General features: G+C 43.2%; 94 protein-coding genes, 6 tRNA genes, 2 rRNA genes and 1 riboswitch. Of the genes, 67 read left to right on the plus strand and 35 right to left on the minus strand.

Going from position 1 to position 113,152, the window contains the following annotated elements; all coding sequences use genetic code 11:
* The 3 genes from L4C33_RS01055 to L4C33_RS01065 all read left to right on the plus strand — a co-directional run.
* Positions 1 to 126: ribosomal RNA gene (locus tag L4C33_RS01055) — 23S ribosomal RNA — on the plus strand; the annotation flags it as partial.
* A 102-nt stretch (positions 127 to 228) separates the two neighbouring features.
* Positions 229 to 344 (plus strand): 5S ribosomal RNA (gene rrf, locus L4C33_RS01060).
* Positions 345 to 414: 70 nt separating this feature from the next.
* Positions 415 to 505 (plus strand) — tRNA-Ser (locus L4C33_RS01065).
* 89 nt (positions 506 to 594) lie between these two features.
* Here L4C33_RS01065 and ilvY read toward each other — a convergent pair.
* Entirely contained in the window at positions 595 to 1,485 is an 891-nt protein-coding gene (ilvY, locus tag L4C33_RS01070) for an HTH-type transcriptional activator IlvY (RefSeq protein WP_428810627.1), read from the minus strand.
* A 146-nt stretch (positions 1,486 to 1,631) separates the two neighbouring features.
* Here ilvY and ilvC point away from each other — a divergent pair, with 146 nt between their 5' ends.
* A complete protein-coding gene (gene ilvC / locus L4C33_RS01075; RefSeq protein WP_428810628.1) occupies positions 1,632 to 3,116 on the plus strand; it encodes a ketol-acid reductoisomerase in 1,485 nt (494 codons plus the stop codon).
* A 142-nt stretch (positions 3,117 to 3,258) separates the two neighbouring features.
* Here the strand turns inward: ilvC and ubiK are convergent, their stop codons facing one another.
* From ubiK to L4C33_RS01095, 4 genes are all read right to left on the minus strand, one after another.
* On the minus strand, positions 3,259 to 3,510 hold the full coding sequence (gene ubiK, locus L4C33_RS01080; protein WP_428810629.1) for a ubiquinone biosynthesis accessory factor UbiK: 252 nt from the start codon (positions 3,508 to 3,510) through the stop codon (positions 3,259 to 3,261).
* Positions 3,511 to 3,651: 141 nt separating this feature from the next.
* Positions 3,652 to 6,774 carry a multidrug efflux RND transporter permease subunit gene (locus L4C33_RS01085; protein WP_428810630.1) on the minus strand — a complete coding sequence of 1,041 codons (3,123 nt, stop codon included), beginning with the start codon at positions 6,772 to 6,774 and terminating at the stop codon, positions 3,652 to 3,654.
* 11 nt (positions 6,775 to 6,785) lie between these two features.
* Positions 6,786 to 7,892: an efflux RND transporter periplasmic adaptor subunit gene (locus L4C33_RS01090; RefSeq protein ID WP_428810631.1), complete on the minus strand. Its 1,107-nt coding sequence runs from the start codon at positions 7,890 to 7,892 to the stop codon at positions 6,786 to 6,788.
* An 18-nt stretch (positions 7,893 to 7,910) separates the two neighbouring features.
* The gene (locus L4C33_RS01095; RefSeq protein ID WP_428810632.1) at positions 7,911 to 8,492 is read right to left on the minus strand and encodes a TetR/AcrR family transcriptional regulator; all 582 of its coding nucleotides are present in this window, start codon (positions 8,490 to 8,492) and stop codon (positions 7,911 to 7,913) included.
* A 179-nt stretch (positions 8,493 to 8,671) separates the two neighbouring features.
* Here L4C33_RS01095 and rep point away from each other — a divergent pair, with 179 nt between their 5' ends.
* Positions 8,672 to 10,687 carry a DNA helicase Rep gene (gene rep / locus L4C33_RS01100; protein WP_428810633.1) on the plus strand — a complete coding sequence of 672 codons (2,016 nt, stop codon included), beginning with the start codon at positions 8,672 to 8,674 and terminating at the stop codon, positions 10,685 to 10,687.
* An 83-nt stretch (positions 10,688 to 10,770) separates the two neighbouring features.
* On the opposite strand, the gene L4C33_RS01105 is transcribed toward rep, so the two are convergent.
* Positions 10,771 to 11,184, minus strand: coding sequence for a c-type cytochrome (locus L4C33_RS01105; RefSeq protein ID WP_428810634.1), 414 nt, complete (start codon positions 11,182 to 11,184; stop codon positions 10,771 to 10,773).
* A gap of 296 nt (positions 11,185 to 11,480) precedes the next feature.
* Here L4C33_RS01105 and L4C33_RS01110 point away from each other — a divergent pair.
* The 10 genes from L4C33_RS01110 (at position 11,481) to L4C33_RS01155 (ending at position 19,444) form a co-directional block, all read left to right on the plus strand.
* A tRNA-Arg gene (locus L4C33_RS01110) sits at positions 11,481 to 11,557 on the plus strand.
* A 48-nt stretch (positions 11,558 to 11,605) separates the two neighbouring features.
* A tRNA-His gene (locus tag L4C33_RS01115) sits at positions 11,606 to 11,681 on the plus strand.
* 77 nt (positions 11,682 to 11,758) lie between these two features.
* A tRNA-Pro gene (locus tag L4C33_RS01120) sits at positions 11,759 to 11,835 on the plus strand.
* 44 nt (positions 11,836 to 11,879) lie between these two features.
* A tRNA-His gene (locus L4C33_RS01125) sits at positions 11,880 to 11,955 on the plus strand.
* A gap of 54 nt (positions 11,956 to 12,009) precedes the next feature.
* A tRNA-Pro gene (locus L4C33_RS01130) sits at positions 12,010 to 12,086 on the plus strand.
* 799 nt (positions 12,087 to 12,885) lie between these two features.
* Complete coding sequence (locus L4C33_RS01135) at positions 12,886 to 14,613, plus strand: dipeptide ABC transporter ATP-binding protein (protein ID WP_428810635.1); 1,728 nt, start codon at positions 12,886 to 12,888, stop codon at positions 14,611 to 14,613.
* A gap of 104 nt (positions 14,614 to 14,717) precedes the next feature.
* Positions 14,718 to 16,271, plus strand: a complete 1,554-nt coding sequence (locus L4C33_RS01140; RefSeq protein ID WP_428810636.1) for an ABC transporter substrate-binding protein — start codon at positions 14,718 to 14,720, stop codon at positions 16,269 to 16,271.
* A gap of 181 nt (positions 16,272 to 16,452) precedes the next feature.
* Positions 16,453 to 17,430, plus strand: a complete 978-nt coding sequence (locus tag L4C33_RS01145) for an ABC transporter permease (protein WP_428810637.1) — start codon at positions 16,453 to 16,455, stop codon at positions 17,428 to 17,430.
* A 2-nt stretch (positions 17,431 to 17,432) separates the two neighbouring features.
* Positions 17,433 to 18,371 carry an ABC transporter permease gene (locus L4C33_RS01150; protein ID WP_428810638.1) on the plus strand — a complete coding sequence of 313 codons (939 nt, stop codon included), beginning with the start codon at positions 17,433 to 17,435 and terminating at the stop codon, positions 18,369 to 18,371.
* 152 nt (positions 18,372 to 18,523) lie between these two features.
* Positions 18,524 to 19,444: an SPOR domain-containing protein gene (locus tag L4C33_RS01155; RefSeq protein ID WP_428810639.1), complete on the plus strand. Its 921-nt coding sequence runs from the start codon at positions 18,524 to 18,526 to the stop codon at positions 19,442 to 19,444.
* A gap of 69 nt (positions 19,445 to 19,513) precedes the next feature.
* Here the strand turns inward: L4C33_RS01155 and L4C33_RS01160 are convergent, their stop codons facing one another.
* Positions 19,514 to 20,299, minus strand: coding sequence for a chromosome partitioning protein ParA (locus tag L4C33_RS01160; RefSeq protein ID WP_428810640.1), 786 nt, complete (start codon positions 20,297 to 20,299; stop codon positions 19,514 to 19,516).
* A 103-nt stretch (positions 20,300 to 20,402) separates the two neighbouring features.
* Between L4C33_RS01160 and L4C33_RS01165 the strand changes: the two genes are divergently transcribed.
* Positions 20,403 to 21,299, plus strand: a complete 897-nt coding sequence (locus L4C33_RS01165; protein ID WP_428810641.1) for a response regulator — start codon at positions 20,403 to 20,405, stop codon at positions 21,297 to 21,299.
* 49 nt (positions 21,300 to 21,348) lie between these two features.
* On the opposite strand, the gene gorA is transcribed toward L4C33_RS01165, so the two are convergent.
* Together gorA and L4C33_RS01175 are read right to left on the minus strand one after the other, a co-directional pair.
* On the minus strand, positions 21,349 to 22,704 hold the full coding sequence (gene gorA / locus L4C33_RS01170; protein ID WP_428810642.1) for a glutathione-disulfide reductase: 1,356 nt from the start codon (positions 22,702 to 22,704) through the stop codon (positions 21,349 to 21,351).
* Positions 22,705 to 22,880: 176 nt separating this feature from the next.
* Positions 22,881 to 23,735 carry a 23S rRNA (adenine(2030)-N(6))-methyltransferase RlmJ gene (locus tag L4C33_RS01175; RefSeq protein WP_428810643.1) on the minus strand — a complete coding sequence of 285 codons (855 nt, stop codon included), beginning with the start codon at positions 23,733 to 23,735 and terminating at the stop codon, positions 22,881 to 22,883.
* 222 nt (positions 23,736 to 23,957) lie between these two features.
* Between L4C33_RS01175 and prlC the strand changes: the two genes are divergently transcribed.
* Positions 23,958 to 26,000, plus strand: coding sequence for an oligopeptidase A (prlC, locus tag L4C33_RS01180; RefSeq protein WP_428810644.1), 2,043 nt, complete (start codon positions 23,958 to 23,960; stop codon positions 25,998 to 26,000).
* 86 nt (positions 26,001 to 26,086) lie between these two features.
* Here prlC and asnC read toward each other — a convergent pair whose 3' ends face one another.
* Positions 26,087 to 26,551: a transcriptional regulator AsnC gene (asnC, locus tag L4C33_RS01185; RefSeq protein ID WP_428810645.1), complete on the minus strand. Its 465-nt coding sequence runs from the start codon at positions 26,549 to 26,551 to the stop codon at positions 26,087 to 26,089.
* Positions 26,552 to 26,650: 99 nt separating this feature from the next.
* Here asnC and L4C33_RS01190 point away from each other — a divergent pair, with 99 nt between their 5' ends.
* The 3 genes from L4C33_RS01190 to L4C33_RS01200 all read left to right on the plus strand — a co-directional run bounded on the left by L4C33_RS01190 (position 26,651) and on the right by L4C33_RS01200 (position 31,237).
* A complete protein-coding gene (locus tag L4C33_RS01190) occupies positions 26,651 to 29,791 on the plus strand; it encodes an EAL domain-containing protein (protein WP_428810646.1) in 3,141 nt (1,046 codons plus the stop codon).
* A gap of 83 nt (positions 29,792 to 29,874) precedes the next feature.
* Complete coding sequence (locus tag L4C33_RS01195; protein ID WP_428810647.1) at positions 29,875 to 30,654, plus strand: class I SAM-dependent methyltransferase; 780 nt, start codon at positions 29,875 to 29,877, stop codon at positions 30,652 to 30,654.
* A 100-nt stretch (positions 30,655 to 30,754) separates the two neighbouring features.
* Positions 30,755 to 31,237 (plus strand): hypothetical protein, encoded by a 483-nt coding sequence (locus L4C33_RS01200; protein ID WP_428810648.1) that lies wholly within the window; start codon positions 30,755 to 30,757, stop codon positions 31,235 to 31,237.
* A gap of 89 nt (positions 31,238 to 31,326) precedes the next feature.
* Here the strand turns inward: L4C33_RS01200 and L4C33_RS01205 are convergent, their stop codons facing one another.
* Together L4C33_RS01205 and uspA are read right to left on the minus strand one after the other, a co-directional pair.
* Complete coding sequence (locus tag L4C33_RS01205; protein WP_428810649.1) at positions 31,327 to 32,208, minus strand: carboxylate/amino acid/amine transporter; 882 nt, start codon at positions 32,206 to 32,208, stop codon at positions 31,327 to 31,329.
* A 54-nt stretch (positions 32,209 to 32,262) separates the two neighbouring features.
* Positions 32,263 to 32,697 carry a universal stress protein UspA gene (gene uspA, locus L4C33_RS01210; protein WP_428810650.1) on the minus strand — a complete coding sequence of 145 codons (435 nt, stop codon included), beginning with the start codon at positions 32,695 to 32,697 and terminating at the stop codon, positions 32,263 to 32,265.
* Between the two features lie 178 nt (positions 32,698 to 32,875).
* Between uspA and ftnA the strand changes: the two genes are divergently transcribed.
* The 4 genes from ftnA (at position 32,876) to L4C33_RS01230 (ending at position 36,219) form a co-directional block, all read left to right on the plus strand.
* Positions 32,876 to 33,403, plus strand: coding sequence for a non-heme ferritin (gene ftnA, locus L4C33_RS01215; RefSeq protein ID WP_428810651.1), 528 nt, complete (start codon positions 32,876 to 32,878; stop codon positions 33,401 to 33,403).
* A gap of 70 nt (positions 33,404 to 33,473) precedes the next feature.
* Positions 33,474 to 33,797 (plus strand): universal stress protein UspB, encoded by a 324-nt coding sequence (gene uspB / locus L4C33_RS01220; protein ID WP_428810652.1) that lies wholly within the window; start codon positions 33,474 to 33,476, stop codon positions 33,795 to 33,797.
* A 303-nt stretch (positions 33,798 to 34,100) separates the two neighbouring features.
* Positions 34,101 to 35,288, plus strand: a complete 1,188-nt coding sequence (locus L4C33_RS01225; RefSeq protein WP_428810653.1) for a BaiN/RdsA family NAD(P)/FAD-dependent oxidoreductase — start codon at positions 34,101 to 34,103, stop codon at positions 35,286 to 35,288.
* Between the two features lie 100 nt (positions 35,289 to 35,388).
* The gene (locus tag L4C33_RS01230) at positions 35,389 to 36,219 is read left to right on the plus strand and encodes an HDOD domain-containing protein (protein WP_428810654.1); all 831 of its coding nucleotides are present in this window, start codon (positions 35,389 to 35,391) and stop codon (positions 36,217 to 36,219) included.
* An 87-nt stretch (positions 36,220 to 36,306) separates the two neighbouring features.
* Here the strand turns inward: L4C33_RS01230 and L4C33_RS01235 are convergent, their stop codons facing one another.
* Complete coding sequence (locus tag L4C33_RS01235) at positions 36,307 to 37,212, minus strand: DMT family transporter (RefSeq protein ID WP_428810655.1); 906 nt, start codon at positions 37,210 to 37,212, stop codon at positions 36,307 to 36,309.
* A gap of 137 nt (positions 37,213 to 37,349) precedes the next feature.
* Between L4C33_RS01235 and rmuC the strand changes: the two genes are divergently transcribed.
* The 7 genes from rmuC (at position 37,350) to tatC (ending at position 43,681) form a co-directional block, all read left to right on the plus strand.
* Positions 37,350 to 38,927 carry a DNA recombination protein RmuC gene (gene rmuC, locus L4C33_RS01240; RefSeq protein ID WP_428810656.1) on the plus strand — a complete coding sequence of 526 codons (1,578 nt, stop codon included), beginning with the start codon at positions 37,350 to 37,352 and terminating at the stop codon, positions 38,925 to 38,927.
* A 118-nt stretch (positions 38,928 to 39,045) separates the two neighbouring features.
* Positions 39,046 to 39,825, plus strand: coding sequence for a bifunctional demethylmenaquinone methyltransferase/2-methoxy-6-polyprenyl-1,4-benzoquinol methylase UbiE (gene ubiE, locus L4C33_RS01245; protein ID WP_428810712.1), 780 nt, complete (start codon positions 39,046 to 39,048; stop codon positions 39,823 to 39,825).
* Between the two features lie 64 nt (positions 39,826 to 39,889).
* Complete coding sequence (locus L4C33_RS01250) at positions 39,890 to 40,495, plus strand: ubiquinone biosynthesis accessory factor UbiJ (RefSeq protein WP_428810657.1); 606 nt, start codon at positions 39,890 to 39,892, stop codon at positions 40,493 to 40,495.
* A complete protein-coding gene (ubiB, locus tag L4C33_RS01255) occupies positions 40,492 to 42,126 on the plus strand; it encodes a ubiquinone biosynthesis regulatory protein kinase UbiB (RefSeq protein ID WP_428810658.1) in 1,635 nt (544 codons plus the stop codon). Before L4C33_RS01250 ends, ubiB begins: the two co-directional genes overlap by 4 nt.
* Before the next feature lie 54 nt (positions 42,127 to 42,180).
* Complete coding sequence (tatA, locus tag L4C33_RS01260; RefSeq protein WP_428810659.1) at positions 42,181 to 42,426, plus strand: Sec-independent protein translocase subunit TatA; 246 nt, start codon at positions 42,181 to 42,183, stop codon at positions 42,424 to 42,426.
* A gap of 3 nt (positions 42,427 to 42,429) precedes the next feature.
* Entirely contained in the window at positions 42,430 to 42,840 is a 411-nt protein-coding gene (tatB, locus tag L4C33_RS01265; RefSeq protein ID WP_428810660.1) for a Sec-independent protein translocase protein TatB, read from the plus strand.
* Positions 42,841 to 42,925: 85 nt separating this feature from the next.
* Entirely contained in the window at positions 42,926 to 43,681 is a 756-nt protein-coding gene (gene tatC / locus L4C33_RS01270; protein ID WP_428810661.1) for a twin-arginine translocase subunit TatC, read from the plus strand.
* Positions 43,682 to 43,832: 151 nt separating this feature from the next.
* Here tatC and L4C33_RS01275 read toward each other — a convergent pair whose 3' ends face one another.
* On the minus strand, positions 43,833 to 44,594 hold the full coding sequence (locus L4C33_RS01275) for a TatD family hydrolase (RefSeq protein ID WP_428810662.1): 762 nt from the start codon (positions 44,592 to 44,594) through the stop codon (positions 43,833 to 43,835).
* Between the two features lie 203 nt (positions 44,595 to 44,797).
* On the opposite strand from L4C33_RS01275, the gene hemB reads away from it, so the two are divergent.
* From hemB to spfP, 4 genes are all read left to right on the plus strand, one after another.
* Entirely contained in the window at positions 44,798 to 45,844 is a 1,047-nt protein-coding gene (gene hemB / locus L4C33_RS01280) for a porphobilinogen synthase (RefSeq protein WP_428810663.1), read from the plus strand.
* Between the two features lie 65 nt (positions 45,845 to 45,909).
* Entirely contained in the window at positions 45,910 to 46,344 is a 435-nt protein-coding gene (locus tag L4C33_RS01285; RefSeq protein WP_428810664.1) for a GNAT family N-acetyltransferase, read from the plus strand.
* Positions 46,345 to 46,967: 623 nt separating this feature from the next.
* Complete coding sequence (gene polA, locus L4C33_RS01290; RefSeq protein ID WP_428810665.1) at positions 46,968 to 49,766, plus strand: DNA polymerase I; 2,799 nt, start codon at positions 46,968 to 46,970, stop codon at positions 49,764 to 49,766.
* A gap of 193 nt (positions 49,767 to 49,959) precedes the next feature.
* Positions 49,960 to 50,007, plus strand: coding sequence for a small protein SpfP (gene spfP, locus L4C33_RS22750; protein ID WP_438356636.1), 48 nt, complete (start codon positions 49,960 to 49,962; stop codon positions 50,005 to 50,007).
* Between the two features lie 574 nt (positions 50,008 to 50,581).
* Here spfP and yihA read toward each other — a convergent pair.
* Positions 50,582 to 51,238, minus strand: coding sequence for a ribosome biogenesis GTP-binding protein YihA/YsxC (gene yihA, locus L4C33_RS01295; protein ID WP_428810666.1), 657 nt, complete (start codon positions 51,236 to 51,238; stop codon positions 50,582 to 50,584).
* A 148-nt stretch (positions 51,239 to 51,386) separates the two neighbouring features.
* On the opposite strand from yihA, the gene L4C33_RS01300 reads away from it, so the two are divergent.
* From L4C33_RS01300 to hemN, 5 genes are all read left to right on the plus strand, one after another.
* On the plus strand, positions 51,387 to 52,004 hold the full coding sequence (locus tag L4C33_RS01300) for a c-type cytochrome (protein WP_428810667.1): 618 nt from the start codon (positions 51,387 to 51,389) through the stop codon (positions 52,002 to 52,004).
* Positions 52,005 to 52,580: 576 nt separating this feature from the next.
* Positions 52,581 to 53,219 carry a class I SAM-dependent methyltransferase gene (locus tag L4C33_RS01305; RefSeq protein WP_428810668.1) on the plus strand — a complete coding sequence of 213 codons (639 nt, stop codon included), beginning with the start codon at positions 52,581 to 52,583 and terminating at the stop codon, positions 53,217 to 53,219.
* Complete coding sequence (gene yihI / locus L4C33_RS01310; RefSeq protein ID WP_428810669.1) at positions 53,219 to 53,791, plus strand: Der GTPase-activating protein YihI; 573 nt, start codon at positions 53,219 to 53,221, stop codon at positions 53,789 to 53,791. The genes L4C33_RS01305 and yihI overlap by 1 nt, the downstream gene beginning before the upstream one ends.
* Positions 53,792 to 53,798: 7 nt before the next feature.
* Complete coding sequence (locus L4C33_RS01315; RefSeq protein WP_428810670.1) at positions 53,799 to 54,287, plus strand: DUF2489 domain-containing protein; 489 nt, start codon at positions 53,799 to 53,801, stop codon at positions 54,285 to 54,287.
* A 212-nt stretch (positions 54,288 to 54,499) separates the two neighbouring features.
* Positions 54,500 to 55,891, plus strand: coding sequence for an oxygen-independent coproporphyrinogen III oxidase (gene hemN, locus L4C33_RS01320; protein ID WP_428810671.1), 1,392 nt, complete (start codon positions 54,500 to 54,502; stop codon positions 55,889 to 55,891).
* A gap of 73 nt (positions 55,892 to 55,964) precedes the next feature.
* Here hemN and add read toward each other — a convergent pair whose 3' ends face one another.
* The 6 genes from add to glnA form a co-directional block, all read right to left on the minus strand.
* Positions 55,965 to 56,969, minus strand: coding sequence for an adenosine deaminase (add, locus tag L4C33_RS01325; RefSeq protein ID WP_428810672.1), 1,005 nt, complete (start codon positions 56,967 to 56,969; stop codon positions 55,965 to 55,967).
* 104 nt (positions 56,970 to 57,073) lie between these two features.
* Positions 57,074 to 59,614, minus strand: coding sequence for a phosphodiesterase GepA (gene gepA / locus L4C33_RS01330; RefSeq protein WP_428810673.1), 2,541 nt, complete (start codon positions 59,612 to 59,614; stop codon positions 57,074 to 57,076).
* Between the two features lie 107 nt (positions 59,615 to 59,721).
* Positions 59,722 to 61,125: a nitrogen regulation protein NR(I) gene (gene glnG, locus L4C33_RS01335; protein WP_428810674.1), complete on the minus strand. Its 1,404-nt coding sequence runs from the start codon at positions 61,123 to 61,125 to the stop codon at positions 59,722 to 59,724.
* Between the two features lie 57 nt (positions 61,126 to 61,182).
* Positions 61,183 to 62,259 (minus strand): nitrogen regulation protein NR(II), encoded by a 1,077-nt coding sequence (gene glnL, locus L4C33_RS01340; protein ID WP_428810675.1) that lies wholly within the window; start codon positions 62,257 to 62,259, stop codon positions 61,183 to 61,185.
* 136 nt (positions 62,260 to 62,395) lie between these two features.
* Positions 62,396 to 62,950, minus strand: a complete 555-nt coding sequence (locus L4C33_RS01345; protein WP_428810676.1) for a DUF4124 domain-containing protein — start codon at positions 62,948 to 62,950, stop codon at positions 62,396 to 62,398.
* A gap of 290 nt (positions 62,951 to 63,240) precedes the next feature.
* Entirely contained in the window at positions 63,241 to 64,650 is a 1,410-nt protein-coding gene (glnA, locus tag L4C33_RS01350) for a glutamate--ammonia ligase (RefSeq protein WP_428810677.1), read from the minus strand.
* 535 nt (positions 64,651 to 65,185) lie between these two features.
* Between glnA and typA the strand changes: the two genes are divergently transcribed.
* Positions 65,186 to 67,018, plus strand: a complete 1,833-nt coding sequence (typA, locus tag L4C33_RS01355; protein ID WP_428810678.1) for a translational GTPase TypA — start codon at positions 65,186 to 65,188, stop codon at positions 67,016 to 67,018.
* Positions 67,019 to 67,140: 122 nt separating this feature from the next.
* Here the strand turns inward: typA and L4C33_RS01360 are convergent, their stop codons facing one another.
* Positions 67,141 to 67,782 carry a DUF2959 domain-containing protein gene (locus tag L4C33_RS01360; protein ID WP_428810679.1) on the minus strand — a complete coding sequence of 214 codons (642 nt, stop codon included), beginning with the start codon at positions 67,780 to 67,782 and terminating at the stop codon, positions 67,141 to 67,143.
* A gap of 42 nt (positions 67,783 to 67,824) precedes the next feature.
* Here L4C33_RS01360 and L4C33_RS01365 point away from each other — a divergent pair, with 42 nt between their 5' ends.
* From L4C33_RS01365 to L4C33_RS01375, 3 genes are all read left to right on the plus strand, one after another.
* Complete coding sequence (locus L4C33_RS01365) at positions 67,825 to 68,766, plus strand: virulence factor BrkB family protein (RefSeq protein WP_428810680.1); 942 nt, start codon at positions 67,825 to 67,827, stop codon at positions 68,764 to 68,766.
* The gene (dtd, locus tag L4C33_RS01370; RefSeq protein ID WP_428810681.1) at positions 68,738 to 69,172 is read left to right on the plus strand and encodes a D-aminoacyl-tRNA deacylase; all 435 of its coding nucleotides are present in this window, start codon (positions 68,738 to 68,740) and stop codon (positions 69,170 to 69,172) included. Before L4C33_RS01365 ends, dtd begins: the two co-directional genes overlap by 29 nt.
* 66 nt (positions 69,173 to 69,238) lie before the next feature.
* Entirely contained in the window at positions 69,239 to 70,180 is a 942-nt protein-coding gene (locus L4C33_RS01375; RefSeq protein ID WP_428810682.1) for a bifunctional GNAT family N-acetyltransferase/hotdog fold thioesterase, read from the plus strand.
* An 80-nt stretch (positions 70,181 to 70,260) separates the two neighbouring features.
* Here the strand turns inward: L4C33_RS01375 and L4C33_RS01380 are convergent, their stop codons facing one another.
* The 4 genes from L4C33_RS01380 to hslR form a co-directional block, all read right to left on the minus strand.
* Positions 70,261 to 72,276 (minus strand): AsmA family protein, encoded by a 2,016-nt coding sequence (locus tag L4C33_RS01380; protein ID WP_428810683.1) that lies wholly within the window; start codon positions 72,274 to 72,276, stop codon positions 70,261 to 70,263.
* A 146-nt stretch (positions 72,277 to 72,422) separates the two neighbouring features.
* Positions 72,423 to 74,048 (minus strand): phosphoenolpyruvate carboxykinase (ATP), encoded by a 1,626-nt coding sequence (gene pckA, locus L4C33_RS01385; RefSeq protein WP_428810684.1) that lies wholly within the window; start codon positions 74,046 to 74,048, stop codon positions 72,423 to 72,425.
* 339 nt (positions 74,049 to 74,387) lie between these two features.
* On the minus strand, positions 74,388 to 75,266 hold the full coding sequence (gene hslO, locus L4C33_RS01390; RefSeq protein WP_428810713.1) for an Hsp33 family molecular chaperone HslO: 879 nt from the start codon (positions 75,264 to 75,266) through the stop codon (positions 74,388 to 74,390).
* Positions 75,267 to 75,294: 28 nt separating this feature from the next.
* Positions 75,295 to 75,681 (minus strand): ribosome-associated heat shock protein Hsp15, encoded by a 387-nt coding sequence (gene hslR, locus L4C33_RS01395; RefSeq protein ID WP_428810685.1) that lies wholly within the window; start codon positions 75,679 to 75,681, stop codon positions 75,295 to 75,297.
* Positions 75,682 to 75,989: 308 nt separating this feature from the next.
* On the opposite strand from hslR, the gene gspC reads away from it, so the two are divergent.
* From gspC to L4C33_RS01455, 12 genes are read left to right on the plus strand one after another with little or no spacing between them, the layout of a single operon-like run.
* Positions 75,990 to 76,880, plus strand: a complete 891-nt coding sequence (gspC, locus tag L4C33_RS01400) for a type II secretion system protein GspC (protein WP_428810714.1) — start codon at positions 75,990 to 75,992, stop codon at positions 76,878 to 76,880.
* Between the two features lie 36 nt (positions 76,881 to 76,916).
* A complete protein-coding gene (gene gspD / locus L4C33_RS01405; RefSeq protein WP_428810686.1) occupies positions 76,917 to 78,941 on the plus strand; it encodes a type II secretion system secretin GspD in 2,025 nt (674 codons plus the stop codon).
* Positions 78,941 to 80,443 carry a type II secretion system ATPase GspE gene (gene gspE / locus L4C33_RS01410; protein ID WP_428810687.1) on the plus strand — a complete coding sequence of 501 codons (1,503 nt, stop codon included), beginning with the start codon at positions 78,941 to 78,943 and terminating at the stop codon, positions 80,441 to 80,443. The genes gspD and gspE overlap by 1 nt, the downstream gene beginning before the upstream one ends.
* A gap of 1 nt (position 80,444) precedes the next feature.
* The gene (gene gspF / locus L4C33_RS01415; RefSeq protein ID WP_428810688.1) at positions 80,445 to 81,671 is read left to right on the plus strand and encodes a type II secretion system inner membrane protein GspF; all 1,227 of its coding nucleotides are present in this window, start codon (positions 80,445 to 80,447) and stop codon (positions 81,669 to 81,671) included.
* A gap of 56 nt (positions 81,672 to 81,727) precedes the next feature.
* Positions 81,728 to 82,171 carry a type II secretion system major pseudopilin GspG gene (gene gspG / locus L4C33_RS01420; protein WP_428810689.1) on the plus strand — a complete coding sequence of 148 codons (444 nt, stop codon included), beginning with the start codon at positions 81,728 to 81,730 and terminating at the stop codon, positions 82,169 to 82,171.
* A gap of 44 nt (positions 82,172 to 82,215) precedes the next feature.
* On the plus strand, positions 82,216 to 82,821 hold the full coding sequence (gene gspH, locus L4C33_RS01425) for a type II secretion system minor pseudopilin GspH (RefSeq protein ID WP_428810690.1): 606 nt from the start codon (positions 82,216 to 82,218) through the stop codon (positions 82,819 to 82,821).
* Positions 82,811 to 83,188, plus strand: a complete 378-nt coding sequence (gspI, locus tag L4C33_RS01430) for a type II secretion system minor pseudopilin GspI (RefSeq protein ID WP_428810691.1) — start codon at positions 82,811 to 82,813, stop codon at positions 83,186 to 83,188. The genes gspH and gspI overlap by 11 nt, the downstream gene beginning before the upstream one ends.
* Positions 83,172 to 83,882, plus strand: coding sequence for a type II secretion system minor pseudopilin GspJ (gspJ, locus tag L4C33_RS01435; RefSeq protein ID WP_428810692.1), 711 nt, complete (start codon positions 83,172 to 83,174; stop codon positions 83,880 to 83,882). Before gspI ends, gspJ begins: the two co-directional genes overlap by 17 nt.
* A complete protein-coding gene (gene gspK, locus L4C33_RS01440) occupies positions 83,875 to 84,900 on the plus strand; it encodes a type II secretion system minor pseudopilin GspK (RefSeq protein ID WP_428810693.1) in 1,026 nt (341 codons plus the stop codon). The genes gspJ and gspK overlap by 8 nt, the downstream gene beginning before the upstream one ends.
* Positions 84,869 to 86,092: a type II secretion system protein GspL gene (gene gspL / locus L4C33_RS01445; protein ID WP_428810694.1), complete on the plus strand. Its 1,224-nt coding sequence runs from the start codon at positions 84,869 to 84,871 to the stop codon at positions 86,090 to 86,092. Before gspK ends, gspL begins: the two co-directional genes overlap by 32 nt.
* Positions 86,093 to 86,099: 7 nt before the next feature.
* The gene (locus L4C33_RS01450; protein ID WP_428810695.1) at positions 86,100 to 86,591 is read left to right on the plus strand and encodes a type II secretion system protein M; all 492 of its coding nucleotides are present in this window, start codon (positions 86,100 to 86,102) and stop codon (positions 86,589 to 86,591) included.
* A 1-nt stretch (position 86,592) separates the two neighbouring features.
* Positions 86,593 to 87,354 (plus strand): type II secretion system protein N, encoded by a 762-nt coding sequence (locus L4C33_RS01455; RefSeq protein WP_428810696.1) that lies wholly within the window; start codon positions 86,593 to 86,595, stop codon positions 87,352 to 87,354.
* 100 nt (positions 87,355 to 87,454) lie between these two features.
* On the opposite strand, the gene cysQ is transcribed toward L4C33_RS01455, so the two are convergent.
* The 4 genes from cysQ to L4C33_RS01475 all read right to left on the minus strand — a co-directional run bounded on the left by cysQ (position 87,455) and on the right by L4C33_RS01475 (position 90,425).
* A complete protein-coding gene (gene cysQ / locus L4C33_RS01460) occupies positions 87,455 to 88,282 on the minus strand; it encodes a 3'(2'),5'-bisphosphate nucleotidase CysQ (protein ID WP_428810697.1) in 828 nt (275 codons plus the stop codon).
* Positions 88,283 to 88,287: 5 nt separating this feature from the next.
* Positions 88,288 to 88,842, minus strand: a complete 555-nt coding sequence (nudE, locus tag L4C33_RS01465; RefSeq protein ID WP_428810698.1) for an ADP compounds hydrolase NudE — start codon at positions 88,840 to 88,842, stop codon at positions 88,288 to 88,290.
* Between the two features lie 163 nt (positions 88,843 to 89,005).
* Positions 89,006 to 89,590, minus strand: coding sequence for a Fe-S biogenesis protein NfuA (gene nfuA, locus L4C33_RS01470; RefSeq protein WP_428810715.1), 585 nt, complete (start codon positions 89,588 to 89,590; stop codon positions 89,006 to 89,008).
* A 109-nt stretch (positions 89,591 to 89,699) separates the two neighbouring features.
* A complete protein-coding gene (locus L4C33_RS01475) occupies positions 89,700 to 90,425 on the minus strand; it encodes a ComF family protein (RefSeq protein ID WP_428810716.1) in 726 nt (241 codons plus the stop codon).
* Between the two features lie 86 nt (positions 90,426 to 90,511).
* Between L4C33_RS01475 and bioH the strand changes: the two genes are divergently transcribed.
* Positions 90,512 to 91,279 carry a pimeloyl-ACP methyl ester esterase BioH gene (gene bioH / locus L4C33_RS01480; RefSeq protein WP_428810699.1) on the plus strand — a complete coding sequence of 256 codons (768 nt, stop codon included), beginning with the start codon at positions 90,512 to 90,514 and terminating at the stop codon, positions 91,277 to 91,279.
* 173 nt (positions 91,280 to 91,452) lie between these two features.
* Entirely contained in the window at positions 91,453 to 91,926 is a 474-nt protein-coding gene (locus L4C33_RS01485; protein WP_428810700.1) for an ATP-dependent Lon protease, read from the plus strand.
* Positions 91,927 to 92,040: 114 nt separating this feature from the next.
* Here L4C33_RS01485 and L4C33_RS01490 read toward each other — a convergent pair whose 3' ends face one another.
* Positions 92,041 to 94,377: a Tex family protein gene (locus L4C33_RS01490; RefSeq protein ID WP_428810701.1), complete on the minus strand. Its 2,337-nt coding sequence runs from the start codon at positions 94,375 to 94,377 to the stop codon at positions 92,041 to 92,043.
* 892 nt (positions 94,378 to 95,269) lie between these two features.
* On the opposite strand from L4C33_RS01490, the gene greB reads away from it, so the two are divergent.
* From greB to envZ, 5 genes are all read left to right on the plus strand, one after another.
* Complete coding sequence (greB, locus tag L4C33_RS01495) at positions 95,270 to 95,749, plus strand: transcription elongation factor GreB (protein WP_428810702.1); 480 nt, start codon at positions 95,270 to 95,272, stop codon at positions 95,747 to 95,749.
* Between the two features lie 562 nt (positions 95,750 to 96,311).
* The gene (gene cspE, locus L4C33_RS01500; protein ID WP_017055634.1) at positions 96,312 to 96,524 is read left to right on the plus strand and encodes a transcription antiterminator/RNA stability regulator CspE; all 213 of its coding nucleotides are present in this window, start codon (positions 96,312 to 96,314) and stop codon (positions 96,522 to 96,524) included.
* Positions 96,525 to 96,845: 321 nt separating this feature from the next.
* Positions 96,846 to 97,055, plus strand: coding sequence for a hypothetical protein (locus L4C33_RS01505; RefSeq protein ID WP_428810703.1), 210 nt, complete (start codon positions 96,846 to 96,848; stop codon positions 97,053 to 97,055).
* A gap of 432 nt (positions 97,056 to 97,487) precedes the next feature.
* Positions 97,488 to 98,207: an osmolarity response regulator transcription factor OmpR gene (ompR, locus tag L4C33_RS01510; protein WP_428810704.1), complete on the plus strand. Its 720-nt coding sequence runs from the start codon at positions 97,488 to 97,490 to the stop codon at positions 98,205 to 98,207.
* An 82-nt stretch (positions 98,208 to 98,289) separates the two neighbouring features.
* Positions 98,290 to 99,594, plus strand: a complete 1,305-nt coding sequence (gene envZ, locus L4C33_RS01515; protein WP_428810705.1) for a two-component system sensor histidine kinase EnvZ — start codon at positions 98,290 to 98,292, stop codon at positions 99,592 to 99,594.
* 103 nt (positions 99,595 to 99,697) lie between these two features.
* Here envZ and recG read toward each other — a convergent pair whose 3' ends face one another.
* The 4 genes from recG to gmk all read right to left on the minus strand — a co-directional run bounded on the left by recG (position 99,698) and on the right by gmk (position 105,117).
* The gene (recG, locus tag L4C33_RS01520) at positions 99,698 to 101,776 is read right to left on the minus strand and encodes an ATP-dependent DNA helicase RecG (RefSeq protein ID WP_428810706.1); all 2,079 of its coding nucleotides are present in this window, start codon (positions 101,774 to 101,776) and stop codon (positions 99,698 to 99,700) included.
* A 162-nt stretch (positions 101,777 to 101,938) separates the two neighbouring features.
* Positions 101,939 to 104,062 carry a bifunctional GTP diphosphokinase/guanosine-3',5'-bis pyrophosphate 3'-pyrophosphohydrolase gene (gene spoT, locus L4C33_RS01525; protein ID WP_428810707.1) on the minus strand — a complete coding sequence of 708 codons (2,124 nt, stop codon included), beginning with the start codon at positions 104,060 to 104,062 and terminating at the stop codon, positions 101,939 to 101,941.
* A gap of 39 nt (positions 104,063 to 104,101) precedes the next feature.
* Complete coding sequence (gene rpoZ, locus L4C33_RS01530; protein WP_009848003.1) at positions 104,102 to 104,374, minus strand: DNA-directed RNA polymerase subunit omega; 273 nt, start codon at positions 104,372 to 104,374, stop codon at positions 104,102 to 104,104.
* 119 nt (positions 104,375 to 104,493) lie between these two features.
* Complete coding sequence (gmk, locus tag L4C33_RS01535) at positions 104,494 to 105,117, minus strand: guanylate kinase (protein WP_428810717.1); 624 nt, start codon at positions 105,115 to 105,117, stop codon at positions 104,494 to 104,496.
* A gap of 308 nt (positions 105,118 to 105,425) precedes the next feature.
* Positions 105,426 to 105,525: riboswitch (purine riboswitch) on the plus strand.
* 58 nt (positions 105,526 to 105,583) lie between these two features.
* Here gmk and L4C33_RS01540 point away from each other — a divergent pair.
* The 4 genes from L4C33_RS01540 (at position 105,584) to L4C33_RS01555 (ending at position 113,006) form a co-directional block, all read left to right on the plus strand.
* Positions 105,584 to 106,954 carry an NCS2 family permease gene (locus L4C33_RS01540; protein ID WP_428810708.1) on the plus strand — a complete coding sequence of 457 codons (1,371 nt, stop codon included), beginning with the start codon at positions 105,584 to 105,586 and terminating at the stop codon, positions 106,952 to 106,954.
* A 216-nt stretch (positions 106,955 to 107,170) separates the two neighbouring features.
* A complete protein-coding gene (locus L4C33_RS01545; RefSeq protein ID WP_428810709.1) occupies positions 107,171 to 107,596 on the plus strand; it encodes a phosphate-starvation-inducible protein PsiE in 426 nt (141 codons plus the stop codon).
* Between the two features lie 405 nt (positions 107,597 to 108,001).
* A complete protein-coding gene (locus L4C33_RS01550) occupies positions 108,002 to 110,488 on the plus strand; it encodes an N-6 DNA methylase (protein ID WP_428810710.1) in 2,487 nt (828 codons plus the stop codon).
* A 4-nt stretch (positions 110,489 to 110,492) separates the two neighbouring features.
* Positions 110,493 to 113,006, plus strand: a complete 2,514-nt coding sequence (locus L4C33_RS01555; RefSeq protein ID WP_428810711.1) for a type I restriction-modification system subunit M — start codon at positions 110,493 to 110,495, stop codon at positions 113,004 to 113,006.
* The last annotated feature ends 146 nt before the right edge of the window (positions 113,007 to 113,152 follow it).

The following is a 113,152-nucleotide window of genomic DNA, read 5'->3' on the forward strand; positions in this document are numbered from 1 at the left end:
TGAGTTTTCCCTGACGCTTTAAGCGTCCTAAAGGGTTGTCGTAGACTACGACGTTGATAGGCAGGGTGTGTAAGTGCTGCGAGGCATTGAGCTAACCTGTACTAATTGCCCGTGAGGCTTAACCATACAACACCCAAAGGGTTTTGGATTGGACTCAAGATACATCAGACCTTGAATGAGTTTGAAGAGATAGACTTTTAAATACAGTTTTCCGAATTTTAAAATTTGCTTGGCGACCATAGCATTGTGGACCCACCTGATTCCATGCCGAACTCAGAAGTGAAACACAATAGCGCCGATGGTAGTGTGGGGTTTCCCCATGTGAGAGTAGGACATCGCCAGGCCTTAAATATCGTTACCTGTCTAGGCATGTAACAACATCTACAGTGTACTAATCTGTTGATGACAATTTGTGGAGGGATGGCTGAGTGGTCGAAAGCACCGGTCTTGAAAACCGGCAACCGTTAATAGCGGTTCTAGGGTTCAAATCCCTATCCCTCCACCACCATTGAAAAGCCCGCTAAGAAATTAGCGGGCTTTTTTACRTTTGTAAGAAAATAAAAGTCGGTAAATACCGACTTTYTATYCCTTCTATCAATTAACGATATACTTCCCTTCAGCGACTTCCCATAGCGCTTTAATTAATGGGTTATCGAGTTGAGATCGCTTGCAGCATACCCCTAGATCAAATGGCTTTATAGGTGCAACTTTTAGGCGCTCTATCTTATCGCGCACAGGACTGTTGTTTATGACTACGTCTGGTGCAATACCAACCCCACAACCAAGCGCTACCATACTGACTATGGCCTCATGCCCTGATACTTGGGCGTATATATTTGGTTTAATTTTCATTTTTTTAAACCAAGCATTAGAACGTTCTCGAGCTGTTCCCGCTTCAGAGATAATAAAAGGTATCTTCGACCAGTCTACAGGGTCTTGGCGCAGTTGCTGGGTAAAACCATGTACGCCTACAGGTGCTATGACTGATAACGGAACTTCGCTAATGGTCTCGAATTCTAAGCGTGATGGGAGAATGTCGGGTTTAGCTGAAATAGCGATGTCTGCTTCATCACTTAATATCTTGTCTATAGCTTGTGCAGGATCGCCAGTAGATAACTTAAATTCTATGTAGGGGTGTAAGCTTCTGAATTCATCAATAAGGTCAGGTAGATGACTATAACTTGCAGTCACAGAGCAAAATATTCTAATTTCGCCTTTAAGCTCCTTGTCTCCACCCTTTAGGTAGGCATTATATTGCTGCCATTCGCTTACTATATTAAGTGCTACAGGGAGTAGTTTTTTTGCTGCAGGGGTCAAGTCGACGCTACGGTTATCTCTTATAAAAAGAGCTTGGCCTGTTTCGTCTTCCAATTTTTGAATTTGTCGGCTTAAAGCAGACGGACTTACATGCATTGCAGAAGCCGTTTTACTAAAGTTTCGACTATCACATAAATGTATAAATTGTTGTAGAGATTTTATATTCATGTTTTGTGATCGATTCCATGTTGCGTAAATCGCAATAACTAATTGTGAATATATCACTTTAAGCAACAGAATGTCTGCTTTAGTATGAAGTCATTCGATAGAGAAATATCGACCTAATGGACTTATTTTTAAAGGAGCGCCCTATAATGGCTAACTATTTCAATACATTAAACTTACGTGAGCAATTGGACCAACTAGGTCGTTGTCGTTTTATGGACCGTGAAGAATTCGCAACTGAAGCTGAATTTCTGAAAGGTAAAAAAGTAGTCATCGTAGGTTGTGGTGCTCAAGGCCTTAACCAAGGTCTAAACATGCGTGATTCTGGTCTAGACGTATCTTACGCTCTTCGCCAAGCTGCAATTGATGAAAAGCGTCAGTCTTTCAAAAATGCTGATGAGAACGGCTTTGTTGTTGGTAGCTACGAAACGCTAATCCCTCAAGCAGACCTAGTAATCAACCTGACTCCAGACAAGCAACACACAAACGTTGTTGAAACTGTAATGCCTCTAATGAAAGAAGGCGCTGCACTTGGTTACTCTCACGGCTTTAACGTTGTTGAAGAAGGCATGCAGTTACGTTCTGACCTTACGGTAGTAATGGTTGCACCTAAGTGTCCTGGCTCTGAAGTACGCGAAGAGTACAAGCGTGGTTTCGGTGTACCAACACTGATCGCTGTTCACCCAGAAAATGATCCTAAAGGTGAAGGCTGGGATATCGCTAAAGCTTGGGCTGCTGGTACTGGTGGTCACCGTGCTGGTTGCCTAGAGTCTTCATTCGTTGCTGAAGTTAAATCTGACCTTATGGGTGAGCAAACTATTCTATGTGGCATGCTTCAAGCGGGTTCTATCGTATCTTACGAGAAAATGATCGCTGATGGTATTGAACCAGGTTATGCAGGCAAGCTTCTACAATACGGTTGGGAAACAATCACTGAAGCACTTAAGTTCGGTGGCGTAACTCACATGATGGATCGTCTATCTAACCCAGCTAAAGTTAAAGCGTTTGAGCTTTCGGAAGAGCTTAAAGACCTAATGCGTCCGCTTTACAACAAGCATATGGATGACATTATCTCTGGTCACTTCTCTAGCACTATGATGGCTGACTGGGCGAACGATGATGTGAACCTACTAGGCTGGCGTGAAGAGACTGGTGAAACTGCATTCGAAAACTACCCATCATCAGACGTTGAAATCTCTGAGCAAGAATACTTCGATAACGGTATTTTGATGGTTGCTATGGTTCGTGCGGGCGTTGAGTTAGCATTCGAAGCAATGACAGCATCTGGCATCATCGATGAGTCTGCTTACTACGAGTCTCTACATGAGCTACCACTAATCGCAAACACGGTTGCTCGTAAGCGTCTATACGAAATGAACGTTGTAATCTCTGATACAGCTGAGTACGGTAACTACTTGTTCGCTAACGTGGCAACTCCACTACTACGTGAGAAGTTCATGCCTTCTGTAGCAACTGACGTAATTGGCCGCGGTCTAGGTGAAACATCTAACCAGGTTGATAACGCGAAGCTAATCGAAGTGAATGAAGCTATCCGTAACCACCCAGTAGAATACATTGGTGAAGAACTACGTAGCTATATGAGTGACATGAAGCGTATTGCTGTAGGCGGTTAATCTTCTCCTCGTAAGCTAATATAAGAAAGCCCTGAACGTGTGTTCAGGGCTTTTTGCATAAAGGGCACATAGTCCAGATAAAATTAAGGCTTACCTTCTGAGGGTAAGCCTTAATAAGAACTTGGTAGATACCAGTAAGGGATTACTTATCTGCTAGCTTTTCTTCTAATGCAGCAAGCTTTTGCTCCATTTCCGTTAGCTTCTGGCGAGTTCGTAGAAGTACTTGAGTCTGCACATCAAACTCTTCACGGCTAACAACATCTAACTTGTTTAGTTGCCCTTGGATAACTTGGCGAACTTTTTGGTCTACATCTGAACCTAGCTCTTTCACTGGTTGAGGCATTGAGTCGTGGATCTGCTTAGCAATTTGCTCAAGTTTTTTTGGATCAAACATGTGATTTAAACTCCGAATAATTTCCTACATTCTATTTAATCAGCGTAAAAAAGTCGCTCTTTTGCTTAAAAAAGTAGAGGTGATGGTATTTTTAAGCAATAAAAAAGGCCACCGAGGTGGCCTTTTCGTTGTTCGTACTTTTTATTTATTGTCTGCAAGTTCGCGGTGTGCTGCTTTCGCTTCATCAACGCGTGCTAACTTCTCTAGGTCTTTGTCTTCAACAAACACAGGTAGAGGTTTGTGTTTCTCAGCTAGGTAGCTGTAAATCACAGGTAATACAAACAGTGTAAAGATCGTACCAATTGCTAGACCAGCAACGATTACGATACCAATACTGAAACGTTGTGCCGCACCAGCACCCGTTGCGTACATCAGTGGGATTAGGCCAGCAATCATAGCAGCAGTTGTCATTAGGATTGGACGAAGACGAACCTTCGCAGCTTCCATAACCGCTTCAATACGGTTCTTGTTATTGTGCAGTTGCTCTTCTTTAGCAACTTCACAAATCAAGATACCGTGCTTAGTAATTAAGCCGACCAGCGTAATGAGACCTACTTGTGAGTAGATGTTCATTGTCGCGGCTCCCCATGCCAGAGCAATCAATGCACCACAAATCGCCAGAGGTACAGAAACCATGATAACCAATGGATCTTTTAGGGACTCAAATTGAATCGCAAGAACCAAGAAGATAATAGCCAGTGCTAGACCGAATGTAGCGTACAGTGCGCTACCTTCCGTTACGTATTGGCGGGCTTCACCCATGTAATCGTGGTTGTAGCCACTTGGTAGTTTCGTTTCCGCAGTGCTTTCAAACCATGCAATTGCATCACCCATAGCAGCTCCTGGTGCAGGTACAGCACCGATAGTTGCAGAGTTTAATTGGTTGAAGTGTGGCAATGAACGAGGTTCAGCTACAACATCAATAGTCACTAGGCTACCTAGAGGAACAGCTTTACCATCTGCAGCACGAACGTAGTAGGTGTTCATTGACTCAGGGTTTAAACGATACTTACGTTCAACCTGAGGAATAACTTCGTACGAACGACCGTTCAAGTCGATGCGGTTAACATAACCATCAGACATCATTGTGCCTAATGTAATGCCGATATCTTGCATCGTTACGCCATAAGCACCGGCTTTATCTTTATCGATGTTGATCTTCATAGTTGCTGAGTCGTAGTTCAAATCAAGATCTGAATACACGAACAGCGGGTTAGAAGAGACATCAGCCAGAATATCTGTGGTGATCTGGAATAAACTCTCGAAACTATTTGGCGTAGTAATAACAAACTGAATCGGAAGACCAGAGCCCGCACCTGGAAGTTCAGGCATTTGGAAAGCTGTGACCGACATTCCTGGAACATCTTTAACTAGCGTACCAACACGGTTTGCTACATCAGATTGGCTTGCTTCACGCTCACTCCAAGGCACCATAGATGCAATACCAAATGCCTGGTTTGCGTTAGGAACACCAGTAAATACCTGTGCATACGCCACTTCAGGTTGGTCTGAAAGAATAGTGTTCACATCATTCATGGTATTTTGCATGAAGTCTAAGTTCGCGTTCGATGGCGCTGTACCCATAAGCATGATTACACCTTTATCTTCTGAAGGTGCTAATTCGCTTGGGATGAATTTGAACAACATCGGCAAACTTGCAAATACGATGATCGCAAAGCCAATAAATACTGGGCGGTGCTTCATGACTGCACCAAGCATGCGCTCGTAGCGGTTTGTCATACCATCCAGCACGTGATGTACTTTTTGTTCAAATTTACTAGGTTCGGCGTTGGCCTTAAGCATTTTTGAACACATCATCGGTGATAGAGTCAGTGCCACAATACCGGATACAAATACTGAACCTGCCAGTGTTAATGCAAACTCTTTAAACAGTGAGCCGGTAATACCACCCATCATAGCGATCGGCGCGTATACCGCACCTAGCGTCAGAGTCATAGCTATAACCGGAACGGCTATCTCTCGAGTACCGATAATTGCAGCTCTAAACGGTGATTCGCCAAGCTTAATGTGTCGGTCGACGTTCTCTAGAACAACGATCGCATCATCAACTACCAGACCGATGGCGAGTACCATTGCCAGTAGGGTCATCAAGTTCCAAGAGAAGCCCATCGCCTGCATAACCATCGCAACACCAATTAATGATAGTGGGATAGTAATGATAGGGATAAGTACTGCGCGGAATGAACCTAAGAACAAAGTAATTACGATCAATACGATAAGTGCCGCTTCAAGAATGGTCTTAATAACCTCCTGAATCGATTCGTTAATCGCAATGGTCGAGTCGTACATCACGTTCATCGAGATGTTGCTTGGAAGGTTCTTCTCTAGTTGAGGAAGAAGCTCAAGTACATCTGCTGCAATGTTAATTGGGTTCGCACTTGGTGCCGCGTTAATCGCTGCAACAACCGCTTCCTGACCATTAGCACTTGCACGATATACGTCGTGGCTCTTCTCTAAAGAAACCTTAGCAATATCAGACAGTCGAATAATTTCGCCTTCACCGCTTCTCACGACTAAGTTTTCTAACTCTTCAGTGTTGGATACTTGCGTATCAGCACTGCCGTTGTAGAGAACGAATTCGCCAGTTGCTTGACCTGTAGCTGACTGGTAGTTATTGGCATTTAGAACCGTCATAACATCAGAAGCAGTTAGGTTTAAAGCGGCCATTTTCGATGGGTCTAGCCATACGCGAAGTGCGTATTTCATACCACCATATAGGTCTACTTTAGAAACACCGTTAACTGTAAATAGCTGAGGGTTAATTACACGCTCTAAATAGTCGGTAATTTGGCTAGATACCAGTTCGTCACTGGTGAAGCCTATATAAAGTACCGCTGTCGTAGAGCCTGTCGACATGGTTACTGTCGGATCTTCTGCCTCTTTAGGAAGCTGAGAACGAACAGAGTTGGTCTTAGCTAATATGTCAGACAGAGCCGCATTGGGATCGGTGTTCAACTTCATGTTGACGGTAATGGTAGAACTACCAAGTACAGAAGATGAAGTCATGTAGTCGATATTATCGGCTTGTGCAACGGCCTGTTCGAGAGGCTGAGTAATAAAGCCTTGGATCAGGTCAGCACTCGCACCGTAGTAGCCTGTTGAAACAGTTACAACGGTATTCGTCATTTCTGGGTATTCACGCACCTGCATTTTGAAAATTGCTTGCAAACCAAGCAGTGCAATCAAAAAGCTGATGGATACCGCGAGAACTGGACGTTTAATAAAAACATCAGTAAAGCGCATTATGCCTCCAATTACAGCATTGGTGTTTCAGATGGCGGAGTGATTGCATCGCTCTCAACAATTTTTACCTTCGCATCGTTACTTAGACGAACTTGGCCAGAAGTAACAACGATGTCACCAGCTTTTACGCCTTCTAAGATGTGTGCTTTGTCGCTTGCTCGCTCACCGACTTTTACTACGTGTTGCTTAACTCGTTGTACACCGTCTTCTTCAGAGATAATGTAAACATTGTCACCGTAAAGCGTAAAAGTGATAGCTGTTTGAGGTAGCGTTACTTGGTTTTCCATTGTCGGAAGAATGATGTTGGCACGTGCGAACATACCGCTACGAAGCTTACCGTCATTGTTTGGAATATCCGCTTGAACTTGAATCAGACCACTCTGAACACTAACCGCTGGTTCAATTGCGCTGATAGAGCCTTGGAATGGGATCTCAGGGTAAGCATCAACGAAGATGTCGATTGCTTGGCCTACATGAATTCGTGAAATGTCTGTTTGAGATACAGTAAAGCGTAAGCGCATAACCGTAGTATCTTCTAAACGAACAATATCAGTACCAGCTTGAAGGTATTGACCAAGGAATACATTACGGATACCTACAACACCAGAAAACGGTGCGCGAATTTCACGACGAGCAATCGATGCTTTCAAACTTTCAATATCGGCAGATAGAGAGAAGAAGTTTGCTTCTGCATCATCGTAAGCTTCTTTAGAGATAGAACCTTTTTTGTATAGACCTTTGTAACGCTTATATTTAGCTTCAGCTGCAGGTAGGCGAGCCTGAGTACTTTTCAGGTTTGCTTTTTCTACGTCTGAATCAAGTAATACTAAAGGTTGGTCTTTTTCCACTTGCGTACCAGAATCAAACGTAATTTGATCAATGACACCGCTTGTTTCGTTAGCAACCGTTACACCTTGATTCGGTTCAATAAAACCAATTGCTTCAATGACAGGAACCCAATCCACAGGTTGAACTTCAGTAACCGTTACCGGAAATTCTGGTTCAGGGCGGTTTGCCATAAATTCAGCAATTTTTTGTTGTTTAAACATGTTGAACCCAATTACGCTGCCAAATAAGACAACTGCAATGAGTAACATAAAGAAAGTCCACTTTTTCATTCTATTAAGAACTCCGATCTAGTGTGTAATGATTGCATCCCAACTGGCTTCAATCGCAGCTTCAAGTGCGTTGTCATCCAATTGGTATAAACCCAATGAGTGTTTTCTTGCTAGTGATACACTCACGGCTAAGCTAAGCCCGGTTAGTATTTCATTATCAAGGGGTTTAAATAGCCCTTGCTCTTTACCTTCATTAAATAGCAGTTCAACTTGGGCAAACATTTCTCGTTCAAGTTCCCTAATTTTATGGCTATTTGTTGTTGGCAAAGAATCGTACTGAACTCGGTTTTTTATTGCCGCGATATTTGTTCTTGCTAAATTCCATATGTTTAACCACATGGTACGGTAGCGGTGCTTTATGGGTTGAGAGTCATCAACTCCAGCTTGAACTGCATCTGCTAAACGTCTTGCAACTAGCAAGCGAACTTCATCAATGAGGTGGTCTTTATCTTCGAAATAACGATAGATAGTGCCTGCAGCAACCCCTGCTTCTTTGGCCAATTTTTGCATTGAAAGACCTTGGAACCCAACGTCAGCAATCAATGTTTCAGCAGCAGAAAGTATCTGTAAGCGTTTATCCTTCGATGTATTAATGGACATAAACCATCACCTGTGAATGAACGTTCATTCATTATAGCTCAATTACCACCCATTATTGCAATAGAGTATTACACTTAATACGTAAAAATCTTGTCAATGAGAGGATAGTAATCGTTGGTTGGCAGCATTATTATAGACGCGATAACCCATCGCTTTCGTAAACCCATGTTGAGAACATAATGAAGCTAAACCCAAATCAAGATGAAGCAGTGAAGTACGTATCAGGTCCATGTCTAGTATTGGCGGGCGCTGGTTCAGGAAAAACACGCGTTATCACCAATAAAATTGCTTACTTAGTTCAACAGTGTGGCTATAAAGCGAGAAACATCGCAGCCGTTACCTTTACGAATAAAGCCGCGCGTGAAATGAAAGAACGTGTCGGACAAACTTTGGGTAAACAAGAGTCAAAAGGGCTGATTGTTTCAACTTTCCACACTATGGGTCTGACTATTATTCGTAAAGAATATAAAGCGCTAGGCCTTAAAGCGGGTTTTTCTCTTTTTGATGATCAAGACCAACTGGCATTATTGAAAGAACTGACTGAAAAACAAATCGATGGCGATAAAGATTTACTGCGTCAGCTGTTAAGTACAATTTCCAATTGGAAAAATGACATGCTCACGCCAGATCAAGCAAAAGCGAGTGCGTTGGGAGAACAACAACAGCTTTTCGCTTTTTGTTTTGAAATGTACCAAAAGCAAATGAAGGCTTATAACGCACTGGATTTTGATGATCTGATAGCGATGCCGGTATTGTTGTTGAAAACTAATCAAGAAGTCAGAGAACGTTGGCAATCACGAATCCGTTATTTGTTAGTCGATGAATATCAAGACACCAATACCAGCCAATACGAACTGGTTCGTTTATTGGTGGGTGAGCGTGGTCGCTTAACGGTTGTTGGCGATGATGACCAATCTATTTACTCGTGGCGTGGTGCAAAACCACAGAACTTAGTGTTACTTGGTGAAGACTACCCGAACTTGCGCTTAATCAAGCTAGAGCAAAACTACCGTTCAACCAGTCGAATTCTGCGTGCAGCGAACATCTTGATCGCCAATAACCCACACGTTTATGAAAAGAGGCTTTTTTCTGAAATTCCAGACGGTGAAAAACTCAAAGTATTGAATGCTAAGAATGAAGAGCACGAAGCTGAGCGTATTACCGGTGAGTTAATCGCACATAAATTTCTAAATAGAACCGAATATAAAGATTATGCGGTGTTATACCGTGGTAATCACCAGTCACGTCTAATTGAAAAAGCTTTGATGCAAAACCGTATCCCTTACAAGATTTCTGGTGGTACTTCTTTCTTCGCTCGTGCAGAAATTAAAGACATCATGGCTTACCTACGAGTGTTGGTGAACCCTGATGATGATAATGGTTTTTTGCGTATCGTGAATACACCACGACGTGAAATTGGCCCAGTTACGCTTGAGAAGTTAGGCAGCTACGCCAATATGCGTGGCAAGAGCTTGTTTGAAGCAAGTTTTGAAATGGGGTTGGAGCAACACCTTACCGGGCGTGGTTTAGAAAATTTGCGCCGCTTTACTGAGTGGGTAGTAAAAATTTCAGACAACGCTGAGCGTGGTAATACTGTTGATGCTGTTCGATCTTTGGTTCGTGACATCAACTATGAAGACTGGCTATACGAAACCTCTACCAGCCCAAAAGCGGCGGAAATGCGTATGAAGAATGTCTCTGATCTTTACTCTTGGATTGTGGCTGATCTAGAAGGTGACAACTACGATAAAGAAGAGAAGACATTAAGAGAAGTGGTTCAGCGTCTAACACTGCGAGACATGATGGAACGTGGTGAAGACGACGATGATGCTGACCAAGTTCAATTGATGACCTTACACGCTTCTAAAGGTTTGGAGTTTCCGTATGTCTATTTAATGGGGACGGAAGAAGGCATCTTGCCTCACCAAGCGAGTATTGATGAAGATAACGTCGAAGAAGAGCGACGTTTAATGTACGTAGGAATCACTCGCGCGCAAAAAGAGCTCACATTTACCAAGTGTCGTGAGCGTCGTCAGTTTGGCGAACTTATCAAGCCTACTCAGAGCCGTTTTCTGGATGAATTACCTCATGATGATGTGGAATGGGAAACCGTGAAGAAACCGCAATCGGCAGAAGAGCGTATGGAGAAAGGCCAGGCACATATAGCCAACATTCGTGCGATGTTTAAGAAGTAATAGATTTTAGATGTTTTAGATATAAAAAAGGCTTGGTGTAAACCAAGCCTTTTTTATTTGTATCGCGGAATTTTAAAGGCTATTTATAAGCCTGCGATCATATGTTCAATGGCTGCAACAATTTCGTCGTCTGAACAGTCCATACAAGAACCTTTTGCTGGCATTGCATTGAAACCGTTAATTGCATGATCTTTAAGAACGTCTGGGCCTTGTGCGATACGGGAACCCCAATCGCCAGCGTCACCTGTTTTTGGTGCGCCGCTTACACCAGAGGCGTGACAAGCAATACAGAAAGTGCCGTAAACCGTCGCACCATCACGCGGGCCGGTTGGCTCAGCTTTAACTGGCTCACTACCTACTAGGTAAACTTGACCTACAGGTTTGATGCGCTCTGCAATTTGATCTTGCTCAGCTTGGCTTAGGTTAGAAGCCATAGCCGCTGTAGAAAAAGTTAGGGCCGCGATGACAACGCTTATGATTCGACGAGACATATCCATTAAACTCACTTTACATTCCCAAGGTAAGTACGTGCTTACCAAATTATAGTGTTAGAGGGTGTCTTGATCTAACGGCAAAAGCTAGCTGTTAAATCAATGTAAATAATGGGTGATTATATCCTGATAAGTTGTTGCAATAAACAACAACTTATCAGCTTCAAGGGGTTTATCACATCCTGTTTCATCTGATATCACATATTAACTGTCGAAAAAGAGACCAAACGATAAAAAAAGTTAAAAAAGTACTAGACGGCATAGGGTGATATACGTATTATTCCACTCCGCCGACAGGGCATGCGCCTGTAGCTCAGCTGGATAGAGCGTTGGCCTCCGGAGCCAAAGGTCGAAGGTTCGAATCCTTTCAGGCGCGCCATCCGGTTACTTATCTCGATAAGTGAGAAATTGGCATAAAGAAATAATGGTGGCTATAGCTCAGTTGGTAGAGCCCTGGATTGTGATTCCGGTGGTCGCGAGTTCGAATCTCGTTAGCCACCCCATTCTTTCTTTAAAATGAATAACGGTAGCTTAGGCTTCCAGTGTTGACTCATTATTCCCAGAGTCGAGACGAAAAAGTCGGTGAATAGCGCAGCTTGGTAGCGCATCTGGTTTGGGACCAGAGGGTCGGGGGTTCGAATCCCTCTTCACCGACCACTATTTCAATAATCGCTTTTAAGCGGTTATATAAAAAATTAGTGGTGGCTATAGCTCAGTTGGTAGAGCCCTGGATTGTGATTCCGGTGGTCGCGAGTTCGAATCTCGTTAGCCACCCCATTAATTTTGGTAACTTTTTTAAGTTCCCTGTTTGAGAAATCAAACGAAACATCTCGGTGAATAGCGCAGCTTGGTAGCGCATCTGGTTTGGGACCAGAGGGTCGGGGGTTCGAATCCCTCTTCACCGACCATACAGAAAAGCCTCGTCAGAAATGACGAGGCTTTTTTACATTCAGAATTTAGATAATTTGAATATTAGAGAGTTTGAATAGAAGCGGGGTTCGCCTGATATTCAAAGTATGTCTCTTCAGCGATCACTTAAGAAGCCCCAGTCGAAAGACTGGGGCTTCTTGGTTTTTGTCATATCTTGCTGTAAACCTAGCCTCCTCGTTTATCTAATGTTTGAAGATGAGTGGGCGAGGGCCAGTAAATAGGGTGACTGAGGTTCTTGATATGATGAATTTGAGTATTAACTGGTGCGAATATTTGCTGAAAAAGACGAAAAAACTATTACGGTGCCTTCGTGAGTAAATGAAAAAGATGTTACTGAGTGTTTTATTGGTTACTTATTCTTAATGTGTATGGTTGATCTGGTTTTTTAGCCTGTATTTATAGTTATATTGATGTGTGTTGTTTTGTAATTGTTAACTTATGAAGTGAATAAAACCTAAATGACTAAGAGGTGATCAAAGTAACATTTATAGACTATTACTCTGATTTTAATGCTACTAGTCGCACAAAGTGAGCGAGCTTTACACAAGGTTAAATGCTTGTTAATGCATATTTATTCGATTTTAATGTGTTAATAGCTCTCTAAGTCGGTTTTTTATCCCTTTATTGTTGCTTTTTTGTGATTTTTTTGCCAAATTGTCTGCCTAATGAGTTTTCAGTGCAATGTTCTGGAAACGGGAATGGATTCATAGCGACATGAGAGCAACCTGTATTTGACAGGTTTTTTTGTGTCACAGACAAGGCAGTAGAGGTCTGAGGATGTCACTATTAGAAGTGAAAAACCTACGTATTGAATACCCGTCTCGACACGGTGTGCATGCGGCGGTTAAATCGCTATCGTTTAATATTGAACGTGGTGAAATTGTAGGTGTAGTAGGTGAATCTGGTGCAGGTAAATCTACAGTAGGTAACGCAGTTATCGACCTATTGAGTCCTCCAGGACGCATCGCGAGTGGTGACGTATTTCTTGATGGCGAAAAAGTCTCTGGTTTGACACCAGAAGAGATGCGCAGTGTGCGTGGCTCTAAAATTGGATTTATCTTCCAAGACCCTATGACTTCTTTAAACCCTCTGTTCACTGTTGAACAACAGTTAAAAGAAACTATCCACGCCAACATGAAGGTGTCGGATCAAGATGCTTATCAACGTTCATTAGATTTAATGAACCAAGTGGGTATCCCACAACCAGAAAACCGCCTTAAACAGTACCCCCACCAATTCTCTGGTGGTATGCGTCAACGTGTAGTTATCGCTATTGCTCTAGCAGGTGAACCTGACCTTATCATTGCAGATGAACCGACAACGGCTCTAGACGTTTCAATTCAAGATCAAATTCTAGGTTTGATCCGTGATTTGTGTATTAAGAAAAACGTAGGCTGCATGCTAGTGACGCACGATATGGGTGTTGTTTCGAATGTGACAGACCGTGTTGCTGTTATGTACCGTGGTGACCTTGTTGAATTTGGTCCTACGAAGCAAGTTCTTGGTACGCCTGAACACCCTTATACGCACAGCTTAATTTCTGCCGTTCCTCGTTCTGACCGCAAACTAGATCGCTTCCCTCTTGTTAGCTACATTGAAGAAGCTCACGAGATGGAACCACTAGACGTTAAGAACCACTGGTTAGGTCAAAGCCAAGATCACCGTGAATACACCGGGCCATTACTTAATGTTGAAAACGTAAACTTACGTTTTACAACTAAAGATTCATTCTTTGAAAGCCGTCGTGAGTATGTTCAAGCATCAAACAACGTAAGTTTTGAAGTACATGAAGGCGAAACGTTTGGACTGGTTGGTGAATCAGGGTCTGGTAAATCGACGATTGCGCGTGTGATTGCTGGTTTGTACGTGCCAAACTCTGGCAAAGTTACCTTTGAAGGTGTTGACCTTACTGGGCTTAAATCTGAAAAAGAACGTCGCCCTATGCGTCGTCAAATGCAGATGGTATTTCAAAACCCATACACGTCAATGAACCCGCGTATGAAAATTTTCGACATCATTGCCGAGCCTATTCGCTTCCACAAGCTAACGCGCAATGAAAATGAAACTCGTCAAATCGTTCATGATCTATTAGAGCACGTTGGCCTAGGTAAAATGGCGGGTGTTAAGTACCCGCATGAATTCTCTGGTGGTCAACGTCAGCGTATCTCTATTGCTCGCGCACTAGCAACTCGTCCACGCTTACTAATTTGTGATGAGCCGACATCTGCACTGGATGTATCTGTTCAAGCGCAGATTTTGAATCTACTGAAAGATCTACAAGACGAATTGAACTTGACCATGCTGTTCATCAGCCATGATTTACCGGTTATTCGCCAAATGTGTGACCGTGTAGGTGTGATGCAAATGGGTACGTTATTGGAAGTTGCGCCAACGGAAACGCTATTCCAATCACCACAGCATGAATACAGCAAACATTTGATTTCGTTGATGCCTGAATTTACAGGTTTACGAGAAGAAAAAGCAGTGGCAAAAGCCGCAGTATAATAAGTTTCAAGTTGGCTAGAAGTACAAGGCCTGTACTTGAAAAACAATAACAGACGCAAATACAACAACTAGGGATCTGGATTCCCGCATGAAGGAGTTATGCAATGAAAACCATGAAAAGCAAATTAGTAGTAGCTTTAATGGCAGCTGGCCTAAGCTTTAGTGCAGCAGCAGCAGATATTACCGTTGGCTACGCAGCTGACCCTGTATCACTTGACCCGCACGAGCAGCTATCTGGCGGCACACTGCAAATGTCTCACATGGTGTTTGACCCACTAGTACGTTTCACTCAAGAAATGGATTTTGAAGGCCGTCTAGCTTCAAGCTGGGAGCGTGTCGACGCTACAACTTTCCGTTTCAACCTACGTCAAGGTGTGAAATTCCACTCTGGTAATGAGCTAACAGCTGACGATGTAGTTTGGACATTCGAACGTCTACAAGCATCTCCAGACTTTAAGTCTATCTTCACACCATACGAGAAAATGGTAAAAGTAGACGATTACACTGTTGAGCTAGTATCAAAAGCGGCTTACCCACTCGTTCTACAAACTGCAACTTACATCTTCCCAATGGATAGCAAGTTCTACTCTGGTAAGACTGCGGCAGGTGCGGACAAGTCTGAGCTTGTGAAGCACGGTAACTCATTTGCTTCAACTAACGTTTCTGGTACTGGTCCATTCATCGTTACGCAACGTGAGCAAGGCGTTAAAGTAACGTTTGAGCGTTTCAACGATTACTGGGATACAGAAACAGATGGCAACGTTGATAAGCTAACGCTAGTACCAATCAAAGAAGATGCAACGCGTGTAGCGGCTCTACTTTCTGGTGACGTTGACATGATCCACCCAGTTGCACCAAACGATCACAAGCGTGTTAAGAAAGCGAAAGGTATTGATCTAGTAACTCTACCAGGTACTCGAATCATTACTTTCCAAATGAACCAAAACAGCAACGAAGCACTTAAAGATGTACGTGTACGTCAAGCAATCGTTCATGCGATTAATAACGAAGGTATCGTTAAGAAGATCATGAAAGGTTTCGCTACTGCTGCTGGCCAACAAAGCCCAACAGGTTACGCTGGTCACAACGAAGAGCTTGTTCCTCGTTACGATCTGAAAAAAGCGAAAGAGCTGATGAAAGAGGCGGGCTACGAGAAAGGCTTTACTCTAACTATGGCTGCGCCAAATAACCGTTACGTGAACGATGCGAAAGTAGCGCAAGCGTCTGCGGCAATGCTGTCTAAGATTGGTATCAAAGTTGATCTTAAGACTATGCCTAAAGCACAGTACTGGCCTGAGTTTGACCTATGTTCTGCTGACATGATGATGATCGGCTGGCACTCAGATACTGAAGATTCAGCTAACTTCAACGAGTTCCTAACTATGACTCGTAACGAAGAAACTGGTCGTGGCCAATACAACTGTTCTGGTTACTCAAACCCTGAAATGGATGCAATTGTAGAAGCATCTAACACAGAAACAGATCCTGCGAAGCGTGCGAAAATGCTGAAAGGCGTTGAAGCAACACTTTACAACGATGCTGTATTTGTACCGCTACACTGGCAAAGTGAAGCGTGGGGCGCGAAGGCTAACGTTGGTGCAGCAGATGTTGTAAACCCAATGGTTATGCCTTACTTCGGCGACCTAGTTGTAAAATAATCTAGCTTGCTAGAATCGAGAGCCTGTAGGTTCAGGCTCTCGAATTACTTTAAATAGTAAATCATTAAGTTTCGGTATTTAGTCTTCCTTTCAGTCTGGCTAGATACCTTTTTTAAGACTGAAATTTTATATTTAATTAGTGCTTTTAATTGAATAGTCATGGATAGAAAAGGGGCAAGGAATGGTTACGTTTCTGGTCAAGCGCCTGTTTCAGGCACTGATAGTGATGTTTGTGATCAGTTTGGTGGCGTTTGCCATACAGGATAACCTGGGCGACCCGTTACGTGAGTTAGTCGGTCAATCTGTTTCAGAGGCGGAGCGTCAAGCGCTACGTGATGAACTCGGCTTAAATGATCCCTTCATTACAAAATACTCTCGCTTTGTAGGCGCTGCTCTACAGGGTGATCTTGGTACTTCATACTTCTTTAAGCGACCTGCTGTTGACGTAATTCTAGATAAACTAGTCGCAACGCTGGAGTTGGTATTTGGTGCATCTTTAATTATTGTTTGTTTATCGATCCCACTGGGCGTTTACTCAGCCATTCACCCGAAAAGCTTTTTCACTAAGCTAGTAATGGCCGGTAGTAGTATCGGTATCTCAGTTCCAGTCTTCCTGACAGCAATTATGCTGATGTATGTATTCTCTATTGAGCTAGGTTGGTTACCTTCCTTTGGCCGTGGTGATACCGCAAACTGGTTTGGTTGGGAATCTGGCTTCCTAACTTTAGACGGCTTAGCTCATTTGGTGTTACCAAGTATTGCTCTAGCATCTATCATGCTTCCTCTATTCATTCGTCTCGTACGTTCTGAAATGTTAGAAGTACTAAGCTCTGAGTACATCAAGTTTGGTAAAGCCAAAGGCTTAGCGCTGAATAAAATTTATTACCAGCACGCGCTTAAAAACACTATGTTGCCAGTGCTTACCGTTGGTGGTGTTCAAATTGGTACTATGGTGGCATACACCATTCTTACTGAAACTGTATTCCAGTGGCCGGGTACCGGCTTCCTTTTCTTAGAAGCGATTAACCGTGTAGATACACCTCTTATCACGGCATACGTTATTTTTGTTGGCCTTATTTTCGTAGTAACCAACACGATTGTTGATTTACTTTACGGCGTTATTAACCCAACAGTGAACATCACAGGGAAAGGAGCATAATCATGGAACAAACATCGACAGTGCCATCTCGCTGGGAACGATTCAAACAGTCAGACATCCTGTACTATTTCTTACGCGATAAAGTCGCAATGGTTAGTTTTGCTATCTTCTCCATCTTTTTGGTGATGGCATTAGCTGCGCCAATTCTAGCGCCAATGGATCCTTATGATGTGACATCAATAGATATCATGGATTCAGAGCTTCCACCGTCATGGATGGAAGATGGTGAAGAGCGCTTCTTGCTTGGTACCGATGAGCAAGGTCGTGATATTTTATCAACGATGCTTTATGGCTCCCGTTTATCTCTAACAATCGGCTTTTTAGCGGTAGGTTTACAACTTACGCTGGGTATCATTATCGGTTTGTCTGCGGGTTACTTCGGTGGTCGTATTGATAGCTTCTTGATGCGTTTTGCTGACGTACAGCTTTCGTTCTCAACCATGATGGTTGCGATCATTGTATCGGCTATCTTCAAAGCAAGTTTTGGTAGTGACTTTTACGCTCAATACGCAGTTGTGATGCTGGTGGTGATCATTGGTATCGCCGAATGGCCGCAATATGCGCGTACTATCCGTGCGTCAGTATTGGCTGAGAAGAAGAAAGAGTACGTAGAAGCAGCACGTGTAATGGGTTTTAGAGCGCCACGTATTATGTTCCGTCATATTCTGCCGAACTGTTTATCACCAATCCTAGTTATCTCTACGGTACAGGTGGCAAACGCAATCATGTCAGAAGCGGCACTTTCTTTCCTTGGCTTAGGTTTACCGGTTGATCAGCCTTCTCTAGGTGCATTAATTAGTACAGGCTTTAACTACATTTTCTCTGGTGCATGGTGGATTACTGCATTCCCAGGTGTGCTACTTGTTACATTGGTTTTAGTTATAAACCTACTTGGTGACTGGTTACGTGATGTATTTAACCCTAAAATTTACAAAGGGTGATCACAGCCAATTGATTTTTAATCAATAAACTCACTAAACTAAGAGTCGTAAGTAATTACGGCTCTTTTTTTGCTTATAGTTTAAGGAAGAACGGAATTCATGTTTTATCGACAGTGGGTCGGTAATAATTTCCTTCTCGAAGGTTTAGAGTGATGAGTATGAAAATGAGTAACGCATCAAATCCATGTCATAGAGTAGCGAAGCTGTGTCGGCTAGGGTTTATGGCTGTCGCTATGATGGTTGCAAGTCAGGCTAGTGCTGAATCTGTACTGTGCGATGCAACTCAGGCTAATGAGGGAGAGCTTCCACAGCTAGAATCATCTTGCCCTATCGGTAAAGGTCTTTGGGGTTCCAAACAACCTCGAGGTAGCCAAGAGGACTCGTTATTTTGGATTCAATGTGGTTTGTTATCAAAACCCCTACCTCTTGCTAAAGCGAAGCCTATTTATCAAAAAATTTCGACGAATGTGTGGATGAAGCCAGAAGCGAAGGGTTACCGCTGTTTGATAGGTCCTTACGATACTTTTGCTGATGCTAAAAGCGAATTAGCTCAAGTCCGAACATTAGAAGAATATCAAAAATCCTTTGTTCGCTTTGTCGATAAAAGTGCCAAAAGGTCATCTAATTCTAAACCAGCGATGGTAACTGCCCCTGTTGCGACAACGAAGCCAGTCAAAGAAATGAAGGCGACAGCAGCAGAATCGGTGACGACATATCCTAAAGAACAAGTGGAGTCAGAAGTTCAAGTACAACAGCGTTTAACTGCAAGCGTTGCTGGCCGTGAATATATGGTGCCTTACTTACGTGATGACGAGCATCAGTTCTACATGGAGCACAATAAGCCATGGAACCGCTTAGATTATGAAAGCACTAAAATAGTATGTACCGACCAAGGCATGCGCCTAGCGACGGAAGAAGAGTGGCAGAGGTTACTTGGTTCAAAGATTATGGAACAAGGCGGCTGGCCAATGCATTTACCTTACTGGGGTAGCCAGAAGAAAGGCTTGTTTGCTAATGGCAACGTGACCCAACTAAGAGGCACTTCATTGCTGAACGTACTTTGTGTTAAGTAACTCAGATTTAATAGATGAAGAAAACCTCGCGAATGCGGGGTTTTTGTTTATCCATTAGTGATTGTTTCATCATTCTTTCTCTGAAGACGACTGGTTCACCAACTCCAAATACTTCTTCTCAATAAACTCTTTTTCTTTGGCTTGATGTAGCATCTGCTTTTGCATGGTAATAAGTTTTTGCTGTAATTCTTCTGAGCTTCTGTCAGTAGAGCCTGCTCCAGGCTGGGCGGAAAGCTGGCGCTTATACTCATCAATTGTTGCTTGTAACTTTTGTTTTTCTTTTCGAAACTCTTCTCTCGACTCTAGTACTCCAGCATTTTCACTGATCATGATGTACTCTTTTTCCAAGTGCTCAAACTGCTTTTCGAGATCCTCTTTTTGCTGGCGAAGACTTTCGACTGTGTCATCTTTCTCTAAAAGAACCCCTTTGGCTTTTCTTAGTTTACTGACGCTTGTATTGAGGTCATTTTTCAATTTTTTTATTAACTGGTGGGACTTATTGAGCTTATTGTTTAAGTCGTCGATCGCCTCTAGTTCTTGCTCGCTTCTCGGTGCTGATGATGATTGGATGGAAGACAATTGATTTTCGAGTGCTTTGTGGACTTGAACGAGTGCGTTGAGTGTTTCATTGTTATTTTTCGCGTCCTTTATAGCATTTTCAAATGACTCTTGATGTTTACGGCGTTCATCATCGTCTATTTCGTTAGCCCGTATTTGTACGGTGAACTTACGCAGTTCACGCAGCATAAGATACAGAATGAGGAACCAGAACAGTAAAATGACTAAACCAGAGTTAATGGCTAAAGAAAGTAAAAGGTTAGTGTCGATTTGGGATAAAAACTCATCTAATGACATAACACTCGCTGTTCCTTGAAGGTGTATATGACTAAGTTTAGGTGCTGTTAATAATCATGCCTATAATTTAAGCAGTGACGTAATTGATGGGGCTATTGTTCGGGTGAAAATACTAATTGTTGATGATAGTAAAGCGACTCTAGAGATTGTGCGTAGAGCTCTTGAAAATTTTGGCTATCGACGTCTATCTATAGAAAAGACCGATAATGCGTTCGAAGCGCTTGAAAAAATAGAACATTGGCAACCCGAGATCGTTCTAACGGATTGGCATATGCCGGATATGAGCGGTTTAGAGCTGGTGGAAGCTGTCTCTGATAAATTCCCTGCTATCAAGATAGCCATGGTTACAACAGTCGATGACGAGGAGCAGATCGCTCTGGCACATTCAGCCGGTGCTAGCTTCGTATTGTCTAAGCCTTTTGATGATGAAGACCTTCACCAAAAACTATTGCCTTTGGTTCAAGGCGCGGAAGATAACCAATTTGAGCTTGAGCAAATAGTTGAAGTGCAGCAAGAGCTGGCGCTGCCTAAATTGTCTCAGTTTGAAAAATTGCTGAAGAAGGTAGTGCATGAAGATATTGAACTGCATAACATTCGACAACAAGAGTTTGATGAAACTAAGTTGCCTTTTCTGATGGCAATTTATGGGGATGGTGAAACTCAAAAGCCCCGAGCTGTCGCTATTTTAGATATTTATGCGGTCTGTGTTTTTTCTTCAGAGAATCCTGATATATCAGAAGAAGAATTACAAAAAACGATCCATAACAAAGTGATCAGTAAGGCTATATTTGAAACGTGCCAGCAAACCTTAGATAAATCTGCCTTGGCATTTTTGGATTCCAATTCCCGCAAGAGTTTACGATTGAAAAACACCAGTTTTGTGCCGAGTGCGTTCGATAAGTTGAAGGTATTATTTGCTAAGCCAGCAGACAAAAGAGTCGACTTTTCTTGTCAGCTAAAAGGAATGGCGCAAGGGAAGGTTACAATTGTAGGTTTCTAAAAAAGCAGGCTCTAGAGCCTGCTTTTAAAATTAATGCAATGAGATTGCATTAACGCATAGTAACGAACTCTTCAGAACCTGTTGGGTGAATCGCTACAACTGCATCGAAATCAGCCTTAGTTGCGCCCATCTTCATTGCGACAGCGAAACCCTGGATCATCTCATCAACAGTAAAGCCAATGCCGTGTAGGCCAACGACTGTTTCTTCTTCACCAGCACATACTAGCTTCATCTTACAAGGTTGACGGTGCTTAGTTACTGCAGTGTACATTGCAGTAAAGCCTGATGTGTAAACCTTGATGTTGTCTTTGCCGTACTTCGCTTCAGCTTCTTGAGTCGTAAGACCGATAGTACCGATTGGAGGGTGGCTGAATACAACCGTTGGTACCAATTCGTAATCCATCTTAGCGTTGGTCTTACCGTTGAATAGGCGCTCAGAAAGCTGACGACCAGCTTTAACCGCAACAGGTGTTAGCTCGATACCACCTTCCATGATGTCACCTACACAGTAGATGCCTTTCACGTTAGTCTCTTGGTATTCGTCTACCTTGATGTAACCACGGTCGTTGGTTGCTACGCCTGTTACGTCTAGGTTGATGGCATCCGTCGCAGGGTGGCGACCAATCGCCCAAATTAGCGTATCAACGTTTTGAGTTTCACCGTTTTCTAGGTGAAGCGTTAGGCTACCATCTTCTTCTTTAACCACTTCTTTTGGTACAGAATGAGTATGAAGAGTTGGGCCTTCTGCGTTCATTACTTCAACTAGCGTTTCTACGATCATTGGATCGAAGCTACGTAGAGGAGACTCTTTACGGCAGAAAAGGTGAGTTTCAGACCCTAGTGAGTGCATAACACCTGCAATCTCTACTGCAATGTAGCCAGCACCGATAACAGCAACGCGCTTAGGTTGCTCCATTAGCTCGAAGAAGCCGTTTGAGTCAATACCGTGCTCTGCGCCTGGAATGTTTGGAATAGTTGGGCGACCGCCAACAGCAATGGTGATGTGGTCAGCAGTGTATAGCTCGCCGTTCACTTCTACTGTTTTTGCATCAACAAACTTAGCAAAGCCTTTGATCACGTTTACTTTGTTGTTGCCTAGTACGCGATCGTAAGATTGGTGGATACGGCCAATGTAAGCTTGGCGGTTTTCGATCATTTTGTTCCATTTGAACTCTTTCAGCTCAACGTCAAAACCGTAGTCTTCCGCGTATAGGTTAATTGCTTCAGCAACTTGAGCGCCGTGCCACATAACTTTCTTCGGTACACAACCAACGTTCACACAAGTACCACCAAGGTCTTGAGCTTCAATAAGTGCCACTTTTGCGCCGTACATAGAAGCACGGTTCGCTGAAGCAATACCGCCTGAGCCGCCGCCGATACAGATGTAATCAAAATGAGTCGCCATGACTTTCTCCATTTATTAAGGGGTTAAGCTGCGATACTCCAAAAGTTGTGTTCGCACTTACCCATTATTTTTAATTTAGTACTTTTGTAATTTAGATATGGAGGAGAGATCGGTTGAACTCAATCTCCCCGTTTAAATTTTATTCAGGTACCGCTATTGACTGAAATTGTCACAGCTTACTCTGGAACAATCCATTCCACTTTCACATGACCTGTTGCTGGTGCAATCGCGTCTTTTAAGAAAGGTAGAATCGCATTCATTTGGCTTTCTAGCTTCCATGGTGGATTGATTACAATCATGCCTGATGCAGTCATACCGCGCTCGTTGGTATCAGGTGAAACACCTAACTCGATTTGTAAGATTTTACGGATGCCTAAGCCTTCTAGGCCTTCGATCATATCTTCGATATCGCAACGGTTAACCACTGGATACCAAATTGCGTAAATACCAGTAGCCCAACGTTTGTGACTTTGTGCAATCGCTGTCACGACATCACGGTATTCCTTTGCTAGTTCGTAGGGTGGATCAATTAATACCAAGCCACGACGCTCTTTAGGAGGCAAGCTGCCCTTTAAACGCTGGAAGCCATCTTCTTTGTAGATAGAAACTTGGCGATCGCGGTGGAATTCTTGCTCTAGCAGAGGGTGATCTGCTGGGTGCAGTTCTGTCAAAACCATACGGTCTTGTTCACGTAAATGAGCGCGAGCAACACGTGGTGAGCCTGGGTAGAAACGCAGATTTTCACCATTGTTGAGGTCTGCAATAGCATCCAGGTAGCTTTGAATATCCTCAGGGATACCTTGCTTGTCCATTTCATTCATAGACCAAAGGCGAGCGATGCCTTGCTTGTACTCACCTGTTTTCTCAGACCATTCGTGGGTTAAATCGTAACGACCTACACCAGAGTGGGTATCGTGGTAGACAAAAGGCTTATCTTTTTGTTTCAAAGCGTTAAGAATAAGGCTTTGTACGATATGTTTAACCACGTCGGCATGGTTGCCAGCGTGGAAGCTGTGGCGATAACTTAACAAATTAAACTCTCGTGACACTCTTGTGATGAGTGTAGTTAGTGTAGGTGGATATAATCAGTTCATTATACGCGACTATTGAAATTTCTATAAGCTACCACTATTTAATAGTTAGCTACTTAAGGTTTTTCTTTTGTTATTTGCCCTTATGGGCGAACTTGATAACCTGTAAGACGATCCAATTCGAAGAAAGACGACAAGTCTGAAACCCAAAGGAATGTTTATATGTCTAACCCGCTACTCACTTTTACGGATTTACCTCCGTTTTCTCTTATTAAGCCAGAACATGTAAAACCTGCGGTTGAAGCGGTAATCGCTGATTGTCGCCAAAAAATAGAACAAGTATTAGAAAACAATTCAGCGCCAAGCTGGGATAACTTGATCGCGCCAATTGAAGAAGTTGACGATCGCCTAAGCCGCATTTGGTCACCTGTCAGCCATATGAACTCGGTCGTGAACAGTGATGAACTGCGTGATGCGTACGAAAGCTGCCTGCCAATTCTGTCTGAGTATGGTACTTGGGTTGGTCAACACAAAGGGTTGTTTGAAGCGTACAAAGCAATCAAGGCGAGTGGTGAATTTGCTTCATTAACGCAAGCTCAAAAAAAGACGATTACTGACGCTCTACGTGACTTTGAGTTATCGGGTATCGGTTTACCAGCAGATGAACAGCACCGCTACGGTGAGATCAGCAAGCGCATGTCAGAACTAGGCTCACAATTCTCAAATAATGTGCTAGATGCCACTATGGGGTGGACCAAGCAAATTACTGATGTTGAAGAGCTAGCTGGTATGCCTGAATCGGCACTTGCTGCTGCGAAAGCATCGGCTGAGTCGAAAGAGCTTGAAGGTTACCTTCTTACTTTGGATATTCCGTCTTACCTACCAGTAATGACTTACTGTGATAATAAAGAGCTACGCAAAGAGTTGTACGAAGCATACGTGACTCGTGCATCTGACCGTGGTCCAAATGCGGGTAAGTGGGATAATACTGAGATCATCACTGAACAATTAAAACTGCGTCATGAAATTGCTCGTATGTTGGGCTTTGGCAGCTACAGTGAAAAATCGCTGGCAACTAAAATGGCGGAAACGTCAGATCAAGTTCTTGGCTTCTTGAATAACTTAGCGGTAAAAGCGAAGCCACAAGGTGAGCGTGAAGTAGAAGAGTTACGTCAATTTGCAGAAAAAGAATTTGGTGTCTCTGAATTAGATCTTTGGGATATCGCTTACTACAGCGAAAAGCAAAAACAAAAACTGTTTGAAATATCTGATGAAGAATTGCGTCCATACTTCCCTGAATCTAAAGCGGTATCTGGCCTGTTTGAAGTGCTAAACCGTGTGTTTGGTATGTCAGTGACTGAGCGTGAAGGTATTGATACTTGGCACGAGTCAGTACGCTTCTTTGATATTTTTGATGAAGAAGGCACGCTGCGCGGTAGCTTCTACCTTGACCTATACGCTCGTGAGCACAAGCGTGGTGGTGCATGGATGGATGATTGTCGTGGCCGTCGAATCACAGAGTCTGGCGACCTACAAACACCTGTGGCTTACCTAACGTGTAACTTCAATAAACCAGTGGGTGATAAGCCTGCATTGTTTACTCATGATGAAGTCGTTACGTTATTCCACGAATTTGGCCATGGTATTCACCATATGCTGACTCAAGTTGAGGCGGGTGCGGTTTCTGGTATCAACGGCGTACCTTGGGATGCTGTTGAGCTACCAAGTCAGTTCCTAGAAAACTGGTGCTGGGAAGAGGAAGCGCTAGCGTTCATCTCGGGTCACTTTGAAACGGGTGAAGCTCTGCCAAAAGAGATGTTAGAGAAAATGCTGGCAGCGAAAAACTTCCAGTCTGCGATGTTTATTCTACGTCAGCTTGAGTTTGGTCTATTCGACTTCACCCTACATGCAGAATACGACCCTGAAGTGGGTGCGCGTGTTTTAGAGACATTGAAAGACGTGAAATCAAAAGTAGCGGTTCTACCAAGTATTGAATGGAACCGCTTCTCACATAGTTTTGGTCATATCTTCGCTGGTGGTTATAGCGCTGGTTACTACAGCTACCTGTGGGCGGAAGTACTTTCAGCGGATGCATTCTCGGCATTTGAAGAAGAAGGCATTTTCAATACTGAAACTGGCCAACGCTTCCTAAATAACATTCTTGAAATGGGTGGCAGTGAAGAACCTATGGAGCTGTTCAAACGCTTCCGTGGTCGTGAGCCACAAATCGATGCGATGCTACGCCATGCAGGTATTCAAGCTTAAGCCCTCGTAAAGCTTGTAACGAAAAAGAGCCTCAATCGAGGCTCTTTTTGTATCTAAAACTTTCTTCATACGAATCTTGCTAAGAGCTAAGGGTTTACGTTACGGTTGATTGGGTTTTGCAGAGAGATCAGAGTCTCAGTCGACTGCACTTCATCAATCGCTTGCAGCTTGTCTATCAATACAAATTGGAGCTCTTCAATCGACTTACACATCAGCTTTACAAAAATATTGTAAGCTCCAGTGGTGTAGTAAGCCTCGACCACTTCATCTAGTGCGTTGAGTTTGGCGATGGCGGAATGGTAATCACGAGCGGCATTTAGGTTAATACCAATAAAGCAGCACACGTCGTACCCGAGTTTCTTGGTATTGACGATCACTTCCGTGCCTTGAATGATATCGGCTGATTTCATCTTTTCGATACGCACATGAATCGTCGCAGGGCTCACATCAAATAACTTTGCCATTTCCGCGTAAGGCGTTCGCGCATCTTCCATTAACGTTTTTAGAATCGCACGGTCTAAATCGTCTAAACGAGGTTGTGGTGTCGACATATCGAATCCTTGTTATAGAGTGAAAACTTATCGGATGAAGTACATTTAATGCTCAGGGGTGATAATATTAGCAGTATCCATGTTGTTAAGGTGAAGTCAGTGCGCTTTTATTTTATTTTTCTTCTACTGCTTTTGAGCTTTTTTGCTAAAGCAGAAACAAAAGATGTGCTAGTTGTTCACTCCTACCATCATGGTTTCTTTTGGACGGACCGCTTTCAGAGTGGATTTTCTGGTCAATTAGAAAATGAAGACATTTCTTATCGAGTGGTATACCTCGACACCAAACGTACTCAAAGCGAAGAATACCTCGAACAAATTTACCAACTGTATAAAACCAAATTTAGCCAAGAGCAATTCAGCGCAATCGTCGTTAGTGATAATAATGCGTTGAATATAATGCAGCGTCTGGCACCTGAGTTGGGTGATACACCGGTGATATTTGGCGGCATTAATAACTACTCCCCAGAGCTTCATAGCGATATTAACGCTACAGGTGTCACTGAAGACATCGATCTATTAAGCAATATTGCGCTCATTGAACGTTTACAGAGCAATGTGGAAGAAATTCTAGTGGTGTCTGATTTCTCTATAACCGGTGAGGCTGTTCGTGCACAAGTCGATAAGTTTCTGGATGAGAACCCGAGATATCGTTCAATTGTGAAGCATTATATTCCTGACTCTTACGCGGAAATGAAGAAGAAAGCTAGCCAGATGAACAACGCTAACAGCGTGCTCTTTTGGGTGTATTATCGTGATCAGCAAGGCAATATTAGTGATGACCAAGACTGGATCGAACTCAACCAGCAGTCGAATGCACCTATCTACATGGTTCATGACCTTGGATTAGGGCATGGTGCGATTGGTGGTGTTATCCAAAGTGGCTTTGTACAAGGCCGAGAGGCCGCACGTATATTAAAAAAAGTGCTTTCTAGTGAGCCACAAGCACAATTGCCGTCGGTCAGAACGGGGTCGCCTGAAATTAAGCTCGACTATCAGATGGTGAAGCGTTGGAACCTTGGCGCTGAAGGGGAGTTCGCGGCGACTTTCTTCAACAAACCTCAACCATTTTTGGCTCGCTATCAAGCTGAAATTCGTACTCTGGGCAGTGCGTTTGTGTTGATGGCCGTGATTATTTTGGCTTTGGGTTATTACTTAAAACGCCTAAAGCAAAGTGAATCAACCAGCCGTAAAAACCAACTCCTTCTGGAATCTATATTCGATCAAAGTTTGCAATATATAGGTATTGTCGACCTACAGGGTAAGTTGGTGTCGAGTAACAGCAAGCTCCATGAACTGCTTTACCATGAAGGCTTTCAGTTAGATGCTGCATTATGGCAGCACAAGTATTGGGAAGCTTCGACAGCGAAAACTTTATCGGATTACTTTCTGAATGATCTTGCTAACGGTGCTTTGCATTTTGAGGGTGAAATTTGGGACAGAGAGCTTGGCGCTGTCGTTCTTGAAATCTCGCTCAAGCCGTTGCCGAATCAAAATCAGAATCAAGCTCAAATGCTATTTGAAGCGCGTGACATTACGTCACGTAAGTTGACTGAAAATAAACTGTTTCAACGTGAATCTAACCTACGCCTTTATTACGATAAACAGCCAGTGATGATGATTACACTGGATGTGAATAACCGTATCCAACAGGTTAACCAATTTACAGAGCAACTGCTTGGCTACCCACTCGACCAACTACTGGGGCATCGACCACGTGAGTTCTACGTCGATGACAATGCGCTGATCCCTCGCCAAGTGTTACTACTTCCTCAACAAGCGATGAAAGGCGTATGGCGACGAGATATAGAGTATCGCCATGCCAATGGTCAGACGGTTTGGGTTCGAGAAAATATTCGCCCATTGGTTGACTCTGATCAGCTATTGATTGTTGGCGAAGACATTACCGAAACACGAGCTCTCGCTGAGCAACTAGAGTATCAAGCGAGCTACGATCTGCTAACTGATACGTATAACCGTAACTACTTTGAAACTGTGTTGGCGAAATCGCTTAAAGAAGTTGAAAGCCACATGCGTACTCATGCGATGTTGTATCTCGATTTAGACCAACTGAAAGTGCTTAATGATACGGCGGGCCATGACGCCGGTGATGCTGCGATCTTGTTCTGTGCCGGATTGTTAGAAGACGTATTGCCGTATAAGGCAGTATTGGCGCGTATGGGCAGTGATGAGTTTGCGGTGCTTTTGAAAGACTGTACTGAGCGCGACGCCATTAACGTTTGTCGTACCATCATTGAAACGTTAAGTGAGCAGGCTTTCTTGTGGGATGATATTCGACTGCATTTGACCTGTTCTATTGGAATTCGCTTAATTGACCATACTGCTTCCTCGCCACAAACCGTGCACGCACAAGCGGATGCTGCGTGTCATGCCGCGAAAGATGAAGGTCGTAACCGCTACACCTTATACCAAGTCGATGATGAAGCTCAGCAGCGTCGCCACTTAGAAATGGCCAGCGTTAACCTAGTACATGATGCATTAGCCCATGATCGTTTAGAACTGTTTGCTCAACGTATTTTGAACCTCGATGGAAGCAGCGAGTTAATGCACTTCGAGATTTTGGTACGTATTAAAAACAATAAAGGTGAATACGTATCGCCAGGTATATTTATGCCTGCTTCTGAACGTTATAACGTCGCCCATTTGATTGATCGCCAAGTCGTCACTCAAACCTTGCAGTGGTTAGAGAGTCACCCTGAAGCTATTGAAGAACTCGGGTTATGCTCAATAAACCTGTCTGGACATTCTATGGGGAACAACGAATTTATCGAGTTCTTACTGAATAGCCTGAGCGAATCGGCAGTACCTTGTGAAAAGCTGTGTTTTGAAATTACTGAAACTGCTGCCATGAGTAACATGAATCAGGCGATTGAACTGTTTAGCCGATTGAAAGATCTCGGTTGCATCATTGCACTTGATGACTTTGGCTCTGGCTTATCTTCGTTTGGGTATTTGAAAAAGCTTCCGGTTGATATCGTTAAAATTGATGGCATTTTTGTGCGTGATATCGATGTGAATGAAATGGACTACGTGATGGTTCGTTCAATTAACGATTTAGCGCAGCAAATGGGCAAACGCACCGTGGCTGAGTTTGTCGAAAACACTCAAATTATCGATAAGCTTATCGAACTAGGCGTGAATTATGGTCAAGGTTATATTATTGGCCGCCCTATGCCGTTAGCTGAATTAGTCGATGAGCTTAGGTTAGAAAAGAACGTGTAGCAGGGCGAGTAACTCATTCTTATTTTTCATTCAATCGGGTACACTGCGGCCTCTTTGACAACCTCACTTTGGTGGAGAACCCCTTGCAGCTTCAACTTATTTGCGAAGATCCTAATCAAGCCGAACGCTTAGAAACGTTAGCGGCACGTTGGCATTTAACTCACGATGAAAGCAGTGAGTTCGCATTGGTACTGACCGCGCAAAGATTAGAACTACGAAAAGTCGATGAGCCTAAATTAGGTGCGATTTTTGTAGATTTGATTGGCGGTGCTGTAGGTCATAGACGTAAGTTCGGTGGCGGAAAAGGGCAGGCTATCGCGAAAGCTGCGGGTTTGAACAAAGGCGCAACGCCAACCGTACTAGACGGAACGGCAGGTTTAGGGCGTGATGCGTTTGTGTTGGCGTCGCTGGGCTGTAAAGTGCAAATGGTCGAGCGTCACCCTGTGGTGGCTGCGCTACTTGATGATGGTATAGAGCGTGCCAAGCAAGACCCAGATATAGGTTCTTGGGTTGGTGAACGTATGAAGTTACTGCATGCTTCTAGCCATGATGCATTAGATAGGCTCGCTCAAGATCCTGATTTTGAGCAACCTGATGTGGTGTATTTAGACCCTATGTACCCACACCCAGAGAATAAAAAGAAATCGGCATTAGTAAAAAAAGAGATGCGAGTATTCCAATCTTTAGTGGGTGCAGATCTCGATGCTGATTGTCTACTTCAGCCTGCTTTAGAACTTGCTAGTAAACGAGTTGTAGTGAAAAGACCAGACTACGCAGCATGGTTAGATGAGCAGAAACCAAGTATGGCGATTGAAACCAAAAAAAATCGTTTTGATGTCTATGTAAAGGCATCAATGACTTAGCACTTTTATACAAAATAGTTGCCAATAAAGCCTTGCGTAAAACGCGGTCTAAAGGTATATCTAACTAAGAATCATTATTATTCTTAGCTGGAGTTGTAGCATGGCTAAACGTTTTTGTAAGTTAAATCGCCGAGATATTATGGAGCACTTAGGTGAGATCCACAGTCTGGTTACCGAACCTAAGTTTGTGTGCCGTTCATGTGCTCGCTCTTCTGCCGATAAAGATAACTTATGTAAGCCAGCCGCTATTCCGCCCGCAAGCTGTCAAAGTAAACCAGACGCTGAAAAAGCCACGTGTGGATTGTTGGCAGAAACACTACCAAGCCGCGTTGAACCTGTTGCTGTTCATTTTATTGACCCTAATGAAGATGCAAGCCCAGCTTCTCTTGATAAGAAATCATTGAAGAAAGCGAAAAAGGCACTCAAGCACCAGAAAAAACAGGCTAAGAAACTCGCAAAAGTGGTGAAAAAGCAGCAAAAGCTACTTAAAAAGCACCAGATGTTAGAGAAGCAGTTCAGTAGACTGAATCAAAACATTAGTATGATTGAAGAGACGACCTTTAGCGCTGAACAAGTGCATTAATGTAAAAATACAGAGATAAAAGATTCAAAAAAAGAGCGCCTTAAATGGGCGCTCTTTTTGTTTTCATCTTCTGGTTTTTTTAAGACAGATTAATGGGCTGTTGTTGGCGTTCGCTGCACGCGCTTTTTGACCCAGGTTTCATTAACCAAAAGTGACAGTAAGATAATCCCACCGCCAATTGATAAACGCACTAAATCTACGTCTCGATTCCAAATCAGTATGTTTACAACTAACCCTGCTGGAACTAACACATTATTCATTACCGCTAGTGCACCGGCGTTAACCATGCATGAACCTTTATTCCACATGAAGTAACCCAGACCAGAAGCAATAAGACCTAGATACGTGAGAATGCCCCATTGTAATGATGTGGTTGGTAGCTTCTCTGTGCTGCCTAATAGCAAGAAGGCAACAGTAGCAACACACAGAGCTCCTAGATAGAAATAGCCAAAGATAGAGTGCTGAGGAAGCTCGATTTGTTCATTTTCCATCATCACCTTGTAGCCTACTTGTCCAATAGCAAAACAAAGGTTTGCCCCTTGAACGACTAAAAAGCCAACTAAGAAGTTTTCGTTAATACCTGCGAATTTAATGAAGGCTGCCCCGAGAACAGCAATCGCAGCGGTCACTAAATACCAAGGTGAGAAACGCCCTTTTAACAGATCGTAAAGCAAGGTGATGTAGATAGGGGTAAACACTGTAAACAGTAAAACTTCAGGTACAGAAAGGAGTAGGAAAGATTGGTAATAGAAGCAATACATCAGCCCTAGCTGGATTCCACCAATGGCCATGAGTTTGGCAATCAATGCTTTAGGGACATTACGGAATTTGAGGAAAGGTAAAAATACTAGGCTAGCGAGACCTACACGCATTAATACCGAAAACCATGAGTCAACCTGACCAGCGAGGTAAACGCCAATCAGGCTGAATGAGAAAGCCCAAAGTAGGGTGACGGCAACAAGATAATTCATAAATAATAATCAGTTCATAAATGTATGGGCTGCAGTCTATCTGAGTTTTTTATATTAGTCCTGAGAATCCTTAAGAGGAATGACCAGCATATCGACTGGCGAGGTATTAATCAGTTGCTTAGTCGAAGACAGCAGCTTGCTCCAGAAATCTTGGTGGTGACCACACACAACTAAATCAATATTAAATTCGTTGATCGTGTCGCAAAGTTCATTACTGAGATCACCGCTACCGACTAAAGTATGAGTAACCGGATAACGCGCATGTTCAGCAAAATTTTGCAATTGAACACGTGAAGCTTCCATCGCCTGATGCTGGGTTTCTGCCATATTGATGTCGATTAGCCCGGTATAAAGCTCAGCATAATTGATATCGATGTGAATGAACGAAACCTTTGCGTTAAGTGGTTTAGCAAGGGCTACGGCTTTATCTACTAAGACTTTACTGTCGTCGGATAGATCGACGGCGACTAGAATATGTTGGTAACTCATACGACTATCTCCCTATTAATGCTCTCATTATAGGTTAGCACCAGACACGTTGAATTTTTGCCAAAGTGATCTCAATATCTAGTGGACTGTCTAAATAATTGGATAAAGATTAGGCTGCATTATGTAAGTTAATTAATGATATAGTAGAGAAAATTACAGTCGTTACTAGGAGACATTAATGTTGTCTAAAACTATGGTCGAACAACTCAATGAGCAAATTAATCTAGAATTTTTCTCATCCAATCTATACTTACAAATGAGTGCTTGGTGTGAAGACAAAGGATTCGAAGGTGCAGCAGAATTTTTGCGTGCTCATGCAGTAGAAGAAATGGAGCACATGCAGCGTCTATTTACTTATGTAAGCGAGACGGGTGCAATGCCTATTTTAGGTGCAATTGAAGCACCTAGTCATGAGTTTGAAAGCCTAGGTGCGGTGTTCCGTGAAACTTACGAGCACGAGCAAATGATTACTCAACAAATCAATAAACTTGCTCATGTTGCTTTCACTAACCAAGACTACTCAACGTTTAACTTCCTGCAATGGTACGTTGCAGAGCAGCACGAAGAAGAGAAGTTGTTTAAAGGTATTTTGGATAAGCTGGAACTTGTTGGTGAAGATGGCAAAGCATTGTTCTTCATCGATAAAGATTTAGCGCAATTGGCAAAGGAAGGTTCATCTTCAATTATGGAAGCTCCTGCAGTTTAATACTGTGAGAAACTAGCCACCTCTGGTTGTCTTTTTCTCTTGAGCCTCTTGAAGATGTAGGGAGGAAAAGATGATCAGCGGCGATACAATTCTATTTGCACTAATGTTGGTGACATGTACCAACTGGGCTCGCTATTTAACGGCGTTACGCACACTAATCTACATTATGCGCGAAGCTCACCCTCTCTTGTACCAACAAGTTGATGGCGGTGGGTTCTTTACCACGCACGGTAATGTTCAAAAACAAGTTCGCCTTTTCTCATACATCAAAAGTAAAGAGTATCATCATCACCATGATGAGGTTTTTACTTCGAAGTGTGACCGAGTAAGGGAGCTGTTCATCCTCTCTGTATCTTTACTCGCGGTTACCCTACTCGCAGCTTTTATTGTTTAGCGACTAATCTAGTTGGATTAAAGCTTCAGTAAACGTGTAGGTTTCAGCAAACGAGAAACGGATTGGATGCAGAGCTCGACATTATTGTGTCGCGTGATAGTGCCGCTTGATTGAAAATCCATCTTAATAGTGTGGAGCTAGCCTATTGCGTGAATATTCACCAATTGCATTGTGGGAATTTGTCGTTAAAATAGCGACCAATTAGTAAGGATGTGCTGTTTCGCACATCCTTTTTTATTTGGTGAAACCCTAGCGACAGGAAGTGGCCGGGCTGAACGTTGAAGATGTGGTAAGCAGACAGCTATGAGTGAAAAATTTGATGTAATCGTAATTGGTGCAGGTGCTGCCGGTTTAATGTGTGCAGCAGAGGCTGGCAAACGTGGTCGCCGAGTACTTGTTATTGATCACGCAAAAAAGCCAGGTCGTAAGATCCTAATTTCAGGTGGCGGTCGCTGTAATTTCACCAATAACGATGTTGCTGCCAGTAATTACCTGTGTCAAAACCCTCACTTCGTAAAGTCTGCACTTTCTCAGTACACCAACTGGGATTTTATCTCGATGGTTTACAAGTACGAGATTGATTTTGAAGAGCGCGACCATGGTCAACTGTTCTGCTTAGACTCGGCAAAAGACATCGTTAATATGTTGCTTGAAGAGTGCAAAATGCCAAATGTTGAACAGCGCTACCGTTGTGATGTTCACTCTATCGAGAAAACAGAGACAGGCTTCAAACTGCACGCCAATGCGGATCACTTAGAGTGCGACTCTTTGGTTGTCGCGACAGGTGGACTTTCAATGCCAAAATTAGGCGCAACGCCGTTTGGTTATAAAGTCGCAGAGCAATTTGGTTTGCCAATCATTCCAACTACTGCGGGTTTGGTTCCTTTTACATTACACAAGCAAGACAAAGAAGATTTCTCTGAATTATCAGGTATCGCGATCCCAACGGAGATCACCGCTCAAGACGGAACACTATTCAAAGAAGCGCTGTTGTTTACTCACCGAGGTTTATCCGGCCCTGCGGTTTTACAAATTTCATCTTTCTGGAAAGCAGGCCAAGCGGTTTCTATCAACCTAGTCCCTCAAACTGACGTGATGGAGTTGCTTGAAGAGTCGCGTGAAAATCACCCAAATCAAAGTTTGAAAAACACTCTGGCAAAAGCTTTACCTAAACGTTTGGTAGAAGTACTAATTGAGCGCAAAGAGTTTGAAGATAAGCCGCTAAAGCAGTTTAACCAAAAGCAGTTGCAAGAAATTGCTCACCATTTAGAAAACTGGTCAATTGCTCCAAATGGCACAGAGGGCTATCGCACGGCTGAAGTGACTTTGGGCGGTGTAGACACGGATTACCTCTCTTCAAAAACGATGGAATGCAAAAAAGTACCGGGTTTGTATTTCATTGGTGAAGTGATGGATGTGACGGGCTGGCTTGGTGGATATAACTTCCAATGGTGCTGGTCGAGCGGTTTTGTTGCCGGTCAGTGGGCGTAGAGTTACTTAACCTAGGCGCATTTATCATTTAAGAATTGCTCACTCTAAAGCGGCAAAACTGTTCTATATTAAGAATGGTGGCATGCAAAGGAGTGAGCAAATGAGCCAACAAGCGTTGATATCCCGTCTCAATGAACTTCCCCGCATTGAGAGCATTCTTCAAGAATTGCTTGAAATGGTTAATAAAGAAAACGTCGACTTTGGCGAGCTCTCTAAAAAAATGTCGATGGAGCAAGTGCTCAGTGCGCGAATTCTGCGTATGGCTAACTCAGCACATTTCGGAGGCAATAAACCGGTAGCAACCATCAACGATGCCATTATTCGGGTTGGTAGTGGGGCCGTTCGAACACTCGTATCTTCTTCTATCCTTTCTAGTGCTTTTCCTAAAATAGAAACTCTTAACGTTAAAGACTACTGGTCGAATACCTTTGAAATTTCGATGATTGCTAGCAAGCTTGCTGGGCAAGTTGGGCTAGATGCTAACGAAGTATTTACCACGGGCGTTCTGCATAACATTGGTGAACTGATGATCCATTCATTAGCGCCAGAGCAAGCCGTAGAAATCGCAACTCGTGTCGATGCTGGTGAAAGTACACTCGCGGTGCAAAGAGAGGTTCTAGGAACAGATGCGCCCGAACTGGGCTCCCGTTTAGCACAAGCTTGGAAGTTTCCACCTGAGATGGCGGACGCAATTGCTAATGTGAACCGCCCCGGAAAAGCTCGAGTCTCGAAGAAATTAGCCTGCTTGATGTATCTCTCTCGTGAGGTTCATAACCGTTGGGACTCAATGCTGGATGACAGTGAGAAACAGCAGTTCATTCATAGCCACCCTGCAGCAAAAGCGTTGGATATCTCAGAAGATATGATAGCGGTGATCGACAATGTTCGTGGGCAAGGCAGTGAATTAGCGTATGAGTTGTTCTCGGATTAAGTCCACAGGTTGATAGATATGAAAAAGGCTAGCGAGTGCTAGCCTTTTTCTTTTGGTGCTGTGTTGTTTTAATATCGCTCAGTCGGTTTATTTCTCACTTGCGAGCTTTTTACCTTTCGAAAACTTCACCTGCTGAATGACCAAACCGGTAATAATCAACATTAAACCAATCAAAGTCGTAGGGTGGATCTCTTCACCGATGATGGTTGCTAACAGCATTAACGACACAAACGGTGAAGCAAAAATCAGGTTGCTGATACGAGCGGTGCTGTTGGTTAGCTTTAGGGCGCTGAGCCAGAGTACGAAGGTGATCCCCATTTCAAATAGCCCCACGTAAGTGACGGCCATCCAACCTTTTAAGCTGATCTGGCTCCAAGCTGCACCTTCATAGAGGCTGATACCAATGGCAAATGGCAGAGAGACAAGGAACCCAAGCAATACGCCAATCACTGGGTCGGCTTTATTCTTGGCGTTTAGAATCCAGTAACCGGCCCACAAAAGTGTAGAGAGTAATGCTAATCCTACGCCTAGTGGGCTTTCAAACTGCATCCCAAGTATGTCGCCTTTGGTCGCTATTACGACAACCCCGAAGTAACTGAATGCACAGGCAACCCAATCTTTCTTACGGATCTTTTGACCCAAAAAAACTGCTGCCATTAAGGTCAGCGTGATTGCCCAGCTGTAGTTGATTGCTTGCGCTTGAGAAGCTGGCAATAAGTCGTAGGCTTTGAACAGAATTAAGTAATAAGCCAGTGGGTTTATTAGCCCTAGCAGTAAGTAATACCAAGGGTTCGATAAGAAGGTGGTAGAGAGTTGAGACAGTTTTCCTTGGGCAAAGCAAATCGCGATCAGTGCTATCGACGAAACAATACTGGCAACCGTCAGCATTTGAATTGGAGTAAATTCAGCAAGGGTCAGCTTGAATGCAGTAGCGACTGTTGACCACAGCAGTACAGCTGAAAGGCCAAAGCCCAACGCGCGACGTTCGTTCATAGCAACTCGATATTAATTAGTGAATAGGGTACGGAGCGCCTAGTCTATCTGGCGAAATTAGATACGACAAACTGGACATTTATCCAGTATCAAAATACCATTCTAATATGCGTTTATTTTTAGGCTAAATCATTATCATGCAATGGATTATCGAGCACCAAACCACATTAATGGCTGCAGTAGCGGGTTCTGTGACAAGCGGTTTATTTGTCGGCTGGTGGATAAAACAAAAAATGTCTTTTCAACAACAGCTACTCGAACAGCAAATTGAATCTGGTCAGCAGTTGCATGAATCCAATACGAGCCAGCTTAAACAGGCGTTAGAACAAGCGCAGCAAGAGTTAGAAGAATTAGATAGTGAGCGTGATAAAGCCGCTTACGAGCTGAAACAAGCTCACGGCAAAGTGATGGCAGCGATGGAGAAATTACGCTACTTCGAAGCTGTAAAACAAGAGCGTCAGCAGTACGCCGATGAAATTAATCATCTGAAAGATCATAAAGCCGAGCTTGAAGCCGATCTGCGAGAGCAAGAAGCACGTCACGACCAAGAAAACCTCGCCAACAGTGAAAAGCTGCAATTACTAGAACAAGCAGAAAACCGCTTGAAGCAGCAATTTGAACACCTCGCCAATCAGCTGTTTGAAGTGAAAACCGCCAAAGTTGATCAGCAGAATAAACAGAGTTTAGAAGGATTACTGTCACCACTTAAAGAGCAGCTGGAAGGTTTTAAAAAGCAGGTGAATGACAGCTTTAGCCAAGAAGCAAAAGAGCGACATACGTTAGTACATGAACTGAAAAACCTACAGCGCCTCAATGAAAGCATGACTCGTGAAGCCGTGAACCTGACGCAAGCGTTAAAAGGTGATAACAAGCAGCAAGGTAATTGGGGAGAAGTGGTACTGGCGCGGGTCCTCGCGGATTCTGGATTGCGTGAAGGGCATGAATACCAAACTCAAGTAAATTTGCAAAACGAAGCCGGCAAGCGCTACCAACCAGATGTGATTGTTCACTTACCTCAAGACAAACAAGTAGTAGTCGATTCGAAAATGGCTTTGGTCGCGTACGAACGTTACTTTAATGCTGAAACGGATCAGCAGCGAGATGCGGCACTATGTGATCACTTAACTGCGCTACGAGCTCATATTAAAGGGCTAAGTCAAAAAGATTACCATCAACTTAAAGGCATTCAGAGCCTAGACTATGTGTTGATGTTTATTCCCGTAGAGCCTGCTTTTCAAGTGGCAATCCAAGCTGACCCTAGTTTAGTGAAAGATGCGATGGAGCAAAACATCATCTTAGTTAGCCCGACTACATTATTGGTAGCATTGCGCACTATCGATAACCTTTGGCGTAACGAAAGACAAAGTCAAAATGCTAAAATAATTGCAGAGCGAGCAAGTAAACTTTACGACAAATTACGATTATTTGTTGATGACATGGAAGGCTTAGGTGGCGCATTAGATAAAGCGAACCAAAGCTACCAAGGTGCGATGAACAAATTGGCGACAGGCCGTGGCAACGTAATTCGCCAGGCTGAAAGTTTTAAAGAGCTCGGCGTCGAGGTGAAAAAGCCGATTTCTATAAAATTAACAGACTTGGCGCAAAGAGATGCATTTGTCAGCGAAGAGCAGGCCGACAATATGCTAACTGATAGCCCATTTGCGAAAGTGAACCACCAAACTTTCAGTCGAAATCCGTCTCAAGAAGAATCCTAGACGGGATTTTATTTATCTAACAAAGACAACCTGCTGAGGATAAAGTAAACTAATCGATTGCAGCGCCTCCGATGTTATTTTGCGCTGTTGATGAGGACTTACCATGGTAGACAACAGCATGACGGACACAAGCGTGCAATCAAATTCAGCATTAGAATCAGAAACCACTCACTTTGGTTTTGAAACCGTCGCAAAAGACGACAAAGTTGCGAAAGTTGCAGAGGTTTTTCACTCTGTAGCTGCTAAATACGACATCATGAATGATTTGATGTCTGGCGGTGTTCACCGTTTATGGAAGCGTTTCACTATTGACTGTAGCGGCGTACGCCCGGGTCAGCGCATTCTAGACTTAGGTGGTGGTACTGGTGACCTTACCGCAAAATTCTCACGAATTGTTGGCGACACAGGTCATGTGATCTTAGCGGACATCAACAATTCAATGTTGAATGTTGGCCGTGACAAGCTTCGTGATAGCGGCATTGTGGGTAACGTACATTACGTACAAGCAAACGCTGAAGAGCTGCCATTCCCAGACAACTACTTTGACGCAATCACTATCAGCTTCTGTCTACGAAACGTAACAGATAAAGATAAAGCATTGCGCTCTATGTACCGCGTATTGAAGCCCGGTGGCCGTTTGTTAGTACTTGAGTTCTCTAAACCAGTACTAGAGCCACTATCAAAAGTATACGACGCATACTCTTTCCACCTACTGCCAAAAATGGGTGAGCTAATCGCGAACGATGCAGACAGCTATCGTTATCTAGCAGAATCTATCCGCATGCACCCAGATCAAGAAACACTGGAAGGCATGATGCAGAGCGCAGGCTTTGAAAATACGAAGTACTTCAACCTAACGGGTGGCATTGTTGCGCTGCACCGTGGCTACAAATTCTAATTTCTCAAAAGAAATTAGAACGTTAGCTTGTGATGATGTTTGTATTAAATAATTAAGGACTGACATGCCATTCGATCCCTTGGTGACTGCGGTAATTGAAACTTCATTGAATACATTAGTAAACGACGACCCTGAATTGGTGCGTCGTTTGTCTCGTTTAAAAGGGCAAGTGATTCAGGTAAACCTGAAAGAGCTCAATAAAACGTTAACTTTTGTGTTCAGCCAACAAATTGATGTGCTTGCTGATTACGAAGGTAAGCCTGATTGTTACTTATCTCTAAACTTATCGGTGCTGCCAGAGTTACGTGAGCAGTCCAATATTACTCAACTGATTAAGCAAGATAAGTTGATTTTGGATGGGGATATTCAGTTAGCCCAAAAATTTGCTCAACTGATGACAGACTGCAAACCTGACATTGAAGAATGGCTTTCACGAGTTACAGGTGATGTGGTTGCACACACCCTTGTGCAAGGCATTAAAAATGTTGGTGGATTTGTTTCCCAGCAAGCGAATAAGCATCAAAATCATTTAGCTCAAGTACTGACTGAAGAGTGGAAAATTGCACCAGCACCGCTAGAAGTCGCACATTTCTGCGATCAGGTAGATGATGTGAAAAGCACGGCTGCACGTTTAGAAGCGAAGCTTAACGCATTGCTGGAGAAAGCATGACCCCTGCGGAAATAAAGCGCCTTTATCATATCGTTAAAATTCAGCTTGAATACGGTTTAGATGAACTGATGCCTGTGCATCAGCTCACCAAAGCCCCTCTGCTTGCGCGAAAATCTCTGTTTTGGATTAAGAACAAACATCCAGAAAAAGAATTAGGCCATCGCCTGCGTTTAGCGTTGCAAGAGCTTGGCCCAGTGTGGATCAAGTTCGGTCAAATGATGTCGACTCGACGTGACTTGTTCCCTCCGCACATTGCTGACCAGCTGGCTTTATTGCAAGACCAAGTTGCCCCTTTTGACGGCGCACTGGCACAGCAACAGATGGAAGAAGCCCTCGGTGGTAGCTTAGATACATGGTTTGATGACTTTGATATTGAGCCGCTGGCATCTGCATCTATTGCTCAGGTGCATACTGCGAAGCTGAAAGGTAGTGGTCGAGAGATCGTATTGAAGGTTATTCGACCAGATATTCGCCCGGTCATTGATGCAGATCTAAAACTTATGTACCGAATGGCGCGTATAGTCGCCAAAGCAATTCCTGAAGCACGTCGTTTAAAACCGATTGAAGTGGTACGTGAGTACGAAAAAACGCTACTAGATGAGCTGGATTTACGCCGTGAAGCTGCCAACGCAATTCAATTACGTCGCAACTTTGAAGGCAGTGAAGAATTATACGTACCGGAAGTGATTCCTGATCTTAGTAATGAAACTGTCATGGTTTCTGAGCGAATATACGGCATCCAAGTTTCTGATATTCCAATGTTAGAAGCGAACGGTACTAATATGAAATTGCTCGCGGAACGTGGGGTAAGTGTTTTCTTCACCCAAGTATTCCGAGACAGCTTTTTCCATGCAGATATGCATCCTGGCAATGTATTCGTTAATCCAGAGAACCCGGAAAACCCTCAGTGGATCGGTCTTGATTGCGGCATTGTCGGTACATTAAACAGCGAAGATAAACGCTACTTGGCAGAGAACTTGTTGGCTTTCTTTAACCGAGATTACCGAAAAGTGGCTGAGTTGCACGTTGATTCAGGCTGGGTACCACACGACACCAACGTTAATGACTTCGAATTTGCGATTCGCATGGTATGTGAACCAATTTTTGCTAAGCCGTTAGGTGAGATTTCGTTTGGTCATGTACTGCTAAACTTATTTAATACAGCGCGTCGTTTTAATATGGAAGTCCAGCCACAGTTGGTCTTACTACAAAAAACGCTGTTGTATATTGAAGGGTTAGGTCGACAGCTCTATCCACAACTCGATTTATGGGAAACGGCGAAGCCATTCCTAGAAACGTGGATGATGGAACAAGTTGGCCCGCAAGCGGTGATCAACGCAGTAAAAGAGCGCGCACCATTTTGGGCTGAAAAACTGCCTGAGTTGCCTGAGCTTTTATACGATAGCTTGCGCCAAGGTAAAGCTATGAACCAACGTATGGATCAGCTTTATCAAGGTTACCGAGACAGCAAGCGCCAGCAAGCAACCGGTAAGTTTTTGTTTGGTGTTGGAGCAACTTTAGTCGTATGCTCCGCAATATTAGTTTCAAGCCCTTATGAGCAACTGAGTCTGGGCTGTGGCATCGCAGGTGTCACATTTTGGTTGCTAAGTTGGCGAGCTTACCGTCGTTAAGCGGTAGACTCTCTTAATTAATTTTTTAGTGTAGATAGACCCGAGGTAAATGAAATGGGTGGTATTAGTATTTGGCAACTTCTGATCATTGCTGTAATCGTTATTTTGCTGTTCGGAACGAAGAAACTGCGCGGTATGGGTGGTGATCTAGGTTCTGCAGTGAAAGGCTTTAAAAAAGCAATGAGCGATGAAGACAAGGCTGCAGACAAGAAAGATGCAGACTTCGAACCAAAGAACATTGAGCAACAGCAGAAGACTGAAGCGACTGCTGAAACTAAGAAAGACAAAGAGCAGGCGTAAGTCGTGTTTGATATCGGTTTTTGGGAACTGGTATTAATATCTGTCGTTGGGTTAGTGGTTCTTGGACCAGAGCGTTTACCTGTTGCAATTCGCAGTGTGTCTAAGTTTATTGGGCAAGCGAAAAGCATGGCAAACAGTGTGAAAGATGAACTTTCGCACGAGCTAAAAGTTCAAGAGCTTCAAGAAAACCTACGTAAGGCTGAACAAATGGGAATGGATGATTTATCTCCTGACCTAAAAGCATCGGTTGATGAACTCAAGCAGGCTGCTGCTCAAGTTCAACGTCCTTATGCTAAGCCTGATACTGATAACAAGCCTAGCGACGCTGAAGCCAGTGTTGCCGAAGCACCTAGTCACGAGAGCATTCCTGTGAGTAGCGTAGAATCAGTTACGTCAGATAAAAAAGCCGAATAGTCTCGCAAGGAGGAGCCGCCGCATACTGAGCGTAAACTAGTATTCGAGCTGCTCCTTTTCGATCTTCCCGTATAAGAGGTTTGAAATGTCTTCGACTGAGCAGACACAACCTTTAATTAGCCACCTATTAGAACTGCGTAATCGCTTATTGCGTGCCATTCTGGCCGTTTTAGTCGTGTTCTTGGGGCTGATTTATTTTGCAAATGACATTTATGAATTTGTGTCTGCACCTTTGGTAGATCGCCTACCAGAAGGTGCGACTATGATCGCTACCGATGTGGCATCACCATTTTTCACTCCACTGAAACTGACGTTAGTGGCGTCTATTTTCGTTGCAGTACCGTTTATTCTTTATCAGGTGTGGGCATTCGTCGCTCCTGGTTTGTATAAGCATGAGAAACGGTTGATCATGCCGCTTATGGCCTCTAGCTCACTGCTGTTTTACTGTGGTGTTGCGTTTGCCTATTTCGTAGTGTTCCCGTTGGTATTCAGTTTCTTTACGACGATATCTCTTGGGCAGGTAGAGTTTGCGACTGATATATCGAGCTATCTCGATTTTGTATTAGCGTTGTTCTTCGCATTTGGTATTGCGTTTGAAGTGCCTGTTGCGATCATTCTGCTGTGTTGGACTGGTGCAACAACCCCTAAAACGCTATCTGAGAAGCGTCCTTATATCGTCGTTGGTGCATTCATTATTGGTATGATGCTGACACCTCCGGATATGGTTTCACAGACGTTGCTTGCGATCCCAATGTGTATCTTGTTCGAAATTGGCCTGTTCTTCGCACGTTTCTATGTTCGAAAGCCGTCTGAAGAAGACGAGCAGCAACAAGAAGAATAGCGATTAGAAGGGTAACCTACTTTTCGAGTTTAAAAACAAAGGGCTTGCTGAATATCAGCAAGCCCTTTGTTGTTCTGTATTTTAAATTGTTAAGCCTGTGGCTTACTAGAGTGTTAGTACTTTAGCTACTAACAATAAGTACGAAAGCACTTTACAGACCAAATAGAGTGTTGGCGTTGTTGGTCGTCACTTGATCGACTTCTTCAATGCTCATTTCTCTTAAATCAGCTACGCGCTGAGCGACCAGTTGCGTGTAGGCTGGTTCGTTTCGTTTACCTCTATGAGGTACAGGCGCTAAATATGGGCAGTCTGTTTCTAGGATCACGTAGTCCATATTTAGGTGCGGTATTACTTTATCCATCCCGCCATTCTTAAATGTAGATACGCCACCTATGCCTAGGTGAAAACCAAGGTCGTTAATTGCCTGTGCCTCTTCTGCGCTGCCGCCAAAACAATGAAATACACCACGTAGTGAGCCGTCTTGTTCTTGGCGTAGTAGCGTTAAGGTTTCTTCAATTGAGTCGCGGGTATGGATCACTACCGGTAGGTTTAACTCTTTTGCCCAGCCTAATTGAGTGACAAACGCCATTTCTTGTTCGGCTTTAAAAGTCTTGTCCCAGTACAAATCGATACCGATTTCACCAACGGCAATAAAGTCGTGCTTTTCGAACCAACCACGTACCGTTGCCAGGCTTTGCTCAATATCTGCATCAACGTAGCATGGGTGCAGTCCCATCATTGAACGACATACTTCCGGAAACTGAGCCTCGGTTTCTAACATAGGCTTAATGGACTCAAGGTCTATATTGGGAAGAAGAATCTTATTAATACCTTGAGCTAAAGCGCGCTCGACGACTTGCTCTCTGTCGTTATCAAATTCGCTCGCATAGATATGAGCGTGAGTATCAATCATGGTGGTGTCCTGAACTGCTTTGGTTGGGCTGAGTATACGGTAGTGTGAGGACAAGGTCATTTTTTGTAATTTTTGGCTGTTTTTGCTGGGTATTCTATTTTTACTGCTAGCGTCTGAGGTTTTGAGTGATATGCTTTTGCCAAGTAACGGCCAGTTAGTTTTTGGATAGCTGTTTAGTATTTAGATCGGGTAAGGAGAATTTCGTGTCTGTTTCAATTCAAGGTCAATTCCCAGGGCGACGTATGCGTCGTATGCGTAAACATGATTTTAGCCGTCGTCTTATGGCTGAAAACCAGTTATCAGTGAACGACTTAATCTACCCAATGTTTATTCTAATGGGTAAAGACCGTCGTGAGTCAGTAGAGTCGATGCCGGGAATCGAACGTCTATCTATCGATTTGATGCTAGAAGAAGCTCTGTACCTAGCGAACCTTGGCGTGCCTGCTATTGCGCTATTCCCAGTCGTTAACCAAGACGCAAAAAGTTTGTGTGCAGCAGAAGCATACAACTCAGAAGGCTTGGTTCAGCGTGCTGTTCGTTCTCTTAAAGAGCACATCCCACAAATGGGTGTGATTACTGACGTTGCTCTCGACCCGTTCACCACACATGGTCAAGACGGTATCATCGATGAAGACGGCTACGTACAAAATGATGAAACAACAGAAGTTCTGATCAAGCAGGCGCTTTCTCACGCAGAAGCGGGTGCAGATGTGATTGCTCCATCTGACATGATGGATGGCCGTATTGGTAAGATCCGTGAAGCACTTGAAGAAGCGGGTCACATTCATACTCAAATTATGGCGTACTCGGCGAAATACGCGTCTTGCTACTATGGTCCGTTCCGTGATGCAGTCGGCAGTGCTTCGAACCTGAAAGGTGGCGATAAGAAAAACTACCAGATGGATCCGGCGAACAGCGATGAAGCTATCCATGAGGTGGCGATGGATATCAACGAAGGTGCTGACATGGTAATGGTTAAGCCAGGCATGCCTTATCTTGATATCGTGCGTCGTGTTAAGCATGAACTGCAAGTTCCAACCTTTGCTTACCAAGTCTCAGGTGAGTTTGCTATGCATAAAGCGGCAATTCAAAACGGTTGGCTAAAAGAGCGAGAAACCGTGCTGGAATCACTACTTTGTTTCAAACGCGCAGGCGCAGATGGCATTTTGACTTACTTTGCGAAAGATGTGGCTGAGTGGTTGGCAGAAGATAATGCTCGTGCTGCTGAACACTTACCAAGCGCTGAGTAACTATTAAGTTTAAGTACTAACAAGAGGGCTGGTTGATAACCAGCCTTTTTTAATGGGAGAAAATCATGACCGTAGTTATAAGAGAAGGCAGTTTAGAAGAAGCGGTTTACATCGTGGAGCAAATCGATGAGTTTGCCCATAAAGAAACCGTTGAATCGTTGTCAGCGCGTTTAGAGGGTAACAAATCCCTAATTCTGATTGCGGAAGAGCAAGGCCAACTTCTCGGCTTTAAAATAGGCTATCAGCTTGATGAACATACTTTTTATAGCTGGTTTGGTGGTGTATCTTCTGCTGCTCGTAATAAAGGTGTGGCTCAAAAGCAGTTAGATACTCAAGAAGAATGGGCAAAAATACAGGGTTATAAACAGCTGAAAGTGAAATCTCGGAATCAGTTTCCGGCGATGCTACGCTTACTGCTCAGAAACGGTTATATGATTGAAAATTTTGAAGAAAAAGAGGACTTGAAAGAGTCTAGAATTCATTTTGTGAAAGCTTTATAAAAATTAAATGAGATTTATTTTCATTTAGGTCTTGATTATTAAATGAGAATCATTATTATTAACTTCGTCTTAGGGAATGAGGAAACAGTTCACAAGGATGTTGAATCAGCTAGCAATTTGCTACTGACAAACAGATTTCTCGCGAACTTGCACTAAGTTCTTTTTGACACGACATTGCTCACATTGCTTCCAGTGTAATTTATAGCTTTTTGGTTAAGCTGTGGTATTCATTTAGAATGGCTTACCGTTTTTTGCTAGGCGACATCTTCGGATGTCGCTTTTTTTATGCCTGAACAAAATCCGTTAGCCAAATATTGTGAATAAAACAACATCAGCATTGTTTTCCACAACGAAAGATCGTAAAAAGATCGTGCTTCACTTGTTCGATCTGGCTTTATTTTGTTTATTATTAATGACTTGGGTTGCTTGTTGTCCTGTTTTTTAATAACTTTCGAACCTGTGAATAAATAATATAAACAGAGTTATCCACAAAATTATTGTTTGGTTGGTGGAAAAGTAACAGGTAAATGCTCATCCCAGATAAGGGACTTAACGTAGCATCAGAGCAAGAGACGTGGCATCCTTGACAGATCATTTCTGTACTTACTGGATACACAAATATTATGGCTCGTATTCCTGATAATCCATTGATCCTCATCGATGGTTCTTCTTACCTTTATCGCGCTTTTCATGCTTACCCAGGCACCATGAGTAATGGTGATATACCGACTAATGCAGTTTATGGGGTAGTAAACATGCTACGCAGTATGATGCGTCAGTTTGCTTCTGATCGTATTGCGGTAATTTTTGATGCGAAAGGAAAAACGTTCCGTGATGACATGTACCCAGAGTACAAAGCGAATCGTCCACCAATGCCTGATGATCTTCGTTGCCAAATTGAACCGTTGCACAATGTGATCCGAGCAATGGGCTTACCGTTGATTTCGATTTCAGGTGTAGAAGCGGATGATGTGATCGGTACATTAGCATCACAAGCTTCTAAAGCGGGCATTCCTGTGTTGATCAGCACTGGCGATAAAGATATGGCTCAGCTKGTYGATGASAACGTTACYCTGATCAACACCATGACAAATGTGGTGATGGATCGTGAAGGCGTGATTGAAAAGTTTGGCATCCCACCAGAATTGATCATCGATTACCTAGCGCTTATGGGTGATAAGGTCGATAACATCCCGGGTGTTCCTGGGGTTGGTGACAAAACGGCCACAGCTTTGCTTCAAGGTATCGGCAGTATTGAAAAACTGTATCAGAACCTTGATGACATCGCAGCGTTGGGTTTCCGCGGCTCTAAAACAATGGCGAAAAAGCTGATTGATAATAAAGATAATGCTGACATGTCTTATGAGCTTGCGACGATCAAGTTGGACGTAGAGCTAGAAGAGACTCCAGAGTCATTAGTGAAAGCGGCACCAGACACTGATGAGTTGATCAAACTGTATGGTCAGTTGGTATTTAAGTCTTGGCTGAATGAGTTACTAGAAGGTGGATCAGGTGTTGTAGAAGCTGACGAGAAGTCGGGGGCTGTTCGTAGTACATCAACTTCTTCTTCAGCAAGTGTTGAAATCAATACCGCAGCAGTGACGATTGATCGTAGCCAGTACGAAACGATTCTTGATCAAGACACCTTTAACAAATGGCTAGCTAAGCTAAAAGCTTCTGACGTTTTTGCTTTTGATACTGAAACTGACAGCTTGGATTACATGGTTGCGAACCTTGTGGGCTTGTCGTTTGCAACTGAAGAAGGCGTTGCGGCTTATGTACCTGTTGCTCATGATTATTTAGACGCGCCAGAACAACTGGATCGTGATTGGGTATTGGAGCAGCTAAAACCGATTTTGGAAGATGATGCACAAGCAAAAGTGGGCCAGAACCTAAAATACGATGCGAGTGTGCTTGCGCGTTACGGTATCGAGATGAAGGGAATTAAGCACGATACTATGTTGGCATCTTACGTTTATAACAGCGTAGGTGGTAAACATGATATGGACAGCTTAGCACTTCGTTTCTTACAGCATAGCTGTATCTCGTTTGAGCAAATTGCAGGTAAAGGTAAAAAGCAGCTGACTTTCAACCAAATTGAGTTGGAAGAGGCGGCACCATACGCAGCAGAAGATGCCGACGTAACACTGCGTTTGCACAATCGCCTGATGGAAAATATCGAGCAAGATGAAAAGCTAAAAGCGATCTACGAAGATATTGAAGTACCACTGATTCCTGTGATGTCTCGTATTGAGCGCACGGGTGTATTCATCGATGACATGTTGTTAGGCGCTCAATCGCAGGAGATTGCGGTTCGTCTGGATGAGCTAGAGCAGAAGGCTTACGAGATTGCAGAGCAAGAGTTCAACATGAACTCTCCAAAACAGCTGCAAGCGATCCTGTTTGAGAAAATGGGCTTACCAGTTATTAAGAAAACGCCATCAGGTGCACCTTCAACTAACGAAGAAGTGCTGCAAGAACTGGCTCTTGATTACCCGCTACCTAAGCTGATCATTGAATACCGTGGCCTTGCGAAGCTGAAATCTACCTATACAGATAAGCTACCGAAAATGATCAACGCTGAAACGGGTCGTGTTCACACCTCTTATCATCAAGCGGTGACAGCAACCGGTCGTTTATCTTCAACCGATCCAAACTTACAGAACATCCCAATTCGTAACGATGAAGGTCGTCGTATTCGTCAGGCATTTGTTGCACAGCACGGTTGGAAAATACTAGCAGTCGATTACTCACAAATTGAATTGCGTATTATGGCTCACCTGTCAGGTGATAAAGCGCTATTGGAAGCATTCCAACAGGGTAAAGATATTCACGCAGCAACGGCTGCTGAAATTATTGGTGTAGGGATTGAAGATGTGACGACTGAACAGCGTCGCCGTGCTAAGGCCGTTAACTTTGGCCTTATCTATGGTATGAGCGCCTTTGGTCTTGCTAAGCAATTGGGTATTCCTCGTGGTGAAGCTCAGCATTATATGGATACTTACTTCGAACGTTACCCTGGTGTGATGCAATATATGGAAGACACGCGTAGCACAGCTTCAGAGCAAGGGTACGTTGAAACTATCTTTGGGCGTCGTTTACATTTACCAGAAATTAAGTCTCGTAATGGCATGCGTCGTAAAGCGGCTGAACGTGCAGCGATCAATGCACCGATGCAAGGCACTGCCGCTGATATTATTAAGAAAGCGATGTTGCTGGTGGATGAATGGATTCAAGCAGAAGGCGACGGTCGAGTTAAACTATTGATGCAAGTACACGATGAATTGGTTTTTGAAGTTCAAGAGTCAGCATTGACCGAAATTGAAAGTAAAGTACAGGAATTGATGGAGGCTGCTGCTGAACTTGCAGTACCGCTGGTTGCTGAAGCAGGTCACGGTGACAACTGGGATCAAGCGCACTAGTCAAAATTCATACTGAATGATCGGAATAATATGAGCCAGCGCACAGTTGCTGGCTTTTTTTTGTCGAGAAATAAGTTCGTGGTGATTTTTACATTTTGTTACTTAGTGAAATTATGGTGAAAATAAACTACAAAAATAGTTTCCATTTCTGACCAATTGTTGTACATTTAACCTCGTAGGGTACAGAGGTAAGATGTTCTATCTTTCAGACCTTTTGTTTCACGTTATTGGATTAGGCTGATTCAGCCGCCCCAGTCAGCATTTGACTGGGGCGTTTTTTCTTGTGTGAAAGAAAAATTTATTATATTCCAATGACCTACGAAAATATCCCCGAATAAATCCAATTTAAACCCTGCAGTAACTCCTCAGTTTCTGATACCTTGCGTAAGCAGACTTTTAGTTCAATACCCCAATACTTGTAATATTATTCCCTTCACAGTTTAGTTAATTACCCTATGGAATTAAGTTCTCTAAATTACATGAACTTATTTAGTGCATTGATTTGTAAGGGTTAAATATATTRTCTTTATCGTGTGTTACAAAAAAGGGTAATTGAATTTCAGGAGCTTCTAGGCCATCTTAGTTCCATAACTAGAACAAATAGTAATTTCTCCCTTTCCCCGCAAGGAGCGCGGGGAGCTTCTTTCTGTTATCTCACCTGCTTTTTCTTCTTTAAACTCTAAACTTTGTAATCCAGTTTCTAATTTGATTTGTTATGTTCTTTTTCGTGGTTATTTCAGCGAACTTGAAAAGCAGGCAATAAAAAACCTCACGCAGAGGTGAGGTTTCAATAGAGTAGGGTTGCTAAACAGAGATTATGATTCTGTATCTGAACCGTCTTCTTGTTCTTCTTCAATTAGATGCGCTAATGCAGGAGCAAACCACTCATCCATTGTGTTGCGCAGTTGATCGACGCCAATCCCTTTCAGTGAAGAGAAAACATCGACTTTTACATCACCACCGAAAGACTGTGCATCTTTACGGATCTTAAGAAGTTGAGCTTTACGAGCACCACTTTTCAGTTTGTCTGCTTTAGTTAGCAGAACTTGAACTGGAATACGGCTGTCGATTGCCCAGTAGATCATTTGTTGGTCAAGGTCTTTCATTGGRTGACGGATATCCATCAATACAACTAAACCTTTTAGGCATTCACGTCGTTGTAGGTATTCGCCTAGCGACTTTTGCCACTTTTTCTTCATTTCTAGTGGTACTTGAGCGAAGCCATATCCAGGTAAGTCAACGATGTGACAACCTTCAGTTACTTTAAATAAGTTAATTAACTGAGTACGTCCTGGTGTTTTACTGGTTTTCGCTAAACTTCTTTGGTTTGTAACGCGATTTAGTGCACTAGATTTACCAGCATTGGAGCGTCCTGCAAACGCAATTTCGATCCCTTCGTCTTCTGGTAAATGACGAATATCAGGTGCACTGGTAATGAAATGCGTGTTTTGATAATGAATTTTTACGCTCACTGTTAACTCCATCTCGACTTTGTGTAGTCGATTGATTACTTTTTTGTGAAATTGTGTAAAATAACCGTGCTCGGCATAAGGTCGCCTATTGTACCATGAGTGGCAACATAGAGTGGTACTGGAAGCTTGATAATTATAATGGAATGTCATGAAGAAATTAGCGCTAATTTTGAGTCTTTTAGCCAGCTGCTCAGTATGGGCTCAAGGTAGTATTGAAGCTGGTAAAGCCAAATCACAAACATGTGTTGCCTGCCACGGTGCTGACGGCAACAGCTTAATCACCCAGTACCCTAAGTTGGCTGGTCAACATGAGAAGTACCTTGAGAAGCAGTTAAAAGAGCTTAAGCTAGGTATGACAAGTGGTGGTAAGCAAGGTCGTATGGAACCTGTAATGGGTGCAATGGCGATGCCTTTATCTGAAGAAGATATGGCTGATCTCGCTGCATATTACGCATCTCTACCTATTTCTAGCAACTCTACGCCAGAAAACGTAGTCGCTGAAGGTAAAGTGTTATACACAGCGGGTGATGCAGAACGTGGTATTACAGCTTGTATCGCATGTCACGGTCCTCGTGGTAACGGTACTGAACTTTCAGGTTTCCCTAAAATTTCAGGCCAACACGCTGACTACATTAAGGCACAGCTAGAAAAATTCCGTGATGGTAGCCGTAGTAACGATATGAACGCAATGATGCGTGATATCGCGAAAAAGCTAACTAACGAAGATATTGATACCTTATCGAAGTACGTTGGTGGTTTACACTAAATAAGATACACGCTCGAGCACAGAATTAAGAAGCGCCCTTATCGATTTCGGTAAGGGCGTTTTTTGTGTGAATAGCTCTTCTATTTGTAAGAGATCGCCTATCTTTTACCGTATAAATTTAACACTCCTTTTCTAATCTATTGATATATCTAATTATTGAAATTTATTCTATAAATTAAAGCAAAGTGTGATGCACGAGACTGGTGACTTTAGTTGAACTCGGTATAGTGAGCGCATCGGCACGGAGCTGACAATAGATATGGATGATCGCCTTTGTCTAACGGTATAGACAGAAATGGATCAGGCTTGGAAAGCCCAGTAACAAGGTGTTAGAAAAGGATAGCCAAAATTCATCAGGACGATGAACAACAAACAATTTGGCATGGAAAGCACCAATAACAAATGGAAGTTTGTGTACCGACTTGAGTATGCAAATTTTGGCCAGTATAGGCAGATTTAGAGAGCGATAGGTTTTCCTATCGCTTTTTTTATTGATTTGCTGAAAAAACACTCAATACCTCTCCACTCTAAAGCAAGTTTCTGGTATGTTTCGCATCCCTGTTTAAGGATGTGCTCATGTATACTTGTCCCTTATGCCATCACAACCATGTGAATCACTATTTCGAAGATAAACGTAGAGAATATCTACAATGTCAGCAATGTGGGTTGGTATTTGTTAATCCCCAACAACGGTTAGCAGCAAGCGAAGAAAAAGCACACTATGATCTACATGAGAATGATCCAAGTGATGAAGGCTACCGTAAATTTTTATCACGAGTAGCTGATCCCTTAACAGATAGAATCTCGTCCAATTCAAAAGGATTGGATTTTGGTTGTGGCCCAGGCCCTACATTATCTTTAATGCTAGAAGAAGCCGGCCACAATATGGAGTTGTACGATATTTATTACCACCCAGAAACTTCTGTGCTGGAAAAAACGTATGACTTTATGACTGCCACTGAAGTGATTGAGCATCTCTATCACCCAGATCAGATATGGCAGCAATGGTTGAATTTGGTTAAGCCGAATGGCTGGATTGGTTTGATGACCAAACTAGTAATAGACGTGGATGCGTTTGCTGGTTGGCACTATAAGAATGACCCCACGCATGTGGTGTTCTTTAGTCGTCAAACATTCCAGTTTTTGGCTGAGCGGGATAAGCTCGAACTAGAATTTGTTGGAAATGATGTAATTTTACTGAGGAAAGTGCAGTAATGGGTCGTAGTAAGAAATCAAGAAAACCAGGAGCACTCGGTGCTCCAGAGCCTATGGTAACAAGAAACCGTAGTGAATCTAATGTTGAAGGCCGTGAGCGTAAGCGCATTAAAAAGCGTAAAGGCTTAAAGTCTGGCAGCCGTCACTCTGATGGTAGCGAAGCGAAGCAACGTAAAGCAGCACAAGAGCGTGATCCACGTTTAGGCAGCAAGAAAAAAATCCCATTGGTGATTGAGCCTGCTAAAAAGCCAACGAAGCAAGAGCGTAAGCTATCTAACGAGCAAGAGTTAGAAATGCTTGAGAATGATGCTCAACTGAACACTTTGCTAGATCGTATCGAAAATGGTGAAAACCTAGGTGCAGGTCTGCAGAAGTTTGTTGATGAAAAGCTAGATCGTATCGAGCACCTAATGGGCCGTCTAGGTTTACTAGAGCCAGAAGAAGATGACGCTGAATTTGAAGATGAAACCTTTGAAGAAGCGCCAATTGTGGCTAAGAAAAAGAAAGCAAGTTCAGACGAAGATTTGCTATCTCAATTTGAAGATATCGATTTAGATAACTTTAAAGGGTAGATCCATTATGAATGTAACCTTATTGGCTATTGTTGGTGGATTAATTATTCTCGGCTTAGGCGCTTATGCAGGTTACCTTCTACTTCAAGTTAAGAAGCAGACGGAACTGCAAGAGCAGCACAAAGCATTAGCAATTGAAAAGCGTAATGCGAAAATTTATGAAAACATCAATACGTTATGTTTAGCTGGCATTCAAGGCCAGTGCGACTTATCTGAATTGAGCATTCGTATCTACTACATTATGGATAACGTTCAAGGTGATGAACGTGTCGATTTTGATGCTGAGTATCCTGCGATATCAGAGCTGTTCCATGTTGTAGAAAGCATGGCTCGTGGTGATGATAGACAGGAGCTCGCAAAGAAAGAGCGAATGGAGCAAAACTTAGCTCGTCATAAAGCTGAAACTCGCTTGAACGATGCAATAATTGATGAATTGAAGCAGCTTCAGAAAAAAGTGCAGCCGCTCAATAATCAAATCAACATTCAAATGATCTAACCATAAAGGCTTACTTAAACGGGTAAGCCTTTTTGTTTCCCATCTAGGGTGAGTGATCGCGCTAGCAGTTCTGAATATTTTTCACTAAAACTTGTTTTAGCATCAAGTCGCTTTTTAAAGTCATATGGCAAAATAGCCAGCCTATATTTTAAGTATGTAAATATGATGGGTGAGCGCTTACACGTTTATCGATCTTAACCGGAAATACCATCATGTCGAGTCAGCCAGTAGTAACCAATCAGCAAATCGTTTGGGATCAAGCCATCTTAGACAAGTACAACTATTCTGGGCCACGTTACACTTCGTATCCAACTGCGTTGGAGTTCCATGAAGCGTTTACCGTTGCTGACTATGACATGGCGTGTACCCAATACCCTGATCGTCCACTTTCTCTGTATGTGCACATTCCATTCTGTCACAAGCTTTGTTACTACTGTGGTTGTAATAAAGTGATTACTCGTCACTCGCATAAAGCGGATGAGTACCTTGATGTGATTGAACATGAAATTCGTCAACGCGCATCACTGCTGCATGGGCGCAATGTGACGCAACTGCATTTTGGTGGCGGTACTCCAACATTCTTAAATAAAGCGCAAATTTCTCGTCTAATGAAGATTATTCATGATGAGTTTAACTTTGTTGAAACGGCTGAAGTCAGCATTGAAGTTGACCCACGTGAAATTGAGCTAGATATGCTTGACCATTTACGTAGCGAAGGGTTTAACCGTTTAAGTATCGGTGTTCAAGATTTCAATAAAGAAGTACAGAAGCTTGTTAACCGTGAGCAGGATGAAGACTTTATCATCGCTATGGTTAAACGCGCGAAAGAACTGGGCTTCCGCTCAACGAACCTTGATCTTATCTATGGCTTACCAAAGCAGACTAAAGTTTCTTTTGCTGAAACGTTAAAACAAGTCTTGGAAATGCAGCCGGGTCGTTTATCTGTATTTAATTATGCTCACATGCCGCAACTGTTTGCTGCTCAGCGTAAAATTAAAGAAGAAGATTTACCAGTTGCTGAAGAGCGAATGGGGATTCTACAAGACACCATCGCAACCCTAACGGGAGCAGGTTACCAATTCATCGGTATGGATCACTTTGCTTTACCAGATGATGAACTCGCCGTTGCTCAACGTGGTGGTGTTTTACACCGAAACTTCCAAGGCTACACCACACAGGGTGAAGCTGACTTAGTTGGTTTTGGTGTTTCAGCTATTTCAATGATGGGCGATGCGTATGCGCAGAACCAGAAAGATTTGAAAAAGTATTACGCTCAAGTGAATGACCTACGCCACGCATTGTGGAAAGGTGTCGCACTTGATGCTGATGACTTGCTGCGCCGTGAAGTAATTAAACAGCTGATTTGTAACTTCAAACTGGATAAAACAAAAATCGAGTCTGAGTTTAAAGTGACGTTTAATCAGTACTTCAAAGAAGATCTGCAGTTACTTCAAACCTTTATTGATGATGAGCTGGTGGAAGTGGATGATAAAGAAATCCGTGTCACGCTACGTGGTCGTTTATTGATTCGTAATATTTGTATGTGTTTTGACAAATACCTACGCGCCAAAGCTCGTCAGCAGCAGTTCTCTCGAGTTATATAATCAATCGCTTGTGAATGTAAAAATGCCAGCATTATGCTGGCATTTTTGTATTCAGAACTTGCAAAATTTGGGTTTATACGCGAGCAGCAGCTTTGTCTTTCAGAGCTTGTTTCTCGGCTTCTGAGATAAACGCTAATTCAAGGCCATTCATTTGTGCTTGGCGAATTTGCTCTTGGCTTAAACCTGCTAGCGGTGCTGCCACTTCGTATTCGAAAGGAAGCTCGATGCCTTCAACTGCAGGGTCATCCGTGTTGAGGCATGCCATTACACCATGCTCAAGGAACTGTTTTACAGGGTGGTTTGCCAGAGACTCAACCGTACTCGTTTGGATGTTAGAGGTTAGGCAAGACTCAATACCAATACGATTTTCTGCAAGGTAATCCATCAGTTTTGGGTCGTGAATAGCTTTTACACCATGGCCAATTCGAGTTGCGCCAAGCTCTTGAATTGCTTGCCACATGCTTTCTGCACCAGCTGCTTCACCTGCGTGAACAGTGACATTCATACCAGCATCACGAACTTGTTTGAAGTGACTAACAAATCGGTCACCCGGCTGACCTAACTCATCACCAGCAAGATCAACAGCGACAATTTTGTCTCTTTGCGTCAGGATTGCATCCAGCTCTTGCTGACACGCATCCGTACCAAATGTACGGCTCATAATACCAATTAGGTTTGCCTTTACACCGAAGTCACGAATACCGGCTTCAACACCATCCACAACAGCTTCAACTACACCGGCAACAGGTAGTTTATGTTTCATCGCCATATAGTAGGGAGAAAAACGCAGTTCGGCGTAATCGATCTGTGCATTTAGAGCGTCTTCAACATTCTCATAAGCGACTCGGCGGCATGCGTCTAAGTCACCTAACACTGCAACTCCCCAATCTAACTTAGATAGGAAGGCAACAAGTGAAGGCTCTGCTTCTACGATTTGAACATGAGGCGTTAGAGCTTCGATGTCGTATGCCGGAAGTGCTACACCAAACTTTTTACCTAAATCTAGAATAGTTTGAGTACGAATATTACCGTCTAAATGGCGGTGTAAATCAGTAAGAGGCAAATGTTTCGTTATCATTATGGTGATTCCAGATTTGAAATAGGAGTGTTACCTAACAGTATAAAATGATCCCAAAAGAGTCAGTAACAAAAGTAGGCTAAAACGCTGAAAATGACCGCGTTCTACTTTATGTTCACCAAATCTGTTGGCCATTCTCCAAAAGGAACAGGGCGACTATAAAGAAAGCCTTGCGCCTGAGGGCATTGTAGCTGACTCAGCAGTTCAGCTTGCTGAGGTGTTTCAACACCTTCAGCCACCAAGTTGACTTTAAAGCCTTTGGTAATGTTAACAATGGCAGCCACAATGGAATTATCTAGGTTTTCTTGTTCGAGTTTTTCAACGAAGCTACGGTCGATTTTAAGGCAATCGAATGGCAGTTTATGTAAGTACGCTAGAGATGAATAACCAGTACCAAAATCATCAATCGCAATAGAAATACCTAAGGTTTTTAATGCCAACATATTGGTTATGATCGACGGGTCATTATCAGCGATACGCGACTCAGTGATTTCTAATGTTAAGTTCTTAGCCGCAAGCCCTGTGCTGTCTAAGATGTGCTTAACATCATGAATGAAGTCATCTTTCAATAATTGAACCACTGAAAGGTTAACGTGAATCACGAACTCTTGATGCCACATGCCTGATTGAATTGCTGACGCCGTATCTCGACATGCTTGGTACAGGATCTGACGGCCAATATCACCGATTAGTCCAGTATCTTCCGCAAGCGGAATGAAAACCAAAGGAGAAACAATGCCTTGAGGGCTAAGCCAGCGAGCTAATGCTTCTGCACCTTCAATTTTGCCGTTTTCTAAGTTTATGATTGGCTGATAAAAAGGGACAAACTCATTGTTTTCTATTGCTGTGTTAATTCGAGCAATCATCGTCGTTCGATTACGTGAAGCATTGGCCATTTCAGGGCTATAGATACTAATACTGGTGTTGTCTTGTTTCGCTTTGCTTAGTGCAATACTGCTGTTTCTCAACCAAACGGTCATGTCTTGCGTGGGTGAGGTGTGCACCACACCAAGAGATACATTGATGACTACGTTCTCAGAGTCCATGCAAAATGGAGACGCAAAAGCTTGTAGTAGACGATTGGATAATAAGCTGACTTCGTCTTGAGCTATCACTCCCGGTGCATAGATGGCAAATTCATCGCCACCAGTGCGTGCTAAGAAGTATTCAGAAGGTAAAATACCTTTAATTCTGGATGATGCTACCACGAGTAATTGGTCACCATTGTAGTGGCCAAGGCTGTCATTAATGTCTCTAAACCGGTCTATTCCGATTAAAAACAAGCTGCCTTCCATTGTGGCATTGGTCTTTTTACTGGCGTCGATAAAACCTTCACGGCTATATAAGTTCGTTAAGGAGTCGTAAGTTAGCTGTGCCTGTAATGCGCTAAAAGAAGCCTTCAGGTTGTTAGCCATTTCGTTGAATGCATAAACCAGTAAGCTGGTTTCGTAGATATTTCCTGGCTTGGGCATCTGACTCTCAAAGTCGCCTTTTGCCAAGTGCTTTGCGGCAGCAGCTGTTGAAGTGATTGGGCGAGTAATGCGATTGAAAGCAATTAAGCCTAACGCAACGCCTAATACACTTACCACTAAACCAACAATCCAACTATCACGTTGGCTTTCTGGAAGTTTACCCAGTAAATCGTGTTCAGAGATCGAAATGCCAATGTACCAAGTGATGCCGTATTCGTCGTTATAGGGCGTGATTTGGCTGAAGTAGCGTTCGCCATCAAGTGTGAAATTAAAACGTTGGACAGAATGTTTTTCTAATAAATGTTGCTCTTTTGCGTATTGAGCATTCTCGCTGATTATTGGGTTTGCACTTTCCGTCGCCAATAAACGCACACCTTTCTCGGTTTTATTCGTGCCCCATGACACAACACTTCCACCACTCGAATGAGCAACTAAACGTTGGTCTTTGTCGACGATATAAACAGAAGCGTTAGTTTTTTCTCTTAGGCTTTTTAGAAACGCATTAAAGGTATCGATCTTAATATCGGCAACGAATACGCCAACGAATTCATCGGACTCAAAGACAGGGGATAGAGCAGATAATGTGATTTCTTGACGTTCATCGGCATTGGCATAAATAGACGACCACGCCGGTTTTTTAGTTTCAGCGACAGGAGCATACCAAGGTCGGATGCGAGGGTCGTAACCAGAAATAACAGAACGAATGTCACTGCTTAATTGGCGACCGCGGTAAATGATCAGTTTGTCGTCGGTACGCGAATCTTGAACCATCAAGGTATAACCCGCGTTTGACTCTTTACGGAAACCTACATAGTTGGTGGCTTCGGATCCAAAACCCAGAACATCGAGTTGCGGGATGGTTTGATATAAGTCGGTGAAACTGTCGAGCATGTAGTCTTGAATGACTTCTAAATCACCAGGTTCATATTGGTGGTTAAACCCAATACTGTGACTCAGTGAAAGAGCCGCATTGAACGGTTCTTGTAAAAATGAAGTGAGGCTTCGGTTTACATTGGAGGTCAGTGACGTCAGTTGTTTACCACTGATATCACTCACCATCTCTTCATAGCTGTTTTTTTGAACAAACACAATTACGCCGATAGTGAAGAGAAAAATCATCACGAAAGGTAGAATAACCGCAGTTCTCAGTGTAATTTGCGTATTTATCGACATGCTAGGCTATAAGTTTGTGTATGTTGTACTGTAATTGTACCGACACATACTTAGAGTCGCGAGCCTTTTCTGATTAAAAACTGACTGCAACTCTAGTCATATATAGGTCAATAAAGCTCTTTCAGTTTTCTAGTTAACGTATTTCTACCCCAACCGAGCACCTTCGCTGCATCTTGTTTGTGACCGTTAGTATGGTCGAGAGCAGCTTCTAAAAGTATACGTTCAAATTCAGGAAGTGCATAAGTGAGCAGCTCTTTTTCTCCTGAACCAAGAGCACATTTTGCCCAAGTAGATAGCTGAGACTGCCAACTGTCTGAGTTTTGTTGCGATGAAACACTTCTTTCTTCTAGAAGTTCCGGCGGTAAATCATTGGGTAAAATATCGCTACCACTGGCCATTACCGTCAGCCAACGACAAATGTTTTCTAGTTGTCGAACGTTACCTGGCCAAGTTAAACGATTAAGGATAGTCACTGTCTCTGGGTGGAGAGTTTTAACTTCGACTCCCAGCTCTTCTGCTGCCAGTACCAAAAAATGCTGTGTGAGTTTTTCGATGTCTTGTTTGCGTTCTCGTAGTGCCGGGATATGGATACGAATGACATTAAGACGGTGGAATAGATCCTCACGGAAATCTCCTTCGCTCACGAGTCTTTCTAAATGTTGGTGGGTTGCAGCAACAATTCGTACGTCAACTTTTACTGCGGAATGGCCACCGACACGATAAAACTGACCATCAGACAGCACACGCAGTAGGCGAGTTTGAATGTCTAAAGGCATGTCGCCAATTTCATCCAGAAATAAAGTGCCGCCGTTTGCTTGTTCAAAGCGCCCTTGGCGAACGCTATTTGCACCGGTAAATGCCCCTTTTTCGTGTCCAAWTAACTCTGATTCAATCAGGTCTTTCGGTATCGCAGCCATGTTCAATGCAATAAAGGGCTTGCTGGCTCTTGGGCTGTGGCGGTGCAGTGCGTGGGCGACAAGCTCTTTACCTGTGCCTGATTCTCCGTTTATCAGTACTGAAATTGATGAACGAGACAAGCGACCAATAGCACGAAACACCTCTTGCATTGCAGGGGCTTCACCAATGATTTCAGGTGCATCGGTATTTAGTGGCTCTTCGCTTGCCTGACTGCGTTTTTGTTCTTGGCTATGAGTAATGGCACGCTCAACAAGAGTGAGCGTTTCATCAATATCAAACGGCTTTGGTAAGTACTCAAATGCACCTTGTTGATACGCATTTACTGCGGCATCTAGATCTGAGTGTGCGGTCATGATGATGACAGGCAGATCAGGTGATCGCTGATGAACCTGATTGAGCAGTTCAATGCCATCAATGCCAGGCATACGAATATCCGAGACTAATACATCGGGTGCTTCTCTTTCGAGTGCGAGCAGGACGCTTTCTGCATCTGCGAAGGTTTCACATTTTATATTGGCAGAAGAGAGTGTTTTTTCTACTACCCAGCGAATTGAACTGTCGTCATCGACAACCCATACGTATCCTTTACTCATAGTTAATTCCTTTGCAGCAGACGCCAAATATGCTCATTAAATTCATTATTTTTAGAATTATATTGGAAGATAAATCGTGAAAGTTGTTCGGCCAGGCCAGCTTTCCACATCAATCTTTCCATTATGTTGGTCGATTAGGTTCTGAGAAATCGATAGCCCTAACCCTGTGCCACCCTCTCGGCCACTGACCATTGGGTAGAACAGAGTGTCCTGTAGTTCATAAGGGATCCCAGGACCGTTGTCAGTGACTTCAATACGAGCTGCTAACTTATGTCGTTGGCCATGGATGTTAGCTTGATGCACTGTTCTGGTGCGGATGGTGATTTTCGCATTCTCTTGGTGCGACAGTATCTGCGCGGCATTGCTAACGATGTTTAGCATGGCTTGCTCGACTTGCGCTGCATCCATCAAAATGTCAGGTAGGCTGGGGTCGTAATCGCGTTCGATAATGAGAGTCGGCCCGCTTTCTAATTCGACGAGTTGACGAACACTTTCTAGTGTTTGGTGAAGGTTCTGTTCTGTTTTCTTCCCTGGCTTTTGTGGGCCAAGCAATCGATCAACCAGAGCTCGCAAGCGATCTGCTTGCTCGATAATGATTTGGGTATATTCCGTTAAAGACTGATCTGGCAGCATTTTCCCTAGTAACTGTGCTGCGCCTCTTAATCCGCCCAAGGGATTTTTGATCTCATGGGCGAGGCCACGAACCAATAACTTTGCTGCTTGTTGCTGAGCATGTTGGTTTAATTCTTGGCTTAAGCGACGTTGTTGGTCGATTTTTCTCATCTCAACCAGCAACATGAGATCTTTTTCCCACGAGAGTGGGCTCACCGTTACCTCTAGCATCAAGGGCTTATTATCGACAACAAAGGTGACATCGCTATCGGTAATACTCTGTCCGCTTTGTAATGGTTGGGTAAGCAGTGCTAGGTCGAGAGAAGCGTGTTGAATCAATTGGCTAAGTGGACGGTCGACCATTCGCTTAGCGCTTTGAGAAAATAGCTGTTCAGCGGCCGGATTGGTGTAGCGGATGAATAAATCTTCATCCAGCATTAAGGTCGCCGTCACCATATTGTCGAGAATGGTGCTTGGTAGACCTACATTGTCGTTATTTTTTGATAGCGGCTTTTGATTCACTTCGGCGTCCTTGTCCTGATTTACGGCAGTGCACTATTTTGGTGCATTGTGAATTCAAGTATGGCGCATCTAAACAAGAAGCTAAAGCGTTAAGGTCTAAATGATGTCGTTTATGCACTAAACGAGAGTTATTGGCCTACTTGATCGTTGCGCGATGTAAATACACAGTGATAGGAGTAGTCGATGCAATAAGCTTGCCGCTTCTATGTGCTTGAATTGAAATTGTATGAGTACCGCGATCTACGTTTTTTAGTTGCCAACCTAGCTGTGTTTGAGGGGCTCCAAAGCGACGACCATCGAGAATTAATTGCAGTTGTTCACCAATCGCAAGTTTGCGGTTAATCGTGAGGTTAATATTGATTAAACCTTGGTTACTACGAATAGTTTGATCATGGACTGGGTATTCAAGTGTTAACGCCAATGCTTTAGGTGTTTCTGGCTTCTTCTTTTTAGAAGGAGAGAGAACTTGCTCTTTATTGGATTGGGTTTCTACAGGTTTGGATGTTTCAAATTTGGGTGCTGGCGCTTGGGCCTGGTGATCAGCGAAAGTGAGTGGTTTAGCATTGGTGCCTGCTGGAGTATCCCCAAAGTGGAGAACGCCATTTTCATCTTCCCACGTATAGACGGTTTGCGCAGATAAAAGAGCAGGTACAGCAAGGGTTAGCCAGATCAAGATCAGTCTATGTTTCATTCTTCACTACCTCAGTAGTTTAATACCACAATAAATAAGCTGTATGAGTGCTGATTATTTAGGGCGATATGAGTTCACGTAATTGGTGTTATTCGCTTTATAGTTTTTATCGAGACACTGTGTATTGCTCGCGGAAAGGCGTACAGGGCACAAAAGTCTGGTTGGCAAGTATGTTACGGGGAGGGAATTATGTGTGAAATACAAAAAAGGCTCACCTGCGAGGCGAGCCTAATATTTAGTCAGCGATTCTTACAAGATTGCAGTAAGAAATAGCTTATCTCTACTAGAGATTAAACTGAGTAGTACAGTTCAAACTCAAGTGGGTGTGTAGCCATGTTCACGCGTTGTACGTCGTCAGATTTCAGAGTGATGTAAGAATCAATGAAATCGTCAGAGAATACGCCGCCAGCTGTTAGGAACTCACGGTCTTCGTCTAGCGCTTTAAGTGCTACTTCTAGAGACTCAGCAACTGTTGGGATTTCAGCCGCTTCTTCTGCAGGAAGGTCGTATAGATCTTTGTCCATAGCTTCGCCTGGGTGGATCTTGTTCTTGATACCGTCAAGGCCAGCCATAAGCATTGCTGAGTAGCATAGGTATGGGTTAGCTGCTGGGTCACCAAAACGTAGCTCGATACGACGTGCTTTAGGGCTTGGTACTACTGGGATACGGATAGAAGCAGAACGGTTACGTGCAGAGTAAGCAAGCATAACAGGAGCTTCGAAACCAGGTACAAGACGCTTGTACGAGTTAGTTGATGGGTTAGCAAATGCGTTGATTGCGCGAGCGTGCTTGATTACACCACCGATGTAGTAAAGCGCCATTTCAGATAGGCCGCCGTACTTATCACCAGCAAACAGGTTAACACCGTCTTTTGCTAGAGATTGGTGAACGTGCATACCAGAACCGTTATCACCAACTAGTGGCTTAGGCATGAATGTCGCTGTTTTACCAAATGCGTGAGCAACGTTGTGTACAACGTACTTGTAGATTTGAGTCTCATCAGCTTTTGTTGTTAGCGTGTTGAAGCGAGTTGCGATTTCATTTTGACCCGCAGTGGCTACTTCGTGGTGGTGCGCTTCAACTACTAGGCCCATCTCTTCCATTACTAGACACATTGCAGAACGGATGTCTTGAGATGAATCTACAGGAGCTACTGGGAAGTAACCGCCTTTAACGCCAGGACGGTGACCTTTGTTACCGCCTTCGATGTCAGAACCTGTGTTCCAAGCTGCTTCTACGTCATCAATCTTGAAGAAAGAACCAGACATGTCGTTTGAGAACTTAACGTCATCAAATAGGAAGAATTCTGGTTCTGGACCAACTAGAACTGTATCTGCGATACCAGTAGAACGTAGGTATTCTTCAGAACGTTTAGCGATTGAGCGTGGGTCACGGTCGTAGCCTTGCATTGTTGCAGGCTCAAGAATGTCACAACGGATGTTTAATGTTGCGTCTTCAGTGAATGGGTCAAGAACTGCAGATGATGCGTCAGGCATCATTACCATGTCAGATTCGTTGATACCTTTCCAACCAGCTACAGAAGAGCCGTCAAACATTTTGCCTTCTTCAAAGAAGTCTGCGTCTAGTTGGTGAGAAGGGATAGAAATATGCTGCTCTTTACCTTTTGTATCGGTAAAACGTAAGTCGATAAATTTAACTTCGTTTTCTTGGATCAGCGATAGTACGTTTTCTACTGACATCTTGGATAACCTCCAGTGTTATTAATTCGGTATTAGCTCGATTCGGTTGAAACTAGCATTGATTAATGTCTATAAGTGCATTAATCGATGCTGATTTATCTATTGCCAAAAGCGTGCCAAAAAAATTATTCCATTAATTTCAATGATTTAAGTTGTTTGTGGTTCAATTTGTTTGTTTCGGTGCACCAAAATGATCTCTCGTTGCACTAATTTGGTGCGATTAACTGTTCGTGCACCAATATGAGTCATAAACGCATACCATTCAGCAACGATTTCACATTCTTGTCAATCCACTTTTTTAGATCTGACTCTAGTTTGGCTAAACATTGACTATAATTTGTCTGAGATCAGCCTACTTGTCCTAAGTTACAAAGGGGTTAACAGCAAATATTGAAAAAAGGCTTGCCGAAGATCACATATTTCTGGGGTTTTTTTCAAAATCTGGTATATTATTGACCGTTTTTTAAATCAAGCTAGTGGCATTTATCCAGTTGTTGGTTATGTGCGGCTACTTTTATGAGTGAATCGAGAATCCATGTCTACTCCACAGATTGATAAGTTAAGAAATATCGCGATCATCGCGCACGTTGACCACGGTAAAACGACTTTGGTTGATAAACTGCTACAACAGTCAGGCACTCTTGAGTCTCGTGGTGAAGCTGAAGAGCGTGTCATGGATTCGAATGACATCGAAAAAGAGCGTGGCATTACCATTCTTGCTAAGAACACAGCAATCAACTGGAATGATTACCGCATCAACATCGTAGATACTCCGGGACACGCGGACTTCGGTGGTGAAGTTGAGCGTATCATGTCTATGGTTGATTCAGTTCTTCTGATCGTTGACGCTGTTGATGGCCCAATGCCTCAAACTCGTTTCGTAACGCAGAAAGCATTCGCACACGGTCTTAAGCCAATCGTTGTAATCAACAAGATTGACCGCCCTGGTGCTCGTCCTGATTGGGTTATGGATCAAGTATTCGACCTTTTCGACAACCTAGGTGCTACTGATGAGCAACTAGACTTCACAGTTGTTTACGCTTCAGCTCTAAACGGTTGGGCAACAATGACTGAAGGCGAGACTGGCGAGAACATGGAACCATTGTTCCAAGCTGTTGTTGATACAGTAGACGCGCCTGCAGTTGACCTTGACGGTCCTCTACAAATGCAAGTTTCGCAACTTGATTACAGCTCTTACGTAGGTGTTATCGGTGTTGCTCGTGTTACTCGTGGTTCTGTTAAACCAAACCAACAAGTAACTATCGTGAATGCTGAAGGCAAAAAACGTAACGGTAAAGTAGGTACTGTACTTGGTTACCTAGGCCTTGAGCGTCACGAAGTAGAACAAGCTAATGCTGGCGACATCATTGCAATCACAGGTCTTGGTGAGCTGAAAATTTCAGACACAATTTGTGATGTAAACAATGTTGAAGCAATGGAAGCTCTATCTGTTGATGAACCAACAGTAACAATGACTTTCCAAGTAAACACTTCTCCGTTCGCGGGTAAAGAAGGTAAATTCGTAACTTCACGTAACATCCTTGAGCGTCTTGAAAAAGAATTGGTTCATAACGTTGCACTACGTGTTGAAGAGACTGACAGTCCAGACCGTTTCCGCGTATCAGGCCGTGGTGAGCTTCACCTATCTATCCTGATCGAAAACATGCGTCGTGAAGGCTTTGAGCTTGCAGTATCTCGTCCAGAAGTAATCATCAAAGAAGAAAATGGTCAGAAGATGGAACCGTTCGAAACGGTTACTATCGATGTTCTTGAAGAGCACCAAGGTGCAATCATGGAAAGCATCGGTCTTCGTAAAGGTGAGCTAACAGATATGGCTCCAGATGGTAAAGGCCGTGTTCGCATGGACTTCATGATGCCTTCTCGTGGTCTTATCGGTTTCCAAACTGAATTCCTAACAATGACGTCTGGTTCTGGTCTTATCTACCACTCATACGATCACTACGGCCCATACAAAGGCGGTATCATTGGTCAGCGTAACAACGGTGTTCTAATTTCGAACGCTACAGGTAAAGCTCTGACTTATGCTCTGTTCTTCCTTCAAGCTCGTGGTCGTCTATTTGCTGAGCACGCGGATGAAGTTTATGAAGGTCAAGTTATCGGTATTCATAACCGTTCAAACGACCTGACAGTAAACTGTCTGAAAGGTAAGCAGCTAACGAACGTTCGTGCATCTGGTACTGATGAAGCACAAGTTCTTTCTCCACCGATTAAGCACACTCTAGAGCAAGCTCTTGAGTTTATCGATGAAGATGAACTAGTAGAAGTAACGCCACTTAACGTACGTATCCGTAAGAAACTTCTTACTGAAAACGAACGTAAGCGTGCAGCTCGTCCAGCTAAAGACTAATTTAGCCTGACGTAGATAGCTTATAAAAAAGGGCGAGAAGTGGATTACTTCTCGCCCTTTTTGTATCTGTCGATTTAAGTTATCTCGCCAGCTCTAAATTTTCTGGTAGATAATGGTGAAGTTTACTTCGCTTGTAACTTATTTAAGAACTTATCTGATTCGGCTATAGCAGCATTCATCTGCTTTATTGCGTATTCAATGTCACGTTCTAAGGTCATGAACTCCCCTTGCAGTGATCCTATCGCACTCGCATTTAAGTTATGCTTTAAGTAGAGCATGTTGTCTCTTAGGGTATTGAGCACTGGGTCCATCTTCTTTTCTGCTCGTTTCATCGCACCAATCATAGTGCTGTAAGAAGACTTAGTTTCCCTGAGCTTTTGCTCACTAGAGCGGCGTAACTTCGAGCTACTATAAAGTTCTAGTTCACTTTGCCACTCTTCAAATAGAGCGTCGGAAACGTCTTCAATAGCAGCAATACGGTCACTGACATTTTGAGCTGCTTTCTCGCTGTCTTGGTATTTGTCGTTGATGGTGTTGTACATACCTTCAAGTTCGCCACCATTGAAATTGGTTAGGCTAGATAAGGCTTCTAGGGCACTAGTGAACTCTTCTTGAGCGTCTTGCTGTGATTCTTTTGCATCTTCAACACGGTCGACCATAATGTCGCGTTTGTGGTAACCCACTTTTTCCATTGCTGAATAATAGGCAGACTGACAACCAGTTAGAGTGAAAATAGATAGGACTATCGCGATTAAATAGGGCATCCTTGATTCCTATAGTTAAGTCGATGAATAATAATTAGGACTATGAACGAGTTACAAGGGAGTTACAAGTTGAGAGTTCAGAAGGTTGTTGAGTTGGGTGTACCATTCTTTCGGTACCTGTTAACTAGGATGAAACACGATCGGGTTAATGTAAATGCAGGGTATTTGGCCTACATTACTTTGCTGTCGATTGTCCCTATGCTGACGGTTCTGCTGTCCATTCTTTCGTCTTTTTCAGTTTTTGCTGATGTTGGACTCGTTCTTCAAGGTTTCATCATTAACAACTTTGTTCCAGCCTCTGGCGATGCTGTGCACAACGCATTGTTAGAGTTTGTGGCAAATACAGGAAAAATGACGGCGGTGGGTAGTGTATTCTTATTCATTGCTGCGCTAATGCTGATTTCGAATATCGATAAAAACCTGAATTATATTTGGCGAGTTACTCACAAGCGACGTGCTGTTTTCTCTTTCTCTATGTATTGGATGGTGCTTACTCTTGGGCCTATTTTAGTCGGGGCTAGCATTGCAGCGACATCTTATGTGACTTCTTTAAAGCTACTGGAAGTGGAAGTTATTTCAGGCGCGTTTAACCTGTTGTTACGCTGGTTACCTTTCCTTTTGTCTTTTTTCGCGTTTGTTGGCCTTTATTTGTTAGTTCCGAATAAGAAAGTACACCTTTCTCACGCAGTACTCGGCGCTTTGGTGGCGGCACTGCTATTTGAAATGAGTAAAAAGGGGTTCGCAGCATATATCACCCAATTCCCTTCATATCAGCTAATTTACGGTGCACTTGCTGCAATTCCAATCCTGTTTGTTTGGGTCTATTTATGTTGGTTGATCGTATTGGTCGGCGCAGAAGTCACCGCTGCTCTAGGTGAACGTGAACAGTGGAGTCCAGGGGTAGAAATGGTACACTCTGCGGATAAGCTAGAGACAGAAGTTAAAGGAAGGCACAGTGATAGCCCTGATTCAGAGAGTAAGTGAAGCTGCTGTTCGAGTAAACGGTGAGACAGTTGGCGAAATAGACCAAGGTCTACTGGTGTTACTGGGCGTTGAGAAAGACGATGATGAAGCGAAAGCCAAGCGCTTAGTTGAACGTGTCACCACTTATCGTGTGTTTGAAGATGAAGACGGTAAGATGAACCTCAATGTGAAACAAGTTGGTGGTAAAGTGTTGGTTGTTTCGCAATTCACATTGCCTGCTGATACTAAAAAAGGCACTCGTGCTGGTTTCTCAAAAGGGGCACACCCTAAAGATGCAGAGCGCCTTTATGATTATTTCTCTGAACAATGTGAGCTGGTATTGCCGACAGAGCGCGGTCAGTTTGCCGCCGATATGAAAGTGTCGCTGATTAATGATGGTCCAGTGACCTTCTGGCTACAAGTATAGAAAGGATTCGTGAGCTAGAGCTATACGTATTGAGTAAGCTTTAGTTATCACCATTTAAGGATATTCATGTTTAAATTAATTACGCCAAAAACAGAAAACCAACTGAATAAGTATTATCACTTTCGTTGGCAACTGCTGCGTGAGCCGTGGAGAATGCCGATCGGTTCTGAACGTGATGAGTATGACTCGATGAGTCACCATCGCATGATTGTGGATGGGCGTGGTCGACCAATGGCGATTGGGCGTTTATACATAACTCCAGATTCAGAAGGTCAGATCCGCTATATGGCGGTGAAAAACTCTCGTCGTAGTAAAGGCATGGGGTCTTTGATTTTAGTGGCTCTTGAATCTTTAGCTCGTCAAGAAGGGGCGAAGCGTTTGGTGTGTAATGCACGTGAAGACGCGATCTCTTTCTACGAGAAAAATGGTTTCGAACGTCGTGGCGAAATCAATGATCAACGTGGTCCAGTACGTCACCAACAAATGGTGAAACACTTAGACCCGATGGCTGATGTTTTGCGTAAACCTGAATGGTGTAATGAACTTCAGCAGCGTTGGGAGCATCAAATTCCTATTAGCGACAAAATGGGTATTAAGATCAATCAATACACGGGCTACCAGTTTGAGTGTAGCGCGCAATTGAACCCTAATTTGAACCCTCATAATACAATGTTCGCTGGCTCTGCATTTACCTTAGCGACATTAACAGGGTGGGGCATGACTTGGCTGTTAATGAAAGAACGCGGTCTTGTGGGTGATATCGTGCTGGCTGACAGTAATATCCGTTACCGTCATCCAGTTGAACAAAACCCTGTTGCTTCGACATCATTAGATGGGATCAGTGGCGACTTAGATAGATTAGCGTCTGGTCGTAAAGCTCGAATTATCATTCATGTGACTATCTATAGTGGCGACGTGGAAGCAGTCGAGTTCACTGGAACATATATGTTGTTGCCTGACTATAAAAGTGTACTTACCCAGCCTGACTTGTCAGAACCTACAGAGTAAACATTCACCTATAAGGTGAATGGATTGACCTTCATTAATTAGAACCAATCAAGTATTTTGGAGAGAGTTAAATAGCTTAACTATTTGACGATATCAGGTGCTTGAGGTTGGTTGACAGTAATATTTGGCACTGGTTGTGTTGTTTTTTCTACTTCACATTCAGTGCTGTTACTGTAGTCACCCGTTACAATATCCCCTGAGATATCTTCACATTGTTTTTTCAATTTCAAAGAGATTACATGCTGTTCCGGTTGGGTTAAGTCTAGTTTCCCTTCAATTTCTCCAGCTAAATCTTCTCCAGATAATAGAATCTTTTCTAATTTGATACGCCCTCTATCCATAGTGACATTCAGGTCAGAAATAGATACCGGCTGGAAGTCTTCAGCTTGTAGTTTGGCTTTGGTTGCAACTTTTGTCGCGAGCCCCGAATTTCGTATAGAACCGGTGATTTGCCCAGTTAGAGAGTGGGCTAACATTTGGTCATCGCCTAGCAATCCATTGGCGTTCAGCTCGAACTCACTTAGCCCTTCAAGTGAAAACGGTAGGCCTAATTCTGATATGAGTGGTGCAACGGGAATGCCATCGGCACTGATCAGCAGCTGCCAAGGTTGACTTAAGGCTTTGAAGTCGAGATTAGCTTGTGCCTCGATATAGCCATCTTTAAGTGGGGCAAACAAGCGCGTAAGTTGCCAATGACCTTGTTGGCTATTCATTTCAACTAATGGATGAGCACTTAGGATCTGACCATAGCTGGCATTGTTCGCGGATGCCTCCAAAGTACCTTGCCATAGCCCTGCCTTACCGCTTGAAAGTAACGCCAGGTCTGTTCCTTCAAGGTTGACACCTGAAGCTTGCCAGAAAGGCTGGTGGGCAAGTTGAATGACTTGACTGCGTTCGACGTCCAGCTTTTTGACGGAAAACTCTTTGAGGTTATCTAACCATTGACTAGACTGACTCGTTAACACTTGCAGGGCGTCTAAATCACTTTTTTCCAAGCTCCATTTTATTCCATGAAGATATAGCGAGGTGAGGTTGATGGTTGATGGTGTGAATTGACCTGAGAGTTGGATCTGCCCTTGTTGCCATAACGTGGTTAGGTCGGTCACTGTGATCTGCTGAGGTGTTAACTCAAGGTTGATGTTGGGGTCTATCCATTGCTGCTCAAAGACGCTGATACTGTCGGCTTGCATAGACAGCTTACTTTGCTTCTGTCGCCATAGATGAAACGGAAGTTGGATGTTTTCGAGTGAAGCGTTTAACCCCGAGAAACGCCACTTTTGCCACTGAAGATCACTGCGAATGATGTCTAGGCTGTTGATATGGTTAATAGTGAACGCTTTTGTGTCCCAATACTTATCGGCAATTTCTTTGGTTTGGGCTGAGTCTAAAACTAGGTTATCCACGGTAACGTTTATCAGTGACCAGTTTTGATTAAATTGTTCAGCTTGTCCTGATATCGCAGACTCTCTCCATGTGAATGAAACGCCATAGAGAGTACTGTCCTTAGGCTTAAAATCTAAATCGATCAGTAAGTTGTCGATCGCTTCTCCATTCCAGTAAACCTGCTCTGCAGATAGCTGTAATTTGGAAAAAGGTAAAAGTTGATCTTGTGTAAGCCATTGTGGGTTGGTGGCTTGGAGATTAACTCCTCTAGAACTGAACGTCTCGTTGGCAAAGTCTAGATTATTCATCGCGATCTGATTCAACTGGATATTGTGTTTGGCGAGAAATTGCTGCGGTGAAAATGACATTCCTTGTTGAAGACTGAGTCCATTGAGTAGCAGGCTGTCTATGATGAGTCGCTGCTTCAATAAGCTATCAGTGTTTAACCATAGGTCGACTTGTTCTATGTAGTGGCCATTTGTGTTTATTTGATCTGGTGAGGGGCTATGGGCGAGTTCTACACCGTGTAAAGTTATGTGGTAAGGCATTTGCACATCGACCGAAGCCACTTTGATGTTTTGCGACAACACATTATTGAGTAGGTAATTAACGGCGGGAGCACCATATTCAGTTTTGAGGCTACTAATAAAGCCCGCAATAATGACGGCGATGAAAATAACTAGCAGCGAGACACTGAAAAATGCTTTTTTCATTGCTGGAGGTTCTCCATTCTCATTGCTAAATCCTTACTTGTGAAAGTGCCCTTAATAACAGAGTGGAACAAAATGAGTGCAGCTTCAACAAAAAAGCCCCTCAAAAGAGGGGCTTGCTACAGAAATATCACTTTAAGGCATGAGTATTAGTCTAGCTGAGGACCAGCTGCAACTAATGCTTTACCTTCATCGTTATCAGTGTACTTATCAAAGTTGTTGATGAAGCGTTCTGCTAGATCTTTTGCTTTGCTGTCCCATTGTAGAGGGTCAGTGTAAGTATCACGTGGATCAAGGATGCCAGAGTCAACGTCATGCAGTGCTAGAGGCACTTCAAGGTTGAACATTGGGATTACTTTTGTTTCTGCTTCATCAATCGAGCCATCTAGGATAGCGTCAATGATACCGCGAGTATCTTGGATTGAGATACGTTTACCAGTGCCGTTCCAACCTGTATTCACAAGGTAAGCTTCAGCGCCAGCAGCTTCCATGCGCTTCACTAATACTTCAGCGTACTGAGTTGGGTGAAGAGTTAGGAAAGCAGCACCAAATGCAGCTGAGAATGTAGGTGTTGGCTGCGTAATACCACGTTCAGTACCAGCTAGCTTAGCAGTAAAGCCTGATAGGAAGTGGTATTTAGTTTGCTCTGGTGTCAGTTTCGAAACCGGAGGAAGTACACCGAATGCATCTGCTGTTAAGAAGATAACTTTCTGAGCGTGACCTGCTTTAGACACTGGCTTAACAATATTCTCAATGTGATGGATAGGGTAAGAAACACGAGTGTTTTCTGTTTTAGAGCCATCATCGAAATCGATTGAGCCATCGCCACGAACTGTTACGTTTTCTAGTAGAGCATCACGACGGATTGCGTTGTAGATTTCTGGTTCTGCTTCTTTCGATAGACGAATCGTCTTCGCGTAACAACCGCCTTCAAAGTTGAAGATACCGTCGTCATCCCAGCCGTGCTCATCATCACCAATCAGCTGACGTTTAGGGTCAGTTGAAAGCGTTGTTTTACCTGTGCCAGATAGACCGAAGAATACTGCTACATCGCCTTTTTCGCCGACGTTAGCACTACAGTGCATTGAAGCAATGCCTTGTAGAGGTAGTAGGTAGTTCATCATTGCGAACATACCTTTCTTCATTTCACCGCCGTACCAAGTACCACCGATGATTTGAACGCGCTCTGTCAGGTTGAAAGCAACGAAGTTTTCAGAGTTTAGACCTTGTTTTTCCCAGTTAGGGTTTGTGGTCTTCGCACCGTTCATTACTACGAAATCAGGTTCGAACGTTGCTAGTTCTTCGTCAGTTGGACGAATGAACATGTTTTTAACGAAGTGAGCTTGCCATGCTACTTCTGTAATAATTCGTACACTTAGACGTGTATCAGGGTTAGCACCACAATAACCGTCGATCACAAATAGGCGCTTGCCAGACAGTTGTGTTGTTACTAGCTCTTTCAGCTCGTTCCAAACATCTGTTGTGATAGGTTTGTTGTCGTTTTTGCCTTGATCTGACCACCACATGGTATCGCGTGTCGTGTCATCTTTTACGATGTATTTATCTTTAGGTGAGCGTCCAGTAAAGATACCAGTGTCAACAGCAACAGAGCCCAGTTCAGTCACTACACCTTTTTCGTAGCCCTCTAAACCTGGAAGTGTTTCTTCAACGAATAACTGCTCATAACTTGGGTTACGAAGAACCTCGGTTACACCAGTTAGCCCGTGCTTAGTTAGATCAATTTGTGCAGCCTTTGTATGTTCCATAACGGTCATAGGTGCTCCTTGTAGGATATTTTGTAGGGATTTTTTATTTATTTGTAATTATTATTATTCGCTCACCGCACGTGTAACGAAACTTTGGAAAGCGCAAGGTATAGCTCAAAATATACCCATAATTTTCACAAGGTTTTAAGTGTCTCGTCACATATTGGTAGTACTAGTCTATCGTGGACGCAAACCTTTGCGCTAGATCAAAATGATTATTAATAGACTAAAATTAAGAGGTGATTTAATTACGTGAAAGCCCCGTAATTACTGGCCTTGGATCACAAAAAGGCCTGCATGGTGCAGGCCTTTTTTTGGGTAAATTACGTGCTTGGTAATCTTGGGAAATTAATGAACGGTATTATTGCCTTTATCTTCCGCTTCAGCGAATAAAGCGTCGACATCACCCTTGTCAAAAGAGTAGTTTGTACCGCAGTAATCACAGTGAAGAGCCACACTTCCTTCAGTACTAATGATGTCGTAGATCTCTTCTTTTGCTACCGTAACGATTGCAGAACCGCTTCGCTCACGCGAGCAACCACAGAAAAACTCAACAGGCTGTGGTGTAAATAGCTGCACTTTTTCTTGGTTATATAGACGGTAAAGTAAATCGTTAGCTTCTAGTGAAAATAACTCTTCATCTTTAACTGTGTTGGTTAGTTGCTCAAGGTGCTCGAAGTCATCTGGAGTACCAGTGCCGTCTGGCATTACTTGAAGTAACATACCTGCTGCGTGTTTTTTACCGTCGTGCTCACCAGTACGGATCCACAGGCGAGTTTTAAGCTGCTCAGAGTTTTCGAAGTAGCCTTCAAGCACTTCTGCCAGAGTGTTGCCTTCAAGACCCACAATACCTTGGTAACGCTCGCCTTTCTTTGGCGTAATAGTGATCACTAGGTGACCTTTACCGATCAAGTCGTGCAGACCTGCATCGTCAGCGATTTCACCTTCAAAACGAGCAACACCACGAATTTTTTGATCGTGGTCGCCGTTGATAACCGCTAGCGAAACTGGGCCATCACCTTGAAGTTGCATTGTAATGGAACCTTCAAACTTAAGTGTTGCCGTAAGTAGGGTTGTAGAAACCAATAGCTCACCTAACAGCTTCTGTACTGCTGCCGGGTATTCCTTGCTAGAAATAATTTGCTGGTACGCTTCATCCAGTTGTACCAGTTCGCCACGAACAGAAAGATCTTCAAATAGGTAGCGGTTTAAAATGTTGTTTGCCATTACTTCTGTGGTCATAAGGATGTCCAGCTTATTGATGTTTAAATTTAATAATATCGCGTCGCTGCTTTTTATCAGGTCGACGTTCAGGGCTTGGGCTGTGGGCATGTAGTTTACGTTGTTTCGCAAACTCTTCTCTCTTTGCCAAGCTTTCCGTTGTTTCTTCATAGAGTGTTTGAGCTACTGGAGCTCCGCCACGATGCGCGGATATTTTCTCTATGGTTACTGTTTTTTCTTCATTACCTTGGCGCAAGGTAATTACAGCGCCAAGTTCAACAATTTTACTTGGTTTGCTACGTTGGCCATTATAGTGGACTTTGCCACCATCGACCATATTACGAGCAATTGAACGTGTTTTGTAAAAACGAGCTGCCCATAACCATTTGTCTAGCCTGACAGCTTCATTATCGGTTTTCATAATGGTCTCGTCTCTGAAAGTTGTGAATGCGGTGTATTCGTTAATTTATTCACGCAATATTGAATACGCGTTGCTAACAATGGAGTCGGGTCGCTGTTTTTTCAAGGCAGGTGACAAAATTACGATAGTTAAGCCTTGTTATAATTGCCATTGTGCTATAGTGCGATTATATAAACATATAAAACACATCGTACTGTATGGTGTGCTGATTAATTCAGTAATATATAAACATGACAACTAGTTATGCGCGAATAGGTTTGTCATGGAAGGGACTTAGGTTAGTGAAATCATCCGAGCACGGAAGCGTATTGCAGCACTTCCCACAATTAAATCGTCTATTTCAAGATAAGGTTAAAGTTCAGCAGACGTTGAGCTTGAGCTTATGCTGCCTTCTGATCGGTATTACTGCTTGGAAACTAGGACAACTTATATGGTTCGTGGAACCTGTAGAAAGTTCGGTGACACCATGGCAAGCGAATGTGCAAGCATCACAGCAGGCATCTGAATCCCTTGATTTATCGACTCTTCAAAAAAGCCATCTATTTGGCTTATATAACGCCAAACAGCCTGTTATTGAGCAGGCAATCGTTCAAGATGCACCAAAAACTCGTTTGAATCTGGTGTTAGTTGGTGCAGTTGCGAGTTCAAACCCTGCATTAAGTTTGGCTGTGATTGCCAATCGTGGCAAACAGGCGACTTACGGGATCAATGAAACCATTGAAGGAACTCGAGCTAAATTAAAAGCGGTGTTAGTCGATAGGGTTATTATTGAAAACTCAGGCCGAGATGAAACATTGATGCTTGAGGGAATTGAGTACAAAAAATTGCAAGTATCGGCCTCGAAACCTCGCTCGACTTCATCGGTTACGGGAAATAACCCGACCAGTTCTGAAGATAAGTTGTCTCAAATAAGACAGCAGATCACTAAAGACCCTCAAAAAATATTTCAGTACGTTCGATTATCGCAAGTGAAGCGTGACGGACAGGTTTTGGGTTATCGAGTTAGCCCTGGGAAAGATCCTGAGCTATTTAATGCTGTTGGTTTAAAGAACGGTGATATAGCGACGCAGCTTAACGGTAATGATCTAACTGACCCAGCAGCAATGGCGACTATATTCAAATCCATCTCAGAACTCACGGAACTGAACTTATCGGTTGAGAGAGATGGTCAGCAACATGATGTTTATATTGAATTTTAAAACTTATGCCGATTGGCAAAAGTCTAGGAGAAGTACGTGAAGCATTGGTTTAAGAAAAGTGCATGGTTACTGGCAGGAAGCTTGGTTTGCACTCCAGCCGCTATCGCAAGTGACTACAGTGCGAGCTTTAAAGGCACTGATATTCAAGAGTTTATTAATATTGTCGGGCGTAACTTAGAAAAGACGATCATCGTTGACCCTTCCGTTCGCGGTAAGATCGATGTTCGTAGCTATGATGTGCTGAATGAAGAGCAATATTACAGCTTTTTCTTAAATGTTTTAGAGGTGTATGGCTACGCCGTTGTAGAGATGGAATCTGGTGTACTCAAAATCATCAAAGCTAAAGACTCTAAAACATCAGCAATTCCCGTAGTCGGTGATAGCGATCGTATTCAAGGCGATAGTGTTATTACACGAGTAGTGGCTGTTCGAAATGTATCGGTACGAGAACTCTCTCCTTTATTACGTCAACTAAACGATAATGCTGGAGCAGGTAACGTTGTGCACTACGACCCTGCTAATATCATTCTAATTACTGGGCGCGCAGCGGTAGTTAACCGTCTTGCAGATATCATTAAGCGTGTTGATCAAGCAGGTGATAAAGCGATTGAAGTGGTTGAACTACGTAATGCTTCTGCTGCTGAAATGGTGCGAATTGTTGAAGCATTGAATAAAACGACTGATGCCAAAAACACCCCGGCTTTCCTACAACCTAAGCTGGTTGCAGATGATCGTACAAACTCAATTCTGATATCGGGTGACCCTAAAGTTCGTAGCCGTTTAAGAAGCTTGATAGAGCAACTTGATGTAGAAATGGCGACTAAAGGTAATAACCGCGTTATTTATCTGAAATATGCCAAAGCTGAAGATTTAGTGGACGTGTTGACTGGCGTGTCAGAGAACCTTCAAGCTGAAAAGCAGTCTTCATCGAAAAGTAAAAGCAGCAACCGTTCTCAGGTCATGATTGCCGCTCACACAGAAACAAACTCTCTGGTGATGACAGCCCCGCCAGATATTATGAATGCTTTACAAGACGTTATCGCTCAGCTTGATATTCGCAGAGCTCAAGTATTGATTGAAGCTTTGATTGTCGAAATGGCAGAAGGTGACGGCGTTAATCTTGGCGTGCAATGGGGTAACCTAGAAACGGGTGCCATTGTCCAATACGGCAACACAGGTGCACCTATCGGTGGTGTGATGGTTGGCTTAGAAGAAGCGAAAGACACGACTGAAACTACGGCTGTTTACGATTCAGATAATAATTTCCTACGTAATGAAACCACCACAACAGAAGGTGATTTTACGTCGTTAGCCGCTGCACTTTCTGGTGTGAATGGCGCGGCAGTGAGTCTTGCGTTAGGTGACTGGACTGCATTAATCAGTGCGGTGTCAACTGACTCCAACTCAAACATACTGTCTTCTCCAAGTATTACGGTTATGGATAACGGTGAAGCTTCTTTCATCGTGGGTGAAGAAGTTCCAGTACTAACGGGATCTACTGCGGGTTCTAGTAATGACAACCCATTCCAAACGGTTGATCGTAAAGAGGTTGGTATTAAGCTAAAAGTCGTTCCTCGAATTAACGAAGGTGACGCCGTTCAGCTGAACATTGAGCAAGAAGTTTCAAACGTGTTAGGTGCGAATGGTGCAGTAGATGTACGCTTTGCTAAACGCCAATTGAATACCTCTGTGATTGTGCAAGATGGCCAAATGCTTGTACTCGGTGGTTTGATTGATGAGCGCGCTTTGGAAAGTGAATCTAAGGTTCCGATCCTTGGTGACATCCCTGTACTAGGTTACCTATTTAAATCTACGAACACTCAAGTTGAAAAGAAAAACCTGATGGTCTTCATCAAGCCGACGATCATTCGTGATGGCATGACGGCTGATGGTATTACTCAGCGCAAATACAATTACATCCGTGCTGAGCAGCTCTTTAAGTCAGAGCAAGGTTTGAAGCTGATGGATAATGAGCATATTCCTGTGTTGCCTAAGTTTGGCGATGACATCCGCCACCCTGCTGAAATTCAAGCCTTCATTGATCAAATGGAAGCTCAGTAATGTCGGACATGCTAGATACAGTGCGAGCCTACCAGCGCTTACCGTTTAGCTTTGCTAATCGTTATAAGATGGTATTGGAACAAGGGCACCCTGAACGTTTGCCAAATTTATATTACGTTGAGCCTCTTAGTGCGGCTGCGATTTTGGAAGTTGCGCGTGTCATTAAAGGTGGCTTTGAGCCACAAGCGATCAGTGTTGATGAGTTTGAATTAAAGCTTACCCAAGCTTACCAACGTGATTCATCGGAAGCGCGTCAGTTGATGGAAGATATTGGTGCTGACAACGATGACTTTTTCTCGTTGGCGGAAGAGCTTCCGCAAGACGAAGATCTTCTTGAGTCTGAAGATGATGCTCCGATCATCAAATTGATTAATGCCATGTTAGGCGAAGCCATTAAAGAAGGCGCGTCGGATATTCATATCGAAACTTTTGAGAAGTCATTATCGATTCGTTTCCGAGTCGATGGGGTACTACGTGACGTTTTAGCACCAAGTCGTAAGCTGTCTCCTTTGCTGGTATCGCGTGTGAAGGTCATGGCGAAGCTAGATATTGCTGAAAAACGCGTGCCACAAGATGGTCGAATTTCATTGCGTATCGGCGGTCGAGCAGTTGATGTACGTGTTTCTACAATGCCATCCTCTCATGGTGAGCGTGTGGTTATGCGTTTACTCGACAAGAATGCGACAAGACTAGATTTGCACAGTCTTGGCATGACCGCTCAAAACCACGAAAACTTCCGTAAGCTGATCCAACGACCACACGGCATTATCTTGGTTACCGGCCCAACAGGTTCTGGTAAATCAACCACGTTATATGCAGGCTTACAGGAACTGAACAGCAACGAACGTAATATTCTGACTGTTGAAGACCCGATTGAATTTGATATCGATGGTATTGGTCAAACGCAAGTGAACCCAAAAGTCGATATGACCTTTGCTCGTGGCTTACGTGCTATTTTGCGTCAAGATCCGGATGTCGTCATGGTTGGTGAAATTCGTGATTTAGAGACTGCCCAAATTGGTGTGCAGGCGTCTTTAACGGGTCACTTAGTTATGTCGACATTACACACCAATACCGCAGTAGGTGCGATCACGCGTTTACGTGATATGGGTATCGAACCTTTCCTTATTTCTTCTTCTTTACTTGGAGTACTGGCACAGCGCCTTGTTCGAACATTATGTAATGACTGTAAAGAACCGTACAAAGCGGACAAAGAGCAGAAAAAGCTGTTTGATTTGAAGAAAAAAGATGAGTTAACGCTGTATCACGCAAAAGGTTGTGAGCAGTGTAATCACAAAGGCTACCGTGGCCGTACCGGTATTCATGAATTGTTGATGATTGATGATTCAGTACAAGAATTAATCCACAGTGAAGCGGGTGAACAAGCCATTGAAAAGGCGATTCGTCAGAGTACACCAAGTATTCGTGGTGATGGTTTAGATAAAGTGAGACAGGGCATCACGTCTTTGGAAGAAGTGATGCGAGTGACCAAGGAAGTTTAGTATGGCGGCGTTTGAATACAAAGCCTTGAACGCAAAAGGCAAGCAGAAGAAAGGCACCATTGAAGGGGATAATGCTCGTCAGGCCCGTCAACGACTGAAAGAGCAAGGCTTAGTCCCTATTGAAGTGATTGAAGCTAAAGCCAAAGCGACGAAGTCAGCCAGTGGCGGCCCGTCACTAGGCTTAAAGCGAGGAATAAGTACTCCAGATCTTGCTTTAATTACTCGCCAAATCTCGACATTAGTTCAATCAGGAATGCCACTTGAAGAGTGTTTAAAAGCGGTTTCTGAGCAGTCAGAAAAACCTCGTATTTGCACTATGCTTGCTGCAGTCAGAGCCAAGGTAACCGAAGGTTATAGTTTGGCCGAGAGTCTTGCTGATTACCCTCATGTTTTCGATGAACTCTTTCGTTCAATGGTTGCTGCGGGCGAAAAGTCAGGCCATTTAGATGCTGTTCTAGAACGTTTAGCTGACTACGCTGAAAATCGTCAAAAAATGCGTTCTAAGTTAATGCAGGCGATGATTTACCCTGTAGTGCTGGTGGTCTTCGCAGTGAGTATTGTTTCGTTCTTGCTTGCGACGGTTGTTCCTAAAATCGTTGAACCGATCATTCAGATGGGGCAAGAGCTTCCTCAGTCGACACAATTCTTATTAGCTTCCAGTGAATTTATTCAGAATTGGGGAATCCAATTACTTATCCTCATTGTTGCAGCGATTTTCCTGTTGAAAACAGCATTGAAGAAACCGTCTATTCGCTTGAATTGGGATAGAAAGCTCTTGGCTTTACCGCTGATCGGTAAAATTGCCAAAGGCATTAATACTGCTCGTTTCGCTCGTACACTATCTATTTGTACTTCCAGCGCGATTCCTATTTTGGAAGGTATGAAAGTGGCGGTAGACGTGATGTCGAATCAGTTCGTGAAACAGCAAGTTGTGAACGCTGCAGACAGTGTGCGTGAAGGTGCTAGCTTGCGTAAAGCGCTCGACCAAACCAAATTATTTCCACCTATGATGCTGCATATGATCGCAAGTGGAGAGCAAAGTGGGCAGCTTGAGCAAATGCTAACGCGAGCGGCGGATAACCAAGACCAAAGTTTTGAGTCGACGGTCAACATCGCACTCGGTATTTTTACTCCAGCGTTAATTGCTCTAATGGCTGGGTTAGTGTTATTCATCGTGATGGCAACGTTGATGCCAATGCTTGAGATGAACAACTTAATGAGCGGATAGTTCTTGGAATTTTAATGGGTAGGATTACCTAATTTAGAGTGTAGTTTGGAGAAATAATGAAAAATAAAATGAAAAAACAGTCTGGTTTTACACTTCTAGAAGTGATGGTTGTGGTTGTTATTCTGGGCGTTTTGGCAAGTTTTGTTGTACCTAATCTACTGGGCAATAAAGAAAAGGCCGATCAGCAGAAGGCGATTACTGATATTGTCGCTCTTGAGAATGCACTAGACATGTTTAAGTTGGACAACAGTGTTTATCCAACGACAGATCAAGGCTTAGAGGCGCTAGTGTCTAAACCAAGCAGTCCAGAGCCTCGTAACTACCGCGACGGTGGCTACATTAAACGTCTTCCTAATGATCCTTGGGGTAATGAATACCAATACCTGAGCCCAGGGGATAACGGCACAATCGATATCTTTACATTAGGAGCTGATGGTCAAGAAGGCGGTGAAGGTGTTGCTGCGGATATCGGCAACTGGAACATGCAAGATTTCCAATAAGCCTCGGCTTATGTTTGAAAATCGATAGTAGTATGAAGGTCAGCATGCTTAAAGAACTTAAAGTGAAGCCAGAATCAAAAGGCTTTACGTTAATTGAAATATTGCTGGTGCTCGTATTGTTATCGGTTACTGCTGTGGCCGTTATTGCCACCATTCCTCCAAGTAGCTCAGATCAATCGAAGCAGTATGCACATAGCTTCTATCAGCGTTTACAGTTACTCAATGAAGAAGCTGTATTAAGTGGGTTAGATTTCGGTGTTCGTATTAACGAAGAGAAATCGAATTACTTATTAATGACTTTAGCTTCTGATGGCTGGCAGGAAACGGACTTTGATAAAATCCCTTCTTCTACGTTATTGCCTAATGATGTGACGATGTCTTTGACTTTAGGCAGTGAAGTATGGGGTGGCGATGATCGTTTATTTGAGCCTGGCTCCTTGTTTGATGAAGAGATGTTTGCCGAATTTGAGGAAGATAAACCATTACCTCCACCTCAAATATTTGTTCTATCGAGCGCTGAGCTAACTCCGTTTGCCGTGTCTTTTTACCCTAATTCGGGAGACGCACTAAAAGACAGTTGGCGAGTTAAAGTGAATGAGAGTGGCGTCATTAAATTATTCGCACCGGGAGAAGTTGAAGATGAAGAGTAATTTTAACTCTCACCGACGTTCTCGAGGTATGACATTACTTGAAGTTCTGGTGGCCTTAGCTATTTTTGCGACTGCTGCGATCAGCGTGATTCGAGCTGTCACCCAACACATAAATACCGTGAGCTATTTAGAAGAAAAAATGTTTGCTTCAATGGTTGCAGATAATCAACTAGCAACGGTGATGTTACACCCTGATAAGCTTGCGAAGACAAATGGGAAACAAGRGATGGCTGGGCGCGATTGGTATTGGAAAGTAACACCTGTGAGCACGACGGGTGATTTATTGAAAGCGTTCGAAGTGAGTGTTGCAACAGCTAAAGACAGTTCACCAGTCGTCACTGTGCAAAGCTATGTTGCTAAGAACTAATATGTGGCTAAAAACTAATATGTCACGACGAACTAAGACGCGATTAAGCTCTCACATACCATCGGGTTTCACCTTGATTGAGGTGCTGGTGGCTATCGCAATTTTTTCAACGCTAAGTATTGCCGCATACCAAGTGGTCAATCAGGTTCAGCGTAGCAATGAGTTATCACTTGAACGTACGACGAGGTTGAATGAGCTACAACGTGCTTTGGTCATATTAGATAATGATTTTCGACAAATGGCATTACGCCAGTTTCGCACTAACGGCGAAGAACCATCATCTAAGTTGATCGATTGGCAAAACAATTTATTGGATTCCGATACTAAGGGCGTGATGTTTACTCGCCTTGGTTGGCACAACCCGCAGCAGCAGTTTCCGCGAGGGGAAGTGACGAAAGTCGGGTATCGGATGAATGGTGAAACTCTTGAAAGAGTCTGGTGGCGTTACTCAGATACTCCACAGGGGCAGCAAGGTGTGATCACGCCGATTTTAAGTGAGATCGATGATTTTACGCTTGAGTTCTATGATGGAAAAAGCTGGAAAAAAGAGTGGCTTGCTAACATGGAACTACCAAAAGCCGTTAAGGTTATCCTAAAGCTTCAAGATTATGATTCTGTGGAGCGGGTTTATTTGACCTCTGGCGGAAAGCTGAACTCAGATAATGCTGACGAAGAGAGTGATGAAAATGGTTAGTCATCGTTCCGTTAAACACCAACGTGGTGTCGCTTTAATTGTCATCCTGATGCTATTAGCGATCATGGCGACTATTGCAGCCAGTATGTCTGAAAGGCTTTTTACACAATTTAAGCGTGTAGGAAATCAACTTAACTACCAACAAGCTTACTGGTATAGCCTGGGCGTCGAAGGGTTAGCTTTAGCTGGCATCAAGCAAAGTTATTCTGATAACGAAACTATTAATTTAAGCCAACAGTGGGCACAGGAAGAACAAGTGTTTCCACTCGATTATGGTCAGGTTCGTGGGCGAGTGTGGGACAAGCAAGCATGTTTCAACCTTAATGCATTGTCTCAGGCTACCGTTCCAACAGGCAGCAACAACGCTCCTTATGAAGTCAAAGTGTGGCAAACCTTAATGAAAGAGCTTGAGGTTGAGCCCTATAAAGCGGAAGTGATAGCAAACTCTACATGGGAGTTTGTTGATAAGAATAACGAGATTAATACCGTTTCTGGCGTTGAAGACAGTACGTATGAAGGGATGAAGCCGGCTTACTTAGCAGCAAACAGCTTGCTTGCAGACAGCAGTGAATTACGCGCTGTTTATCAAGTCACAGGTGACGTGATGCAGAAAGTCGCTCCTTATATATGTGCTTTACCGACCGATGAGTGGAAGTTGAATGTGAATACGGTTATGCCTGAACAAGCGGCGTTATTAGTCGCGATGTTTGCGCCAAACTTAAGCTTATCGAATGCTCAATCACTACTGAAAGACCGCCCTTTTGATGGGTGGTCGTCGATCAATGATTTCTTTGCAGAAGCATCGATGTCGGCAGTAACGGAAGATATTCGTAAACAGGCTCAGCCATACTTAGGTGTTGATAGCGCCTACTTTGAATTAGATGCAGAAATATTAGTGGAAAAGTCTCGCGTGCGAATTCGCAGCCTTCTCTATAGTGATAACCGAGAAACAGCGACTGTAGTACGTCGTCGCTTTGGAGGAATCAGTGAGCGAGTTTCTGACCGTTCGACTGAGTAGTGAACCGCAGAGCCCTGTGCCGTGGTGCGTTTGGTCGACAAGCCAGCAAGAAGTGATAGCCAGTGGTGAATTGGCTAGCTGGCAGCAATTAGATGAGTTGACGCCTTATGCGCAGCAAAGAAGTTGTATCGCCTTATTATCGGGTAGTGACTGCTTAGTGACTGACGTAGAAATCCCAAATGGCGCAGCGCGTCAGTTTGAATCGATGCTGCCATATTTATTAGAAGATGAAGTGGCACAAGATGTCGATGATCTTCATTTTTCTATCCTAGATAAAAAATCAGACAGTGCGACCGTGTGTGGTGTTGAGCGTAAGTGGTTAACCCATATTGTTCAAAGCTTTGCTGACAACGACATTGTTTTGCGTAAGGTGCTGCCTGATACGTTCGCTATGCCGATTGAAACGCAAGGTGTGTCTGCGCTGAAAATTCATAATCAATGGTTACTGCGGTACGGCGCGTTCAAAGTCGCATCGGTCGATGAGAACTGGTTGTCATTATTTATGACGTCTGATTGGTTCGAACATGAATTGGAAGCAGCATTGCCCATTAACAGTTATACCGCGATGCCAGCTATCGATATGGGTAATCGTGAGCATGTTGAGTGGCAAGCGAAGCCGGCTGAATTGGTGATAGGCTTATTGAGCCAGCAGGCGATCACAAGCTCTGTTAACTTGCTGACAGGCAGTTTTAAAGCGAAATCGTCGTTGATTAAATACTGGCGTATTTGGCAAAAAGTGGCCGTCGCAGCGTGTTTCCTTGTTTCAGTGTTAGTTGTGCAACAGGTGTTATTAGTCCAGCAATCAGAAGCGCAGGCTAATGCTTACCGAGCTGAAAGTGAGCGGATTTTCCGAACTGTATTTCCTAATAAACGTAAGATCCCTACGGTCAGTTATTTGAAGCGTCAAATGAACGATGAAGCGAATCGTCTGGGTGGCTCATCAGTCGGAGACTCAGTGATGGGGTGGTTTACCCTATTGCCTGAAACGATAGGCAAAGTGACTGCGATTGAGCTTGAAAGTATTAAGTACGATGGCAATCGTGGCGAAGTACGAATTCAAGCAAAAAGTAAAGACTTCCAAAGCTTTGAAGAAGCTCGAACTCAGCTGTCAGAGCAGTTCTTAGTTGAACAAGGTCCACTCAATCGAAATGGCGACGCTGTCTTTGGCAGTTTTGTACTAAAGCGTCAGTGAGGACACGATGAAAAATTTAATGGAATCGCTGCAAGCTTGGTGGAGTTCAATAAGCCAACGTGAACAACGTTTAGTTATCGGATGTTCGCTACTGTTGGTAGTTGGTGCGATCTATTGGGGGCTATTGCAGCCTTTAACCCAGAGAGCAGAGCTTGCACAAACTCGAATTCAAAGTGAAAAACAGCTGTTAAGCTGGGTAAAAAATAAAGCGGATGAAATATCTGAACTACGTTCAAGCAATGGGGCTATTGTTTCAACTCAGCCTTTGAATCAAGTAGTGTCTTCATCGATTCGCCGTTACAAAATTGAATTAATACGAGTCCAACCTCGCGGTGAAATGCTACAGGTATGGATCAAACCTTTACCCTTTAATCAGTTTGTAGACTGGTTAACTTACTTGAAAGAGAAACAAGGGGTTGAGGTTGAGTTCATGGATATTGATCGTTCAGATAAGTCAGGTGTCATAGAAGTCAACCGACTGCAGTTTAAGCGAGGTTAATGTGAAACGTGGTTTTTTATACACAGCAATATTTGTGAGCTGCTTTTCTGTCAGCTTGATTTTGCATTTACCAGCATCTTTTGCATTAAAGCAATTACCTCCTGTTCGCGGTTTAGTGATTGAAGGCATTGACGGTTCGTTGTGGCAAGGAAGTGCAACTGCTGTGTCATGGAACAACGTAAACTACGGCGCAGTACAATGGGACTTCCAGTTCGCAAAGTTATTACAAGCGAAAGCAGAAGTTGCGGTTCGTTTTGGCCGACAAAGCGATATGGATTTGCGAGGTAAGGGGTTTATCGGCTATAGCTTCGGCGGAGCTTATGTTGAAAACTTAGTAGCAGCGATCCCAGCAGAAAAAGTATTAGATTACGCTCCAGCAATCCCTGTTCCATTGACGGTGTCGGGGCAATTAGAATTGACTGTGCGACATGCTGTTCATGCTCAGCCTTGGTGTCAAACGGCTGAAGGTACGCTAGCGTGGAGTAACAGTGGTGTCGAATCACCACTTGGAGCACTTAATCTTGGGCCTGTCATTGCTGACATTGTATGTGTAGATAACAATATTACAGTGAAGGGCGAACAGAGTAGCCTTGAAGTGAATAGTGAGTTCTCTGCTCAGTTGGGGAATAATAAACATTACTCCGCTTCTGCTTGGTTTAAACCGGAAGCTGAATTCCCCTCTGCGATGGGCAGTCAGCTAAAGTGGCTCGGCTCTCCGAATAATCAAGGACAATACCAGTTTAATTATCAAGGCAAGCTATAAACGTATGCACTTATAAACTGGCAGCGCCAACCTACAAAAAAGCTCTAACGGTATGTTAGAGCTTTTTTCGTTTAGCGATGAGTTACAAGATAGGGAAGGATTAATCTTTTCCTTCTAAAATTTCATCCCACGGTAATTCGTTATCGCCTAAGACAATGAAATTTGGGTTTTCTAGTGTTTCTCTTTCATTGTAAGACAAAGGTTTTAGGTGAGTATTAAGAATACGTCCGCCAGCTTCTTCGACAATACATTGGGTTGCAGCGGTATCCCATTCGCCTGTTGGACCTAAGCGTAAGTAGCAGTCCACAGCACCTTCGGCAACCAAGCAGGCTTTAAGAGCTGCAGAACCCAACGGGACTAGGTCGTAGTTCCATTTTGAGCTCATGCGGCTAGTAATACGATTGATGTCTTGGCGACGACTGATCGCAATGGCAATCGACTGATTAGGTTGCTCATGCTTGTGAGTCTGTATCTTAACGCTATCATCCATTTCTGGGATTTTCCAAGCGCCCTTGCCTGAATAAGCGTAATAAGTCACACCAGAAACTGGAGCATAAACAACCCCCATCACTGGTCGATTATGTTCAATTAAAGCAATAATTGTGGCAAAGTCGCCACTGCGAGCGATGAATTCTTGAGTACCATCAAGTGGGTCTACAAGCCAGTAACGATCCCATTGTGAGCGCTGCTCAAAGCTAATATCAGCGTCTTCTTCGGAGAGTACTGGAATATCAGGTGTGAGTTCTCTTAAGCGTTGTGAGATAAGCTTGTGTGCCGCTAAATCGGCACTGGTTACTGGCGTGTTGTCGCTTTTAGTGAATTCTTCGTAATCTTTTTTCTCGTAAATTTCGAGGATAAGTTGCCCAGCAGAACGAGCAACTTCTATCACAGAAGGGAGTAGGTTGGAGAGGTCTTTTGTTATGGGCATAATGGCTACTCTTGCTCTTTTAATATTCTGATTGCTAGTAGTAGGGCGGTTATGCTGCGAGCTTCGCAAAAGTCGAGGTGAGTCAGTAACTCTTCGGCTTGAGCTAATGGCCAGCGCACAACATCTAATGGTTCTGGTTCATCACCTTCTAGCTTTTCTGAGTATAGGTCTTCTGCAATGAATAGGGTCATCTTGCTCGAAAAATAAGAAGGCGCAAGGACAACTTCTTTTAATGGTGTCAGTTTATTTGCACCTAAACCTATCTCTTCTTTTAGCTCTCTATTGGCGGCTTGTGCAGGATTTTCGCCCGGGTCAATTAACCCTTTTGGAAACCCTAGCTCATAACGCTCTGTTCCAGCTGCGTATTCACGAACCAGTAGAATGTCACCGCTTTCAGTGATGGGAACCATCATGACGGCATTGCGTCCACTTGGTTTCATTCGTTCGTAAGTTCGTTCTACACCGTTAGAAAAACGTAAGTCGAGAGACTCAATAGAAAATAGTCTTGATTGAGCGACAGTTTGCTTAGCCAGAATTTCTGGCAGAGTCCTTTTTGTCATTTCGCTCGCTCCTTAGCTAGAAAGTATGATTAGTAATATATGAGAAAATCACACTGATTGACACTAGCTATTTATTATAGATATTAAAAAAGGCTGATGTTTTCACATCAACCTTTGATTTCGAATTTCGATCGTTACTGACTAGTTATTATAGCAGTAAGAGCTAGTAGTAAGAGTGCTCACCGCGATCGTGCTCTGTTGCGTCACGAACCGCTGTTAATTCACCTTCAAACTGCTGAAGAAGCTCTTTCTCGATGCCTTCTTTTAGTGTTACATCAACCATTGAACAACCGTTACAACCACCGCCGAATGCAACAATCGCTGCGCCATCTTCTGTGATTTCTACTAGGCTAACGTGACCGCCGTGACCAGCAAGTTGTGGGTTTACTTGTGTTTGGATTGCGTATTCAACACGTTCAATCAGTGATGCATCATCCGCTACTTTACGCATTTTAGCGTTCGGTGCTTTTAATGTTAGCTGAGAACCCATTTTGTCTGTAACGAAATCAATTTCAGCTTCATCTAGGAAAGGTAGGCTGAGTTCATCTACATACGCAGAGAAACTTTCAAAAGACAGCACGGTATCAGTTGATTCTACCGCTTCTGGTGGGCAGTAAGACACACCACACTCAGCATTTTGAGTACCAGGGTTTACCACGAACACACGAATGTTAGTGCCTTCAGGTTGTTGACCCAGCAGGTTAGCAAAGTGAGTTTGAGCTGTTTCTGTAATTGTAATATTTGACACGACGAATACCTGAGTAAATTTGTAGGCTATTACGGCCATTCTACTCCTGTCAGAATCGTAATTCAGCCCTTTTCTGTAGGATTGTTGTGCAAAATTAACACAAGCTAAGCTACGTCAAGGGTTCAGGAGTGCGGCAGATACAGTAAATATCAATTCTTTTGACACCCACTTCAAGCAATAAATCACATAAATGCTGCACGGTACTGCCTGTGGTGACGACATCGTCCAAAATCGCGACATGGGTTTGCGTTGGTTGTTTATTCAAGGTGAAAGCGTTGCGTAAGTTCTGTTGGCGTTGATCTTTGGTTAAACCATGTTGGAAGGACGTCGAACGAATTCGTTTAAATATTTGATGCTGAGTCAACGTATGTCGATCTTGTGCTGGCGTATGTAATTCCTTAGCAAGGTAATCACAAAGTAACGCACTTTGATTGAAGCCTCGTTGTATGTATCGGCTCCAGTGCAGTGGCACACTGGTGATTAAAGGGGCTGGAGACTCTATTTTGGGGGCAAGTAACTTCGCAAGATCTCGAGCAACCCAAAATTTTTTAGCGTATTTAAGCTGGTGGATATAGCGTGAGGTGGGAAATGTGTAGTCGCTAACACAATATAAGCGCTGCCAGGGCGGGGGCGCCGTAAGGCATTGACCACACTGTTCAACTGCTGTCAGAGTTTCTAAACCACAGCGCTGACAGCGGGATGTTTCGGAAAAATGGCTGAGACAGGTTACACACCAAATACTGTGATTGTCATGCTTCTCTTTAGGCAGTCCGCATAGGTCACATTGCAATGGTAAGTATTGTTGTGTGGTTTTTTGTAGCCAATCCGATACCATAATTGCCAATTATTTAGAGTCATAGTTAATAAGCTAACAGCCGTTTGTTGCGGCTGTTGGTGGAAAAAGTAGGGAAGAGTGAGAGCATGAGCAAAGCATTATATTGGCAAGTGTCGGGTTCTGGACCTGATCTTGTATTAGTACATGGCTGGGGAATGAATGGAGCTGTGTGGCAGCAAACCGTTACGACGTTAGAAAAGCAATTTACCGTGCACGTCGTTGATTTGCCTGGCTACGGTCATAGCGCTCATATTCACGCTCAAACTCTCGAAGAAATATCTCAGAGTCTCATAATAGATGCGCCAAGCAATGCGATTTGGGTTGGGTGGTCATTAGGCGGTTTAGTTGCAACGCATATGGCGCTACACCATGCTGATTTTGTGAGTAAGCTTGTGACTGTCGCCAGTTCCCCTAAGTTTGCAGCAGACAAGCCGTGGCGAGGCATTCAACCTAGTGTATTAACGGCATTTACTGAGCAATTGGTTGAAGATTTTCAAACAACGATAGAGCGTTTCATGGCGTTGCAAGCTATGGGTAGCCCTTCTGCTCGTCAAGACGTTAAGCTGCTTAAGCAAGCTGTGCTTTCACGCCCGTTACCTAACCCTGAATCACTACTTGCAGGCCTACAAATGCTGTCTGATGTTGACCTACGCTCACAGCTTCCTCAAGTCTCTGTACCTATGCTTCGTTTGTACGGAAGGTTGGATGGGTTAGTGCCATTAAAAGTCGCGAAAGATCTAGAAAAGGCACTCCCAGGTACCGAACAATACGTATTTAGCCAGTCCTCACACGCACCATTTATGACCGAAGCAGATACATTCTGTAACCAGTTAATAAGCTTCTCAAGTAAATAATTGCTAAAATTATAATCAATGTGGTCGATATATAATCTAACCAAAGAAATCTAAAAGCATGGCTTGAAGGTTTTAATGGGGCTGCTTTTGAGTTTGGTTTAGTGGTGAGAATGAGAGGCTAAACTTAGCTTAATTGCAGACATTGCTTCAGGCGATACTTAGGAGGTCTCGCGATGATTGTGTCACCTGCAACTGTAGTTAGTGTGCCACTGATCGCCCCGTCCGTTAATGTGCAAACAGAACAAGTAGCGCGTGAAAACAAAGTACGTGAACCAATAGCTCCAACTGTTGCGATGGCGAGAACCAGAGCAGAGCAAAGGGTTAAATCTGAAGATAAAAGGCGAAAGCAATCTGCCTGGGATCCCTCGGATCATCCTAGTTATGGGATAGATGAGGATTCTGAGGCGAATTCGGTTTATCACGAAGACCCTAAAAGCACTTTGGAACGGCTATTCGATTTATTGGCATTACAGACTTACAGTGCCAATCAAGGAAAAGGTTACACGATGCGTTTTCGGCTACCTAAGCATGTTTTAGATGCGGCAATAAAAGAAGGTCAGATGGAGAAGCGGCGAAAGATCATTAAGTACCATTATGGTCATGCTGTCGCCCCTCATACCCCATCAGAAGTTATAGCTGTCTTATAGTTTGAGTTGTAAAGAACAAAAGCTTGGAAAGAGTAACTCTAGGGGAAGCGCTAAAATAAAACCCACTTTAGAATCTAAAGTGGGTTTTGATTTTTAGCCCGTTAAAAAAGCTGACTATTTCTTCGCTTTGGCAAATGCAGCGGCAAACGCGCCACCCATAGCGGCATTTTGTGGCTCTTCACGACGGCGTTGACCTTGCTGAGCAGGGCGCTGATTACCACGAGGTGCTGAATTATTGCTGGTTGATTGAGAACGTTGCGATCGGTTGTCTTGACCAGGTTCGTCTTTCATACGCATAGTTAATGCAATACGCTTACGCTGTGCATCTACTTCCATCACTTTTACTTTTACAATATCACCAGCTTTGACTACTTCACGAGGGTCAGAGACATAACGGTCGGTTAGCGCTGAGATATGCACAAGGCCATCTTGGTGTACGCCGATATCAACAAATGCGCCAAAGTTAGCGACGTTTGATACGACGCCTTCCAAAATCATACCCGGTTCAAGGTCAGAAACACTGTTCACTCCTTCAGCGAAAGTGGCTGTCTTAAATTCAGGGCGAGGGTCACGGCCTGGCTTATCAAGTTCTTTGATGATGTCACTAATGGTCGGTACACCAAAGTTCTCATCGGTATAATCGATAGCATGCAATCCACGTAGGAAATCAGAGTCACCAACCAGAGATTTAATGTCTTTTTGGTTTTTCTCGGCAATCGCTTTAACAATTGGGTACGCTTCTGGGTGAACAGAAGACGCATCAAGTGGGTTCTTACCATCCATAATGCGTAGGAAACCAGCACACTGTTCAAACGCTTTTGGCCCAAGACGCGCCACCTTTTTCAGTGTAGTACGGGCGTTAAAACGGCCATTTTCATCACGATAATCGACAATGTTTTGCGCGATAGTCGTTGATAAACCAGCAACACGTGTTAACAGTGCAGCTGATGCAGTATTTACGTCCACACCAACCGCGTTTACACAGTCTTCCACAATGGCATCTAGGCGCTTAGCAAGCATGGTTTGGCTAACATCGTGTTGGTATTGGCCCACACCAATCGATTTAGGGTCAATCTTCACCAGCTCTGCTAGTGGGTCTTGTAGTCGACGAGCAATCGAAACTGCGCCACGTATAGATACATCCATATTTGGGAATTCTTTCGCAGCCAGTTCAGAGGCAGAGTACACCGAAGCCCCAGCTTCACTGACGATGATTTTTTGCACCTTAAGGTTGCCGCGTTTAATCACATCAGCGACGAAGCTGTCTGTCTCACGTGAAGCGGTACCATTACCAATAGCAATTAAATCAACATTAAACTGTCGAACCATTTGCTCAACGACATGCGCTGATTTGTCGTATTGTTTTTGCGGTGGGTGTGGGTAAATGGTTTCTGTGGCCAATACTTTACCGGTAGCATCCACTACCGCGATTTTCGAACCAGTACGTAAACCAGGGTCAAGGCCAAGTGTTGCACGAGGACCTGCAGGCGCAGCCATCAGCAAGTCTTTTAGGTTAGTTGCGAATACTTCAATCGCTTCAATTTCAGCGCGTTCTTTCATTGCACCCATCAATTCAGTTTCCATGTGCATAGAAACTTTGATACGCCATGCCCAACTGATGACTTGTTTACGCCAAACGTCGGCAGGTGCGCTGCTTAACGAGATGCCATAATGGTCTGCGATGATGGTTTCACAGTAAGAGCTGCGAATGCTTTCTTCTTGCGCTGGGTCAGCATTCATTGCAAGAGTCAAAAAGCCTTCGTTACGACCACGCAGCATGGCTAGCGCACGGTGGGAAGGTATTTTGCTTAAGGCTTCGTTATGCTCAAAGTAATCTTTGAATTTCTCGCCTGCATTTTCTTTACCTGCTACAACGCGAGCGCCAAGCTCAGCATTACGGGTCAGGTGCTGGCGGATCTTTTCTAGTAAGTTTGCGTCTTCAGCAATACGCTCCATGACAATTGCGCGAGCGCCGTCTAATGCAGCCTTGCTGTCTGCAATCCCTTTGTCAGTATTGATGTACGAACTTGCTTCCGACTCAGGATCCGTTTGTGGTTCGCTCCATAGTTTGTCTGCCAGTGGTTCAAGGCCTGCTTCAATCGCAATTTGACCTTTAGTTCGGCGCTTAGGTTTGTAAGGTAAATACAAATCTTCAAGGCGAGTTTTGCTATCTGCTTGGGCGATGTCTCGTTCCAATTCAGGTGTCATTTTTCCCTGTTCTTGGATCGATTTGAGAATGGTTTGACGGCGATCATCAAGCTCACGCAAATAAGAAAGGCGGCTGTCTAGGTTACGAAGCTGGGTGTCATCTAACGCTCCGGTTACTTCTTTACGGTAACGTGCAATAAATGGAACTGTGTTGCCATCATCGATCAAGTTTACAGCAGCGATGACTTGCTCAGGTCGAACATTGAGTTCTTGAGCAATCAATTTACAGATAGCTTGGCTCATCCGTGGGTTCTCGTATTTATTATGATGTTAGGGATATGGGGTTAATGGCTCCATTTTTCTAGCTCTAGCCTTTGAATATTGAGGTTTAGGACCATGTTCTGGTGATCTGATATCTCTTTTGTAAGAGATCTCTCACAACGAGCGTGAGAGTATTGCGTTCTAAATTAAGGTTTTTAGCAATAATCAATTGTAACTAATTGATTATAATTGTTTTATTTAAAGTGTGATCTTGGTTGTGTAAGCTTTTTTGTATTCTATGGCTAGGAAGTAGGGTGGTTTAGCGTAATATTTAACTTGTCGACAGGATGTTGGCAGGAACAGGAAAAAGCCTAATGGACTAGGTATCTTCAGGATGAAGATTTGATTGCTTAGGATGAGTAGTCAGCAAGGAAGTAGAATCTCTGGATGAGATAAGTCTGTCAGGATGATAGGCATAAAGGACACCGCTAGGATGGCGATGAAGAAAATGGAAATAGGTTAAAGGATTTAACCAGAGTCAAGGATAGATGCAGGGAGCACCTTATCTCGAAGAGATAAATAGTAGCAGGATGACTACGAAAGAACTTAACCCCGTTAGGCGAAAGCTTAACGGGGTTTCCTTTTTCTAGGGCTTTATTTTTGGTCATCAACCTAACGTTCGCTTTCTTGTCGAATCATTGAGTCATATCCACAGCTCTCTAGTTATCTAATAGTTCACGGTATTTTTGCTTGCTGAGCTAGCCTGAAACGCACTGAACGCGATTTCATCAGAATTTCGATACGTAATAAATTGGAGCCTGAGGAAAACGGAAGTATAGTTTCATCAGATGGGTAGAAATCAACTTTTCACATGCTCACTCTCTACGCTATCAAAAAAGCTATACAACACTTATAGATACTCAAGGTTATTGAATTGAAAACCAAACTTATCACCCGAGAAGGCTACAACAAACTTAAAGCCGAACATGACCATCTATGGCACGAAAAGCGACCTGAAATTACGAAAATTGTAACTTGGGCTGCAGGCCTTGGTGATCGTTCTGAAAATGCAGACTATACGTTCAATAAGCGTTTACTTCGTCAAATCGACCGCCGTGTACGTTTTCTGCGTAAATTCTTACCTGATGTCACCATTGTTGATTACTCGCCGCAGCAGGAAGGAAAAGTGTTCTTCGGGGCTTGGGTCGAGATTGAAAATGAAGATGGTGAGGTCAAAAAGTTTCGGATTGTTGGTCCTGAAGAGATTTATGGAGATGCTAAGGGCTACATCTCTATTGATTCCCCGATGGCTCGTGCCTTGCTTAAAAAGGAAGTGGATGATGAGTTTGTCGTGAGGACACCGGAAGGGGACAAAGAGTGGTTCGTGAATTCAATCTCATACAATAAGTCTTAATGACTTGATGATCTCGCTTGTTTATTGATGAGTTCTTTTGCCGTTTATTCTCTCACTCTTTCATGAGATTAATAATTTCACCAGAGCTTAAAGCCTTACAGAATAAGTAGTGTAGGTGTACACCAAGTTTATTTACTATTTCCTAGTATGCTGATTCTGGTATTGAACTCAGTCTTGTCTATATAGAAGTCTGTATATTACTCCATTTTTATTTTAATGAGAAAAGAGCTTTTCGGTGCCGATGCTTGTTGGACTAAATATCCGCTATTGATAAAGTAGATAAAAGATTAAATAGACATTCCTCAAAGTCTTAAACAGGGAATGTTGTATTAATTTTCAATTAGACCTTTACAAAGGGTGGATAATGACTAATAATGGCCTCGCTCTGTTGTTCAGAGTTATTAAATGAAACATCCAGTTGTAAAAGTAAAACCCTCAGAATTCCTTCGTTATTGTTGTTGTCCTCAGTGTTTCCCTTAGCTTCATAGATACATTAAATAATTCAAGCTCTCAGCGCATCGCATTTTCGCGATTAATTTTTATTTTATATAAGGGACACAACATGTCTAACAAAACAAACGGCGTAGTAAAGTGGTTTAACGAAGAGAAAGGTTTTGGTTTTCTAACTCAAGACAACGGCGGTGCTGACGTATTCGTTCACTTCCGTGCAATCGCTTCTGAAGGTTTCAAGACTCTTAAAGAAGGCCAGCAAGTGTCTTTCGAAGTAGAGCAAGGCCAAAAAGGTCTTCAAGCTGCAAACGTTGTAGCTGTATAAGATTTAAAGTAGGCGCAAGTGGTAGATTACTGCTTGCGTCACTTTCCCCCTCTCCATAGTAATTATTTATAACTCCTCTCGAAAATATCCAACATTATTCCAATACATCTTTGTATTTGTCGTTACGCTTCTTATTTACTTCGTTTTTATAAATAAAATTTTATTAATATATTTCACTAGTAGTATTTAAATATACTGCAGGCTTCGTTATATCTGACGAAAATAAATAAGGACTCATTATGTCTCGTTCAATCAGTCGTAAACTTTTTTGGTTTCAACAAAAAAGACAAAAACAAACAATGAATAAAAAGTAGGAATAATATGAAGATTACATTTAACTTATTTAAAGATAACCTTTCTTGGGATGGCATTATTCACCAACTTAATAGTGATATTTTAAGACGCCACGTGCTGGTGAACGGAAATGTTGATGACATGCACATGAAATTTTCATACTGCGAAATGACCTTAACGGGAAGCATTACCGATCAACATAACGGTCTTCTTGGTGACTTTAGTATTCTAGCTTAACGAACCTACACATAGGTAGTAGCTGCCTGTCGCAGCTTCATTTTATACTCCTTTCTCCACCATAAATCTGCACACTACGACTCTACAAATTTTGCTTGTTATCAGATTCTTAGGTTTGCGCCTTCCATTGCTGAATTCTTTGAGAGCACACCACACCGATTCTCCCTCGTCGCTAACTTATGAGCATCTCTAGATAACCCTCTCGTCACAAAAAATCTGTTCTTTCACCAGTTTTTCATAACCCTCGCGAGTAATTGAGTTTGTTTTCATAACTCTGACTTAGTTAAATCATGTTCTAAGATAGAATATATAGATAGGCAACATACGTTAACAATTCTTTGGGCGACATTTGCGCTAAGAATGTTACATTTTTAATGCCTTACCCCAAATCTTAAATTTCAGGCGTAAGTTTTTCATAGGTGGAATCATTACATGCAAGAAAATTATAAAATTTTAGTGGTCGATGATGATGCTCGTTTGCGTGCATTACTAGAACGTTATTTGTCAGAGCAGGGCTTCCAAGTCCGTAGCGTGGCAAACAGTGAGCAAATGGACCGCCTACTAACGCGTGAAAATTTTCATTTAATGGTCTTAGATTTAATGTTGCCAGGTGAAGATGGTTTGTCGATCTGTCGTCGTCTGCGTAATGCTAACAATATGCTGCCGATTTTGATGCTCACTGCGAAAGGTGACGAAGTCGATCGTATTGTTGGTTTAGAAGTTGGTGCTGATGACTACTTACCTAAACCATTCAACCCTCGTGAACTGCTTGCTCGTATTAAGGCAGTAATGCGTCGTCAGGTGATTGAAGCGCCGGGTGCCCCGAGTGCCGAAGAGTCTATGGTTGAATTCGGTGAATTCCGTTTAAATTTAGGTACTCGTGAAATGTTCCGTGGTGAGGATCCAATGCCTCTCACTTCTGGTGAGTTTGCGGTATTGAAATCTCTAGTGACTAACGCGCGTGAGCCAATGTCGCGTGATAAGTTAATGAATATGGCGCGTGGCCGTGAATATTCCGCAATGGAACGCTCAATTGACGTGCAGATCTCTCGTTTACGTCGAATGCTTGAAGAAGATCCAAGTAAACCTCGCTATATTCAAACCGTGTGGGGTTTGGGTTACGTATTTGTCCCTGATGGCAAAGCGGTATAAATCACCTCATTACGTATTACTAACCCCTGTTCATGAATAGGGGTTAGAGTCTTCCAGATCAACCTCATGGTTAAGGTCTTCTATGCGAATCCGTAGTTCATTTACTCAATCTATAGCCCTCTTTCTTACTCTTCTTATTGCTAGCCAAGTTTTCTCTTATTACGCCGTGTTTAATTACGCTTTGATGCCGAGTTTGCAGCAATTTAATAAGATTTTGGCGCATGAACTTAACTTAGTGCTAGACGAGAGTAGTGATCATGAACTTCAAATGGATGCGCCATTGCGTCGACGTGTTCTCGAACAATTAGGTGTGACAGTACATGCTAAAGAAAGCCCCGTTGCTGAAGAGTATTACCACGCGATGTCGATTGATTTGATGAGCGAGGAAATGACTAAGGAGCTGGGTTCAAATACTGAAGTGCGTTTAATCCTAGGCGCTGAAAGTTATGTGCTGTGGATGGATATTGATGCGTTACCTAATTCCTTAATCCGTATCCCTTTATCAGAACTGCAAGAAGAAGATTTTGCTCCCCTGTTTCGCAATAGCTTGATCATGGCATTGTTGATTATTGCTGGTGGTTGGTTATTCATTCGTTTGCAAAACCGCCCTTTGATTGCATTAGAGAAAGCGGCGAAAGATGTCGGGCGTGGAGAAATTCCCCCGCCGTTACCTGAAAAAGGTGCCTCTGAAATTCGTTCTGTAACACGTGCTTTTAATCGTATGTCAAAAGGCATCCAAGAGCTTGAAGAAGATAGAGCATTGTTGATGGCGGGTATTAGTCATGATCTGAGAACGCCACTCACGCGTATTCGTTTAGCGACAGAAATGATGTCACCAGAAGATGGGTATTTAGCTGAAGGTATTATTAGCGATACAGAAGAATGTAATGAGATCATCAGCCAATTCATGGACTATTTAAAACCGGTTGATAAGAACTCATTTCAGTCGGTATATCTTGATGATATTTCAAGTGAAGTTGCAGGCGCAGAAGGTGGCTATGAGGTTCAGATAGAGACGGATATTGCGGCGATAATGAAACCTGCCTTAGGAAACCCTATTGCGATTAAGCGTGCGGTGAGTAACTTAGTTGTGAATGCACTGCGTTATGGTAATGGTTGGGTGAAGATATCTGCGGGAATGACGGCGGATAATAAACTCGCTTGGGTGACCATCGAAGATAACGGTCCGGGTATCCCACAAGATCAAATAGGTAAGCTGTTTGAACCTTTCACCCGTGGTGATACTGCTCGGGGTAGTGAAGGTACAGGGCTTGGTCTGGCAATCGTGAAGCGTATTGTTAGCCAACATCAAGGCTCTGTGTCTGTGAACAACCGCAGCCAGGGCGGCTTAAAAGCACAGATCAGTTTCCCTGTTGCCAGTAAGTAAACTAGCGTGATATGCGATAAAAAAGCAAAAGGCTTCATTATTGAAGCCTTTTTTGATCTTGGGTTTAGGGAGATAAAACAGAGCTTTAAGCTTAAGCAGAACCTTAAGCTTTGGAGTAAACATCCCGTTCGCCGAGCCAGCGCTGAATAATCGCCTGTGCGTTGTCAGGGTATTGGTCATGAATGTGGCGAGCAATACGCTGCACTTCTGGGATTAAGCGCTGATCGCGCATTAGGTCCGCAATTTTAAAGTCAGCTAAACCTGTCTGCTTCGTTCCGAGTAGCTCGCCGGGTCCACGGATTTCTAAATCCTTCTGAGCAATCACGAAACCATCGTTACTTTCACGTAGCACCCCTAAACGCTTTTGAGCGGTTTTAGATAAAGGTGAGTGATACAGCAGCACGCAGTGACTTGCTACTGAGCCACGACCTACACGGCCTCTTAATTGGTGTAATTGGGCTAAGCCGAGTCTTTCTGGGTTCTCGATGATCATCAAGCTGGAATTTGGAACATCTACACCTACCTCAATCACCGTCGTGGCGACTAATAGATGCAGCTTGTTGTCTTTGAATTCTTGCATCACCGCTTGCTTTTCGRCGGGCTTCATTCGCCCATGCACCAAACCAATTTTTACGTCGGGCAGGATTCGCTGTAATTCCTCAGCAGTATCTGCAGCAGCTTGTGCTTCTAGAACTTCGGATTCATCGATTAAAGTGCATACCCAATAGGCTTGCTTGCCTTCATTTAGGCAGGCATTACGTACACGTTGAATTATGTCATCGCGTTTAGTATCAGGTAGCGCTACCGTTTGAATTGGGGTTCTTCCGGGTGGTAGCTCATCAATCACAGAGGTTTCTAAGTCTGCGTAAGCGGTCATAGCTAATGTTCTAGGGATTGGTGTTGCCGTCATCACTAGTTGATGTGGGTAATAACCCTGCTTAGCTCCTTTCTCTCGCAATTCTAATCGTTGGTGAACGCCAAACCGGTGCTGCTCATCAATGATCACGAAGGCAAGGTTCTTAAATTCAACATGTTCCTGAAAAAGAGCGTGAGTTCCTACTACCATTTGCGCTTCGCCATTGGCAATTCGTGCTAATTCTTTTTCTCTCGCTTTGCCTTTTAACTTACCCGCTAGCCAGCCAACTTGGATACCCATCGCTTCGAACCAATTTGCGAAGTTAATCGCGTGTTGCTCAGCCAATAGCTCAGTAGGAGCCATAAGAGCGACTTGTTGCCCATGCTCAAGTGCGTGTACCGCAGCTAATGCTGCCACTAAGGTTTTTCCTGATCCTACATCGCCTTGTACTAAGCGCATCATTGGGTGCGGTTTAGTAAGGTCAGCCTCGATCTCCTTTACTACTCGTGCTTGCGCGTTAGTTGGTGAGAAAGGCAGTTGGTCGAGTAGTTTCTGCTTGAGTTCTTTAGCTGGGGGCAAAGGTAATGCTGCATCTAATTGGCCTTTGGTTCTCACGGACAGCATTGATAAGTTTTGTGCCAATAACTCTTCCATAATCAAACGCAGTTGAGCTGGGTGCTTACCTTCATCAAACTGTTCTAAATCGATAGAAGGAGGCGGACGGTGGATAGTATGCAGAGCTTCACCAAGCGTAATTTGATGATCATATAGGCCGGAAGGGAGTAATTCTTTTACTGCTGCTTTATCTAATAAAGCCAAAGCTTGATCGGTAAGGTTACGCAGTGTGACTTGTCTTAAACCTTCTGTGGTTGGGTAAACAGGTGTTAGATTCGCGTCAACATCAGGTTGCTGTCGTGGTGCAAAGAATTTGTAGTCAGGGTGAACAATCTCAAGCCCCATATTACCGCGTTTAATTTCACCATAGGCATGCACTAGCTTACCTTCGGTAAAGTTGTTTTTTATGCCTGCGGTAAAATTGAAAAATCGTAAAGTGATGGTGCCATTTCCGTCACTGATCTTTACCGTAAGCATCTTACGTTTGCCGAAAATCGTGTCTACGTTCATCACTTTACCTTGCACTGCCGCCCATAAGCCTGCATGAAGCTTTGCTATTGGGTAAATACGGGTGCGGTCTTCGTAGCGGAGCGGTAAGTGAAATAGCAAATCTTGTACGTTGCACAGCCCAACTTTTTCTAATTTTTCGGCGACTTTTGCTCCGACACCAGACAGTGAAGTAAGTGAAATAGCAGATAACAGCTGTGACATAACGGGCTCGTAAACGTATGAGTGACAAGCTATTCAATCATTTTACTGGATTTTTGTACAGGCTGGATTTGTATCGATTGAGTCGAATTATCGAGTAATAAATACAAAAATGCCCCGAGTACCAAAGTACTTAGGGCATCTTTTCTAACAGATAGAGTTAGCTTAGTTCTTACGGCGTCTTACTTTTAGTGCATGTGGCATCACACGCAGCTTTTTCATAATACTCGCAAGGTGAACTCGATCTTTGGTTGTCAGCAAAATTGTTACTGTATACAAGCGTCCATCACGTTCTTCTGTTGAAATACCGTGAATGTTAGAGCCTGTCTTCGAGATAACATTGGTTAACTCTGCAAGAGCACCTTGGTGGTTCTGCAAATCAACCTGAAGTTCAGCTGTGAACTCTTGATCGTAATCGTCAGACCATTCTACTGCCATGTACTTGTCTGGTTCTTTTTGGTAGCCGCGAACATTTGGACATGTTTCACGGTGAACCACAAGACCACGACCTGGAGATACGTGAGCAATGATGTGATCGTCTGGGATCGGGTGACAACAGTTAGCAAACGTTAGAAGTAAGCCTTCAGCACCACGGATAGGAAGTTTCTTCCTTGGTGTTCCGCTGTTGTCTTCGACTTCAGTCAATTCATCTGCATCACCTAATAGACGACGAGCAATCACGATACTCATGAGCTCACCAAGGCCAATCGATGCTAGTAGATCATCCAATTCACCTAAACGCAGTTCAGATAGAACGTGATCAACATTTTCCTGACTTACATCACTTACTGACTTTTCACCCAGTGCGTGGTTCAGTAGTCGGCGACCAAGCGTGATAGATTCTTCGCGGCGCATGGTTTTAAGAACCTGACGGATCTTAGTTCGAGCACGTGAAGTCACCACGTAATTGAGCCATGCTGCATTCGGGCGAGCGCCCGGAGCACTGATGATCTCAATGGTTTGACCATTTTTAAGCGACTTGCTGAGTGGGTATGGGTTCATGTCGACACGAGCCCCTACACACATGTTGCCGACATCGGTATGTACTGCGTAAGCAAAATCAACCGCTGTCGCGCCCGCAGGAAGTTCGACAATGCGACCTTTCGGTGTGAAGACGAAGATCTCATCTGGGAACAGATCAGATTTAACGTTTTCAATAAATTCGAAGGAGTTACCTGCGCTTTGTTGAAGCTCAAGTAAGCTCTGCATCCAACGTTGTGCTTTAACCTGTGCGGTTGTACCGTTGCTGCGCGAACCATTACCTTTGTAAGACCAGTGAGCCGCGACACCTTTGTCTGCCATTTGGTCCATATCTTCAGTACGGATTTGCACTTCTACTGGAACCCCATGAGGGCCAATCATTGAAGTGTGCAGAGATTGGTAGCCGTTGGCTTTTGGAACCGCAATGTAATCTTTCATGCGGCCAGGACGTGGCTTGTACAAGCTATGAGCCTGACCAAGTGCACGGTAGCAATTATCTGGGCTATCAACGACAACACGGAAAGCGTAGATGTCCATAATGGTGTGGAAGCGCTGCTCTTTGGTTTTCATCTTGTTATAGATAGAGAACAGGTTTTTCTCACGACCAAGTACGCGAGCTGGCAAACCGACTTCTTCAAGGCGGCCTTCAATTTCGCTATGGATACGTTGGATCATTTCCTTACGGTTACCACGCGCAGCTTTCACTACGTTTTTAAGTACGCGATAACGGTTAGGGTAGAGTGCTTCAAAGCCTAACTCTTCCAGTTCAGTCTTAATGTTATGAATACCAAGACGGTGAGCAAGGGGAGAGTAGATCTCTAAAGTTTCACGTGCAATACGGCGCTTTTTATCAGGGCGGAGTGCCCCAAGCGTACGCATGTTATGAGTTCGGTCGGCTAATTTGATCAAGATAACGCGGATGTCTTGCACCATGGCGAGAACCATTTTACGGAAGTTCTCTGCTTGCGCTTCTTTGCGATCACGAAATTTAAGCTTATCCAGCTTAGATACACCATCAACTAGTTCAGCAACCGTTGTGCCGAATTGAGCTTCTAGTTCCTCTTTTGTAACTTCAGTATCTTCAATTACATCGTGGAGTAGAGCTGCTTGCAGGGTTTCAATATCAAGGCGCATTTCGGCCAAAATACGAGAAACAGCAACTGGGTGGATAATGTATGGTTCACCGCTTGAGCGGGTTTGCCCTTCATGGGCGTCTCTCGCTACCACATAAGATTGACGCAGAGCCTCAACTTGAGGCTCTGTTAGGTATTCTTGGGCAACGTCTTTGAGGCTATCGAATAGATACAAATTATAGGCCCGGCAGGTTAATTAGTTCGAATGACGTTATTAACGAGTGTGAGCGATGCTGCTTACTGCTGCAAGTTCAGCCGCTTCTTGCTCTTGTTGCTCTTGACGTTCACGAGCGTCTAGTACGTCTTTAGTGATAAGACCTTCTTCGATTTCGCGAAGAGCGATAACCGTTGGCTTATCGTTTTCTTCAGGCACTAGTGAATCTTTACCGCCAGTTTGCATTTGACGTGCGCGGCGAGCCGCAATAAGAACTAGGTCGAAACGGTTGCCAACTTTTTCAACAGCGTCTTGAACAGTTACGCGTGCCATGAGGACTCCAAATAGTAATTAACTAATAAATTTTTGATGACGAGAAAGTATACAAGTTTAACTAGAGACTTTCTAGCTCACCGTATACTTATCTCAATGGAAAATCTAGCTGTTCTAGATTATTCCGCCAGTAGAGCGGTAAGCATGCCGCTGTATTTAGCCGCTTGCTTATCTTCTTTTAAGCGTTCCGCACGGATGATTGCTCTGAAGTCCATTAAGGCTGCATCAAAGTCATCATTTACGATCACATAGTCATACTCACTGTAGTGAGAGATTTCTGATTTCGCTTCACTCATGCGTTTCGCAATAACTTCTGCACTATCTTGGCCACGAACATTCAAACGACGCTCTAACTCACCATTAGATGGTGGAAGAATGAATACACTCTTCGCTTGAGGCATTTGTTCACGGATCTGACGCGCACCTTGCCAGTCGATATCTAGGAATACATCAATTCCGCGATCTAGGTTTTCTTCAATCCAAACGCGTGATGTACCGTAGTAGTTGCCGAATACTTCAGCGTACTCTAGGAACTCACTTTTACCGATTAGGTCTTCAAAGTGGTGTTTTTCTACGAAATGGTAGTGAACACCATTTTCTTCACCAGGACGCATGCCGCGAGTGGTATGAGAAACAGATACCTTCATCGCGTAGGTTGGATTGGTTTCTAGCATTGCTGAGATCAAGCTCGACTTACCTGCGCCACTAGGTGCAGATACGATGTAAAGAGTACCTTTGCCCATCTGTATATTTCCACTGTTGGTTGGATTGAATGCGGGCTGACAAGCCGACATTTAGATAGTTCCGACACTTATTTCTCATTTAAACTTAGCAAAAAGTAGTGCCAGTTGATGAATTTTAGGTCGGAAAAATGGAGGCGAAGAGTAGCATATTTCGATCTTATAGGACAACAAACTTGATCGTTATTTGCTCCTTATGATCTTCGCGATGATCATTTTGATAAGTCATAGCCGTGCAATAAAATGTAATGAGTATTAAATTCTGTGATCGGTATAAATAATTGTTGAACTTTTAATCGAAACTCTTACAATTCGCGCAAACGATTAAATGCTGTATATATCTAGTGATATGGACTAGATGTTTCTACTACCGAGCCTACCTTGGTGACTACAGTTTTTAGTGTAGGGATACGTCTATCCTCACAGCATTTGAATCAATTATTTCTTAATTTATTGCAAAGGTTTCGTTGTGAGTACTGATTCGACCCTTAAAGCCCAGAAGTCTTCTGGAATGCTTGATTCAATGTTTAAAATCACGGAAAGAAAAACCAATATTAGCACGGAGCTATACGCAGGTTTTATTACCTTTTTAGCAATGAGTTATATTTTGGCTGTGAATCCAGCAATCTTGGGTGGTATCCCTGGGATGGATAAAGGCGCGGTGTTTACGGCGACTGCACTGTCAGCTGCTATCGCAACTTTGATTATGGGCATTTGGGGTAACTACCCTGTGATGCTTGCACCAGGTATGAGCATGAATGGCTTCTTTAAAGGTATGCTTTTAAGTGGCTCCGTTGCTTTGCTGTGGAATGAAGCGCTATTTGGTATTTTCCTATCGGGCATTCTTTATCTTGCCTTCTCGATGACCAATATTCGTAAGTCGATGATTGAGTCTATTCCTGAAGATTTAAAGTTGGCGATCACCGTTTCCCTCGGCCTCTTCATCGCTTTCCTTGGCTTAAAAAATGCGGGCATTATTGTTTCTAACCCGTTTGTTTTAGTTGGCTTAGGCGATATCTCTAACCCGACGGTTATCATTGCTTACATCAGCATCTTCATTGCTCTAGGTTGTATGGTTCGTGATATTAAGCTCGCGACGTTTATTTCTTTCATCTCAGCGATTGTACTGACGATTCTTGCGGATGTTTTCCTAGGTACATCTAATGCACCGATTCCAGAACAGCTAGTGTCTATGCCACCAAGTATGTCTGGTACGTTTGGTGCTATTTTTGATTTCTCTCACCTAACCGCAGAGAAGATGTTTGATTTACTGTTTGTTGTCATGATCTTCCTTATCGTCGATTTCTTCGATGGCTTGAGTACGATTGTTGGCGTAGGTCGTGATGCGGGCATTATCGATAAAGATGGCAAAGTACCGAATGCGAAGTCTGCGCTCGTGGCTGACGCTGGTGGTACAGTGATTGGTTCTGTTTTAGGTACTACTTCAATTACCGCATTCTCAGAGTCGGGTATTGCTTCTTCTCAAGGTGCTAAAACGGGCTTAGCTGCGGTTATTGTGGCTGGTTTATTCCTTGTTTCATTATTCTTGTACCCGCTGTTTTCTATTTTCTCAGCAGCGATGGTTGCTCCAGCTATGGTCGTGGTCGGTATTTACATGGTGGGTCGCCTTGGCCAGATTAACTGGGAGAAGAAAGAGTCACGCATTGCGGCATTCTTTACCATTATGTTTACGGTTCTTAGCTTTTCGCCAGCGAATGGTATGGCAATGGGCTTTATTAGCTACTCATTCACTATGGTTGTTGCAGGTAAAGGTAAAGAGGTGCACCCACTGATTTACATCCTGTCTGTTATTTTCCTAGCGTATTTGGTTTTGCTATAAACTAGAACGATGAAGTAACGCGATAAGCGGTTTTTGAATGGCTTTGCATTAGGTGCAAAGCCATTTTTATTTTTACACTCATTTACTTCTACTGTTACAAGTTCACAGTTCGTCTAAAGTCTTATTCTTCAGGTAAAAATCTACACTTCATTGTAAAGCCGCTTTCATTTAAGCATGTTAAAATAGCGGCAGATTTATTTTTAAATAAGAGCTGACATGCCTTCTCATTTACCCCAATCTTTTAGTAAACCATTCCTTAAAATATTCTATGCACTAGAAGCGGTTCTGCTAGTCGCAATTACTTTGGCAACCTTGTTTGCGATGGTTGAAGAGTTTATGCACGTCTTTTCTGAAAGACGCGTGCAACTGACTGATATCTTATTGATGTTTATTTACTTAGAAGTGTTGGCGATGGTTCAGCAGTTTGTAGTAAACGGTAAAATTCCAGTTCGATACCCAATTTATATCGCGATGATGGCGATTGCTCGTTACATCACCTTAGGTATGAAAGAGTTGGATGCCACTTTAGTTGTATGGTTATCAGTCGCGGCATTTATCTTAGCTGCAGCCACATTACTGATCCGAGTTGGGYATCATTACTGGCCGTATGTCGATAGAAGAACTCAAGAACCAGATGAGTAAAATCGCCGCTTTCTAAATGTGTAGACAAAGGTGGCGTTAGAAAGACCCTGATAAAAAGAAACCCAGCGTAGTGCTGGGTTTCGTGTTTTTAGCTTTCAGCTATTGGACTATTCAACATTCTGGATCTGAACTCATAAAGTAAGTTTAAGTTTATGTTTTTAATTAATTATTTCTTTATTTTTCTTGATTTTGTCACCACTTTTGTCACCACTTGATGCTTGGTCATCTCTATACTTGAAACCTACAACTGGAGTTAGGAGGTCAGATACGCTATAGGCTAGTGCAATTTTGCGCTATAGCTCTTTTATTCATAGTGGCTGATATAAAGCATAGTGCAGTACAATGTAGACCATCTAAGCACCTTTTGTGCTTGAAAAATAATATAAATTGGTTTGAAGCAGAACTATGCAATTAACTTTCCCCCAACTAGAAAGACATCTATTTAGCGCAGCAGACATACTTCGTGGCACAATTGACGTGTTCGAATTTAAAGAACATATCTTGGGCATGCTGCTTTTAAAACGTTGCTCAGATACTTTTGAAGAACGCCGTGAAGAAGTTATCAAATCGCAGCTTGAGAAGGGTAAAAGTCAACAAGAAGCCGAGATAATTGCCGAAACTAAAATGTGGTACAAAAAGACTTTTTATGTACCTCCGACTTCTCGTTGGGATTATCTAGCTAAAGAGGCACATGAAAATGTTGGTACTTTCTTAAATGAAGCACTTGGTGGGCTAGAGCAAGGTAATAACTCGCTTCAAGATGTATTAGAGTACATCGACTTTAACCGTAGAGTTGGTAGAAGAGCATTGCCAGATAGGCAGCTTCGTGAATTTTTTAATCATTTCAGCCAAGTTAACCTAGCCGATAAGAGCCTAGAAAATTCAGAAGTACTAGGTGAAGCCTTTGAATCATTATTAGGCTATTTTGCCGAAAGTGCAGGAAAAAAAGCTGGAGAGTTTCATACCCCAAGAGCGATAGCACAGTTGTTGGTGAATCTCGCAAATCCTCTAAATGGTAGCACTATCTATGATCCTTGTTGTGGCTCTGCTGGGATGTTAATTGAAACCCAGAAGTATATTGGCCGTGATAAAGGTGATAACTGTAATATTGAGCTTTATGGGCAAGAGGTGGTAGGTACAACGTGGTCAATGGCAAAAATGAACCTGCTATTTTCAGGGGCGCCAATAAGTAACCTTGCGCATGATAATACGTTAGTAAACCCTGCTCATGTTAACAATAATGGCTCACTAATTCAGTTTGACAGAGTGATATCAAACCCTCCCTTTTCCTGTAATTTTGGTACTAGAGAACAAAATTTAAACCTCGATTTTAAATTCCCCGAAAGGTTTAAATATGGTGCAGTACCACTTGGTTCTAAAAAAGCTGATTTAATGTTTTTGCAACACATGCTCGCTACTTGCAAAGAAGACGGGAAAGTAGTCACGGTTATACCTTTTGGCGCTCTTTTTCGTAATGGCGATGAAAAACAAATCCGAGCAGGTATTATCGAGGATGATCTACTAGAAGCAGTTATCGCTCTGCCGTCAGGGTTGTTTTATGGTACGGGTATACCAGCTGCCATTTTAGTTCTGAACAAAAAAAAATCTGATGATAGAAAGCAGAAAACTTTATTTGTTGATGCTTCACATGACTATATGGAAGTTCGTTACGCGAACCGTTTACGCCCAGAAGATATCCAAAAAATCACCAATGCATATTTTTCTTATGCTACCGATGGAAGTTATTCGAAACTAATTTGCACAGAAGAGATACGTGAAAATGGCTATGACCTAAACGTAAGAGCTTATGTAGATAATTCACCTGTTTTGCGGAGGATAAATGAACTTAATGCTTACCATCAAGCTTTTCGGGAGTACGGCTTTTCCTCTAACCATAAAAACAGTGTTGTAAAGTCCATTGCCTCACCTCTAAGTAGCCCTAGATCAAACTCTATCGTTTTAAATCGAATGGCTAGAGGTTCGCAACAGTGTCTTGAACATGAAGAAATAGGCAATAGAAATAAGTCTAATTTCTTAGAAATTCAATTTGATGAAAAGATAGTTTCAAGTGCGTATGTAAAATTATTTTTTGAATCAGAATTGGGTAGGCTAACACTGTCCCACTTGCCTCGTGGTACGACGATGCCGATGTTAAATAGACAGAATGTAGAGAACTTAACAATATTTATCCCTGAAGAAAACGAACAAACTCGAATTATTGACTTGGCCCGGAAGTTAGATGTGGCGAGAGAACAACTTGCCATATATAAAACTGATCTACTTACAAAACCTGCACTTTATCAGGATGTTGAATCGAAGACAGATAGCTTCGTTTATGAGCTTTCTGTTCTGGATGAAGTTAATCGTGTAAGGCAACTAATTAAAATAAATGAAACTCAACGGATTGAATTTAAACAAACATTTTTTGCTAATGTTGATGACCTACAACACACTTTTCATAAAAGTGATAAAGAGTACAAGAAAAGGTGCAAAGCGGAGCAATATAAAATAGCTAAGAACATAGCAACGTTCCTAAATACGGATGGTGGTACATTATTAATTGGTGTTTCGGATGACAGCAAAGTATGCGGCATCGGTACAGAAATGATGCATATTGGCGAGGTGAAGCCGGAAGCTTACATAAAAAGGTTATCTCAAGATGTTGCCAATTTGATAGGTGAGAGAAACAACAAATGGTTGGAATACTCATCAGTGGAAGTAGACCACAAAACAATAGTCGTTGTTGACTGTAAAAGTGCTTCTAAGCCAGTGTTACTCCCACAAAAAGATAAAAAAGAGCCTACTGAATTTATCATTAGACGAGGTACAGCTTCAGTCACCCTCTTAGGCTATGAGCTGTTAGAATACATCGATTCACACTTTAAGAAGTAAAACTATGCCATTAACTCTATCTCAGTTAGAAAGACATCTATTCAATGCCGCCGATATACTGCGTGGCAAAATGGATGCATCAGAATTTAAAGAATACATTTTTGGTATGCTATTTTTAAAGCGTTGCTCAGATATCTTTGAAGAGCGCCGTGAAGAAGTTATCAAAGCGCAGCTTGAGAAAGGCAAAAGCCAAGCTGAAGCTGAAGAAATCGCTGAAACAAAAATGTGGTACAAGAAGACATTTTATGTGCCCCCCGCTTCGCGCTGGGATTACTTAGCGAAAAACGCGCATAAGAATGTTGGCAACTTCTTGAATGAAGCTCTTGGTGGCTTAGAGCAAGGTAATAGCTCGCTGCAAGATGTATTAGAGTACATCGACTTTAACCGTAAAATTGGTAAGAGTGCGATGCCAGATCGTAAGTTGCGAGAGCTCATTACTCACTTCAACAAACACAGACTTCGCAACCAAGATTTCGAATTCCCTGATCTACTTGGGGCAGCCTATGAGTATCTAATTGGTGATTTTGCTGACTCTGCGGGTAAAAAAGGTGGTGAATTCTATACCCCTCGTTCAGTAGTACGCCTAATGGTTCGGTTAATGAAACCAGAGCAAAAACATAAAGTGTATGATCCTTGTTGTGGTTCAGGCGGGATGCTCATTGCCTCAAAAGAATATATTGATGAGCAAGGTGGTGATGGTTATCTCCTAGATTGTTATGGTCAAGAAGCGGCTGGGACAGTGTGGTCAATTGCCAAAATGAACATGTTGCTACACGGTTTAACAACGAGCAGCTTGGAAAATGACGATACCTTAGAACATCCTCGTCATATGACTGATGGAAAATTGACTCAGTTCGATCGCATTCTTACTAATCCACCGTTTTCAATCAACTTTGGTACGAAAGATACCGATGATGATGGGCAGTTTATTTATCAGCCTGATCACCCAGAACGTTTTAAATATGGCCAAGTACCACTTGGTGCAAAAAAAGCGGACTTAATGTTTGTACAACATATGCTTGCTGTATGTGCTTCTGGTGGCCGAGTGGCTACTGTATTGCCTCATGGCGTGTTATTCCGCGGCGGAGAAGAGCAAGGTATTAGAGCTGGCATTATTAAAGATGATCTGCTTGAAGCTGTAGTCGGCCTGCCACCTAACTTATTTTACGGTACAGGTATTCCTGCTTGTATCATGATTTTTAGGCAGCAAGTCTCTGAGGGGGCCAATCCAGTCAGTGGTAAGCCTGAACATATGCAAGGTAAGGTGTTGTTTATTAATGCCGACAGAGAATACTTTGAAGGCCGTGCACAAAACTATTTAATGCCAGAGCATATTGAGCGCATCGCGTCTGTATTTGAAGCCTATGAAACAGGTGAATTAAAAGAAGATATTCCAGGGCTTACTGCAATTGTTAGCAACAAAAAGCTGGGTGAAGAAGGCTATAACCTAAACATTCGCCGTTATGCAGATAATTCGCCAGCGCCAGAGCTACATGATGTAAAAGCACATTTATTAGGTGGTATTCCTGATAGTGAGATAAACAGTAGAAAAGCGTTGTTTGATGCCCAAGGCTTAAAAGCTGAAGATATTTTTATCCCTAAAGCTGGTCAAAGTGGATATCAAGAATTCACATCGGTGATAGAGACTAAACAAGCTATCAAAACCACTGTGAATGAAAACGTTCATGTTGTTGCCAAAGAACAAGCCATGCGTGATGCTTTTGATGCTTGGTGGAATAATCACAAATTGAGTATTACTGCCCTTGCCAAAAATAAAGAATACGCCGCTCTCCGCAAAGAGCTAATCAACAGTTTTACGGAAAGCCTAAAACCTATCGGAATGTTAAGTGATGCTCAAGTCAGCGGCATGATAGCGGCGTTTTGGTATCAACAGCGTTATGACTTTTTAACTTTAATTGCACGAGACTCTAAAGGCGTAGTTGATGCATGGCGCACCAGCATTATTACCGCCATGGAAGATGGGAAAAGTAAATCAGACCCACTAGAGCACAAGCTAGTACGCTTTTTATTAGATGGATTTTTATCTGAACTGCAAAATTTACAACAACAAAAAACAGAGTTAGATGGCTCTATTAAAGCATTAACGACTAAATTACCTAAAGATGATGCTGATGAAGATAGTGATGAAAGTGATAGTACAGAAATCCTCTCGGCTGAAGAAGTCGCTCGTATCGAAAAGCAAATAAAAACCCAGAAGTCACAGCGAACTAAAGTCACTAAAAGCTTAAAAGCAAAAACGGAAGCTTTTGAAAGCGAGTTAAATACTAAAGTCGATGAGCTAGGCTCAGACGAGGCTGCCAAGTTAATCCTTAATATTCTTTATCAAGATATGCTAACAATTGTTGAGCGTTACCTTGCCACTGAGCGCCAGCAATTAATTGCAACTATAGAAAATTGGTGGGATAAATATCAGGTAACATTAACCCAGATAGAGTCTTCTCGAAACGACGCAGCAAAAGCGCTTAATGGGTATTTAGCGGGGTTGGGTTATGTTTGATTACCAATCATTATTAAACAGCTTACCCTCTGACTGGGAAACAAAAAAAATCACTGAATTAGGCACAGTTGTGAGTGGTGGCACACCATCAAGAGCAGTATCATCGTTCTGGCAAGGAAATACTCCTTGGTTAACACCTGGCGAAG

Source organism: Vibrio makurazakiensis (genome assembly GCF_050337375.1).
GTDB classification, from domain to species: domain Bacteria; phylum Pseudomonadota; class Gammaproteobacteria; order Enterobacterales; family Vibrionaceae; genus Vibrio; species Vibrio makurazakiensis.

What these genes read in the sequence shown, in the direction of transcription:
- L4C33_RS01490 (WP_428810701.1), bottom strand. Translation starts at nt 94,377, where the DNA reads ATGAGCCAAGCTATCTGTAAATTGATTGCTCAAGAACTCAATGTTCGA.
- ubiK (WP_428810629.1), bottom strand. Translation starts at nt 3,510, where the DNA reads ATGTTTGATCCAAAAAAACTTGAGCAAATTGCTAAGCAGATCCACGAC.
- L4C33_RS01150 (WP_428810638.1), top strand. Translation starts at nt 17,433, where the DNA reads ATGGAACAAACATCGACAGTGCCATCTCGCTGGGAACGATTCAAACAG.
- L4C33_RS01380 (WP_428810683.1), bottom strand. Translation starts at nt 72,276, where the DNA reads ATGAAAAAAGCATTTTTCAGTGTCTCGCTGCTAGTTATTTTCATCGCC.
- uspB (WP_428810652.1), top strand. Translation starts at nt 33,474, where the DNA reads ATGATCAGCGGCGATACAATTCTATTTGCACTAATGTTGGTGACATGT.
- gspK (WP_428810693.1), top strand. Translation starts at nt 83,875, where the DNA reads ATGGTTAGTCATCGTTCCGTTAAACACCAACGTGGTGTCGCTTTAATT.
- L4C33_RS01225 (WP_428810653.1), top strand. Translation starts at nt 34,101, where the DNA reads ATGAGTGAAAAATTTGATGTAATCGTAATTGGTGCAGGTGCTGCCGGT.
- pckA (WP_428810684.1), bottom strand. Translation starts at nt 74,048, where the DNA reads ATGACCGTTATGGAACATACAAAGGCTGCACAAATTGATCTAACTAAG.
- L4C33_RS01095 (WP_428810632.1), bottom strand. Translation starts at nt 8,492, where the DNA reads ATGTCCATTAATACATCGAAGGATAAACGCTTACAGATACTTTCTGCT.
- L4C33_RS01450 (WP_428810695.1), top strand. Translation starts at nt 86,100, where the DNA reads ATGAAAAATTTAATGGAATCGCTGCAAGCTTGGTGGAGTTCAATAAGC.
- tatC (WP_428810661.1), top strand. Translation starts at nt 42,926, where the DNA reads ATGTCTTCGACTGAGCAGACACAACCTTTAATTAGCCACCTATTAGAA.
- gepA (WP_428810673.1), bottom strand. Translation starts at nt 59,614, where the DNA reads ATGTCGATAAATACGCAAATTACACTGAGAACTGCGGTTATTCTACCT.
- gmk (WP_428810717.1), bottom strand. Translation starts at nt 105,117, where the DNA reads ATGGGCAAAGGTACTCTTTACATCGTATCTGCACCTAGTGGCGCAGGT.
- add (WP_428810672.1), bottom strand. Translation starts at nt 56,969, where the DNA reads ATGATAACGAAACATTTGCCTCTTACTGATTTACACCGCCATTTAGAC.
- L4C33_RS01135 (WP_428810635.1), top strand. Translation starts at nt 12,886, where the DNA reads ATGTCACTATTAGAAGTGAAAAACCTACGTATTGAATACCCGTCTCGA.
- bioH (WP_428810699.1), top strand. Translation starts at nt 90,512, where the DNA reads ATGAGCAAAGCATTATATTGGCAAGTGTCGGGTTCTGGACCTGATCTT.
- hemN (WP_428810671.1), top strand. Translation starts at nt 54,500, where the DNA reads ATGTCGAGTCAGCCAGTAGTAACCAATCAGCAAATCGTTTGGGATCAA.
- L4C33_RS01200 (WP_428810648.1), top strand. Translation starts at nt 30,755, where the DNA reads ATGGCTAAACGTTTTTGTAAGTTAAATCGCCGAGATATTATGGAGCAC.
- gspG (WP_428810689.1), top strand. Translation starts at nt 81,728, where the DNA reads ATGAAAAATAAAATGAAAAAACAGTCTGGTTTTACACTTCTAGAAGTG.
- hslR (WP_428810685.1), bottom strand. Translation starts at nt 75,681, where the DNA reads ATGAAAACCGATAATGAAGCTGTCAGGCTAGACAAATGGTTATGGGCA.
- gorA (WP_428810642.1), bottom strand. Translation starts at nt 22,704, where the DNA reads ATGGCGACTCATTTTGATTACATCTGTATCGGCGGCGGCTCAGGCGGT.
- ubiB (WP_428810658.1), top strand. Translation starts at nt 40,492, where the DNA reads ATGACCCCTGCGGAAATAAAGCGCCTTTATCATATCGTTAAAATTCAG.
- L4C33_RS01155 (WP_428810639.1), top strand. Translation starts at nt 18,524, where the DNA reads ATGAGTATGAAAATGAGTAACGCATCAAATCCATGTCATAGAGTAGCG.
- glnA (WP_428810677.1), bottom strand. Translation starts at nt 64,650, where the DNA reads ATGTCAGTAGAAAACGTACTATCGCTGATCCAAGAAAACGAAGTTAAA.
- L4C33_RS01085 (WP_428810630.1), bottom strand. Translation starts at nt 6,774, where the DNA reads ATGCGCTTTACTGATGTTTTTATTAAACGTCCAGTTCTCGCGGTATCC.
- ubiE (WP_428810712.1), top strand. Translation starts at nt 39,046, where the DNA reads ATGACGGACACAAGCGTGCAATCAAATTCAGCATTAGAATCAGAAACC.
- L4C33_RS01205 (WP_428810649.1), bottom strand. Translation starts at nt 32,208, where the DNA reads ATGAATTATCTTGTTGCCGTCACCCTACTTTGGGCTTTCTCATTCAGC.
- L4C33_RS01160 (WP_428810640.1), bottom strand. Translation starts at nt 20,299, where the DNA reads ATGTCATTAGATGAGTTTTTATCCCAAATCGACACTAACCTTTTACTT.
- cspE (WP_017055634.1), top strand. Translation starts at nt 96,312, where the DNA reads ATGTCTAACAAAACAAACGGCGTAGTAAAGTGGTTTAACGAAGAGAAA.
- hslO (WP_428810713.1), bottom strand. Translation starts at nt 75,266, where the DNA reads ATGGCAAACAACATTTTAAACCGCTACCTATTTGAAGATCTTTCTGTT.
- L4C33_RS01360 (WP_428810679.1), bottom strand. Translation starts at nt 67,782, where the DNA reads ATGCCCTATTTAATCGCGATAGTCCTATCTATTTTCACTCTAACTGGT.
- L4C33_RS01140 (WP_428810636.1), top strand. Translation starts at nt 14,718, where the DNA reads ATGAAAACCATGAAAAGCAAATTAGTAGTAGCTTTAATGGCAGCTGGC.
- L4C33_RS01505 (WP_428810703.1), top strand. Translation starts at nt 96,846, where the DNA reads ATGAAGATTACATTTAACTTATTTAAAGATAACCTTTCTTGGGATGGC.
- L4C33_RS01345 (WP_428810676.1), bottom strand. Translation starts at nt 62,950, where the DNA reads ATGAAACATAGACTGATCTTGATCTGGCTAACCCTTGCTGTACCTGCT.
- cysQ (WP_428810697.1), bottom strand. Translation starts at nt 88,282, where the DNA reads ATGCCCATAACAAAAGACCTCTCCAACCTACTCCCTTCTGTGATAGAA.
- L4C33_RS01285 (WP_428810664.1), top strand. Translation starts at nt 45,910, where the DNA reads ATGACCGTAGTTATAAGAGAAGGCAGTTTAGAAGAAGCGGTTTACATC.
- L4C33_RS01305 (WP_428810668.1), top strand. Translation starts at nt 52,581, where the DNA reads ATGTATACTTGTCCCTTATGCCATCACAACCATGTGAATCACTATTTC.
- L4C33_RS01485 (WP_428810700.1), top strand. Translation starts at nt 91,453, where the DNA reads ATGATTGTGTCACCTGCAACTGTAGTTAGTGTGCCACTGATCGCCCCG.
- L4C33_RS01475 (WP_428810716.1), bottom strand. Translation starts at nt 90,425, where the DNA reads ATGGTATCGGATTGGCTACAAAAAACCACACAACAATACTTACCATTG.
- uspA (WP_428810650.1), bottom strand. Translation starts at nt 32,697, where the DNA reads ATGAGTTACCAACATATTCTAGTCGCCGTCGATCTATCCGACGACAGT.
- ilvC (WP_428810628.1), top strand. Translation starts at nt 1,632, where the DNA reads ATGGCTAACTATTTCAATACATTAAACTTACGTGAGCAATTGGACCAA.
- tatA (WP_428810659.1), top strand. Translation starts at nt 42,181, where the DNA reads ATGGGTGGTATTAGTATTTGGCAACTTCTGATCATTGCTGTAATCGTT.
- gspH (WP_428810690.1), top strand. Translation starts at nt 82,216, where the DNA reads ATGCTTAAAGAACTTAAAGTGAAGCCAGAATCAAAAGGCTTTACGTTA.
- ftnA (WP_428810651.1), top strand. Translation starts at nt 32,876, where the DNA reads ATGTTGTCTAAAACTATGGTCGAACAACTCAATGAGCAAATTAATCTA.
- rpoZ (WP_009848003.1), bottom strand. Translation starts at nt 104,374, where the DNA reads ATGGCACGCGTAACTGTTCAAGACGCTGTTGAAAAAGTTGGCAACCGT.
- L4C33_RS01145 (WP_428810637.1), top strand. Translation starts at nt 16,453, where the DNA reads ATGGTTACGTTTCTGGTCAAGCGCCTGTTTCAGGCACTGATAGTGATG.
- L4C33_RS01315 (WP_428810670.1), top strand. Translation starts at nt 53,799, where the DNA reads ATGAATGTAACCTTATTGGCTATTGTTGGTGGATTAATTATTCTCGGC.
- nudE (WP_428810698.1), bottom strand. Translation starts at nt 88,842, where the DNA reads ATGACAAAAAGGACTCTGCCAGAAATTCTGGCTAAGCAAACTGTCGCT.
- ilvY (WP_428810627.1), bottom strand. Translation starts at nt 1,485, where the DNA reads ATGAATATAAAATCTCTACAACAATTTATACATTTATGTGATAGTCGA.
- envZ (WP_428810705.1), top strand. Translation starts at nt 98,290, where the DNA reads ATGCGAATCCGTAGTTCATTTACTCAATCTATAGCCCTCTTTCTTACT.
- prlC (WP_428810644.1), top strand. Translation starts at nt 23,958, where the DNA reads ATGTCTAACCCGCTACTCACTTTTACGGATTTACCTCCGTTTTCTCTT.
- ompR (WP_428810704.1), top strand. Translation starts at nt 97,488, where the DNA reads ATGCAAGAAAATTATAAAATTTTAGTGGTCGATGATGATGCTCGTTTG.
- rep (WP_428810633.1), top strand. Translation starts at nt 8,672, where the DNA reads ATGAAGCTAAACCCAAATCAAGATGAAGCAGTGAAGTACGTATCAGGT.
- yihI (WP_428810669.1), top strand. Translation starts at nt 53,219, where the DNA reads ATGGGTCGTAGTAAGAAATCAAGAAAACCAGGAGCACTCGGTGCTCCA.
- L4C33_RS01090 (WP_428810631.1), bottom strand. Translation starts at nt 7,892, where the DNA reads ATGAAAAAGTGGACTTTCTTTATGTTACTCATTGCAGTTGTCTTATTT.
- typA (WP_428810678.1), top strand. Translation starts at nt 65,186, where the DNA reads ATGTCTACTCCACAGATTGATAAGTTAAGAAATATCGCGATCATCGCG.
- L4C33_RS01235 (WP_428810655.1), bottom strand. Translation starts at nt 37,212, where the DNA reads ATGAACGAACGTCGCGCGTTGGGCTTTGGCCTTTCAGCTGTACTGCTG.
- L4C33_RS01555 (WP_428810711.1), top strand. Translation starts at nt 110,493, where the DNA reads ATGCCATTAACTCTATCTCAGTTAGAAAGACATCTATTCAATGCCGCC.
- asnC (WP_428810645.1), bottom strand. Translation starts at nt 26,551, where the DNA reads ATGTCGACACCACAACCTCGTTTAGACGATTTAGACCGTGCGATTCTA.
- L4C33_RS01275 (WP_428810662.1), bottom strand. Translation starts at nt 44,594, where the DNA reads ATGATTGATACTCACGCTCATATCTATGCGAGCGAATTTGATAACGAC.
- L4C33_RS01105 (WP_428810634.1), bottom strand. Translation starts at nt 11,184, where the DNA reads ATGGATATGTCTCGTCGAATCATAAGCGTTGTCATCGCGGCCCTAACT.
- L4C33_RS01375 (WP_428810682.1), top strand. Translation starts at nt 69,239, where the DNA reads ATGTTTAAATTAATTACGCCAAAAACAGAAAACCAACTGAATAAGTAT.
- L4C33_RS01300 (WP_428810667.1), top strand. Translation starts at nt 51,387, where the DNA reads ATGAAGAAATTAGCGCTAATTTTGAGTCTTTTAGCCAGCTGCTCAGTA.
- L4C33_RS01550 (WP_428810710.1), top strand. Translation starts at nt 108,002, where the DNA reads ATGCAATTAACTTTCCCCCAACTAGAAAGACATCTATTTAGCGCAGCA.
- gspE (WP_428810687.1), top strand. Translation starts at nt 78,941, where the DNA reads ATGTCGGACATGCTAGATACAGTGCGAGCCTACCAGCGCTTACCGTTT.
- L4C33_RS01250 (WP_428810657.1), top strand. Translation starts at nt 39,890, where the DNA reads ATGCCATTCGATCCCTTGGTGACTGCGGTAATTGAAACTTCATTGAAT.
- L4C33_RS01230 (WP_428810654.1), top strand. Translation starts at nt 35,389, where the DNA reads ATGAGCCAACAAGCGTTGATATCCCGTCTCAATGAACTTCCCCGCATT.
- L4C33_RS01365 (WP_428810680.1), top strand. Translation starts at nt 67,825, where the DNA reads ATGAACGAGTTACAAGGGAGTTACAAGTTGAGAGTTCAGAAGGTTGTT.
- gspJ (WP_428810692.1), top strand. Translation starts at nt 83,172, where the DNA reads ATGTTGCTAAGAACTAATATGTGGCTAAAAACTAATATGTCACGACGA.
- rmuC (WP_428810656.1), top strand. Translation starts at nt 37,350, where the DNA reads ATGCAATGGATTATCGAGCACCAAACCACATTAATGGCTGCAGTAGCG.
- gspF (WP_428810688.1), top strand. Translation starts at nt 80,445, where the DNA reads ATGGCGGCGTTTGAATACAAAGCCTTGAACGCAAAAGGCAAGCAGAAG.